The organism is Guptibacillus spartinae (assembly GCF_028610625.1).
Taxonomy (GTDB): domain Bacteria; phylum Bacillota; class Bacilli; order Bacillales; family Guptibacillaceae; genus Guptibacillus; species Guptibacillus spartinae.
Map to the genome: position 1 here is coordinate 1 of NZ_JAQQWU010000005.1, position 115,343 is coordinate 115,343.

The 115,343-nt window shown below is 40.8% G+C and carries 115 protein-coding genes, 1 pseudogene and 3 riboswitches; of the genes and pseudogenes, 19 read left to right on the top strand and 97 right to left on the bottom strand.

What is annotated here, in order from left to right; all coding sequences use genetic code 11:
- The 8 genes from PQ511_RS10370 to PQ511_RS10405 all read right to left on the bottom strand — a co-directional run.
- Positions 1–935: hypothetical protein (locus PQ511_RS10370; RefSeq protein ID WP_273851824.1), on the bottom strand; the 935-nt coding region annotated here is incomplete at its 3' end.
- A 372-nt stretch (positions 936–1,307) separates the two neighbouring features.
- Positions 1,308–1,763, bottom strand: a complete 456-nt coding sequence (locus tag PQ511_RS10375) for an immunity protein YezG family protein (protein WP_224600443.1) — start codon at positions 1,761–1,763, stop codon at positions 1,308–1,310.
- A gap of 21 nt (positions 1,764–1,784) precedes the next feature.
- Positions 1,785–3,629, bottom strand: a complete 1,845-nt coding sequence (locus PQ511_RS10380) for a DNA/RNA non-specific endonuclease (RefSeq protein ID WP_273851825.1) — start codon at positions 3,627–3,629, stop codon at positions 1,785–1,787.
- A complete protein-coding gene (locus tag PQ511_RS10385; protein WP_273851826.1) occupies positions 3,626–3,934 on the bottom strand; it encodes a hypothetical protein in 309 nt (102 codons plus the stop codon). The genes PQ511_RS10380 and PQ511_RS10385 overlap by 4 nt, the downstream gene beginning before the upstream one ends.
- Positions 3,935–3,949: 15 nt before the next feature.
- Complete coding sequence (locus PQ511_RS10390; RefSeq protein WP_159781778.1) at positions 3,950–4,174, bottom strand: hypothetical protein; 225 nt, start codon at positions 4,172–4,174, stop codon at positions 3,950–3,952.
- Entirely contained in the window at positions 4,161–4,856 is a 696-nt protein-coding gene (locus PQ511_RS10395; RefSeq protein WP_273851827.1) for a DUF4176 domain-containing protein, read from the bottom strand. The genes PQ511_RS10390 and PQ511_RS10395 overlap by 14 nt, the downstream gene beginning before the upstream one ends.
- 302 nt (positions 4,857–5,158) lie before the next feature.
- Positions 5,159–5,680 (bottom strand): DUF6141 family protein, encoded by a 522-nt coding sequence (locus tag PQ511_RS10400; RefSeq protein ID WP_273851828.1) that lies wholly within the window; start codon positions 5,678–5,680, stop codon positions 5,159–5,161.
- A 15-nt stretch (positions 5,681–5,695) separates the two neighbouring features.
- Positions 5,696–6,427, bottom strand: a complete 732-nt coding sequence (locus PQ511_RS10405) for a MurR/RpiR family transcriptional regulator (protein WP_273851829.1) — start codon at positions 6,425–6,427, stop codon at positions 5,696–5,698.
- A gap of 206 nt (positions 6,428–6,633) precedes the next feature.
- On the opposite strand from PQ511_RS10405, the gene PQ511_RS10410 reads away from it, so the two are divergent.
- Positions 6,634–8,070, top strand: a complete 1,437-nt coding sequence (locus PQ511_RS10410) for a glycoside hydrolase family 1 protein (protein ID WP_273851830.1) — start codon at positions 6,634–6,636, stop codon at positions 8,068–8,070.
- Positions 8,071–8,162: 92 nt separating this feature from the next.
- Here PQ511_RS10410 and PQ511_RS10415 read toward each other — a convergent pair whose 3' ends face one another.
- Complete coding sequence (locus PQ511_RS10415) at positions 8,163–8,759, bottom strand: flavin reductase family protein (protein ID WP_273851831.1); 597 nt, start codon at positions 8,757–8,759, stop codon at positions 8,163–8,165.
- Between the two features lie 179 nt (positions 8,760–8,938).
- Here PQ511_RS10415 and PQ511_RS10420 point away from each other — a divergent pair, with 179 nt between their 5' ends.
- The 3 genes from PQ511_RS10420 (at position 8,939) to PQ511_RS10430 (ending at position 11,036) form a co-directional block, all read left to right on the top strand.
- Positions 8,939–9,367, top strand: coding sequence for an SRPBCC family protein (locus PQ511_RS10420; protein WP_273851832.1), 429 nt, complete (start codon positions 8,939–8,941; stop codon positions 9,365–9,367).
- A complete protein-coding gene (locus PQ511_RS10425) occupies positions 9,367–9,693 on the top strand; it encodes an ArsR/SmtB family transcription factor (RefSeq protein WP_273851834.1) in 327 nt (108 codons plus the stop codon). The genes PQ511_RS10420 and PQ511_RS10425 overlap by 1 nt, the downstream gene beginning before the upstream one ends.
- A gap of 788 nt (positions 9,694–10,481) precedes the next feature.
- Positions 10,482–11,036: a dienelactone hydrolase family protein gene (locus tag PQ511_RS10430; protein ID WP_273851835.1), complete on the top strand. Its 555-nt coding sequence runs from the start codon at positions 10,482–10,484 to the stop codon at positions 11,034–11,036.
- A 124-nt stretch (positions 11,037–11,160) separates the two neighbouring features.
- On the opposite strand, the gene arr is transcribed toward PQ511_RS10430, so the two are convergent.
- The 41 genes from arr to PQ511_RS10630 all read right to left on the bottom strand — a co-directional run bounded on the left by arr (position 11,161) and on the right by PQ511_RS10630 (position 55,423).
- Positions 11,161–11,574, bottom strand: coding sequence for an NAD(+)--rifampin ADP-ribosyltransferase (gene arr / locus PQ511_RS23720; RefSeq protein WP_420541689.1), 414 nt, complete (start codon positions 11,572–11,574; stop codon positions 11,161–11,163).
- 653 nt (positions 11,575–12,227) lie between these two features.
- Positions 12,228–12,644 carry a hypothetical protein gene (locus PQ511_RS10440; protein WP_273851837.1) on the bottom strand — a complete coding sequence of 139 codons (417 nt, stop codon included), beginning with the start codon at positions 12,642–12,644 and terminating at the stop codon, positions 12,228–12,230.
- Between the two features lie 342 nt (positions 12,645–12,986).
- On the bottom strand, positions 12,987–13,319 hold the full coding sequence (locus tag PQ511_RS10445; RefSeq protein ID WP_273851838.1) for a YciI family protein: 333 nt from the start codon (positions 13,317–13,319) through the stop codon (positions 12,987–12,989).
- Positions 13,320–13,615: 296 nt separating this feature from the next.
- A complete protein-coding gene (locus PQ511_RS10450) occupies positions 13,616–15,127 on the bottom strand; it encodes a glycoside hydrolase family 32 protein (protein WP_420541683.1) in 1,512 nt (503 codons plus the stop codon).
- A gap of 24 nt (positions 15,128–15,151) precedes the next feature.
- Entirely contained in the window at positions 15,152–16,819 is a 1,668-nt protein-coding gene (locus PQ511_RS10455) for a glycoside hydrolase family 13 protein (RefSeq protein ID WP_273851839.1), read from the bottom strand.
- A 41-nt stretch (positions 16,820–16,860) separates the two neighbouring features.
- Positions 16,861–17,685, bottom strand: coding sequence for a carbohydrate ABC transporter permease (locus PQ511_RS10460; protein WP_273851840.1), 825 nt, complete (start codon positions 17,683–17,685; stop codon positions 16,861–16,863).
- Entirely contained in the window at positions 17,685–18,545 is an 861-nt protein-coding gene (locus PQ511_RS10465; RefSeq protein WP_273851841.1) for a carbohydrate ABC transporter permease, read from the bottom strand. Before PQ511_RS10465 ends, PQ511_RS10460 begins: the two co-directional genes overlap by 1 nt.
- 103 nt (positions 18,546–18,648) lie before the next feature.
- Complete coding sequence (locus PQ511_RS10470; protein WP_273851842.1) at positions 18,649–19,929, bottom strand: ABC transporter substrate-binding protein; 1,281 nt, start codon at positions 19,927–19,929, stop codon at positions 18,649–18,651.
- Positions 19,930–20,186: 257 nt separating this feature from the next.
- On the bottom strand, positions 20,187–21,179 hold the full coding sequence (locus PQ511_RS10475) for a LacI family DNA-binding transcriptional regulator (protein WP_273851843.1): 993 nt from the start codon (positions 21,177–21,179) through the stop codon (positions 20,187–20,189).
- 241 nt (positions 21,180–21,420) lie between these two features.
- Entirely contained in the window at positions 21,421–22,800 is a 1,380-nt protein-coding gene (gene ulaA / locus PQ511_RS10480; RefSeq protein ID WP_273851844.1) for a PTS ascorbate transporter subunit IIC, read from the bottom strand.
- Between the two features lie 5 nt (positions 22,801–22,805).
- A complete protein-coding gene (locus tag PQ511_RS10485; protein WP_273851845.1) occupies positions 22,806–23,081 on the bottom strand; it encodes a PTS sugar transporter subunit IIB in 276 nt (91 codons plus the stop codon).
- 15 nt (positions 23,082–23,096) lie between these two features.
- The gene (locus PQ511_RS10490; protein WP_273851846.1) at positions 23,097–23,546 is read right to left on the bottom strand and encodes a PTS sugar transporter subunit IIA; all 450 of its coding nucleotides are present in this window, start codon (positions 23,544–23,546) and stop codon (positions 23,097–23,099) included.
- A gap of 1,025 nt (positions 23,547–24,571) precedes the next feature.
- Complete coding sequence (locus PQ511_RS10495) at positions 24,572–24,898, bottom strand: hypothetical protein (protein WP_273851847.1); 327 nt, start codon at positions 24,896–24,898, stop codon at positions 24,572–24,574.
- Positions 24,899–24,997: 99 nt separating this feature from the next.
- A riboswitch (SAM riboswitch) is annotated at positions 24,998–25,100 on the bottom strand.
- 97 nt (positions 25,101–25,197) lie between these two features.
- The gene (locus PQ511_RS10500) at positions 25,198–25,521 is read right to left on the bottom strand and encodes a nucleoside triphosphate pyrophosphohydrolase (RefSeq protein WP_273851848.1); all 324 of its coding nucleotides are present in this window, start codon (positions 25,519–25,521) and stop codon (positions 25,198–25,200) included.
- A gap of 82 nt (positions 25,522–25,603) precedes the next feature.
- Positions 25,604–28,114 (bottom strand): restriction endonuclease-like protein, encoded by a 2,511-nt coding sequence (locus tag PQ511_RS10505; protein ID WP_273851849.1) that lies wholly within the window; start codon positions 28,112–28,114, stop codon positions 25,604–25,606.
- Positions 28,089–31,145, bottom strand: a complete 3,057-nt coding sequence (locus tag PQ511_RS10510; protein WP_273851850.1) for an McrB family protein — start codon at positions 31,143–31,145, stop codon at positions 28,089–28,091. The genes PQ511_RS10505 and PQ511_RS10510 overlap by 26 nt, the downstream gene beginning before the upstream one ends.
- A 203-nt stretch (positions 31,146–31,348) precedes the next feature.
- Complete coding sequence (locus PQ511_RS10515) at positions 31,349–32,092, bottom strand: hypothetical protein (RefSeq protein WP_273851851.1); 744 nt, start codon at positions 32,090–32,092, stop codon at positions 31,349–31,351.
- Between the two features lie 258 nt (positions 32,093–32,350).
- Positions 32,351–33,043, bottom strand: coding sequence for a DUF421 domain-containing protein (locus PQ511_RS10520; protein ID WP_273851853.1), 693 nt, complete (start codon positions 33,041–33,043; stop codon positions 32,351–32,353).
- Positions 33,044–33,625: 582 nt separating this feature from the next.
- Positions 33,626–35,083: a CoA-acylating methylmalonate-semialdehyde dehydrogenase gene (locus PQ511_RS10525; RefSeq protein ID WP_273851854.1), complete on the bottom strand. Its 1,458-nt coding sequence runs from the start codon at positions 35,081–35,083 to the stop codon at positions 33,626–33,628.
- A 30-nt stretch (positions 35,084–35,113) separates the two neighbouring features.
- Complete coding sequence (locus PQ511_RS10530) at positions 35,114–36,469, bottom strand: GntP family permease (RefSeq protein WP_273851855.1); 1,356 nt, start codon at positions 36,467–36,469, stop codon at positions 35,114–35,116.
- 30 nt (positions 36,470–36,499) lie between these two features.
- Complete coding sequence (locus tag PQ511_RS10535) at positions 36,500–37,696, bottom strand: iron-containing alcohol dehydrogenase (protein ID WP_273851856.1); 1,197 nt, start codon at positions 37,694–37,696, stop codon at positions 36,500–36,502.
- A gap of 152 nt (positions 37,697–37,848) precedes the next feature.
- On the bottom strand, positions 37,849–39,666 hold the full coding sequence (locus PQ511_RS10540; protein WP_273851857.1) for a sigma-54-dependent Fis family transcriptional regulator: 1,818 nt from the start codon (positions 39,664–39,666) through the stop codon (positions 37,849–37,851).
- A gap of 399 nt (positions 39,667–40,065) precedes the next feature.
- The gene (locus PQ511_RS10545; protein WP_273851858.1) at positions 40,066–40,842 is read right to left on the bottom strand and encodes an ABC transporter permease; all 777 of its coding nucleotides are present in this window, start codon (positions 40,840–40,842) and stop codon (positions 40,066–40,068) included.
- Positions 40,839–41,732: an ABC transporter ATP-binding protein gene (locus PQ511_RS10550; RefSeq protein ID WP_273851859.1), complete on the bottom strand. Its 894-nt coding sequence runs from the start codon at positions 41,730–41,732 to the stop codon at positions 40,839–40,841. Before PQ511_RS10550 ends, PQ511_RS10545 begins: the two co-directional genes overlap by 4 nt.
- A gap of 12 nt (positions 41,733–41,744) precedes the next feature.
- Complete coding sequence (locus PQ511_RS10555; RefSeq protein ID WP_273851860.1) at positions 41,745–41,945, bottom strand: PLD nuclease N-terminal domain-containing protein; 201 nt, start codon at positions 41,943–41,945, stop codon at positions 41,745–41,747.
- Between the two features lie 4 nt (positions 41,946–41,949).
- Positions 41,950–42,162: a transcriptional regulator gene (locus PQ511_RS10560; RefSeq protein WP_273851861.1), complete on the bottom strand. Its 213-nt coding sequence runs from the start codon at positions 42,160–42,162 to the stop codon at positions 41,950–41,952.
- Positions 42,149–42,481: a YxlC family protein gene (locus PQ511_RS10565; protein ID WP_273851862.1), complete on the bottom strand. Its 333-nt coding sequence runs from the start codon at positions 42,479–42,481 to the stop codon at positions 42,149–42,151. The genes PQ511_RS10560 and PQ511_RS10565 overlap by 14 nt, the downstream gene beginning before the upstream one ends.
- Positions 42,478–43,014, bottom strand: coding sequence for an RNA polymerase sigma factor SigY (gene sigY, locus PQ511_RS10570; protein WP_273851863.1), 537 nt, complete (start codon positions 43,012–43,014; stop codon positions 42,478–42,480). The genes PQ511_RS10565 and sigY overlap by 4 nt, the downstream gene beginning before the upstream one ends.
- A gap of 414 nt (positions 43,015–43,428) precedes the next feature.
- Positions 43,429–43,827 (bottom strand): hypothetical protein, encoded by a 399-nt coding sequence (locus tag PQ511_RS10575; protein WP_273851864.1) that lies wholly within the window; start codon positions 43,825–43,827, stop codon positions 43,429–43,431.
- A 329-nt stretch (positions 43,828–44,156) separates the two neighbouring features.
- A complete protein-coding gene (locus PQ511_RS10580) occupies positions 44,157–44,540 on the bottom strand; it encodes an iron chaperone (RefSeq protein ID WP_273851865.1) in 384 nt (127 codons plus the stop codon).
- Positions 44,541–44,658: 118 nt separating this feature from the next.
- A complete protein-coding gene (locus tag PQ511_RS10585) occupies positions 44,659–45,993 on the bottom strand; it encodes a TrkH family potassium uptake protein (protein WP_273851867.1) in 1,335 nt (444 codons plus the stop codon).
- A gap of 3 nt (positions 45,994–45,996) precedes the next feature.
- Positions 45,997–46,656 carry a potassium channel family protein gene (locus PQ511_RS10590; protein WP_273851868.1) on the bottom strand — a complete coding sequence of 220 codons (660 nt, stop codon included), beginning with the start codon at positions 46,654–46,656 and terminating at the stop codon, positions 45,997–45,999.
- A 134-nt stretch (positions 46,657–46,790) separates the two neighbouring features.
- Positions 46,791–46,940: riboswitch (cyclic di-AMP (ydaO/yuaA leader) on the bottom strand.
- Between the two features lie 313 nt (positions 46,941–47,253).
- Positions 47,254–47,433 (bottom strand): hypothetical protein, encoded by a 180-nt coding sequence (locus PQ511_RS10595; protein WP_273851869.1) that lies wholly within the window; start codon positions 47,431–47,433, stop codon positions 47,254–47,256.
- A gap of 184 nt (positions 47,434–47,617) precedes the next feature.
- Positions 47,618–47,812: a hypothetical protein gene (locus PQ511_RS10600; RefSeq protein ID WP_273851870.1), complete on the bottom strand. Its 195-nt coding sequence runs from the start codon at positions 47,810–47,812 to the stop codon at positions 47,618–47,620.
- An 86-nt stretch (positions 47,813–47,898) separates the two neighbouring features.
- On the bottom strand, positions 47,899–48,453 hold the full coding sequence (locus PQ511_RS10605) for a DJ-1/PfpI family protein (protein WP_273851871.1): 555 nt from the start codon (positions 48,451–48,453) through the stop codon (positions 47,899–47,901).
- Positions 48,454–49,246: 793 nt separating this feature from the next.
- Entirely contained in the window at positions 49,247–50,380 is a 1,134-nt protein-coding gene (kdpDN, locus tag PQ511_RS10610) for a KdpD-like non-kinase potassium sensor (protein ID WP_273851872.1), read from the bottom strand.
- A 54-nt stretch (positions 50,381–50,434) separates the two neighbouring features.
- The gene (gene kdpC, locus PQ511_RS10615) at positions 50,435–51,019 is read right to left on the bottom strand and encodes a potassium-transporting ATPase subunit KdpC (RefSeq protein ID WP_273851873.1); all 585 of its coding nucleotides are present in this window, start codon (positions 51,017–51,019) and stop codon (positions 50,435–50,437) included.
- A gap of 12 nt (positions 51,020–51,031) precedes the next feature.
- Positions 51,032–53,089 (bottom strand): potassium-transporting ATPase subunit KdpB, encoded by a 2,058-nt coding sequence (kdpB, locus tag PQ511_RS10620; RefSeq protein ID WP_273851874.1) that lies wholly within the window; start codon positions 53,087–53,089, stop codon positions 51,032–51,034.
- 21 nt (positions 53,090–53,110) lie between these two features.
- Positions 53,111–54,781 carry a potassium-transporting ATPase subunit KdpA gene (kdpA, locus tag PQ511_RS10625; protein WP_273852086.1) on the bottom strand — a complete coding sequence of 557 codons (1,671 nt, stop codon included), beginning with the start codon at positions 54,779–54,781 and terminating at the stop codon, positions 53,111–53,113.
- Positions 54,782–54,806: 25 nt separating this feature from the next.
- Positions 54,807–54,890: a K(+)-transporting ATPase subunit F gene (kdpF, locus tag PQ511_RS23725; protein ID WP_420541690.1), complete on the bottom strand. Its 84-nt coding sequence runs from the start codon at positions 54,888–54,890 to the stop codon at positions 54,807–54,809.
- A gap of 110 nt (positions 54,891–55,000) precedes the next feature.
- Positions 55,001–55,423 (bottom strand): hypothetical protein, encoded by a 423-nt coding sequence (locus PQ511_RS10630; protein WP_273851875.1) that lies wholly within the window; start codon positions 55,421–55,423, stop codon positions 55,001–55,003.
- A gap of 157 nt (positions 55,424–55,580) precedes the next feature.
- Positions 55,581–55,731: riboswitch (cyclic di-AMP (ydaO/yuaA leader) on the bottom strand.
- 513 nt (positions 55,732–56,244) lie between these two features.
- Here PQ511_RS10630 and PQ511_RS10635 point away from each other — a divergent pair.
- On the top strand, positions 56,245–56,661 hold the full coding sequence (locus PQ511_RS10635; RefSeq protein WP_273851876.1) for a CBS domain-containing protein: 417 nt from the start codon (positions 56,245–56,247) through the stop codon (positions 56,659–56,661).
- A gap of 296 nt (positions 56,662–56,957) precedes the next feature.
- On the opposite strand, the gene PQ511_RS10640 is transcribed toward PQ511_RS10635, so the two are convergent.
- The 6 genes from PQ511_RS10640 to aspA form a co-directional block, all read right to left on the bottom strand.
- Complete coding sequence (locus PQ511_RS10640) at positions 56,958–58,109, bottom strand: glycerate kinase (protein ID WP_273851877.1); 1,152 nt, start codon at positions 58,107–58,109, stop codon at positions 56,958–56,960.
- Between the two features lie 383 nt (positions 58,110–58,492).
- Entirely contained in the window at positions 58,493–59,404 is a 912-nt protein-coding gene (locus tag PQ511_RS10645; RefSeq protein ID WP_273851879.1) for an ABC transporter substrate-binding protein, read from the bottom strand.
- 19 nt (positions 59,405–59,423) lie between these two features.
- Entirely contained in the window at positions 59,424–60,161 is a 738-nt protein-coding gene (locus PQ511_RS10650) for an ABC transporter permease (protein WP_273851880.1), read from the bottom strand.
- Position 60,162: 1 nt separating this feature from the next.
- Positions 60,163–61,158: an ABC transporter ATP-binding protein gene (locus PQ511_RS10655; RefSeq protein ID WP_273851881.1), complete on the bottom strand. Its 996-nt coding sequence runs from the start codon at positions 61,156–61,158 to the stop codon at positions 60,163–60,165.
- A 16-nt stretch (positions 61,159–61,174) separates the two neighbouring features.
- Entirely contained in the window at positions 61,175–61,828 is a 654-nt protein-coding gene (locus PQ511_RS10660; RefSeq protein WP_273834102.1) for an ABC transporter permease, read from the bottom strand.
- Positions 61,829–62,245: 417 nt separating this feature from the next.
- On the bottom strand, positions 62,246–63,676 hold the full coding sequence (gene aspA / locus PQ511_RS10665) for an aspartate ammonia-lyase (RefSeq protein ID WP_273851882.1): 1,431 nt from the start codon (positions 63,674–63,676) through the stop codon (positions 62,246–62,248).
- Positions 63,677–63,920: 244 nt separating this feature from the next.
- Between aspA and PQ511_RS10670 the strand changes: the two genes are divergently transcribed.
- Positions 63,921–64,160 (top strand): hypothetical protein, encoded by a 240-nt coding sequence (locus PQ511_RS10670; RefSeq protein WP_273851883.1) that lies wholly within the window; start codon positions 63,921–63,923, stop codon positions 64,158–64,160.
- A gap of 125 nt (positions 64,161–64,285) precedes the next feature.
- Here PQ511_RS10670 and PQ511_RS10675 read toward each other — a convergent pair whose 3' ends face one another.
- Positions 64,286–65,647, bottom strand: a complete 1,362-nt coding sequence (locus PQ511_RS10675) for a YheC/YheD family endospore coat-associated protein (protein ID WP_273851884.1) — start codon at positions 65,645–65,647, stop codon at positions 64,286–64,288.
- 164 nt (positions 65,648–65,811) lie between these two features.
- On the opposite strand from PQ511_RS10675, the gene PQ511_RS10680 reads away from it, so the two are divergent.
- Positions 65,812–67,206, top strand: coding sequence for a UDP-N-acetylmuramoyl-tripeptide--D-alanyl-D-alanine ligase (locus tag PQ511_RS10680; RefSeq protein WP_273851885.1), 1,395 nt, complete (start codon positions 65,812–65,814; stop codon positions 67,204–67,206).
- A gap of 5 nt (positions 67,207–67,211) precedes the next feature.
- On the opposite strand, the gene PQ511_RS10685 is transcribed toward PQ511_RS10680, so the two are convergent.
- From PQ511_RS10685 to PQ511_RS10710, 6 genes are all read right to left on the bottom strand, one after another.
- Positions 67,212–68,309 carry a YheC/YheD family endospore coat-associated protein gene (locus tag PQ511_RS10685; protein WP_273851886.1) on the bottom strand — a complete coding sequence of 366 codons (1,098 nt, stop codon included), beginning with the start codon at positions 68,307–68,309 and terminating at the stop codon, positions 67,212–67,214.
- A 136-nt stretch (positions 68,310–68,445) separates the two neighbouring features.
- On the bottom strand, positions 68,446–69,960 hold the full coding sequence (locus PQ511_RS10690; protein WP_273851887.1) for a UDP-N-acetylmuramoyl-L-alanyl-D-glutamate--2,6-diaminopimelate ligase: 1,515 nt from the start codon (positions 69,958–69,960) through the stop codon (positions 68,446–68,448).
- Between the two features lie 422 nt (positions 69,961–70,382).
- A complete protein-coding gene (locus PQ511_RS10695; protein ID WP_273851888.1) occupies positions 70,383–72,206 on the bottom strand; it encodes a solute:sodium symporter family transporter in 1,824 nt (607 codons plus the stop codon).
- Positions 72,207–72,429: 223 nt separating this feature from the next.
- Entirely contained in the window at positions 72,430–73,620 is a 1,191-nt protein-coding gene (locus PQ511_RS10700; protein ID WP_273851889.1) for a hypothetical protein, read from the bottom strand.
- 132 nt (positions 73,621–73,752) lie between these two features.
- On the bottom strand, positions 73,753–73,947 hold the full coding sequence (locus PQ511_RS10705; protein ID WP_273851890.1) for a hypothetical protein: 195 nt from the start codon (positions 73,945–73,947) through the stop codon (positions 73,753–73,755).
- Between the two features lie 25 nt (positions 73,948–73,972).
- Complete coding sequence (locus PQ511_RS10710; protein ID WP_273851891.1) at positions 73,973–75,151, bottom strand: hypothetical protein; 1,179 nt, start codon at positions 75,149–75,151, stop codon at positions 73,973–73,975.
- Between the two features lie 165 nt (positions 75,152–75,316).
- Between PQ511_RS10710 and PQ511_RS10715 the strand changes: the two genes are divergently transcribed.
- Positions 75,317–75,619: a hypothetical protein gene (locus PQ511_RS10715; RefSeq protein WP_273851892.1), complete on the top strand. Its 303-nt coding sequence runs from the start codon at positions 75,317–75,319 to the stop codon at positions 75,617–75,619.
- 114 nt (positions 75,620–75,733) lie between these two features.
- Here the strand turns inward: PQ511_RS10715 and PQ511_RS10720 are convergent, their stop codons facing one another.
- Positions 75,734–77,395, bottom strand: a complete 1,662-nt coding sequence (locus tag PQ511_RS10720) for an alpha/beta hydrolase (RefSeq protein ID WP_273851893.1) — start codon at positions 77,393–77,395, stop codon at positions 75,734–75,736.
- 206 nt (positions 77,396–77,601) lie between these two features.
- Here PQ511_RS10720 and PQ511_RS10725 point away from each other — a divergent pair, with 206 nt between their 5' ends.
- Positions 77,602–78,132, top strand: coding sequence for a 2'-5' RNA ligase family protein (locus tag PQ511_RS10725; protein WP_273851894.1), 531 nt, complete (start codon positions 77,602–77,604; stop codon positions 78,130–78,132).
- A 154-nt stretch (positions 78,133–78,286) separates the two neighbouring features.
- Positions 78,287–79,816, top strand: a complete 1,530-nt coding sequence (locus PQ511_RS10730; RefSeq protein WP_273851895.1) for a multicopper oxidase family protein — start codon at positions 78,287–78,289, stop codon at positions 79,814–79,816.
- Between the two features lie 72 nt (positions 79,817–79,888).
- On the opposite strand, the gene PQ511_RS10735 is transcribed toward PQ511_RS10730, so the two are convergent.
- From PQ511_RS10735 to PQ511_RS10750, 4 genes are all read right to left on the bottom strand, one after another.
- Positions 79,889–80,188, bottom strand: a complete 300-nt coding sequence (locus tag PQ511_RS10735; RefSeq protein WP_273851896.1) for a hypothetical protein — start codon at positions 80,186–80,188, stop codon at positions 79,889–79,891.
- Between the two features lie 25 nt (positions 80,189–80,213).
- Complete coding sequence (locus PQ511_RS10740) at positions 80,214–80,510, bottom strand: DUF4306 domain-containing protein (RefSeq protein WP_273851897.1); 297 nt, start codon at positions 80,508–80,510, stop codon at positions 80,214–80,216.
- Positions 80,511–80,524: 14 nt separating this feature from the next.
- Positions 80,525–80,989: a helix-turn-helix transcriptional regulator gene (locus tag PQ511_RS10745; protein WP_273851898.1), complete on the bottom strand. Its 465-nt coding sequence runs from the start codon at positions 80,987–80,989 to the stop codon at positions 80,525–80,527.
- Between the two features lie 129 nt (positions 80,990–81,118).
- Positions 81,119–81,664: a TetR/AcrR family transcriptional regulator gene (locus tag PQ511_RS10750; protein WP_273851899.1), complete on the bottom strand. Its 546-nt coding sequence runs from the start codon at positions 81,662–81,664 to the stop codon at positions 81,119–81,121.
- A 163-nt stretch (positions 81,665–81,827) separates the two neighbouring features.
- Here PQ511_RS10750 and PQ511_RS10755 point away from each other — a divergent pair, with 163 nt between their 5' ends.
- Together PQ511_RS10755 and PQ511_RS10760 are read left to right on the top strand one after the other, a co-directional pair.
- Positions 81,828–82,175, top strand: a complete 348-nt coding sequence (locus PQ511_RS10755; RefSeq protein WP_273851900.1) for a DUF2834 domain-containing protein — start codon at positions 81,828–81,830, stop codon at positions 82,173–82,175.
- Between the two features lie 207 nt (positions 82,176–82,382).
- Positions 82,383–82,961 carry a DNA-3-methyladenine glycosylase gene (locus PQ511_RS10760; RefSeq protein WP_273851901.1) on the top strand — a complete coding sequence of 193 codons (579 nt, stop codon included), beginning with the start codon at positions 82,383–82,385 and terminating at the stop codon, positions 82,959–82,961.
- 315 nt (positions 82,962–83,276) lie between these two features.
- Here the strand turns inward: PQ511_RS10760 and PQ511_RS10765 are convergent, their stop codons facing one another.
- The 6 genes from PQ511_RS10765 to PQ511_RS10790 form a co-directional block, all read right to left on the bottom strand.
- Entirely contained in the window at positions 83,277–83,501 is a 225-nt protein-coding gene (locus PQ511_RS10765) for a hypothetical protein (RefSeq protein WP_273851902.1), read from the bottom strand.
- Positions 83,498–83,953: an HIT family protein gene (locus PQ511_RS10770; RefSeq protein ID WP_273851903.1), complete on the bottom strand. Its 456-nt coding sequence runs from the start codon at positions 83,951–83,953 to the stop codon at positions 83,498–83,500. The genes PQ511_RS10765 and PQ511_RS10770 overlap by 4 nt, the downstream gene beginning before the upstream one ends.
- Before the next feature lie 103 nt (positions 83,954–84,056).
- The gene (locus PQ511_RS10775) at positions 84,057–84,932 is read right to left on the bottom strand and encodes a DMT family transporter (protein WP_273851904.1); all 876 of its coding nucleotides are present in this window, start codon (positions 84,930–84,932) and stop codon (positions 84,057–84,059) included.
- A 242-nt stretch (positions 84,933–85,174) separates the two neighbouring features.
- Positions 85,175–86,968, bottom strand: a complete 1,794-nt coding sequence (locus PQ511_RS10780) for a S9 family peptidase (protein WP_273851905.1) — start codon at positions 86,966–86,968, stop codon at positions 85,175–85,177.
- A 137-nt stretch (positions 86,969–87,105) separates the two neighbouring features.
- On the bottom strand, positions 87,106–88,806 hold the full coding sequence (gene abc-f, locus PQ511_RS10785; RefSeq protein WP_273851906.1) for a ribosomal protection-like ABC-F family protein: 1,701 nt from the start codon (positions 88,804–88,806) through the stop codon (positions 87,106–87,108).
- Between the two features lie 388 nt (positions 88,807–89,194).
- Positions 89,195–90,097 (bottom strand): LysR family transcriptional regulator, encoded by a 903-nt coding sequence (locus tag PQ511_RS10790; RefSeq protein ID WP_273851907.1) that lies wholly within the window; start codon positions 90,095–90,097, stop codon positions 89,195–89,197.
- 111 nt (positions 90,098–90,208) lie between these two features.
- Here PQ511_RS10790 and PQ511_RS10795 point away from each other — a divergent pair, with 111 nt between their 5' ends.
- Together PQ511_RS10795 and PQ511_RS10800 are read left to right on the top strand one after the other, a co-directional pair.
- Complete coding sequence (locus PQ511_RS10795) at positions 90,209–90,856, top strand: class I SAM-dependent methyltransferase (RefSeq protein ID WP_273851909.1); 648 nt, start codon at positions 90,209–90,211, stop codon at positions 90,854–90,856.
- A 30-nt stretch (positions 90,857–90,886) separates the two neighbouring features.
- The gene (locus PQ511_RS10800) at positions 90,887–91,309 is read left to right on the top strand and encodes a VOC family protein (protein ID WP_273851910.1); all 423 of its coding nucleotides are present in this window, start codon (positions 90,887–90,889) and stop codon (positions 91,307–91,309) included.
- 377 nt (positions 91,310–91,686) lie between these two features.
- On the opposite strand, the gene PQ511_RS10805 is transcribed toward PQ511_RS10800, so the two are convergent.
- The 8 genes from PQ511_RS10805 to PQ511_RS10840 all read right to left on the bottom strand — a co-directional run bounded on the left by PQ511_RS10805 (position 91,687) and on the right by PQ511_RS10840 (position 97,499).
- Positions 91,687–92,142, bottom strand: coding sequence for a GNAT family N-acetyltransferase (locus PQ511_RS10805; protein ID WP_273851911.1), 456 nt, complete (start codon positions 92,140–92,142; stop codon positions 91,687–91,689).
- Positions 92,143–92,191: 49 nt separating this feature from the next.
- The gene (locus tag PQ511_RS10810) at positions 92,192–92,518 is read right to left on the bottom strand and encodes a hypothetical protein (protein ID WP_273851912.1); all 327 of its coding nucleotides are present in this window, start codon (positions 92,516–92,518) and stop codon (positions 92,192–92,194) included.
- Between the two features lie 158 nt (positions 92,519–92,676).
- Positions 92,677–93,153 carry a GNAT family N-acetyltransferase gene (locus tag PQ511_RS10815; RefSeq protein ID WP_273851913.1) on the bottom strand — a complete coding sequence of 159 codons (477 nt, stop codon included), beginning with the start codon at positions 93,151–93,153 and terminating at the stop codon, positions 92,677–92,679.
- A gap of 39 nt (positions 93,154–93,192) precedes the next feature.
- Positions 93,193–94,059, bottom strand: coding sequence for a GNAT family N-acetyltransferase (locus tag PQ511_RS10820; RefSeq protein ID WP_273851914.1), 867 nt, complete (start codon positions 94,057–94,059; stop codon positions 93,193–93,195).
- A 115-nt stretch (positions 94,060–94,174) separates the two neighbouring features.
- Complete coding sequence (locus PQ511_RS10825; RefSeq protein WP_273851915.1) at positions 94,175–94,573, bottom strand: nuclear transport factor 2 family protein; 399 nt, start codon at positions 94,571–94,573, stop codon at positions 94,175–94,177.
- A gap of 41 nt (positions 94,574–94,614) precedes the next feature.
- Positions 94,615–95,610: a phosphotransferase gene (locus PQ511_RS10830; RefSeq protein ID WP_273851916.1), complete on the bottom strand. Its 996-nt coding sequence runs from the start codon at positions 95,608–95,610 to the stop codon at positions 94,615–94,617.
- Between the two features lie 169 nt (positions 95,611–95,779).
- Positions 95,780–96,157 (bottom strand): YciI family protein, encoded by a 378-nt coding sequence (locus PQ511_RS10835; protein WP_273851917.1) that lies wholly within the window; start codon positions 96,155–96,157, stop codon positions 95,780–95,782.
- 88 nt (positions 96,158–96,245) lie between these two features.
- Positions 96,246–97,499, bottom strand: a complete 1,254-nt coding sequence (locus PQ511_RS10840) for an RNA polymerase sigma factor (RefSeq protein WP_273851918.1) — start codon at positions 97,497–97,499, stop codon at positions 96,246–96,248.
- Positions 97,500–97,831: 332 nt separating this feature from the next.
- On the opposite strand from PQ511_RS10840, the gene PQ511_RS10845 reads away from it, so the two are divergent.
- A complete protein-coding gene (locus PQ511_RS10845) occupies positions 97,832–98,704 on the top strand; it encodes an N-acetylmuramoyl-L-alanine amidase family protein (RefSeq protein WP_273851919.1) in 873 nt (290 codons plus the stop codon).
- Positions 98,705–98,851: 147 nt separating this feature from the next.
- On the opposite strand, the gene PQ511_RS10850 is transcribed toward PQ511_RS10845, so the two are convergent.
- The 5 genes from PQ511_RS10850 to PQ511_RS10870 form a co-directional block, all read right to left on the bottom strand.
- Complete coding sequence (locus PQ511_RS10850) at positions 98,852–99,790, bottom strand: phosphotransferase enzyme family protein (RefSeq protein ID WP_273851920.1); 939 nt, start codon at positions 99,788–99,790, stop codon at positions 98,852–98,854.
- 104 nt (positions 99,791–99,894) lie between these two features.
- Positions 99,895–100,380, bottom strand: a complete 486-nt coding sequence (locus tag PQ511_RS10855; RefSeq protein WP_273851921.1) for a GNAT family N-acetyltransferase — start codon at positions 100,378–100,380, stop codon at positions 99,895–99,897.
- Positions 100,381–100,421: 41 nt separating this feature from the next.
- Complete coding sequence (locus tag PQ511_RS10860) at positions 100,422–101,039, bottom strand: HAD family hydrolase (RefSeq protein ID WP_273851922.1); 618 nt, start codon at positions 101,037–101,039, stop codon at positions 100,422–100,424.
- A gap of 259 nt (positions 101,040–101,298) precedes the next feature.
- Positions 101,299–101,487 (bottom strand): YjzC family protein, encoded by a 189-nt coding sequence (locus PQ511_RS10865; protein WP_273851923.1) that lies wholly within the window; start codon positions 101,485–101,487, stop codon positions 101,299–101,301.
- Between the two features lie 232 nt (positions 101,488–101,719).
- Complete coding sequence (locus tag PQ511_RS10870) at positions 101,720–102,241, bottom strand: tubby C-terminal domain-like protein (RefSeq protein ID WP_273851924.1); 522 nt, start codon at positions 102,239–102,241, stop codon at positions 101,720–101,722.
- A 298-nt stretch (positions 102,242–102,539) separates the two neighbouring features.
- Between PQ511_RS10870 and PQ511_RS10875 the strand changes: the two genes are divergently transcribed.
- Positions 102,540–103,208, top strand: a complete 669-nt coding sequence (locus PQ511_RS10875) for a Type 1 glutamine amidotransferase-like domain-containing protein (RefSeq protein WP_273852087.1) — start codon at positions 102,540–102,542, stop codon at positions 103,206–103,208.
- Between the two features lie 57 nt (positions 103,209–103,265).
- On the opposite strand, the gene PQ511_RS10880 is transcribed toward PQ511_RS10875, so the two are convergent.
- The 6 genes and pseudogenes from PQ511_RS10880 to PQ511_RS10905 form a co-directional block, all read right to left on the bottom strand.
- The gene (locus tag PQ511_RS10880) at positions 103,266–103,733 is read right to left on the bottom strand and encodes a hypothetical protein (protein WP_273851925.1); all 468 of its coding nucleotides are present in this window, start codon (positions 103,731–103,733) and stop codon (positions 103,266–103,268) included.
- Positions 103,734–104,044: 311 nt separating this feature from the next.
- Positions 104,045–104,485 carry an NUDIX domain-containing protein gene (locus PQ511_RS10885; protein WP_273851926.1) on the bottom strand — a complete coding sequence of 147 codons (441 nt, stop codon included), beginning with the start codon at positions 104,483–104,485 and terminating at the stop codon, positions 104,045–104,047.
- 288 nt (positions 104,486–104,773) lie between these two features.
- Positions 104,774–104,923 carry a hypothetical protein gene (locus PQ511_RS10890; protein WP_273851927.1) on the bottom strand — a complete coding sequence of 50 codons (150 nt, stop codon included), beginning with the start codon at positions 104,921–104,923 and terminating at the stop codon, positions 104,774–104,776.
- 196 nt (positions 104,924–105,119) lie between these two features.
- Positions 105,120–105,322: pseudogene (locus tag PQ511_RS10895) on the bottom strand (GNAT family N-acetyltransferase); the annotation flags it as partial.
- Positions 105,323–105,491: 169 nt separating this feature from the next.
- Positions 105,492–106,469 carry a glycerophosphodiester phosphodiesterase family protein gene (locus tag PQ511_RS10900; RefSeq protein WP_273851928.1) on the bottom strand — a complete coding sequence of 326 codons (978 nt, stop codon included), beginning with the start codon at positions 106,467–106,469 and terminating at the stop codon, positions 105,492–105,494.
- A 513-nt stretch (positions 106,470–106,982) separates the two neighbouring features.
- Positions 106,983–107,588, bottom strand: a complete 606-nt coding sequence (locus PQ511_RS10905) for a TetR/AcrR family transcriptional regulator (RefSeq protein ID WP_273851929.1) — start codon at positions 107,586–107,588, stop codon at positions 106,983–106,985.
- Between the two features lie 184 nt (positions 107,589–107,772).
- Here PQ511_RS10905 and PQ511_RS10910 point away from each other — a divergent pair, with 184 nt between their 5' ends.
- Positions 107,773–108,945: a YhgE/Pip domain-containing protein gene (locus tag PQ511_RS10910; protein WP_273851930.1), complete on the top strand. Its 1,173-nt coding sequence runs from the start codon at positions 107,773–107,775 to the stop codon at positions 108,943–108,945.
- 39 nt (positions 108,946–108,984) lie between these two features.
- Complete coding sequence (locus tag PQ511_RS10915; RefSeq protein WP_273851932.1) at positions 108,985–110,523, top strand: FAD-dependent monooxygenase; 1,539 nt, start codon at positions 108,985–108,987, stop codon at positions 110,521–110,523.
- A 218-nt stretch (positions 110,524–110,741) separates the two neighbouring features.
- Here PQ511_RS10915 and PQ511_RS10920 read toward each other — a convergent pair whose 3' ends face one another.
- Positions 110,742–111,188, bottom strand: coding sequence for an SgcJ/EcaC family oxidoreductase (locus PQ511_RS10920; protein WP_420541684.1), 447 nt, complete (start codon positions 111,186–111,188; stop codon positions 110,742–110,744).
- A 170-nt stretch (positions 111,189–111,358) separates the two neighbouring features.
- Positions 111,359–111,553 carry a GNAT family N-acetyltransferase gene (locus PQ511_RS23730; RefSeq protein ID WP_420541685.1) on the bottom strand — a complete coding sequence of 65 codons (195 nt, stop codon included), beginning with the start codon at positions 111,551–111,553 and terminating at the stop codon, positions 111,359–111,361.
- A gap of 403 nt (positions 111,554–111,956) precedes the next feature.
- Here PQ511_RS23730 and PQ511_RS10930 point away from each other — a divergent pair, with 403 nt between their 5' ends.
- The gene (locus PQ511_RS10930; protein WP_273851933.1) at positions 111,957–113,192 is read left to right on the top strand and encodes a winged helix-turn-helix domain-containing protein; all 1,236 of its coding nucleotides are present in this window, start codon (positions 111,957–111,959) and stop codon (positions 113,190–113,192) included.
- Positions 113,193–113,619: 427 nt separating this feature from the next.
- Here PQ511_RS10930 and PQ511_RS10935 read toward each other — a convergent pair whose 3' ends face one another.
- Together PQ511_RS10935 and PQ511_RS10940 are read right to left on the bottom strand one after the other, a co-directional pair.
- A complete protein-coding gene (locus PQ511_RS10935; protein ID WP_273851934.1) occupies positions 113,620–114,546 on the bottom strand; it encodes a zinc-binding dehydrogenase in 927 nt (308 codons plus the stop codon).
- Between the two features lie 137 nt (positions 114,547–114,683).
- Positions 114,684–115,136, bottom strand: a complete 453-nt coding sequence (locus tag PQ511_RS10940; RefSeq protein ID WP_273851935.1) for a VOC family protein — start codon at positions 115,134–115,136, stop codon at positions 114,684–114,686.
- Positions 115,137–115,343: the final 207 nt, after the last annotated feature.

The following is a 115,343-nucleotide window of genomic DNA, read 5'->3' on the forward strand; positions in this document are numbered from 1 at the left end:
ACCCTATTCGAATTCCCCGCAATCTGCATGCCGCCTCTAACGTCTTGGACAAATTCACCCATGCCGCGCTTCATTCCTTCAAAGGCGTTATGCTTTTTCACGATGGCTGCGACGTCTACTTTACTGCTTCCAGCGACCTTGCTTAAGTTTGAGTTCGGGATCTTTCCAGCGACTTTGGCGAGGCTGGCTGATTTTCCTGCCATGCCGACATACGGGATAAAGGCTGTGGAGACATTTCCTGCGACATAGGCCACTCCTTCGTCTTCATAGGTATCGGAGAAGGATTGTGTGATCGCTTCAGCAACGCCCATCGGATCCTTGATTGCCTGCATGGCAGCGGCTCTATAGCCTTCGACTCGTTTATCCGCTGCTTCCTTTAAAAAGTCGGGTTCAATGGAATCTGGAAGTTGATGGGAGGTGTAGACGATCCCGGCGTCACCGGCAACCGTGACGATGCCCTTTCCGATTTCATATAAACCGAGAACGAGTCCTTTTCCAAAGCCATAAATGTCAGAGGAAAGGTCTTCGACACCGTCCCAAACGCCTTCAAACACACCCGTGTAAGTCATTTTTAGTTTTTGAGCTTTCCCATAATAGTCGTCATCTGTATTCTCAAACGGCTTTACTTTTGTATTGTAAATGCCCCAGAGGTCGTCCATTTTTTGCTGGAGGACACTTTCAGACCGATTGATTTCACGACGAATAGTGGTTAAGTTCGCTTCATTGCTTCGGCTTTTTTCAATTTCACTTTCGGTTGGATCATCAAAAAATGGGAAGGTGTTGTAGGGTGCCCGGCTTGCGACGCGCGATGCTTTTCCAACATTCCCTGATATCCCACGCTCGATTTGTTGCAGATTGATCCAAATATCATTTCGATCCACTTGCATCATCGATTGTCTCGCTAATGGCGTGATGTAGGCATTCGTAACAGTCACATAGGATTCGAATAACGTTAGAAGATCCTGAATTTGTTCATGATAAGCTCGGATATAATCCTCTGATTCTTCGATCTAGTAGTTTGGGGTGTTAGAAAAAATAAAGCCGGCATACAGCCGGCGGTAGTTGCTAAAAATTGTGGATTTGATGTGCTTGAAAATGAGGAATTTCATTTGTAGCTGTGAATAAAAAAACATTCATAAGTGAATTAAATAATGTTAGAGGAAGGACGAGGTACCTGTCCCTACGGCTTTTCAAAAAAGCACTTGATTTCTAATTTCCAATCAAGTACTTTCAAAAAATAAGTCATCTAAAATTATTTATTCACCTTAATAGCTTTATAACTATAATTTAATAGCAAGCATCAACTATTAAAGGTTATTACTTTTTATTTCCTCAAACCACTCATTACCAACATGGTCTGCTGTTTTAATATCATCATGAGTATAAACTAAATCATATTTATAATTAGCACTAAATTTTCCACTCTTTACATCATAAATTAATTTCATCTCTGTTGGCATATCTCTTTCATATTCCTTGCACAATAATTTTACTTTTTGGATATCTTCACATATTATACGTAATACCATAGACTGACGTTTTGGAGATACATCATACTCCCCCGTTCCATCCTTTACAGCTTCATTCAATTTATGAGGTTCAACATAACTATTATTAATTAGATAGAAAAAATTAGCAGAAATAATTCCCTCTTCACTTGAACCATAAACATATACTTTATCTGCTTTGTCCTCAACATACTCCATACATATAGAAATCATATCTGCTTGTAATTCACTAAATTTATCTTCAAATTCTTTCATAATACTCATTCACTCCTTAAACTAATTTTCAATAATTTTAAAACCGGACTTACCATCAATTGTATAATTAACAATAAATGTTTTTGGACGCAAATCTATTTCTTCATATGATATTTCCACATCGACCGTCACCTTTTTAGGAGGTATGTCATTCAACGCTACAGCCCATTCATCTTCAATCTTTTTATACTGCTTCAAATTAACATCTGATAATTGCGATACTAAATTATCAAGTTTAGGTGATCCTCCGAACCTATCTCCCGCCAAATGACCTGCATGATCCTTTCCTTTTATTTTCCCTAATGTATTTCGGCTATGTGAGAGTCTATTTACCCTAGTAGTTAATTGAAGGTTATCTGTTTCAAACTTTGTAATCCTACCAGCACCATCAGTTTCATAAAAATAATCATATTCGCCTGTTTGGTATCTAATATTAGGTTTTAATCTATTTTTTCTTCCGTTTGTATACTGTTCTCCTTTTCCCACTAATGGGGTAACTTCACTTTCTCCAGCCAAACGATTACCCGTACGATTACCACCATCTACCCGCTCAACCTCAGTCTTAATCCTAACAATCGAATCATCCACCGCACGATTCGGACCACTACTCCTAGAAACCGATGCAATGCCACTCTCCGCTACATCCCCGACTTTCCCAACCGCATTCCCTGCAACACCATTCGCCCCAACAGCTACCCTATTCGAATTCCCCGCAATCTGCATGCCGCCTCTAACGTCTTGGACAAATTCACCCATGCCGCGCTTCATTCCTTCAAAGGCGTTATGCTTTTTCACGATGGCTGCGACGTCTACTTTACTGCTTCCAGCGACCTTGCTTAAGTTTGAGTTCGGGATCTTTCCAGCGACTTTGGCGAGGCTGGCTGATTTTCCTGCCATGCCGACATACGGGATAAAGGCTGTGGAGACATTTCCTGCGACATAGGCCACTCCTTCGTCTTCATAGGTATCGGAGAAGGATTGTGTGATCGCTTCAGCAACGCCCATCGGATCCTTGATTGCCTGCATGGCAGCGGCTCTATAGCCTTCGACTCGTTTATCCGCTGCTTCCTTTAAAAAGTCGGGTTCAATGGAATCTGGAAGTTGATGGGAGGTGTAGACGATCCCGGCGTCACCGGCAACCGTGACGATGCCCTTTCCGATTTCATATAAACCGAGAACGAGTCCTTTTCCAAAGCCATAAATGTCAGAGGAAAGGTCTTCGACACCGTCCCAAACGCCTTCAAACACACCCGTGTAAGTCATTTTTAGTTTTTGAGCTTTCCCATAATAGTCGTCATCTGTATTCTCAAACGGCTTTACTTTTGTATTGTAAATGCCCCAGAGGTCGTCCATTTTTTGCTGGAGGACACTTTCAGACCGATTGATTTCACGACGAATAGTGGTTAAGTTCGCTTCATTGCTTCGGCTTTTTTCAATTTCACTTTCGGTTGGATCATCAAAAAATGGGAAGGTGTTGTAGGGTGCCCGGCTTGCGACGCGCGATGCTTTTCCAACATTCCCTGATATCCCACGCTCGATTTGTTGCAGATTGATCCAAATATCATTTCGATCCACTTGCATCATCGATTGTCTCGCTAATGGCGTGATGTAGGCATTCGTATCAGTTACATAGGATTCGAATAAGGTCAGGAGATCCTGGATTTGTTCATGATAAGCTCGGATATAATCCTCTGATTCTTCGATCGTGAACACCCAGGCATCAATGCTTTCCCCCTGGTTCGGCTTCACGTATTCATTGATTTTAGCTAGGGACGACTCCATTGTATCAAGGGCATGTTTGTACTTATGTAGCTGTTCTATGATGCCATCCAGTATACCATAATTGATCTTGAGGTCCCGCTTCATTCCGTGTTGCTCCTGATGGTCGTGCCGATCTTTTCATCCGTTTCTTTCATCTTTTCTAACAGCATGTCCCCTGCTTGATAAATCGCATCTAGATTGTTCAACAACTGCGTTTGGCTATCATTATGCATGTTATCTAGTAACGCATCGACCTCTTCTATGAAATCGGAGTTAAAGCTTTTTAACTCGTCTCTCGTGGAGTCATGGAAATTCTTTGTGTAACTTTTAAATTCTGAGATGCTTGATTCCAACGAATTCAATGCGGATCGCAGCTCAGATAGATTCAATTCAATCTTTTGACTCGACAACGGTGTAACCTCCTTTTATTTAAATTGAACGGATTGAATTTTAGACAAAAGCTGATCGATTTCAGCGACCATGCCTTCGACGATCTCCCTCATCTCCTCGTAAGCAGAAGCATTTTCAAAATCCATTTGATCAAAGTTTTGTAGAATCTCGTGCCGGGCATCATTCAAATTATTGATAATGCCACCATCCCATCCTGCGTACAACAGATTGTGGCAAAAGTCATAATCATACAGTTGCATGATCGCTCACCTGCCCTCGACTACTTAGATTCTGAATTCTCCTCATGTCCTCGTCCGAAAACTCAATCGACGTGATCCCTTTTTCCAGAATCAATTCTTCTTTCATGAGATAGTCATATGACTCTTCCATCTCATCTTGATAACCCATATGGACAACCTTCTGAATCAATGGATACGTAAAATGGATCGTGTTCCTCTTGTTCAATTCGCCAAATGGATACACGACACCAGCGTAAGGAAAATAAGAATGATAAGTTTCCGGAAAAATAAATCGGCCAGTAATCACCACTTTAATCGGTTCGGAAGCAGACTCACCCGGGTTAAAATACCGTGGATCCAATTCAACCACAGTCCCTAGCGGCAAAACCTCACGCATGAGATCAATAGAATAAGTTAAAAAGGAAACATAAGAAGCGTCGTCTAACCAAAACCTCTTATCTAAAAAAGAGATCATGTGAAGCTCTTGTTCCTTACGATAAAAAATATCAACACCTTGACTCGTTATCTCCAAGGAATCGAGTTGATGTCTATAGGCATCATGCAAATGGGTGAAAATAGACGCGTCTTCCAAAAACAAATTCGCAAACTCATGAATCTCTGATGCAAACGCCGTCTCTCCAAAAAGCTGTTGGTTTTTCTTCATCCCTAACTCTTTTAACTTCGTCTTATATTCGTTGTTCATATTTGGCTTTCCTCACTTTCAAGGCTACTCTGAAAGAATAACCCCCTTGATACGACAGCTGCTCTCCACTATCGTTTACTAATAAATCATCTATACTACTATTCCTCACACTTCTCAAATTTCAGGAGAATAGTAGGTTTTCTAATTACTGCTGTCAATGAACTTCCATTAATTTCTAAACTTAGAATACCCTCTCTTTCCCTTCTTTTCTATGTCTTTCGACGCATTCCATGAAAATAGTCCTTTTCTCTTAGGAGAAAAGGACTATTCCTGCGAATCTCGTATGCTGTTCACAATCGTAGCTAGTCATTTCGATTTCCACTCATTTGATCTATCGCATCGACCAACCGCTCTGGCTTCCTAGATCCAATCAAAACCTTCTCACCGTTCACTTCAATCAAAACGCCATGCTTCCCGCTAATGGAATAAGCCTTCTCACCGCTGGAATTCCATCGGATTCCCCATCCACCAAACCTACGAAGTGGCCGATAGTTCAAACTCTCATAATGCGTTATATCCTTATATAAGAAAACACGAGGTGTTAGATGAAATGGGACAAATCGCACATAAACCCCATCATCCCTCACCTCAGTAATCAGTCGCAGCCATCCGAGCATAACGATTGGAAAAGCAATCCCGAAAATAATCCATAAAATGATCACTTCCATGTCAGTACCTGGATTTCTCCCAAACGGAATGCCCATCACAACCTGACGGAAAAAGCCAATCCACATTAGGATCGCGATGCCAATTACAATCGCCCAGATCCAGACCTGGTTTGGGCGCTGAACTTCTTTGTAGTGGATTTTCTCCTGTTTATTCATCACAACCTCCTTCAATTATCCCTCTCCATTCAACTTATAAATCTCACGCGCAATTGATTCCAAAATATACACAACCGGAACCTGTGACGTGATATTCGCTTTTTCATGAAATTCTTCCGTTATGTAGTAAGGAATATTGAGATCAGAAATTTTAGCAACCGTTGAGAATTTCGTGTTCGTAATGCTGATAATGTGGCTTCCCTCTTGCTTCAGTTGGTTCAAGTGCGTCACGGTAAATTGGTTTTCACCCGATACGGACAGCACGATCGTGACGCTATTCTTCTGTAGCTTCGAATGGATCGGAAAGTGAGGATCTTTAATGTACAGCGAGAATTTCCCTAAGCTTGAAAAATATCTAGCGCCATATTCCGCAAGTATCCCTGAGCTTCCAATTCCGATAAAAATGACGTTATCCGTGTCCGCAATGAGCTTGGCGGCCAGCTTCATTTTTTCCTCGAGATCATCGTTTAACGATCGGTCAAAAAACTCCGCTACCGCATGCTGGGGAGGATTAATGACCGTTTTCTTCTTCTCATTCAACTGCATTTTAAGCTTTACTTTAAATTCGGAAAATCCCTCACACTCAACTTTTTTACAAAAGCGCAAAATCGTTGCTGTGGAGACATGCGTTTCATCGGCTAACTCACGAATACGCATATAAGCGACTTTCTCACTGTTTTGTGTGATGTAGTTATATAGTGACGTTTCTAACTCATTGAACGACGCAATCATGGCATTTGAAAACATGCTGTATTCTCCTTCACTGTCAGATCTAGAATGCTCGCCATTCTTCTCCTTTTAGTATATCACCAGTTGCCTCTTTGTAACACAGTGTTACTTTCACGTTACAAATGCCTTTTCACGGTACTTCCAACAAGATCCGCTCTCTTCATTTACTCTTCTGCTCGTTCTCGCTATGATGGTCTAAAGCAATTCATTGGAGGGAAAACGAAATGAAAACCGATCACTTCCCAGAAGGATTCTTATGGGGCGGCGCTACAGCTGCGAATCAAATTGAAGGTGGCTTTCATGAAGGAAACAAAGGCTTGAACATTGCGGATGTGCTACCAGGTGGAAAAGAACGACTGAACATTCTGCAATCCCCCGGCTTCGATTTTCAAATTGATCGTGAGAAATATAACTATCCCAACCATGAAGCGATTGATTTCTATCATCGTTATAAAGAGGACATCGCTCTCTTTGCCGAAATGGGCTTTAAGGTCTTCCGCATGTCCATTGCTTGGACGCGCATTTTTCCAAATGGCGATGAGCTAGAACCAAATGAAGAAGGCCTAGCATTCTATGACCGTGTGTTTGATGAACTGCATAAGCAAGGCATTGAACCCGTTGTCACCATCTCTCACTATGAAATGCCGCTCAATCTTGTGAAGGAGTACGGTGGCTGGAGAAGTCGTAAAGTTATCACTTTCTTTGAACGCTATGTTACGTCGATTTTTAACCGTTACAAAAACAAGGTGAAACACTGGATGACGTTCAACGAAATTAACAGCGGCTTTATTATGCCAATTCAGGGTCTTGGTTTTGCGATTCAACAAGAAGAAGACAAATACCAGCCAACATTCCAGGCGTTTCATCATCAATTCGTCGCAAGCAGCATCGCAGTCAAAGCGTGTCACGACATTATTCCTGAGGCGAACATCGGCTGTATGATCCTATACGCACCCGTTTATTCGTACGACTCTGACCCTAAAAATGTGATGTACGCACTTCAAGAGGAGCGTCTCTTTAACTACTTCTGTGCCGATGTTCAAGTAAGAGGCGAATACCCAGCCTTTATTCAACGTTATTTCAAGGAGCACCACATTGAGTTAGACATTCAAGACGGTGACCTTGAAAGTCTAAAAGAAGGCACGGTAGATTACATCGGCTTAAGTTACTACATGTCTCGAACGGAGAAAAAGGAAAAATCCGCTCTTGAAGCATCAGAAGGGAACTTGATCGGCGGCATCAAAAATCCTTTTCTCCAGGCAAGCGACTGGGGCTGGGAAATTGACCCTGAAGGATTGCGTATTGGATTAAACAAGCTATACGAACGGTATCAAGTCCCCCTTTTCGTTGTGGAAAATGGCTTAGGGGCTTATGACAAAATAGAAGAAGACGGCTCCATTCAGGATACGTACCGCATCGACTATCTTCGTAACCACATAAAGGCGATTGGAGAAGCGATCGAAGACGGTGCTGACGTGATCGGTTATACAAGCTGGGGCTGCATAGATCTTGTGAGTGCTTCATCAGGTGAATTCTCAAAACGTTACGGCTTTATTTATGTAGATAAGCAGGATGATGGAAGCGGAACGTTAGAGCGGAGAAGGAAGGAATCTTTCTTTTGGTACAAGAAGGTCATCGAAACGAACGGAGAAAACTTGTAGCGAAATTCGATTTAAATGAAATCGTGTATATTAGTAAAAGCAGCTTGGAGGCCCATCACCCTCCCAAGCTGCTTTTCTATCGTTCATAACGCTCACCTCGGCAACGTGAAAAATTCCTTACTCTCACTATAGTTCCCCGCAAACCTTCCAAGAGGGGAAAGCTTTTCGAGATCGACTTTATAGTTTCCTAGATACACATCATCCTGAATATGATAGTGTGTCATTTCCCCTAGAACAAGGGCATTCGAACCAAGGGGAATGATCTGATGGAGCTTGCATTCCATATGAATTAGAGCCTCTTTCACCCGCTTCGGTTTTACCGTTACACTATCAATTGGTGTTAAACCAGCATATTGAAATTCATCCACTTCTGCCGGGAGATTCTCCGCACTTTTTTGCATTTCGTTTCCAAGAGAACTCGACACCACATTAATTACAAATTCCTTTTGCGAGCGGATATTCGCGAGCGTATCCTTTTCCGCACCCTGAGGTTCCCCTGATGCCCGCCCGATGGAGATGGCGAGAATGGCAGGTTTCGTGGAAGCAACGGTAAAGAAACTAAACGGCGCTAAGTTAAGTACACTGTCTTCTGAAACGGTTGATACCCAGGCGATCGGCCGTGGAACTACAGAACCGGTTAGTAGTTTGTAAATATCTTTTGTTTTTAGGTCGGACGGGTTTAAATCCATCTACTTCACTCCTCTAACTACTAATAATGACAGTTATTATTTCCCTATATGATCTACCATGAAACGAACCGGAATTATAATAAGAAGTTAATGCCTGATCCCCTCCTCAACTTGATATATAACCAAAAGGTGTTATAATATACATAAAACCAAATGGTGTCATATCAAGGAGGATCGACATGAGTGAAACAAACAAAGTACCACAAATCAAAAAGCAAGTAACCTTTCAAGCGCCAATAGAAAAGGTCTGGAAAGCTGTTTCTTCTCGGGAAGGCATGGCGGAATGGTTTATGCCAAATGACTTCGAGCCTGTGGAAGGGCACGAATTTAAACTGGAAACACCCTTTGAAACCTCCCCTTGTAAAGTCTTAACGGTGAATCCACCAAAAGAACTCTCCTTCTCATGGGGAAATCAGGGCTGGGTAATCCACTTTTTGTTAGAAGAAGTAGAGGACAAAACGGAATTCACACTCATTCACGATGGCTGGGGTCATCCAGATGAATTGATGAAACCAACCGATAAAACGCAGCAAGATGCGCGCAATACGATGAACAACGGCTGGGAAAGCATCGTCAACGAACGATTGCGTAAGGTTGTAGAAGCCTAATGTCGGCAGCGCCTAAGCATGATGTTTATCAGGCAATCGCAGACTCCTCCAGAAGAGAAATGCTCATGCTACTTGCTAAAAACGATGCTTCCATTAAAGAAATTAGTGAGCATTTCTCAATTAGTCGGACCGCGATCGTGAAGCACCTGAATGTGTTATCTGATGCGAAACTGGTCAGTGATCGGAAAGCGGGTCGTAGCAAGATTTACTCCCTTCAACCCGAGCAGTTAGCAGAGGTGAAAGAATGGGTCTCCTACTTCGAGCAGTTTTGGGATAATAAGATTAGTATGCTGAAGAATCTGGTGGAGAGTGATTTTGAGGAATAGGTACTATACCCGAGTAGCAAAAGACATTTATGTTATCAGGCAATTAACAGCACCAAAGATTAATAATTGGTTCTTATCGGGGTACAACATATGAAATTTCAATAGAAAATGCCACCCAAATCAACTAGTGATTTGGGTGGCATTTTTATTTGGCATACCAGTGGTTTCTGTATATCTATCCTTTCAATAACTACTGAAATTACAGCACAATTTACAAGTACAAAAAAACAGCAATTTCCCTCGCACCGAGATAGTTGAAGACTTGATCTCAAGATAATCTATCTATCTTCGCTTCTACTCGCCCCTAGCCTAGACCCTCTCTTATTTAATAATAGGATGAGCCTCATCATAAAAAACATAAAAAGATTATTAGGTGAAATTTCATTAATTAATACATCCGTTTCTACTACTCCAAAACAGTCCAAAACTCAACCTGGTACAGCAATAATAGGATTTTATTAGTTTCCACGTGATCCTCCGGAAAGTCATTAATGTTCTCTTTACTTTCATCAAAAAGACTCATTCCGTTTTGGTTAAGTAACTCTCATAATTTTTTTACACCTTTAACTTCGATTTCAAAATTGATCACACAATTATCTTATTAGAATTAGTAGCGCCACTGCAAAGGAAGGAGCTTAATCTTGGTTTAATTTTTCCCTTTCAAAAAAAACTAAGACCTTGGAGAAGAAGTTAAGATTATGGCAGGTCAAACAGTATTTTTGTCGAAATTTATAAATAAAAAAGTCGAAATTGATTAAATGGGGGAGTAAATGATGGCAGAAGTTTTGTTGTTACACCATGTTTTAGGCAAAACGGAGGGAATTGAAGCAATCGCAGAGCAACTAAGAGAGGCTGGGCATATCGTGCATGTGCCAGATTTATTTGAAGGCCGAATATTTTCCTCCTTGGAAGAAGGCTTAGGATTTGTTAAGGAAATCGGATTTAGAGAAGTGACGGCGCGTGGCATTCGAGCTGCCGACGACCTTTCTCGAGATCTCGTCTATGCTGGTTTTTCACTCGGTGTCCCGGTAGCACAGCAGCTCGCTCAAACTCGTAATGGCGCAAGAGGCGCACTTTTTTTTCATGCCTGCCTCCCACCCTCGGAATTTGAATCTCCATGGCCCGTCGACTTGCCTGTACAAATTCATGCCATGAATGCAGACCCCTTCTTTGTTGAAGACGGCGACATCAACGCGGCACGTGAACTTGTGGAGTCGGCTAATCACGCTGAACTTTTTCTGTATGAGGGGAAGGAACATCTCTTCACCGACAGCAGTATACCTTCATATAACCCTGTTGCGGCGAAGGTTGTAATGAATCGGGTTCTCGACTTTCTCGAATAGCTACAATCTGTATAACACTCTATCAATACCAAAAAAGCCTATCTTATTTCAGATAAGCACCCAATTATGGAATAAAAATGTTAGATTAAAACAAAATAACATTTTTATTCCATTTGATATATTTTCAGTTAATAATGTCACCCTTGTTTTTGGCTAGTTTTTTTCGCCATTCACTTCGTTCACTAGTTGTCAATTTCGCCCAATCAGTTTCTTCACCAATAATTCTTAAAGGTTCTTGAGAACGATAAGATCGTGTTAAGTTACCCGGGAACTTTTTGTCAGTAACATTTGGATCGTTTTCAAATTCACCTGTTGGTTCTATTTTATAAACGCGATCTCTTCCTTCCCCTTTTGCTAGTGCTGCTGCAAGTCCTGCGCCATTGGCATTAGCAGTGAAATAAATGTGGTTCATTTTAAGCCCAGGTTTGTAATTTGAATTTCCCCCCGGTGTCAGCAAATCACCAACCTGTAAATCTGCCTTCGTCCCATGGTAAAATGGTCCTTCATCAGACGGTGCCCCGCGATATGAGTTTGACAATTCATAATTTCTTTTTGCCTTATCAGCATCACCCAACTCCTCATAGCATTTGGCAATGTTTAAGTATAACGTTGGGTATGCACTCTTAACATTATCATCATTTATAAATAGTGCACTCTGTAAAGAGGTTTCCATCCATTTCAATTTGTCGGTAATACTCTTTTGTTTACGAGCCAAATGATAAGCTGCAATAAACCTTTCATAGTCGTTTTTTGCTTCGTGCAAGGCTTGATGGAACAACGTTGTTGCACCTTCAATATTCCCGCCATCTTCCATGTTCATCCCACGTATACAGAGTTTAATAACGACGTTGTTTTGATCAAATTTTATATTCATTTAATCTTTCCTCCAAATGAATGAAATCAGATTTTTGAACTACATTTCTACAAACCCCTTTATTTAAAAACCAAATACCTTCCCTATGATATTTTTTATAAACAAATTTATTCCTCTACCATGTACCGTTTGTTGAACAAAAATCAAGCAATTCTTCATCTGTATTTTACCATAAATATAGCTTATCCTTTTTGTATTAAACTGCCCCGAACTTTCATATGAAAAGGCTGATCTACTTATTGAAGAAAAGCTCCGAGATCATTGAATACTCTTACTAAGCACTCTCATTAAATGCTACTCTTTAACAATATTGAGCTCTATATATTTAAGAATCCTCTTATTCTTTCAATGTCGTTTTGTGAAATTCTATACACCTTATCTTCGTATCCAATGTATGTAAGATAGCTTTCTTGATCTGAACTTCCAAGTATAAGATGTAGACCTTGAGTATCTTGATTTTCATACTCCACTAGAATATCGTAGTCGGGAGTTACTTGAGAAAGCTCCTTATTAACCAATGTCGTTCGTTCTATAATCTCTTCAAAACTAGATGTTAGTTTGTTTTCTTGTGAAGAAAAGATATAGTTTTCATTTAGCCCTCCGAAACCGTCTGAATTAGAAACAGAGATTTTAGTAATTTGATCCAATACCACCATTTCCTTGTTTTCAGATTGGCACCCTAGTAAAGTAAACAAAATACACACAAATGAAATTATCAAAGTAAATCTTTTCATACTCTCCCCCAAATATTTTTTCAGATTAATCTCTAAAGCTCTCCTAAACAAATCTTCAATACCAATTATTTCAAATTAACGCTAATAACTCAATCTTTTTTGCACAGAAAAGGAGCCTATCTTATTACAGATAAGCCCCCTATATATGAGAATTCGAATTCAAGATATATCTGCTATGGAGATCAACTATAAGGATAAAGTTTCTAGAAAATCAGCTAGTCGGAATAATACCTATTTCATAATTAACTGTTACTACTCTTCTGTCGTTAGTATCTAATATTATTTTTGTAACGACCGGGGGCTGAACAGAAAATCGATAAATTGCTAGTCACTCACACTGAACTAGCTACCTGTATTCCAAAACGGCCGAATCTCAATGACACCATTTGCTCTAGCACAAGGCGTGTTAGCTACGAGGTCGACCACTTCTTCCACATTCTCTGCTTCGATGACAGAAAACCCCGCTAGTGGTAGTCCGTGATGTACTTCGGTTCCTTCCGTCACCTGGAGGTTCTTATCCCAATTTCGAACAGCTGTCACTTTAGGTTGTACGGCTGACATCAGGTTTCCCCGCTCTTGTATCACCTTATCTTGAGCCAGTACTTCCTTCTTCTCGCTATCGTTCAACCCATTCCACCCTGTTTCATCTCCATACGCCAAGCAAAGAAATTTCATAGTTCAACCTCTCCTCTTTTTGATCTTTAGAGACGCCATCGCCATAAATATAAATTTCCTTTAGGCAATCATACAAAGTTGTAGAGAGACTAGAAGCATCGCCTTCTGCATAGTGTGATTTGAAACCACTCATATTAAGTTCGATACCAATCCAATTTAGTTTCAAAACTGTCTATTATCTCGAAAAAGAGTCTTCCACACTCACTACCCTATTGCTTAACACCAATTATTTAGAATCGACATTACTTTCACAAGTGTCTGATTGAATCATTAGCACTCCCTTTTATTTTTCCTCTTTAATGCATCACGAGAACCGTCCCCGCGATTCCCCCCCCGCGATTCCCAAGCGACCATTTTTCCAACTTAACAATCTTTACTTTACGATCAGAGAAGAATTGAACACCGTTAGCGTCTTCGCCAGGATAAATACGGGCGCTCATCACTTTTTCACCTTCTTGTAGAAAAACTTCTACAGAAGACCGATCAATAAAGATCTTCAAGTTTAACAGGTTATTCTTCAATGAAAGTGGCGCCTTTCGAATGCCACCTGGTCCTTTTCCTGAATTATCTCGATTCATAGAGAATAATTGATTTTCACCGTCGTACGTAAGGATTGTTTGCTCTGTGAATAAGTCGTTGCAACGGACCTTTACACCGAATTGAGTTGTCTCCATGGCATCAATGACTACGTTGATTTCCATGGAATCTCCCTCTAACCCATCAAGCGTTACCTTCTCTTCGACCAGGATATTTTCGAAATGCAGGTAATCATGACGCAACGATTCAAGTTCTTTTACTGGTAAGCACTTTAACTGATTATTTTCAAAATAGATTTCCCGCGGTAGCGTCATGGCTCCAGCCCAATGATCCTTGCGCTCAGGCATATCACTTTCCCACATGGCCATCCAGGCTATCAAAATTCTACGTCCTTTGTTATCAAGTGTCGTTTGAGGGGCGTAGAAGTCAAATCCGTAATCGAGAGGGTGAAACGAGTCGAAATCAAATTCGCCTTTAGTCAAATTAAGATCTCCAAGAGCATAAACGGCTTGGTGAAGATTATGATAGAACTCACCTTCTGGCTCTACTCCTTGCGGGGACATTACCAATACATCCTGACCGTCTAACTGAAAGAAATCGGGGCACTCCCACATATACCCCATATTCCCTTTGCCTCGTGCAGCCACGTTCATAAATTCCCATGTTAATAAATCCGATGAGCGATACAGGAGTACTTGACCCACTCGATGGTTTGTTTGGGAACCTAGTACGCAATAGTAATGTTCCCCTTGTTTCCAAACTTTTGGATCACGAAAATGGTTTGGATGAATATCACCCTCTGGGGGCTGTGAGATAACTGGATTCTCAGCAATTTTAGTGAAATTCTCTCCATCTTCACTCACCGCGATACACTGAACTTGTTTAAGATCGGTGTCCTGATTCTTTCCAGTCCACCTATTTCCCGTATAGAAGAGAAAAAGCTTCCCATCTTTTTCAATGGCACTACCTGAGAAACACCCATCCTGATCATAAGGTTCACTCGGTGCGAGTGCATGAGGAAGGTGTTCCCAGTGAACAAGGTCACGACTTTTAACATGCCCCCAGTGGATATCCCCCCATTCCGTTGAATAGGGGTGATGTTGATAAAAAAGATGGTACTCATTTTGGAAGAAACTAAAACCATTAGGGTCATTCATCCAAAACACAGGTGCGGTTACGTGATAGTGCAATCGCCACTCATCGTCCTCTAATTCTCTACGCTTATCCCTAATCGATTCGGTCGCGCGCAGAATTTGTTCGCTATGCTTCAAAAGATCACCTCAGCAATGGAATTATTAATAGAGTTTGTATACTCTCGCTTCATATGGCTTTAAGGATAGATGTTCAATGCCGTCTTGAGCGTTACACTCATAATTACTCATTAGTAATTTAGATGAGTTATTTTTCAACTCTTTTGGAAGCTGGAACTCGGCTTCTTCTGCAAAGAGGTTCGTCATGACTACCATAATTTCATCACCGAGACTTCTTGTGTAAGCAAAAATGTGATCATGCTCAGGTAAAATTAGCTTGTACTCGCCGTAAATGAAAACGGGATTGTTTTTTCGAAGCTTGATGAGGTTTTTATAATAGTGATAAACCGAATGTTTATCTATCATCGATACCGCTACGTTGATCTCTTTATAATTGGGGTTCACTTTTAACCACGGTTCATTCGCATCAGTAAAACCTGCATTTTTTCCATTAGACCACTGCATCGGCGTTCTGGAATTATCACGACCAGATTTCCAAATACCCTCCATAATTTCCTGGTGAGATTTGCCTTCTTTTATTTCGCAAGCATATAGGTTCTTAATCGCCACATCATCATAGTCTTCAATTGATTCGAATTGGACATTGGTCATGCCAATTTCTTGCCCTTGATAAATGTAGGGTGTTCCCTGCATTAAGAAATATAATGTAGCAAGACACTTACTCGATTCCTTGTGATACGTTTCATCATTTCCCCATACGGATACAGAGCGTGGGAGGTCATGATTTTCTAAAAAGAGAGCATTCCAACCGCTATGAAGGCCAGTTTGCCACCTCGTGAAAACACGTTTCAGCTCGTGAATATCAAGCCCGTTGTCTTTTCCTTTTTGCCAGAGGTTGTTGTGTTCGAATTGAAAGATCATATTAAACTTCCCGTTTTCTTCTCCGACCCACTCATCCGCTTCTTCTACCGTCACCCCGTTCGCCTCACCAACCGTCATGATGTCATAGTGATCAAACGTTTCGTTTCTTAGTTCTTCAAGAAATACTTGAATCCCTTCCCGATTTCGATGCCCTTCCATTGAAGGAGCATATTTTCGCATAAGAGGATTGTCGACATCTGGAAAGCCCGGTACTTTCTTGATATGAGAAATGGCGTCGATTCGGAAACCATCAATGCCTTTATCGAGCCACCAGTTGATCATGTTGTACAACTCATTCCTGACAGTAGAATTCTCCCAGTTTAAGTCGGGTTGCTTACGAGAAAAGACATGCAAATAGTATTCGTTTGTTTCTTGATTCAGCTCCCATGCCGACCCTTCAAAAATAGACGCCCAGTTATTAGGCTCCTCCCCTTCTTTACCAGGGTGCCAAATATAATAATCTCTGTATGGATTCTCTTTCGACGATTTCGATTCGATAAACCACGGATGTTCATCAGAAGTGTGATTGATCACTAAGTCCATGATTAACTTCATCTTTCGTTTGTGTAGTTCCGTTAATAAGTGATCGAAATCTGCCATATTCCCAAATTCAGTCATGATTTCTTTGAAATCTGAAATGTCATACCCATTATCGTCATTTGGTGAACGGTAGATGGGGCAAATCCAAACCACATCGATACCTAGATCCTGTAAATAATCCAGCTTCGAAATCACGCCCTGGATATCCCCAATTCCATCTCCATTGGAATCTTTAAAACTTCTTGGATAAACTTGATACACGACTGATTCTTTCCACCATGCTTGACTCATTGTTTTCCTCCTAAACGATCTACCGAATTAAAAATTGCAAACTACTTAACGGCACCTTCTGATACTCCTTTAATGATTTGTTTCTGAGCAAAGAAGTAGAAAATGATGACTGGAATGATTGCAAGCGTCAATCCTGCTAGTGCTAAATGCCATTGTTTTGTATACTCTCCAAAGAAGAAGAACATTTTAAGCGGAATCGTGGCATTCGCTTCCCCTAATACAAGTGACGGTAAGAGATAGTCATTCCAAATCCAAATCACATTTAAAATCCCGACGGTTACTGAAATTGGTTTGAGTAATGGAAAGATGATGTACCAAAACAATTGAAAGCGATTGGCACCATCGATAATCGCGGCTTCATCTAGTGACTTTGGTATCCCGGTCATTGCCCCGTGATACAAGAAAATCGATAGACTGCATCCAAAACCGAGGTACATGAAAATGAGACCGGCAGCATTTAAAAGATCTGCTTGACCGAAAAGAGAGACAAGCGGAATCATGACAGACTGAAAAGGGATCAGCATGGCTGCGACAAAGACAAAGAAGATGATGCCGCTCAGCTTACTTTTATTTCGAGCTAATGCGTAGCCTGCCATAGCTGAAAACAAAATGATAATCGCGACACTGACACCAGTAATTAGTAATGAATTAAACAATGATTTTAAGAATTCAAGGTCACGAAAGGCTTGAACGAAATTCTCTAATGCGAGTGATTCCGGAAAGCCAATCACTCCAGTGAAGATTTCTCTTTTCGTTTTAAAGGCATTCACAATCATGAGATAGAATGGCGCAATCCAGATGAGCCCTAACACCAATCCAAGCACTTCGACGGAAAATAGATTTTTTCGTTCCTTATTCATCTTCATTACATATCTACCTCCCGCTTCTTATTGTAGTAGACCTGTGTTAACGCAATGACGGCGACGATTAAGAAGAAAATAACAGCTTTTGCTTGAGCGTATGCCATTTCATTATCCGAGAAGGCTGTTCGAACAATTTCCATCGCGACCATTTGAGTGGAGTTAAACGGACCGCCGTTTGTTAAGGAAAGGTTCTGATCATAGATTTTGAAAGCCATTGATAGCGTAAGGAACATACTAACGGTAAAGGCAGGAGCAACTAACGGGAAAGTAATACTCTTAAATCGCTGTAACGCACTAGCTCCATCGATTCTGGCTGCTTCAATTAAATCCTTAGGTATGTTCTCAAGGTAGGCAATATAAATAATCATAATGTACCCAGCCATTTGCCAGGAAGTAAGAATAACTAATCCCCAGAATCCCGTCTCAGGAGTTGAAAGCCATCCTCCCATGCCTTCAAGTCCAAGGAGATTCCCAACATCTCCAAAAACACTGATAAAAATAAATTGCCAGATAAAACCTAGAATCAACCCACCGATTAAATTCGGCATAAAGAACACGGTTCGAAGCAAGTTATTGGATTTAATCTTTCGAGTCACGATCAAGGCGAGACAGAGACCAAACACATTTAGCAAGATGACGGTTACAATCGAAAATTTGACAGTAAACCAAATTGAACTCATAAATTCTTCTTCTTGAAAGAGATTAAGATAATGTTCAAAACCTACAAATGATGTTGCCGTTAACCCATTCCAATCTGTAAAAGAAAAGACGAATCCATAGACAAACGGAACGACAACCACAATGCCAAGCGCTAAAATAACCGGTGACAGAAAGATCCAAAACCATTTATTTTGATTATTCATGAATACCCTCCTTGATCGTTAAAAACTGACGACGAATTTTGTTAATTAAAAGAGAAAAGAACAACCCTGTGCGATGGATTGTTCGTATTCTTTTAACAATGGATTATTTCCGTAACTCTTCCCACTTTTGTTTTGAATCTTCTTCTACTTCGTCCCATGTCATTTTTTCACTAAGGTATTTCTGAATATTTCCGCCAAGGTAATCTCCCCAGACTCCAGGGTAGCCGAGTAAGACCCATCCGGTCGTGTCGCCATTAGAAGAATAGGTATAAATTTCTTTTGAGAGCGGATCGGCAATTCCGTCCGTATCAAATCCTTCATAAGCCGGAATGAATTTAAAATCTTTTAGGACAGCCTCTTTCCCAACTTCAGAAGTGTACATCCAATCAAGAAAGTCTTTAGATGCCTGAATCACTTCATCGTCACTATTGTTGTTCACTGCCCAATAGTTAGGAATGCCCACCGGCAGCTTCCCTTCTGACCCTTCAACCGGAATTGGCATGATGCCCATGTTGTTTTCTGCAAACTCCTGGTCCATTTGTTCGACTGAAGGGTAAATCCAGTTCCCTTGCTGAATGATTGCTACTTTTTGTAGGGAAAAGTATTCCTCCACCTGTTGAGAGTAATCCAGACTCAGAACAGGTTGAACAGAATATTCGGTTTGTAAATCTACCATTCTTTGAAACTCTTTTCCTTTTTCGAATGAAACGGATTCTGCATGATAAGCTTCTAGCACCTGCTGATTAAACTCTGATGCTAAGAACACATTTGAAAGGTGGTTACCCGGCACCCATTTTTCTTTAGCTGGGAAGGCAAATACAGCTTCAAGCCCCAACTGATCTTTTTGACTGTCGATTTCTTTTACTGCTTTCTCAAGATCTTCATAGGTTAGAATGTCTTCAGAATGAATACCTGCTTCTTTAAAAACCTTTTTGTTATAAATAAAACCGTACCCTTCCTGATTAAAAGGAAGCCCATGCACTTCTCCATCTTTTGTCACTGGATCAAGACTACCTTCTAACGCCAAATCAGCTGCCTTCGTATCCGATAAATCACTTAAGTATTGTTCAAAGTTAGCAGCCTCTGTCGGACCAGCAATACTAAAGATTTCGGGTTCATCTCCAGAAGCAAACTTTGTTTTCAAAGAACCAGCATAGTCAGAGCCACCGCCTACCGCTGTGATTTTGATATCCACATCTGGATTTTCTTTTTCATATTCTTCTGCTAGCGCTTCAAATTGATCCTTGAACTCTACCTTTCCTTGAAAAATTTCAATGGTTAGTTTATCGCCGTCAGATGAACTCGGTTCACTAGATGAAAATGAACAGCCGCTTAACAATGCACTTGAGATCAGTAACGTTGAAACAATTGTTTTTCCTTTCAATTTAAGCACTCCCTTTTTATGATATCGGTTTCACACCAAACCAAAAAAATTTATCCTAAAAACTCTTAAAAAAATATAGTTGCAGTAAAAACCGCTTTCCAATTCATCGACAACAAAACCTGGTATCGGTTTCATAAATGATTAAAAAAATAGACCTATTAAATCCTATACTCACTCCTTTTTCTTGTTAATTCGTATTATAGGACAATATGGTATCGGTTTCAAGAAGTTTTTTAAAAACTCTTTTTTATCACCGATTATGTCGACTTTCTCTCGATTAATTCTACAGGCAATTCGATGTTTTCAGGAATGGTGCTGTTTTCTTGCATCATTGTAACGAGCCCTTCTACCGCCTTCTCTCCCATTAATGAAATAGGCTGTTTGATAGTGGTCAATTTAGGATGGAGCATTTCAGCTAGCGGCTGATCATCAAATCCAATAACGGCAAGATTTTCTGGCACTTTCACATTCTGATCATTTGCTTCAATCATGACTCCGGCAGCTACCTCATCGCTACCTGTAAAGATGGCTGTAGGTCGGTCATCCATTTTTAAAATCTGCTGTAAAACTGATTTTCCATCTTGAATTGAATGCTGATCTACAAAGATCCAGTTCGGATTCAACGATAAACCTGCCTCATTTAAGGCTTTTTGATAGCCCTGATTACGGTCCTTGTCTTTTCCATCCTCAGCAAATAAACCGCCTGTACAATAGGCAATTTTAGAATGGCCTTGTTCAATAAGATGCTTTGTACCTAGATAAGCGCCTTTAGATTGATCTACGCGTATAGAAGGAATCGTTGAATGGTTCAAATACTCGTTACAGAATAGAATCGGCCCATACTGCGTATAAGAATGAATGGTATCTGCATCATTTTCAATGGCGGTCAAGATGATCCCGTCGATTTGCCTTGTTTTCAATAAATTTAAAAAGGACAGTTCTTTTTCCTTGTTTTCGTTGCTTTGAAAGATCAAGACCTGGAAGTTATGTTCAAAAGCCGTCTGTTCAATCGAATTAACCAAATAGGAAAAGAAAGGGTTGACGATCCTCGGAACGATCACACCGATCGTGCTTTTCAACTGGCCTCTTAATCTTCTTGCGGCAGGATTTGGGTAATAGCCCAGTTCCTCCATTGCTTTTTGAACCAGTTCTCTTTTCTCTTTTGAAATGTAAGGATGATTATTAATCACTCTTGATACCGTTGACTTCGATAAACCGGATCGCTTTGCTACATCTGATATGGTTACCAACTTTAATCACTCCAACTCTAAAAAATCTGAAACCAGTTTCATATAAGTTTATCAGCAATTAGTGGGAACTGCAACGCCTTATCGCTTGCAGGCGGTTTCGCTCGCATCGCCGGCGCATCGCCGGGACGGTTCTGCTGATTCCATCTCATAACTAAAAAAGCATTCATTATCGGAATAATGAATGCTCCTTTTCACGTTGTATCGAAATATGAATCACGAGAACCGTCCCCGAGATTACCCGCTACGAAGCTTCAGGCTTATCGTCTACCTCGTTCTGCTCTTTCGAACGCTTGAACATGGATGCCCCTACAAAAATAGCAGCTAACAACACCCCAACGATCGCAAGGAACGCCGTTTTCGAGGAAAGAAGAGCAATCATGTTTCCAAGAACGATACCAACTACACCGAAGTCAGCATCTCCGAACGTGGTACCTTCAAATCCGAGTGTGCCAAGGACCGGAAGAAGAAGAGCTGGCAAGAAGCTAATAATCACGCCGTTTGCCATCGAGCCAAACACGGCTCCTCTTCGACCGCCGGCTGCATTTCCGAATACACCTGCGGCGGCTCCGGTGAAGAAGTGAGGCACAAGACCAGGAACAATGACTTTCAACCCTAAGAGCGGAAGAAGAAACATACTGAGAAGTCCAGCGATAAAGCTAAAGAAGAAACCAATAATAACTGCGTTGTTGGCGAATGGAAAAACGGCCGGAACATCAAGTGCTGGGATCGCATTCGGTATCACTTTATCTGCAATACCTTTGAAGGCAGGAACAATTTCAGATAGAAGCATTCTTACACCGGCTAAAATGATGTAGACACCAGCTGCGAACGTTAGCGCTTGCATAAAGGAGAATACAAGGAAATTCGTTCCGCCGCTTAGCTCGGATTCGATGAATGATGGTCCTGTAAATAGGGCCACGACGAAGAATAAAAGCGCCATCGTAAGCGAGACAGAGACAGATGTGTCACGAAGGAAGTTAAGGGTTTTCGGAACTTTAATTTCCTCTGTCGACTTAGAGTTCTTTCCTACCGCTTTCCCAACAGCTGCGGCGATTAAATAACCGAAGGAGCCAAAGTGGCCAATCGCAAAATCATCGCTGCCTGTAATTTTTCTTGTAAACGGCTGCAATAACGCAGGTAAGAGAACCATTAAAGACCCGAGAATAACCGAACCGGTAATAATCATTGTTGCGCCGCTAAAGCCGCCAGTTGAGAGAATAACGGCAATCAGACAAGCCATGAACATCGTATGATGACCTGTTAAGAAGATGTACTTAAAAGGGGTAATACGTGCGAGAACAATGTTTGCTACCATTCCGAAAAGCATGATCATTGCCGTTTCTGCACCGAATGCTTCCTGTGCTAACGCAACGATCGCTTCGTTATTCGGGATGATTCCTTGAATTTCAAAAGCATGATCGAACATACTACTGAAATTATCTAGGGAGCCGACAAGCACGCCAGCCCCTGCCCCCAGAATCACAAACCCCATGATCGTTTTTAATGTACCTGAAATGACATTGGCAACGTCCTTCTTTTGAAGAAGAAGACCGACAAGGGCAAATAGCCCTACAAGGATCGCCGGTGTCCCTAAAATATCTTTCATGATTAAATCGACCATCGTTTTTATTCTCCTTTCAGATTTGCTTCAAGCGCCGTTCTTAACTCGTTTTTATCCATCAAATTGTTGAGTTTAATGACATTTCGCTTGCCATCTTCAAGATTTTCAACGATCTCTGTTGAGCCTAAGTAGTAATCCGCATTTTCAGATTTACTCGTTGTAAGATCGGTATGGTCCACCTCAGCCTCAATATTAAGTTCTTTCAGAATACTTTTCACATTCATTTCCACCATAAAGCTGCTTCCTAGTCCGTTTCCACATACAACAAGAATTTTTTTCATTTTCATTCTCTCCTTTTAATTTGAGTATTTTGTAACAAGGTTAATAATTTCTTCTTTATTCGTTGCACCATAAATTGTAGCTAGATTCTCTTCCTCCGATAGGAGTTCTGAAAGCTGTGCAAGGGCTTCTAGATGCGTTTCTTGATCGGCTGCAGCAAGCACAATTAGCAATTTCACCTGGTGCTTTTCTTTCTCTGAAAAAGGAACGGCTTCATCTAACCGAAGTAAGCTCATGCCAACCTCATTCACGCCTGCTTCAGGTCGAGCATGAGGGATGGCGATTCCTGGAGCGATGACAACATATGGCCCTAACTCTTCAACACTTCTGATCATCGCATCGACGTAAGCCGGCGTGATCTGTTCATTCGTGAGGAGCGGTTTGGCCGCTGTTTTAATCGCCTCTTTCCAATCTGTTGCGTGTGAAGCAAATTGAATGGTTTCTTCATGAATTAAGTCTTTTAACATAAGCCGTTCAAACCTTTCTATTGATAAGCTAGATGATGATGTTTCGTGCCATGGTGATGGACAGAAGACAGGCCATTCATCGAACGTTCGCTTTAGTATAACCGCGCTGCTCAATCACATTCTCGACCGCAATGAACCCGGGTTGCTAACTCAAGTTTTCGTTATAAAGAATGGGTATCTTTCATCAAGTGACATGGAGATCTCCAACTTCCTTATTTTGCAAAATGATACGGATGAAACAAATCATGATTTGATAGTGCTAAGTATAGAGCGTGAAAACGCTAAATGAAAGGGTTTACAATGTGCAGTTTTTGTATTCAGTCAATTTGCAAAACTGAACAGATAAACACGCTATACAAAATTCGAATCACTGAAACTGCTTGAGAGTGATTAAAAAACTCACCTTGTCTTAGTTAAAATTGAAACAAAAAAAGAGACGTAAGAATTCCTTCTAAGTCTCGTTCGTTATATGAAAAAACCTATTTTCCTTTCTTTAGAAAACGCATTAATTGAAAACCATTACTTTTTAACTACTCTCGAACATCCTAGCGATTCTAGAATTCTTTAATCATCCTTTTTCAGCATAATAATAAATTGGCATAATTTCCTTATCTGAAAGGAGTGCCATTGATTGCTGACACGCTAGAAACATCCTTCATCATTACGCTAAATCCTACGTTTTCCGTCTCCTAATTGGGGCAATTTCATTGTTCATTTTGCTCCATTCTAATCGTTACCAATTACCTCTTCAGTAGGTGTATGCTTCCAATTTTGGTTCCATTCACCGTTTTCCTACTGTTTATTTTCAAAAATACTTTTCTCCATTTCGGTTCAAACTAATGAATAGCAGTATGATAAACATGCATTGATCATGGTATGAAAACAAATAACAAAATAGATTCCGCTAAGTTTTTTATTTATTGTAAGGCTCTAGTAGGTGTTAACGGGATATCTCAGCTTATCTTCACTTAAAACGGGAACAGACAGTGGCTACCCCTGGATCGAACGGGTTTTTCACTTCCTTATCAAAACATAACACTTTCAATATAATCCCCATTTCCTCTCACAATTTGAAGACCCTGTTTTTCTAATTCCAGCCACAGATACCGATCCAGCGCATAAGAGGATTTCTGTTGTAATGAAAGCAATGTTTTTTCCGCAAGCAACAGTTCATACGAGCGGTTTTCCTTTTTAACCACCACCTCATAGTCCACAAGTTTCATTACCAGCACTTCATATTCCTCATTCCACTCCTTCAGCTGACGTTCCATGACTTCTGCCACATGTACTAAAAAACTTTCCGCATTATAGCTTTTCGCCATAACGCTTCGTGCAAATCGATTAACGTTCACAAACTCATCCCCCTTATCGTTATAAACAAGGTATTCAACAAATGAACAAAAAAGGCTCCTTATCGCAAATGAATGCAACAAAGAGCTTCCGCTATCCGTACGTTATCATTCAAAGCCATGCTTTGCAGGTTGGAGCACCTTACCGCATGGCAGGTTGCTGTGAAGTCAGTGAGCCCGTACTCTCGTTCACTCGTGATAACCTTATTTAGTTGGTGTTAGTTTACTTTATCATTGGGGAACTGTCCAGTTTGAATGAAAGTCAGATAAAACTATCCCAGTGACTTTTCATTCGTACCGCTCTAATCCTCCACATCAATCAAATAAACTCGCTCATCAAACCCACCACGAATTTCTCTCTTCTCCCTACGCACTTCTTCCAATTCTTCAATGGAAGAATGATGCACCTCTACTAATGAATAGATCAACTCAAGCATATCCGCCAGTTCTTCAACTGCATGACTATCTTCCTGCGCTTCAAGATACTCCTGTAGTTCTTCTTTTAACTTTAGCTGCAATTCTTTTTTATACTCAGCTTCCTCTAGAAATTCGGTATTGCACTTATTACCATTTGCACGAATGATCTCTGGAATACGATCTCTCACTAGCTTGTGGTAGGTAGGCATTCCCTTCTCCCCCCTTTGAATTGTCAGTTAATTTAATCATAATATAAGACAATCTAAATTGGAAAGGAATTGCTAGATTATTCTACTTTAGAGATAGCAACTCAGAGATCTGCTTAAATACAGTAGAAGGATTTTGAGTTAACCATTTTAATTGAATTTCTCGAACTTCCTTTGAAGATTCAATTCTCAACGCATCTTTACTTTGGTCAATAGAAAGTCTAATGTCCTTCATCCTATATCCCTTAATACCTGTCGCCTTGTCTAAATGAGTACTATCTAACTCAGTTCTTACTTGATTAGAAAATCTTCTCAACATCCTCCATAGAGTTATTTCTTCCTTTGTTTTCATAAACAACTCTGGTAGTTCTCTCGACTGCTTTAGTAAATTAATGGTAGATAAAGCATAAACGGAAATGCCGTAACCAACGGGTCGAATAACATTATCGAGCATATTCCAAGCTCCCACTTCAAATCGAACATATTCATCCGAGCTATTTTTCGGAAGCTCATGAATTTCAGAACGCTTTAGGAACCTTATGTTAACGATTTTACCGTAGCAGGTAACACCGTTTGTCTTTGCTGCGCCCTTTTTAGGATATAGTGCAATATACCTTGCATCCTGCCAGCCTTTCTTTAACTGCTTGACTGGAATATGATAGAAGCGATTTTGAAGGTGCGCCTTATAGTTCTGTTCTCTAGGAACCATACCGATAAGCACTTTCTCCTCAAGAGAAGATTCCCACTCTTTAATCGATCCTTTAGGTAAGATCCCTTCTCGCTGGATCTCTTCTGGACTTTTTTCAATGAGATGCTCGATAAACTGTTCCACTAAACGAGTTGATTGAGGTAAAAATGGCAGTGCACCTATATTTACTTTGTTAATGCTTTTATAAAAATCGTGTTGTTCATACGTTTCTTCATCAAACCAAGGAAATAAGACATAAGCACCAAAAGCATACCGTTCATAAGGACCTTCTTCTTGAACAACAAGTGCATCACGATAACGATGCATGGTATTTATATCATCCTCAAGTGGTCCAGGCGTCTTATACTTCCCCTCGTAATAGCTTCCTTCCACGGCAAAATCAACTCGGTACTTCGCGTCAAAAATATAATGATAGTGATGATCGTTCCCTTTTTTCTCGATTTTAAGAACGGTATCGGGCATTTGAGTAACTGTAGGCAAATTTCCGTCCTTCATCTGAAATTCGAGAATAATCTTTTCATTAGTTAATGGATGTTTAAACTCTCGACGTGCTGACTTATCTTTTACAAGATTTACGAACAAACCATCGCGATCCACTTTAATAATATCCTGCTTAACTGGTATGTACTTTTTACTTAACATTTTTCCGAGCTTTAAGAAGGTCCAGTACTCGTAAAGAAGAGCGACATCTTTAACTGACATTTGATAAATCCTACCTTCCAGGGCTAACCCACGTGATAAAATCAAAAAGATTTTATAAGATTCTCGGTACCCTGGAGCCATTTGTAAGACTAAGCTCATAACCGAACGATCAAGCTCCCCGATTTCTCTCCAAAAAGCCGAGCGTAGCTTTCTTTCCAATTCCTTTTTCATCCCATCGATTTGTCCTAAAAGGTCTTGATCAACTTCCGCTTTTCTCCATCCAGGGTCAGCCACTTTCTTTCTTAATTCATCTAACTTGTTGATCAATCGATTCATCATCCACTTCACAAATCGGTTTTCATGGGTGTCATAAGAAAGCACTTTTTTCATACCTAATCCTTTTGAAGGCATATAGGATTTTCCTGCAATTTCAATGCCTTTTGGAACCTCCTGCAAAAGATGCGGCCTTTTTCTTAAATAACTCCTACCTCTAGAGTCAACTCGTCGTAGTTGATCGCCTCGAACATGCTCATGGATCGTTTTTAATTCATGATGTGGCTGTGTTTCAATCCGCTTAAGAGCATGAAGGAAATCTTGAAAATGGGCTTGAATTAAACGATAGAATTCAGCTAATGATGGCTTTTCCTCTACTTTAGAAACCGCTCCAACGTACGTCTTTTTCACAAAATGATAAGCAAGATTATAGATCTCGTCATTTACTTCCTTTAGAAGCCTATCATAATCTTCTTTATAATTTAGCTTTGAAGGAAATACCTCAATCGTTACTTCAAGTAGCTTCTTCTCCACATCGTAAATTTCAAATGTGGAATACCCTACTTCGTTTTGAAACTGAAGGTTCCCCATGAGAATTGGATCTCTCCCCGCCTTCACCATACTAACTGCACGTCTTAAGCGAGGATGTTCATGATGGAAACGGAGTGACTTTCCATGCTTCGAAAAAGCAACGAGCTGATAAACAACATTCTCAAAGAAAATAGGGGCATGGTCGTCCTTTTCGACAAGCTCTCCCTTCTGAACATCAAACACTTGTACAGACTGAAGGCTCTCTCCAGTTACCTCTAACTGCATTTTTTCATCTTGGAAATAAGATCTCTCGTGATACTGCATGAGGGTTTCGTAACGCTCATGATAAGGCTTCCCCTTTAAATAAAGGGTAAGTTCATCCGTTTCAACCACAACTAGTTCTACTTCTTCTTGATTAAGTCCAGAAGGAAGTAAAGCCATCGTCACGGAACCTCCTTATCATTTCAAGCAGTTTATGAGCAGATTTCGGATAGGCTGCCTGTTTTGCTGATTCCACTAGATTTTCAAGCTGATCATCAGAAACTCGCTTTCCTGAAGTAAATGTATAAAGATCTTCTAACACGCGTAATACCCTAGCATCACTTCCGGCGAGGCGAGGAAGAATTTTTTGCAGCAACTGATAATCAAATGCATGATTAAATGTCATTAAACCAGCCTGATCATTGTAAATACAATAAAAACAAACCTCATCACGCACACGATAGCCAACATGCGCACCGATTTGTTCGAGAATGCGATTCACTTCTACCAAGAGATCAGTTGCTCTATGTACTAGGTCTTGATTTCCTTCATACGCATCCTTTAAATGCAAAAACTCTCCACTTAACGTTTGATTTTGAATCTCTAGATTTTCTATCTCATCATCATTCTCTAAGAAAGCAAAATTATTTAAATTTACTCGATTGAACTCAATCGTGTTTGCACGATCTAATACCTTTTTACTGAAGGGATGCGTTGTTTCATCCATGTTAACTGTACCTATAAAATACAGGTTCTCTGGAATCCCCAGGTGTTCTCCAATCGTTTCTTCAGGCAAAATAGAGGACGTGACAAGCTCTCCGTTCTCCAAGCGTTTACTTTCCATAACACTGAGGATATCACTAAAGTAGTACTCAACACGTGCGAGGTTCATTTCATCTAGTAACACAAAATAAGGTTTGTTTCTATGAATAGATGCTTCTCGAATCACCCTAGTTAACGGACCTTCTTGAAATTCACCTTTAATATCAACATAGCCTAATAGATCTGATCCATCACTCCAGTCAGGTCGGACTGGAATTAGAGTGAATTGACTATTTTTTTCTGTCGCTCCTACACTTTCAGCAAACCATTGAACGATCTTAGTTTTACCTGTACCAGAGATTCCAGATAGAATGACGAATGGCTTCGTTTTTAATGATAGAAAAAGGTTTTCTACTTCTTCTTTTTCGTAGTAAAAGCCTTTACTGGCTATGTAGGAATCAATGTGAGAAACGAGTTCTGAATCAGTCATTTCTACTATTTCTCCCTTACCTTCAAAATACGAATGAACCTCTTCAGGAAAACGTTCTTTAAATCGATGAAATAGATTTGTAGCAAAGTCATCTGTTACATTGAAAAAATATCCCTGCTTCACGTTCCCATTACGATCAAACGGCCCCTCTTCTTCTATTCTCCACTTTTCTGGCACTTCTGCTTTTTCAATAGGAGGAGATAAATCGTAGTAATCTACCGAAGTATAATACCCTTCCTTCTCCCACATACCATTAGAGATCGTATCAGGTTGAGCTTGTGAAATTGTAGGCTCACGAACAATCGCTACTGTTTTTACCTCACCAGAAGAATAAGTGAATATTGGATCTTCTACCTTAGCTTCTAGCAAGTCAACATGGTGTTTAAGTGGCCTACCTTGTTTGTTTTGCTTTGGAGCCCATAGAAATCCGCCTTGCTTCTCGGAACGATGTGTTTGGCCTTGGTTAACCCACCAGTATTGGTGGTCACCGTGGTCTTCCCCTGTATCTAAACTTATCCAATAGAGAAACCAATCCAGTTCAATATAATCGTCAGCATCAACATCATTTTTAAGGTTAGAAAGCTGTTGATGGAAACTTTCTAAATCATGATGTTCATACCCTAGTTTGTTTAGTGCTTCCTTTGATCGAACATTGTATATACCAAACTCATCAGGATGAAAGACCATAACAAGTCCAGTTGCGCTATTTTCCCCGAACCCTTTCAAACTAGCAATTCTCTCTGCCTTTTCGATTGGCTGCATACCTTCATCATTCAGAAGTTGGACTGCGTCCCGTATAATACTTTCCTTTTCATTTACTGAAAGACTAGTTATACCTGAGCCAAACACTCTACTTCCAGATCCCCATATAGAGTTACCCAAATATTTTAAAGAGCCATTTTCCAGTTCACTTTCTAACTGATTTAAAATGGTGTGATTTCTTATAGATAAGGCTTCAAATATATCGACTTTCTCTCCATTTAAAACAGCGTGCCCTAAGTTCCATACTTCATTGTTGAAGGCATCATATGAAATGTGATTCTTACTATCTAACAATTTACGAAGTTGTTTTGCTCTTTCTTTCCTGAGTTTTATAATAACTGAGTGAAAAGTGTCTTGTCTTAACCTTTGAAATTCGTCTTTCTTATGTATGAAACTACTACTATCAATAACATTCCAATCAGAATTGATAAGGTTGACCTCCTCTAACCAGGATAGGATATTTCTTGTTCTGTACTTAGCTACTGATTCTTTCATTAGGTTTTCACCTTGTGAATTCCGAACGATGTGCATGCCTAACTCTACTAAAGAATCTAACTTCTCTTCTTTAGTGAATGAATTTGAGGATCTTAGAAGTTCAAGAATCAATTTAAAGTATCGATGCTTAAGTATTCCGTCCCTTATGAGGCTAACCTTGCTATTAGCTTGCTCATATTTCCTGAGCCTTTCTTCATTCATATTGAAGGAAGAGTCTAGAAATCCAAGGATTTTGAGACCTTGCCTTGCTCGTGACTTCAAACGTTTTTTACTATCTTCCGAGATTTGACTACTAATACGTTGAGGATTATATTTACCTGCAATAATTTCATCAAGAAAAATAACCACTTGATTAAATTGAGCTTCTGGTAGTTCCTCTGTAGTATATTCAATTAGACTCACAACTGATTTGTCATTATTCCGTTCTACTTTGATAAAGGGTAGCTGTGCTAATAATGAATGGAGAAAGGATGTTCTACCATACTTTTTTAAATCGTTACGAAAGATTTTTTTATGAGTTAAAAGATCAATGGTAGCTGATAGAATGATGTTTTTCGAAACTAACTTCCATTGTGAATTCTCTTCTTGAGTTTTGACCAATATTCCTTGGTTACCTGATGGCTTTAGGTAATTTGGTTTATTGTTTTCTAAAGTATAGATTTTTTTATGTTGTATATAGAGATTGTAAAGTAAATCAAACAAATTTCATCACCTCAACTCGCTTCTATTTCCACTTTGCAGAAACTCTCTCTTTTTTTAACTTTATCTTAAACTCCTCTGTTTTTTTAATCAACGTGATTACAAAAAGATAATCTCCAACATTTCCCTGCGCTTTTCTTTTACTATTATCCATAGTATTCCGGTTATTTTGTTGAAAATGGGAACCATAAAAACGAACCTATTACTTAGCCAAAATACCGTCGAATCGTTTCCTTCATTCCCTCTTTGTTCACTGCAAACTGCCGATGACGATGACCGTTTCCTCCCGAAGGATGTGGAAATCCGTTTATGATTGAGTTAGCTGAAATCAAGTTGATTTCAGCTAGATGCATCAGTACTTTCGTTACATTTACACCTAAAGGAACAATCAACGGATCGTTTAACTTCTCTAACTCGATTGGCAGATGGTTCAAGGCGTATCGATGCAGCACTTCCGTTTTTAATATGTTTGGGGTGGAGCCACTGAAGTTCTTTCCTTTATAGAATACTGGATAAGGGAGAACTGAAGTCGTTTGGACGAGATGACTGGCGGGACCAAACAGTTCACTTGAAGAGTCCAGATATAAATGAGTATGTAGTTCCAATTCATCTAACATAGTAATCAGGTTTTTTCTCATCGGACCTTCGAAACTGGAATGATTCTTCACTTTTTGTAAAAGCTCTTCATCTCCAATTTCTTCATTATCGTTATTCCAAACCGTTTCAAATGATTTCTTCATCTGATGAAGTCCAGGAGTAATTCCGACAATCACGATTTTTTCATGCTCATTCACATGTTCGAACGGAGCATAATATATTCCCAAGTTCTTATTCTCGTCTCGTTCAAGTAAGAAAGTTTCGGTCATTAGCTCTTCCTGATCAGTAGGATCTGTTAGAGCGTGAATTGATTCTTTGAAGTTAGTAAATTTTGAATAGCTAGCAATGGACATGATAAAACCTCCGATATTTTCTTCCCGCCCTCTATATTACTATTTTCTGGATATAACAAAAAGTTAAATAATGAAATACTTAACTAGCCAATGGAGATAACGCTTAGATAAATCCCACTCAATCATTACTATCAGAAAAATAGTCAACCATGAAAAACGTCTTGAAGCATCAAGGCGCTTTTCATGACCGATCGAAAACTGAACCGATGTCTTAAGGTTATAAAAATGATGGATGGACTGATTCAGCAAAAGCAGCGCCTAACGGACAAGTTGATCCTCCTTCAAATCCACATAGACCGTGCCGTCTTGTTGTACTTCTGCATAGAACACTTCAGAAGGAGAAGTAGCACCTGCTAGTAGCACTTGCTCAGCTAACCAATTCTGATCTCGATTCAACATCACAAGGTTCTTTACATTGACCACCCCATCAGAGATGACCTCCGTTGCGATCGGGAAAAGTTTTGGTTTACTCAAGACATTCATGTCGTTTCTCGTCACAGGCTGATGACGATCGGTTTTTAAAACAGATAGTTTTCCATTCATCTCAAATATAGCAATGTCGACCTCTGATAATTGAAAGACATTCTTTTCTCTTAGAAGCATTCGTAACGTATCGATATCCAAACTTGTTTTACGAAGAGAATGTTCCATGATCTTCCCTTCTCGAATAACGATGATCGGCTCCCCTGTGATCACCTTACGTGCACCTTTGAACTTAATATCGATAAATCCTAGCAATAGGGTGAAGAAAACCCATACTACGAGCATGATCACACCTTTTAGAATACTTAAATCTTGATTTACCGTGATATTCCCAGCGAGTGATCCGATTGCTACGGCAGATACCCAATTGAAGAACGTCAGTTGACTGATTTCTTTTCTTCCTGCGATTCTCGCTAGGAGAAATAGGACAAAGAACGTAATTGTTACCCGAAGTAATAATTCTGGCATGTCGTAAAACACCTTTCTCCCGTATGTTGTGGTTCGTCTACATGATGGATTGCTTGAAAAACAGTAACTTAACTTCTAATGTTTTCTATTTCTTTCATGAATATTCAGAGAGTGCCTGGCACCAAACGATTTTGATCGAACGTTGTCGATTGATCAATCGATACATGGGGACAAATGAAAAAAGCCCTCCTACTTATGGAGAACTTACTCGCATTTTTTCTTAGCAAGAATATATTTGGGTTATCTTCTTTTCTTTAATAACCGTTCAAAACCGTAAATGATCATGGAATAATCATGAACGAAAGAAAGTTGTAAACTGGCATAAAATTCGCTAATTTAAAGAGTTTTACTTTTAATAAAAATAAGCTAACTGAAAAGAAAACGGCCCATCAAATACTAACTTAGCGAGGAAGTAGCGTTTGAAATCACCGCTCGTCAAATAGAAAATCAATAATGATCCTACTAAGAATGGACCTGAGAGAAAACTTAATTCATTAAACACTTTGGTTTTGACATATAAAAGGTATAGAGAAGATTTTCCTTCTCTACACCTTTTCATTTCTCCATTTATTTTTCTCTATTCTACCACCTAGCCGTCAACATCTTCCTTCTCGTATAAAACTCCACGCCATCCGACCCATTCGCATGAAGATCGCCGTAGAAGGAGTTCTTCCACCCGGAGAATGGGAAGAAGGCCATTGGGGCTGGAACTCCGATATTCACACCGAGCATGCCGACTTCGATGTTTTCTCTGAAGTAGCGGACGTTGCTGCCGCTTTGGGTGAAGAGGCATGCGCCGTTTCCGAAGTCGGATTCATTCGTGAGCTCAATCGCTTCTTCTAGGCTTTTCACTCGTACAATCGATAGAACAGGAGCGAAGATTTCGTCCTTCCAGATTTGCATGGACGTGTTCACGTGATCAAAGATCGTTGGTCCAATGAAGTAGCCTTTGTCGTTGTAAGCTTCATCGTTGCGTCCGTCGCGGACGAGCGTGGCGCCTTCTTCCTGTCCTTTTTGAATGTAGCTTTCCGTTCTTTCTTTGTGTTCTTTGCGGATGACAGGTCCTAGGAACACATCCTCATCCAGTCCGTTTCCGATTTTAATTTCATCTGCTTTTTCGTTCAGCTTTTGAAGCAGTGGCTCGACGACATCGTCTACCGCGACAACGACCGAGCAGGCCATGCAGCGCTCTCCTGCTGATCCGTAGGAAGCGGCAATGATTTCTTTCACCGCTGCATCAAGATCCGCGTCTGCCATGACGATGGAATGGTTTTTCGCACCGGCTAGGGCTTGAACGCGTTTGCCGTTCGCTGCACCTGTTTTATACACGTATTCTGCGACAGGCTGTGAGCCGACAAAGGAAATCGCTGGCACGTCTTTGTGCTCCAATAGACCATTTACAACATCATGCGCACCGTGAACGATATTAAGGACGCCGTCTGGAAGACCCGCTTCTTTAAACAGTTCCGCTAATCGGTTTGCGAGTAGCGGCGTTCGTTCTGAAGGCTTAAGGACGAACGTATTGCCCATCGCGATGGCGAGCGGGAACATCCAGCATGGCACCATCATCGGAAAGTTAAACGGTGTAATGCCACCAACGACGCCGACGGGATAGCGGTACATGCCGGATTCTAGATTTGTCGCAATATCCGGGAGCTGTTTCCCCATCATTAAGGAAGGCGCACCGGCTGCGAACTCGACGCATTCAATCCCGCGCTGTACCTCGCCCTGCGCTTCTTTAAAGCTTTTTCCATTTTCCTGTGTAAGCAACCGCGCGAGCTCGTCCCAGTTATCAACAAGAAGCTGCTGGTACTTAAAAAGAATGCGCGCACGCTTTGGTACGGGGGTTTTGCTCCACGTTTTGAAGGTTGCCTTTGCAACTTTTACGGCTTCATCAAGATCTTCTCTCGATGAAATCGGTACCTGTGCGAGTTCTTCACCCGTTGCTGGGTTCGGTACAGATTGAAATTGATCCGTTTTTGCGTCTACCCATTCACCGTTAATGTAGTTTTGTAGCGTGTTTGTTGTTGTCGTTGCCATGATAAAGTCCCCTTCCTTTTTGTACACTTTTTAAAAAATCGAGTATAGAATGACTGCCAGGATCAAAGCGATTGTCGGCAGGATAACGCTAAGTAAAAAGATCGGTCCGTAAGAACGCTTATGGGTTTCACCGCAAATCGCACGGATTGTGGTCACCACATAGCCATTGTGTGGGAGCGAATCAAGTCCACCAGAAGCAAGGGCTGAAATACGGTGCATCGCGCCAGGATCTAAGTTCCCCATCCCTAAATAAATCGGGGATAAAATCGGGAGTGCGATTCCAAGACCACCGGACGCTGAGCCCGTTAGTCCACATATAAGCGTGACTGCAATTGCAAGTCCCATCAGTGGTGGACCCGGAATATTCACAAGTCCATCAACCACGGTTTGAAAAGCCCCGACCTGTGCCGCCACGCTACCAAAGCCAACTACGGCGCAAGTATTCGCAGCAGCAATTAACGCATCATGCGTGCCTTTCGCGAGCGGGTTCCAGAATTCCTGTAAGTATGGAAGCATGATTATACAGGCTAAAACAATACCGGAAGCAAGCGAAATAAGAGCGGCTCCAGTTGAGGAGATAAAATTGGATAGCGTATTTAATGATACGATGACCATGACGAGTGGCAAGATCGCTAAAATGACATTCGGCAAGTGGTTTTGCTCAGGCTCAGGCTCAGGCTCTGGCTCCACCTGCTTCAATTCGGCTGTTGCAGCGATTTCATTTGATGCTTTTGAAGTCTCGTTTGGTAATGAGAAAGTTTCCCCATTCCGCACCGCTTTTTTCACCATTTTTCCTAACAACCATCCACCGGTTAACATGATCAAGATGGCAATTAGAATGCCGATGAACCCGCCAGCCGTTGGTTTTGTCTCAAAGTACTCGGTTGGAATCAGGTTCTGGATTTCTGGTGATCCCGGAGCTGTCATCGTAAAGGAAATGGAGCCGAAGACGAGCGCTGCAGGGATAAAGCGATGTGGCAGGTTCGCTAACTTAAAAAGAGAGACGGCAATGGGGTAAACCGCGAAGCCGACAACGAACAAGCTAACGCCGCCGTAGGTCATGATGGCTGCTGCCGCAACGACCGCAAAGACGGAGCGAGAAGGACCGAGCGTATTCTTGATCCAATTCGCAATACTGTCTGCCGCTTTCGTTTCCTGCATCACTTTTCCAAAGATGGCGCCTAATAAGAATATGAGAAACCATGAAGCAAAGTAAGACGTGAATCCCGTCATGTAATAATCGGTTAACGCTGTTTCTAGATTTAGTCCTCCGGTAAGGGCAACGAGCACGGCGCAAAGAATCGCCGCTATGATGATGTTGATCCCTTTCATCGTTAAATAAATGAGGAGGCCTAACGATAAAATTAAGCCCAGCATGCCTAGCATGTTCTTCCCTCCTTGTACCCTCTAAGCTCGTTATTGAACCTTGTGCTCGCTACGAAATTGGTAATCATAGCAAGTGAGATAGAGTTCTTCTAATTCTGCTTGAGTAGGAACTCGAGGGTTATTACTAGGACTCCCACTGTCAAGCGCATCCGCCGCCATCTTAGGAACAGCTCGGTTAAAGGCCTCTTGCTCAATGCCCCACGATTTCAGATTGGGAATGTTTAACGTGCGACAAAGTTCTTGAACCGAAGCCACCGCTTGTTCAGCTGCTTCTTCATCAGTAAGAGTGGCACTGCTCGGTTGAAAAATGCGTCCGATATCGGCAAGGCGCTTCTGACATTCACTCTTGCTAAATTCAAGAACAGCAGGTAAGAGCATCGCGTTGGAATAGCCATGTGGCACATGGAACAGTGCCCCGATTGGTCGCGACATTCCGTGAACGAGACAAACGGATGCATTGGTAAACGACATGCCCGCTTGTAACGCCGCTAAGCTCATCGCTTCTCTCGCTTCAAGGTTGTCACCATTGAAGTAAGCGTTCTCAATATTTTGGGCAATGAGCTGAATCGCCGATAGCGCAAATGTATCCGACATCGGATGAGATCTCTTAGATAAGTACGATTCAATCGCATGACTCAGCGCATCAACGCCTGTTGCAGCCGTTACATGCTGTGGGGATGAGATTGATAATAATGGATCAACAATCGCGACAGTTGGCATGAAAGCTGGCTGCTTTACCATCATTTTTACATCATTGGATGTATTTGTAATGACCGTCACATCCGTTGCTTCCGAGCCTGTTCCTGCTGTTGTAGGGATTGCAATATGCGGAATTGGAGTATGCTCAGCGACTTTCTTGTTAAGGCGGTAATCGGCTAAGTCACCACCGTTTGTGGCAAGAACCACGATCGCTTTTGCTGTATCGATACAGCTTCCACCCCCAAGGGAGATCACGATATCAGACTGACTCTCTTTTAAAAGGGCTAACGATTCTGCCACATACTGATCAGTCGGTTCTGACTCAACTCCGGTATAAACCTCACTTTCAACCCCCTTTTCCTTCAAGTAATCCTGACATTCACTCACATAACCGAGACTAGACATCACCTGATCGCTTATAATGAGTGCTTTACTTCCATGAATGGAAGCTTCCACTCCGATTTGTTTAAATGACTCTCGACCATATAAAATCGTTTGCGGTGTTCGAAAAACGGCATAGGTTTCCACCTGGCTATCACTCCTTCCTTCTGACTTACTTATCTATAGAAGCAAGATCCGTGCCAAGTTTAACAAGCGCTACATCAAGCATTTCTGGGCTACTGAATGTAGTGCCTACACTACAGTTGTCGATTTTATGTAGTGATTCTCCTACACATTACTTAGGAGATGTCGAGACTTTTTAACTTTTGATAAAGCGTGGTCCGATGAATCCCCAGGCGTTCTGCTGCTTTCGTTTTATTGCCTCCAGCGTCTTTTATCGCTTGGACGATAGTTTCTTTTTCTCGATCCTTTCCAACTCGTTTCGCTTCCTCTAATAAGCTGTGGGGTTTTTCATCAGGAATTTGTTTTTCTCGATCTTCCTTCACGCTAAAAAGTCCATTGAGGTGGTCTTTCCCAATAACCGGTTCATCAATCAGTGTCACCACACGTTCAATCGTATTCACCAGTTCACGAATATTTCCTTTCCACTCTGAATGCGTAAGAGTAGATAGAGCTTCGTGGGTAAATCGTTTTGTTTGGACGCGATACTTCTCACAAATCTCTTTCGCATAGTAAGACAGGAGAATCGGAATATCCTGCTTCCGTTCACGGAGAGCCGGGACATGGAGGCGAATGATATTTAATCGATAAAACAGATCTTCACGAAAGGTCCCTTTTTCTACAAGCTCCTGAAGATGTTGATTCGTTGCGGCGATCACTCTTACATTGGTTTGGTATTTCTTGACGCCACCAACCCGCTCAGCTTCTTTTTCTTGGAGCACACGAAGCAGTTTTGTTTGCATACTTAGCGGAAGTTCTGCAATTTCGTCCAAGAAAATCGTACCGTTATTCGCCAGCTCAAATTTCCCGGGCTTTCCTCCTTTCTTGGCTCCTGAAAACGCACCTTCTTCATATCCGAATAATTCTGATTCAAACAAATGCTCAGGAATGGCCGCACAGTTCACGCTAATCATGGGGCCTGTCGCAAAAGGGCTTAGATGGTGGATACTTTTCGCAAACATTTCTTTCCCCGTGCCACTTTCACCGGTAATGAGCACGGTCGCCGCTGTTCTGGCTGCTCTTCTAGCAAGTCGTTTCGTAGCTTTAATCTCTTCACTTACACCAATAATTTGATCTAGCATTATGTGATTCTCTTTCTTTTTTCCAAGTTGTTTCGTGCCTCGTTCAGGCTCCTCTGCATCCGTTTCCTTAAGGCGTTCATAGATTTTGTAAATCTCCGATATCCCTTCAAAAATAAGCATTCCGATAGCACCGATAACAGCTCCATTCTTCACAATCGGAATGCGATGAACGACCATTTCATGTCCCTGGATCGTTTGAAGGACCCCTCTCTCGGCTAGTCCTGTTTTCACGGTCATGTGAAGCTCTGTATTATCAATCACTTCAGTCACATGTCGTCCAATCGCATTTTCTTTTTTGATACCGGTAAAACGGCTATACGCTTCATTAAACTCCTGAATCGTTCCGTTTTCATCTACTACGGCAATGCCTTCATAGGCACTTTCGAGCACGGTGTTCAACGCCTCTGCCGTATGCTGTTTTTGCTTAAGCTTTGAAATGTATTTCGAAAACCCATCTGTTATATCGCCTTTTGATAACAGACCAATTAATTTCCCTTCTGAATCAAGGACAGGCAGTTCATTGTATGGTAATGAAAAAACCTCCAGGATGGAATCTTCAGGATGGACCACCGCGAAGTTGCGTTTGAAAAGATCTCGACCTACCTTTACGTCCCTACTGTCATGAAGAAAATAAGATAGCACTTGCCTCAACGTGATCGTTCCAAGAAAATGATGATCATCATCCACAATCGGCAATGTATCTAATTTATGGCTGATCATCCATTCACCAGCCTCCTGGATCGACTGTTCCGATTTGATGCAAAGAGGTTCTGGCGTCATCCAATTCTTCACAAACAGAATCGGTTCTACATCTGATAGATCTTGATTCGTTTCAATGAGATCATTGATCGACATAAGTTAACCCTCCATTATAGTAGTGCCTGTCACCACCCGTTTTATGGTGAATGCTGTCGAAATTAGCGATTGTTCGTAAGTCTGCCTTATTACCTTTCTATAGGCATAACAAAAAGGCCTCTCTATAACGAGACGCCTTGAAGGATTTCCGGATATAAAGGACGCATGTCTGGGGGAAACGTGTGAATACTGAGCAAAGATGCGGTCTCGGTTCGCGAGTAGGCCCTCTTTATTAGCCAATTTCCAGATATATTGTCCAAAATCTATTTTTATTGGCCAATATCGAAATATATTGGCCAAATCCACGTTTTATTAGCTAACGAGAATCATTCTAACAAAACACGTACGCCACACCGCCCCCTATCTCCCTCCCCACCTCGCCCCAACTACCCTCCCCCTCTAATAACGCCTATACCTCTTCATCACCATGACGCCCGCTAGAAATAGCAAAAGAGATAACGTTGCGGTACTACCGATGACAGTCCAGGCTGACTCGGTCCACTGTTGTTCGACTAAAAGCTTTGTCGCTTCTCCCCTTATGTTTCCTGGACTCCATTCCATGAATTTCGGGAGGAGTGTTGTCAGCAGGCTGATTAGCGCTAGAAAGAGAAGACTGACGCCGGCGATCGCGCTACTCTGCCGGATGATCGTGCCAACAAAAATCGTGACGCAAACGACAAAGAGCACCCAGAAGCAGTACATGACGAGGCTGCTCAGCATGACCTTCCAGTCGACGGGAGTAAATAATAAATTTGTATAATACCATGTGAGGCAGTAGCTTAAGATGAGTGATAAGAGCAAAAGGGCAAGCTGGGCAACCGTTTTACTGCCTAAGTATTGCCACTCGTTCACGGGTCTTACCATCACAAGCGTAATGGATCCGTTTTGTCGTTCCTGCGCAATGACATTCATCGTTGCGAGTGCAAACAACAACGTACCGATCGTGCCATATTGAGACAGGGCGCCGCTCAATACTTCTTCACCCGTAGGAGTCGGAATCGTGATACTCGCTCCTTCTGGCAAGTTACCAGCCATATCAAGAATTTGCGGCATGTAGTAACTTGTTAGAGGTTGGGAGATACCGATGATCATCAGCACAACCGGGAGCCAAATCAACTTACCATTCCGCATCAGTTCGGTGATTTCTTTGTTTAGTAGCGTTAGAAAACGAGTCATTGTCTCACAACCTTCATATAGGCATCTTCTAAGGAATCCTGCATGATTTCAAAATGAGTCACCGATATGTTCCGGTTAATGAGCTCCTGTAAAAGCTCATTATGGTGAACATGCTCAGGCAATCTTACTTTCACTGTTTTCGCATCAATATACTCATAGTCTTCAATGATCTCAAGCTGTTCGATGACGCCGTTCATCGGTTCTTCGGTTTGCACTTTAATGGGCAATAGATCAAACTCTTTTCGTAAAGAAGGCAGTGATCCTTTCCACTTGAGACAGCCATCTTGCAGGATAAGAACTTCATCACAGATTTGCTCGGCATCGTGTAAAATGTGAGTCGAAAAAAGCACCGTCATGTCTTGTTTCAGTTCTTCAATCAGGTATAGGAAATCTCGTCTTCCTTTTGGATCGAGCGCTGAGACCGGTTCGTCTAGAATGAGCAGCTTTGGTTTGTGAAGCAAAGCCTGCGCTAAGCCGAGGCGTTGTTTCATTCCGCCGGAGAAGCCTCCGATTCTTTTATTCATCGCCTCTTCTAAACTCACAAAGGTTAACGTCTCCTGTACACGAGCTTGAAGCTGGGCATTTGGAATGGAGGATAGCTTCCCGGCGAAAGTCAGAAATTCTTTGGCCGTCATCCAATTAAAAAAGGATGGGTGCTGAGGTAAAAAGCCAATCAATGGCCGATAGTCTTTCTCAGCATATCCTTTAAATTGAATGGCGCCCGAGTCAGGTGTGAGAAGGCGAGCTAACATTTGTAGCGTCGTCGTTTTACCCGCTCCATTTGGACCTAACAACGCGATACAACTCCCCTCATTTATGCTGAATGAGAGATTCGAAACTGCTCTTTTTTCTTTAAATTGTTTCGATAGATTGTCGATGTTAACTAGCAAGATTTCCGCCCCCTAACTGTTTTTCCGTCCGATCACAAAGTAAAGAATCGCCCCAAAAAGATTCACAAACAGAATCAGAAGGATCCACATCCATTTTGGTCCGTTTGTTTCCTTTTGCTTGATGCAGCTCACAAGCGCTGAAATGGCTAAAATCGCTTGCAAGATCAACAATGGCGCCACTAACGCCCAGTTTATGTCGTTCAAAACGTCCATGTTTTCAACTCCTCTCCTTTTTTAGCCTTCGTTTATATGGCCATACAACAAACAGCAAGTAAAATAATGTTGGCATCGGTAATTGAATCAATCCCCATATTCCCCATAGCCACGGGTAACTGCCTTTTTTCTTGGCATCGACAAAGAGAAGCAGACTTTGGGTGAGTAACAAGAGAATCAGAATTGGAACAAGGACAAAGAGCTCAAGGTTTGTCATGAGTGGCCACTCCTTTCTTATTCACTTTCTTATAAGTGAAATAGACACCAAAAGGAACGATCAGGCTGGCCACGATCTGGATAATCAGAAAGAAGATCGGAGCTTGGAAAAGACTAACCATGACGGCTGTTAAAATCACGACCGCTGTTAACAGGAAAAGCGCACTTTCGAGATAAAAAGCTTTTTTCTTTTTCTGTTGAAATAGCAGAAGTTGCTCCTGCATATCCACCTTTGAAAGTGATTCTTTTCCAAGATCATCGATTTGCTGCCAATCCTGTTTGAGGTGTTGCACTATCTTTTTATCTTCCTTGTCATTCACGGCATATCCAACTCCTTTCGTAATTTCTGTATCCCCGTGTGTACCCTGGACTTCACAGTTCCTGTTCGAATGCCGAGCATTTTTCCGATTTCGTCATACGAGTAGCCATAATAATGCCGGAGCAAGATCGGAATTCTTAAGGTGGAGTCTAACGTGTTAAAATCCGTGAACAGGTCGCTCCAGTTCATCCCTTTTGTACTTGCCTCCCACGCTAGCTTTCGCGACAGGACATGCTTTTCGTCTTCCACCCATTTCTTCTCTCGTTTTTGTTTTCGAAGCATATCCATGTAAAGCCTTGAAGCAATTGAGATCATCCAGGTGGAGAATTTTGCATCTCCTTTATAAGAAGATAGCTTCACATAACACTTCATCATCGTCTCCTGAGCAAGCTCAACGCTCGTATCTTCATTCAAGGTTAGTTTTAAAAGATATTTGTAGAGGAAAGCATAATAGCACTGAAAAAGCTGAGTGAACGCATCGTCGTCTCCGGCTTGTGCCTGCTGAATGAATTGAATTTCCTCCTCGCGTTCCATACAACCCTCTCCTTTACCTGCACCTATATGACGCTGATCTCGTTAAAATCGTTCATTTTATTTTTATACTTATCTTTTCCAGAAAGAATACAAAAAAGCTAACCCTCGTTTCGTAAGTTAGCTTTTTCTTCTCTATCCACCTTTACTAGTGCAAAATCATATGGATAAATCCCTAAAATTTTTCAAATGGACTGATAATGTCCCAACCTTTCGCTTCAAATAACTTCTTTCACACCCAAAAGATGAGCACTACCGCATATAAGGAGAATACGGTGATTGAATTGCTTATCTTCCGTTTCAATTATATTTTTTGTGAGTATCATTTCTTTCTCTCTCTAACCATTTCACCCCATGTCTTTCCTGTATTCAGGATGATTTAATTTTGTAAAAAAATGAATCTAATGAGGTTCAGTTCTAATTTGTGGGGTGTTCTCTAATAGGGGTCTCATTCCCCCTTAAACGGTCTTCCAAAGATTCAAGGGCAAGTTTAATGGCAAGTAAGCGACGTTCATTTAAAGTTTTTTGTGAACTACCTTCTTTTGCTTTTTCTATCTGTTTTTTAATAGAAGGTAGGATCCCTTGTAGAACATCTTTAGTAATCAAAATACTTTCTTCGTTATAGAAGAATCCTTCTTTGTTCCAAGTATCTTTAAGACTTGTTAAACCGATTTGTACCGCATTTCGTCTTTTTTTGACTATGTTTGTATTGGCCCCCTTTGCGCTCATGGTGTTAGAAGCATTGGAAAGTTTATTCAAAGTCGATTCCAAAGATTTTATCGACAAATCTTGGATTTCTTCACTAACCGCCTTCATTTACAATTCACCTCTCTTATTAATTTCTGAATAAAACAATGGCAAGCTTTCATGCCCACAAAATTCAAAGCATACCTTACATTCTGATAACTTTTCTTTTTTGCTTCTAACCATTGTAGATCACCCTCTTCTTGTTTAAATGTAAGGAATCCCCTGTGTAGTTTGTTCACCAGGATCTTGTTAGGCGTCGCCCATGGGTGTATAGTCGAAATTACGATCACAATAGTTCCTATCATCCGTATTTTTATTTTAATTTTAACTCAACATTATCATTTCACGTAAAAAGAGCCTATCTTAAAGATAAGCTCCTTGCCTGTTTTTTTGCGCCATTAGTGAGTACCCCGGTTGCCTTCTGCTTTCCGATTGTTTTCATTAACTCTATAGGTTACAATTCGGCGAATCAACTCATAAGGAATAGAGGCTTTAATAGGAAATTGCACCGCACCCTTCGAAGTTTTAAATCCCGATAATTCTTCTTTAAATGCGTGAATTCCGTTCGGGGTAGGGTAGAATCCAATATGATTCGTGTACGCAGCAAAATGAACTAAATTTCCTTTTAAAGCAAAAGTGGGCATTTTATAACTTATTTTTTCCTCTGCTTCTGGCGCCGCTTCCTTTATAACCTTTCTGATCGTTTCCAGTATTTTTTGAACCTCAGGAGTAAACTGTGAAATATAGTCATCGATTGATTCAGGAGTATTCGTTTGAGTCATCTTCTTTCCCCTTTTCATAAATTGAGTGTTTCCGAAATAAGTCATCACTTCTTTAGCTAACCACATGAAACAAATTCACCCGAAATCAGTACAAGATCATTTGTATTCTTTTGTACATTTATCCCGTAAACAAATCTTCATCAGGATAACGTATATTCGTTCGGTCTGGTTGGGCTAATGAAAAGGCGAGCGTGAGTGGTCCAAGCTTTCCTAAAAACATGACAAAGACGATCGCGATCCTTCCGATCGTGGACAAATCGCCTGTAATGCCCATCGATAGTCCAACGGTCCCAAAAGCAGAGATCACCTCAAAAGCAATTTCAATAAAGGATTGATTTTCGGTCAACACGAGTACAAAAATGGTTAAATACACCGTCATGATGCTAATGATTGTAATCGCCAGCGCTTTTAATACGATATGTTTTCTGATTGTTCTTCCATAAAGGACAGGATCACTTTTTCCACGAAGAAAGGTAATAACAGCCATAATAATCACAAAAGCGGTCGTTAGTTTGATCCCGCCTCCAGTTGAAGTGCTGCCTGCCCCGATAAACATTAATACAAACATAAAGAAAGCTGTATCGATTCCTATCCCGCTAATATCCACACTATTAAATCCAGCTGTTCTTGTCGTCACCGCCTGAAAATAGGAACCCCATAACTTATCACCAAGTGATAAGTTGGCTAGCGCTTGCGGATTGTGATACTCCAAAATAAAAAACGTGAACATCGCGATGAGATTAATCACAACCGTCCCTGTCAGCATGACTTTCGAATGAAGGGCCATTCCCCGAAAGGTTTTGCTCCGAATAAGATCGTCTAGTACGGTAAACCCGATCCCTCCAACAATAAAGAGAAAAGAGATCACGATATTCACAACAGGATCCCCCACATAGTCCATTAAACTATTCGACCAGATCGAAAACCCAGCATTATTAAAAGCAGATATGGAATGAAAAAAGCTGGCATACGTTCCAGCCTGCCACCCCATTTCAGGTACCCATCGCGCTGCAAGAATAAGAAAGCCAATCGCTTCAACGGCCAAAGAGAAAATCAAAATGTTTTTGACTAATTTAACTACCCCGCCGATCGAGGTTTGGTTGGTTGCCTGTTGCACAAGTAAACGGTGTTTCATGCCAATTTTACGTCCAAGCACCATGAAGATTAACACGGCAAACGTCATGATCCCGAGTCCACCAAGCTGGATTAATGAAACAATGACAATTTCACCAAATAGCGTAAACGCTTGGCCTGTATCAACGACCACTAATCCAGTTACCGTCATGGCGGATGTAGCTGTAAATAACGCATCCACCCACGTAATCCCATCTGTCGTAGCAAAAGGCAATTTCAATAATCCTGTTCCAACAAAAATCAAGACGACGAAAACAAAGATCAGAACTTGCGGCGGACTAAGTTTAATAAACTTTAAGGCAAACCGATTTGTCATCATCCCTTATACCCCTGACTGTTCAAATCGCTCAAGATTGTCGTTGTTTCCAATCAGGACTAAGACATCCTCTTTCTCAATCGTCGACTCAGCAGCAGGAGACACAAGGATGTTTTTATCTTTTTTCTTAATCGCTACCACTGTGACACCAAACCTTCCCCTGATATCCAATTTACTTAACGACTTCCCAGATATTTTCTGTGTGGCAATCACTTCGATAATACTATACTCATCAGAAAGCTCGACGTAATCGATGATCTTTTCAGAAACCACATGATGGGCTACGCGTTTCGCCATTTCACTCTCTGGGTGAATAATGTGATCCGCCCCTATTTTTTCAAGTACTTTATGATGATAATCGTTTTTTGCTTTCACCCACACTTTCTTAACGCCCATTTCTTTTAAGAGCAGGGTTGTTAAAATACTGGATTGGAGATCATCCCCGTGGGAAACAAAAACGTGATCAAAATTCCGTATCCCGATTCGCTGTAAATTGCCTTCCACTGTCGCATCTAAAACGAGCGTTTGGGTGGCAAAATTTGAGTATTCATTAACACGCTGGCTATCTTTATCGATCCCAAGAACTTCGACATTCCGCCTATTCAACTCTTTACAAAGCGTTCCCCCAAATCGGCCAAGTCCAATAATCGCAAAACTTTTTTTCATGATGCCTTCTCCCCTCAACTGCAATTCCATTATGCTCTTAATCTGTCCATCACCTAAAAGGATAAATCATTTTGCGCACAAAAAAGACCACAGACAAATTAGCCTGTGGTCCTAAATTTCGAACACAAGTTTCATCGTCTTCCCTCATAACGCTTACGGAGTTAGCTGTCGGATTCGGGCGATAAGAGTAGCCCTACCTATGCTTTCATAGGATTCACCCCAAGCAGTAAACTGCATCAAAATTGGGTCCCCCGCACCATAATAGGTTTAAGCGATTTAAGATTAAGAAACGGTTGATTGATCTAACTGAGACATAGTTTACTCCTGAATATTTAAAAAGTAAATACTTTTTATTTCTCCAAAAGAAAGACCGTCCGTTTCACTTACTGCCTCACGAAAAAAGAGCCGATTTTTATACACATAAGCTCCGTGATTATACTCTATTCTTTTAGCTTTCTTTCCTCAATCCGCTCCATAACTGACTTTGGAATCCAAAAGCACGATTGTCCTCCAAAAGGGGATTTGATGGATGGATAAGAGGGCTTACGTAACCCCGGACAACAAATTTTTTGTCCGGGGTTACGTAAGCCAAAGCATTTACTTTTCTTCTGATTCACTGATGTCCTGACGGAACTCCAGTCTCTTCATTTCCAACTCCACCTTTTTTGCTTCAAGGTCAAGCTCTTTCATTTTGATATCTCTTTCGGTTTTCTTTACATAGCCATAATAGATGAGTGAGAAACCAACCACGATTGTAAGATAAAAAAATAGCCCCATCCGTTCATCTCCCTGATTATAAAAATAATTGAAATATCCATACAATGATCTATATGCCTTTCCACTAGCTGCAAGACTTCCTTCTACAAAGGCTATCTCTTGCCACTAGAACACGTTTCACCTTTATTCCCACTGCAGCGTTTACCACGAGGTTGTCATTGCTCTGAGATCACGGAATTCTCGCTTACTCCTCATTCGCATGTTTCGGTTTTACGATAAGGAGTAACAAAAAGCTCAACCATGAGATACTTAGCATAATAACGAATAATAGATTCCAAGTAGATTGTTCTTTTACTAAATCGACTACCTCTAACAGAAGTAGAATTGAGATGACGATGAAAGCGATGGTATTTGCATTTGAAAGGATTACTTTCCTCACTTCTAGACCTCCTTGCCATTTACGAATCGTCCCACATTCTTGATGGAGTGTTAAAGCGATTATTCCTGTTAGACAATTGAACTAGTTTAGCTGTTTGAAAAGAACCACTCTTTTTCATATTTAAGATTTAGCAAATCTCCAACTCCAAATGCAAACTCTATAAAGGCTGATCCTTTCGCTGTGATCAAATAATCATCTACTACAACTGGAGAATGTACATAATTCTCTTCGTGAAATGTACCTAAGAAACGCCTTTGTTCAGTGGTTAATCCTGTAGTATACCGTTTCTCATCCAGCACACCACTTGCGGATAATAAATAAGGAGCACTTGATATGGCAGCAATGATACGATTCTGGTCATGAATCTTATGTAAAAAGGAAAACAGATCATGATGGTCAACTAGATGCTCAAAATCATCAACACCCGGAAGGACCACACTGTCTAAGAGATTTCGATCAAACTCATTAATGGTAGATTCCGGTATACAAGGTAAGCCAGCTTCTCCATATATAGGATTACTGTTCAACCCTAGAAATACAGTTTGTTTTCCACCTTGTTTCAATACCGATAATAGTACGGAAAGCTCATATTCACTAAATCTAGGATAAAGTATAATCCCTGTATAAAAAGGTTCTTTCATGTTTCGCTCCTTCCTCAACGATCGCTCTCATGTTTAAAAAAGTAAACGAATCATCCTTGGATATGAGATTCATCTATTATCGAATGGCTGCTTCCCCAAGGATGATACCCTTCACCTATCTACCCTCTGTATTTGAAACCTTCATTAAAGAATTGCTCCCGAGATAATGGAGCTAAGTTTAGCTATTGAAAAGCAAAAATTCACAGTAAGAACCTTAAAAATAAGTATGACAATGCGAACATTGATTCCTTTCTAGTGAGGTCCTTTTGTTCGATTGTCCACATTTTTCACAGGTTACATACTTAGAAGATTCGCTTGCAGATCCAAATAATAGGTTTTTAGCATTCCTTTCTGATTTGATAAAGTACTTTGTAAAGAAGAAGAACGCTGTGCCAACGATCAATAGAAAAAATAACATCCCCATCCTTGTCCCCCCATAACATCAGCTTCAACAGTAACGTTTTCCACCACCATCATTTTACCTAACCATTTTTTTACCACAGTAATGATACGATTTTTATGAAAAATAGTTTCAATTCATCGCCGGGGGCAGCTAATATTAATTATACCTACTTTTTGACACGAGGAAAGGAGCCTACCTTCTAACAGATAAGCTCCGAGATCCTAGAATAGGAGATAAAACATCACTTTCAACTTCTCCACGTTATATCTTCATAAATGTGAGAGATCGATCTTACCTGGAGTAGGTATTTCTCGTTTATCCACTAGTAACTCCTTCTTATTTGAAGATTTGAATGCAACATAATAGCTCTCAAATTCCCTGACTTCCTTTCTAGGAATTAGGGTTCTCAGCTACAATGTGAATGTCAATTCCGTCTGTATAACGCATAATGTTATTTACAATGGATCCTTTTGTAATCTCCTCCCAGCGACTCCTTGCCGACTGGCCCATTACAATTTGAGTTACGCGGTATTTCATTGCGATGTCTGTAATTAATCGCGGGATGCTTCTCCCATCTTTATCTTCTACGATAAAAGTCGCGTTAAACTGATTGCACAACTCCTTCCATCTTCTTAGATGCGTCTCATTTGGTTTTGACGCAATGTGCAATACATAAAATGGCGCGTTAAGTCTCTTCGCAAAACGCCAGCCTCGCCGAATTAACATTTCGGCATTTGCATCATATTGCACACATACCATAATTTTTTCTGTCCCATTAAAGAAAGGAGTCCCATGAGCTTCATTAATTTTCTCTATGCGCTCATCTACATCATCAGCTACTTCTCGTAACGCCAACTCCCTTAAGGCCGAAAGGTTGTTATTATTAAAAAAGTTTTGTAAGGCTTGTTTCACTTTAGTTGGATCGTATATTTTCCCTGTTCTAAGCCGTTCCTGCAAAATTTCTGGCGTCACATCTATTAAGATGATTTCCTTTGCTTCCTGCAAAATGGTGTCAGGCACTCGTTCCCGTACCTTAACTCCAGTAATTTGCTGAATTTTATCGTGCAAACTTTCTAAATGTTGGATATTGACGGCGGAAATTACATCGATCCCCTGATTTAAGATTTCGAGTACATCTTCATATCGTTTTTTATTTTTTGATCCTGGCACATTGGTGTGAGCTAATTCATCAATGAATACTACCTCAGGATTTCTTGCAACAATAGCTGCTACATCTAGTTCTTTGAGTTGATGCCCTTTATACGGAATAACTTTCAAAGGAATAATTTCTAAATCTTGGATCAAGCTTTCCGTTTCTTTACGGCCATGAGATTCAATAAGCCCTATTAATACATCGATTCCAGATTGTCTCATCTCATGTGCTTCTTGAAGCATGCGGTAGGACTTCCCCACCCCTGGAGCAGAACCGATATAGAGTTTAAACTGGCCTTTTTTTGAGTCTTCAATGTCTTTCAAGAAATCTTCTGGGCTTTTTCTTTTAGACCTACCCTCATCTTCCATCATATGTGCACCTCCATGATGAGAAAAAGAGACTGCATACTACAGTCTCCAAATCTCTTAGGGTGTTCGTTTTTCATCTATAGCTAGATTTAACATCAACACGTTCACTCCTGGTGATCCAAATATCCCCATCGAAGGTTCTTGGGTATGTGTTTCAATTAAATTTTCTAATGTTTTTTCATTAATTCCAGTAAATTCAGCCACACGCGGTACTTGGGATAAAGCGGCCTCAGGTGAAATATGAGGGTCCAATCCAGATGCTGAATTTGTTACTAAATCATTCGGTAAATCCTCAATAGAGACCTCTGGGTTTTGTTCTGACCAACGCTCCGTATCTTGAATAGTCCTCTCAATCAGATTAGGGTTTGAAGGAGCATAGTTTGGTGAACCTGAACCTGCTGCATCATAATTTATGCTTGATACTCTGCTATGGAAGTATCCTGGTTCATCAAATGACTGACCAATGAGTTCAGACCCAATAACCTTTCCTTCGCTATTGTATACTAAGCTTCCATCTGCCTGTTTGTTAAAGAGCCCTTGCCCAACAGCGGTAACCGCTAATGGGTAGAGAAGTCCACATATAACCATTACGCCAAGACTTAATCTCATGAGATTCCATATGGAAAATCCATGCTTTTTCATCCAAATGCCCTCCTACATAAAGACTTGTAATATCATATCAATCACTTTAATCCCAATGAATGGGACAATCACTCCTCCTAACCCATATAGAAGCAGATTCCGCTTCAACAATTGATTAGATGATACTGGCTTATAAGTAACGCCTTTAATCGCTAAAGGAACTAATGCGGGAATAATAATCGCATTAAAGATTAAGGCTGACAAAATTGCTGAAGTTGGCGAATATAAGTTCATGATGTTCAAGACTTCCATTTCAGGAATGGCCAACATAAACATCGCTGGAACAATCGCAAAATACTTTGCAATGTCGTTTGAAATACTGAATGTGGTGAGAGCGCCACGGGTCATTAGTAACTGCTTCCCGATGGCAATGACTTCAATAATTTTTGTAGGATTGGAGTCAAGATCCACCATATTCCCAGCCTCTTTCGCAGCTGTAGTTCCACTATTCATTGCAAGCCCTACATCGGCCTGGGCGAGTGCTGGGGCATCATTTGTTCCATCTCCAGTCATAGCCACTAGTTTACCTGCTGCCTGTTCACGCTTTATGACTTCAATTTTATCTTCAGGTGTACTCTCAGCAATAAAATCATCAACTCCAGCTTCTTTGGCAATGGTAGCCGCAGTCAAGGGGTTATCCCCCGTACACATGATCGTTCTAATTCCCATCTCTCTGAGTTGATCAAATCGTTCTCTCATTCCTGGCTTTACAGTATCTTTCAAGTGAATTATTCCATAAATTTGATTATTTTTAGCTACCGCTAATGGTGTTCCTCCTAGTTTCGATATCCGTTCAGATTCTTGTTGGAGGTCAACCGGAACATTTCCCCCATTCGCTTCAACCCATCTACGGATGGCGTCCACTGCTCCTTTACGGTACTGATCCCCATTCGATAAATCTAGCCCACTCATACGTGTTTGTGCTTTAAAAGGAATGACTTCTGCATCTTTTACACTTTCTTCAGGAACATGGATATTTCGTTCTGCTGCCAGCTCTATTACTGAACGTCCTTCCGGTGTTCCATCATTTATAGACGTATAAACAGCTGCTTCAATGACTTCTATATCATTATGACGATTTACAGGAACAAACTCAGAAGCCATGCGGTTTCCAAAAGTAATCGTCCCCGTTTTATCAAGGATGATTGTATTGATATCCCCAGCTGATTCCACAGCTTTTCCGGACATAGCTACTACATTGAAACGAGTGACGCGATCCATTCCTGCAATCCCAATAGCACTTAACAAACCACCGATCGTCGTTGGAATTAAACAAACGAGCAGGGCGATTAATACTCCAGTATCAATCGAAAAATTTAAATAGCTAGTGAAAAAAGGTAACGTAACTACAACAATTAAGAACACCATGGTTAAGCTAATTAACACGGTATTTAAAGCAATTTCATTTGGTGTTTTCTGCCGATCGGCTCCTTCAACCAGTGCAATCATCCGATCTAAGAAAGATTCTCCAGGCTGATTGGTAATTTCAACCTTTAAGTGATCACTTACTACTTTCGTACCGCCTGTTACTGAATTGAAATCCCCGCCAGCTTCTTTTAAAACTGGGGCGGACTCACCTGTTATCGCAGATTCATCCACAGTGGCAATCCCTTCGATCACTTCACCATCACCAGGAATTAATTGCCCCTGTGAGACAACCACAATGTCCCCTTTTTTTAATTGAGACGATGAAATTTCTTCTATCTCTCCTGTCTTGGTTAGACGAAAAGCAATGGTATCCTGTTTGGTTTGTTTCAACGTATCTGCTTGCGCTTTTCCTCTTCCTTCTGCGACTGCTTCAGCAAAGTTCGCAAACAAAACCGTAATAAACAAAATGATGGAGACGACGATGTTAAACCAGCTACCATTGTTCTCATTGACTTGAGGAACGAAAGCTAAAATGAACGTAATTAAAAATCCAATTTCGACTATAAACATAATTGGGTTTTTGACCATATATTTCGGATGAAGCTTCACGAACGCATCTACCAACGCCTGTTTCGTTAAATCTTTTGTAAATAGAGACATTTTCTTTTCACTTTGATTATGAACGACCGTTTCTTGTTCCATTCCCATGCACCTCCTGCACCGCTATTTTAAAGTTAAATACTCTGCCACAGGTCCGAGTACGAGACCTGGGAAGAAGGTTAATGCCCCTACAATGAAAATCGTACCAACTAATATCCCACCAAACAGTGGTTGATCTGTTCGGAATGATCCTTTTGTGGTTGGGACAACTTTTTTACTAACTAATGATCCCGCAACAGCCAGCAGCGTTACCATCGAAAAGTATCTCCCAATATACATGACGATCCCTGTTGATATGTTCCAAAATGGTGTGGCATCACCAAGACCTTCAAATCCAGAACCGTTATTCCCAGCGGAAGAGGCATATTCATAGAAAACTTGCGATAATCCGTGAAAACCCGGGTTAGAGATTCCATCTGATCCCAGCGGTGTAAATAGCGCGAATGCGGATGCCCCCAAAATTAAGAAAGGATGGATAAGAAGTGTTAACGCTAGAAGCTTCATTTCCTTTCCTTCTATCTTTTTCCCTAAAAATTCTGGTGTTCTTCCGACCATCAAACCCGCGATAAAAACAGCAATCATCGCGTACATAAGAATATTCATAAATCCTGCACCCACTCCACCAAAAACGGTGTTTAACATCATATTTCCAAGTGCAAGCATTCCTGTAATCGGTGTTAAGGTATCATGCATCGTATTTACTGCGCCGGTTTCTGAAGCCGTCGTCGTAAGCGCATAAAGAGTAGACTGTGCCGTACCTAACCGTACTTCTTTCCCTTCCATTGAACCCTCGGAATGTTCAATACCCGTTTCATTTAAGACTGGATTCCCCTGAAATTCAGAGATCATGGATATGGTTAGAAACAAAACGAAAATGGTTGCCATTGAAGCAAATAAAACATTTCCCTGTTTCTTGTTTCCCACCATCTTTCCATACGTAAAAGGCAATGAGGCAGGTAAAAGAAACATAAGTAGTATCTGTAATAAGTTTGTTAAGCCGTTTGGATTTTCAAACGGATGCGCAGAGTTCACCCCATAGAACCCTCCGCCATTATTACCAAACTCTTTTATGGATAAGAACGAACCAACCGGACCCCTCAGGATGGTCTGTTCTTCACCTGAAAGTGTATTTGCTGTTATAATAGTATGAAGGGTTTGTGGCATGCCTAAGGCAATGAATATGACCCCAAACAGGATAGAAACCGGTAGTAAGACTCTGACAATCGCCCGGACAAAATCCTGAAAAAAATTCCCTATTGGCTTGCCACCAATCCCTCTAATAAATGCAATGGCTACAGCTAAAGCAGTGGCTGGAGCAGCAAACATCATAAACAAAATGCCAATCATTTGAGATAAGAGAGATAACCCAGACTCTCCGCTATAATGCTGTAAATTAGTGTTCGTCATAAAACTAATAGCTGTGTTAAAAGCAAGAGTTGGATCCATTCCCGTTATTTCTGTTGGATTCAGAGGCAAGATACCCTGAAGCCTAAAAATCGCGTATACAATTAAAATCATCACCGTATTGGTTAAGAGCAACGCCATCACGTAACTCCGCCATGTTTGTTGTTCTGTTTTTAACCCGGCTATCTTATAAAATAACTTTTCAACTGGTAAAAAAACCTTATCTAATTTCGTTGGATGGTTTTCGAAAACATGCGCCATATATAGTCCAAATGGCTTTAACGTTACTCCTACGATAAGAAGAGTAAAGATCACTGAAAGAAATGCAATAACCATGTTTGGTCCTCCTTATAAACTAGAACTTTTCCGGATGTAGCAGCGCGTAACCCAAGTACCCAAACAACCCCAGGGATAAAAAGAATAAAAAGAAATTGATCATGAATGATCACCTGCTTTTGAAATTAACCGTTCGACTCCTTTCAGAAGCGAGATCATCCCTAAACTTAAAGCACTAATAGTAAACAATAACAAAACATCCCACATACTCCATCACTCCTCATTAAAATGATTTCTGATCATAAATAATGGTTCTGTGCCATTGGATCTCACAACTACTCGAATACCGTATTCATGAAAAACACGATCGCTCATTGAAGGTTGACGTATCACTAATAGAATTGGCGCACCTACAATAACCGCCTTGAGTTGTTTCCCCCAATAACACGCTCCAACCTCATCATCCATAAACATCACAATGCTCTTAATGGAATAACCCTCTAATTCTTGAACAACTTTTTTAGCATCGTGCATTTCTAAATGGATCACCTTTAATTGTTCATGCACAGAATAAAACGTATGTTTTCCTCCAAAAGACCAAAAAAGCAAGTGCTGATATTCGCGCCTTTTATATATCGAATCCAATGGGTGATTTTGATCAAAAATGCACAAACTTTTCATCATTCTGTTTTCCATGTTTTCCACCTCCCCGATTATGATGAATCGTTCATGTTATAGGCTAGTTCTTTAATCACCCCCCTTAAAAAATGCAAAAAAAAGCCATGAGAAGTTAAACGTCTCATGGCTCTTTTTCTCGTATGACTAAAAAGTGCATACTTAAATAAGCATTAGACATTCTTCTCTTTAAACGCTGACGAGGTTAGCTGTCGGATTCGGGTGGAAAGAGTCACCCTACCATAAAATATGGATTCACCCCTAGTGGCCGCGCCACATGTTGATTGGGTCCCCCGCTTCTAAAACTTAGAATTAAGCGATTCATAGAATGAATTGATTCAATTGTGTCTTGCTGATGAGATGATTCTACTCCCGCTTATTTTCTATGTCAATAATAAAAATAAAAAAATCAAAATAAATTTTTCAGCTCCAATTCTCTTTTAGCAACATAAAGAAAGCCTTTATTTAACCGACCACAACGATCATAGTCTCGTAGTCAAGCTGATATTTTTATTAATACGAAAACAGCAGATAATGAATGAAAACGGAAGCTATAGATACTTATTCATTATTAAAACGTCTATTACGTGTATTTATAGCTTTTTATACTCCTTTACTAAAATTTAGGCGGAGAGTATGATTTGGCATCATAATACAAGTGGCGGATAACTGTTTAACCATACTTGTTTAAATGATGGTGAGGAAGCGCTTGCATTTATATCAAACATGCAGCTGTCACTCAAAATAAAGCTGCTAAACTAATAACTCGATTAGTACTTCAATATAATAACGCATACCATGTACCGATCAATAACATTTAGTCATTTAAGGAGTGTAAGTTTATGAACATTGCTTTTTTTTTGTTACCTAAAGAGAAAGTAGCCTATGTAGCAGATACAGATACTATGCGGCAAGCGTTAGAAAAGATGGAGTATCATTCCTATTCAGCTATACCGATCATTAACAAACATGGTAACTACGTTGGTACACTCACAGAAGGTGATTTACTATGGAAACTTAAAAATGATCCTAACTTAAATTTTCAAAACATGCATAAAATACCACTAATTGAAGTGAAGAAAAACCGAATTAATCTACCAGTGCATATAAATGCTGAGATGGAAGACATGCTGGGACTTGCGGTTAGTCAAAATTTTGTTCCTGTAGTGGATGACCAGCAAGTATTTATCGGTATTATTAGAAGGCAGGACATTATTGAATATTTCAAATCAATGAATATCAAAAAAACAACGAATTAAGGAGGACAATTAAGTAAATGTAATTCTTTGAAATAATGACCTGAAGAAGGATTCGCTATAACTGGCCAAGCCCGATTCAGGTTAATTATCGGTTGCTCATTAAGTTTAGAAGTCTTGAAAATAGTAGTCCTGGCTGTGGGATAAAAAATAAGAGGTTTTATTCATTACAAGTAAGTCCGAATAGAACAGACAACGCTCCTCATTCCCTTTACTTCCATTCACCACCCAAAAGTTGAATTGAGCAACAAAAAAACCAGTATCTGCCCACTTTCAAAGACAAATACCGGCACTTATTCTTACCATTCTATCATCCGACTGACTTTCACCAGTCGCCCAATATTCTCAAGCGTTTTCTCCACATTTACAGCCCCTTTTTCCAAAGCCTCTTCTAATGTCATGACACCATTTACCACGCTAAAAACAGCATCAATCCCATGATCAAAGACCGCTTCGTAGTCTTCTCCCACACTGCCAGCAATCGCGATTACTGGAAGGTCTGGATTCATAGCTTTTGCGCGTTTTGCAACGCCAACGGGTGCTTTTCCATGAACCGTTTGAGCATCCAGTCTTCCTTCGCCTGTAAGGAGAAGATCCGCTCCTGCGATGCGATCTTCAAACTGAATGACGTCGAGGACAAGATCGATGCCACTCCGAAGCTCTCCTTCTAAAAAGGCGACGATTCCTGCGCCAAGACCTCCTGCAGCTCCCGCACCGCTTATGTGGGTAACCGTTTTTCCGAGCTCTTTTTCAATGACCTCAGCATAGCGTGCGAGGCAGCGATCAAGTTCATCAACCATTTCTGGAGTGGCGCCTTTTTGCGAACCAAATACGGCTGATGCTCCCGACTTGCCTGTTAAGGGATTCGTCACATCACACGCCGCTTCGATTTGAACGTTTTTTAAGCGAGAATCCAGATCTGAGACATCGATCGCAGCGAGCTCGCATAGGGCTTGCCCACCTGGAGAGAGCTCTTTATTCGTTTGATCAACGAGTTTCGCACCGAGTGCCTGCGCCATCCCAGCTCCGCCATCGTTTGTCGCGGAACCTCCCAGACCGAGAACGATGCGCTCTACGCCTTGATCCAGCGCGTCCTTAATAAGCTGACCCGTTCCATATGTTGAGGTTATCAGCGGATTACGTTCATCTCGCTGAACCAAATGCAAGCCGGAAGCGGCTGCCATTTCAATGATTGCGGTCTTTCCATCTCCTGTTAAACCGTAGAAAGCAGCAACGTTCTCGCCAAGCGGACCTTTTACATTGATCGAAATGATCGTGCCGTTTGTCGCATCCACGACTGATTGTACGGTCCCTTCCCCGCCATCTGCGATCGGAAGGTGTGTATAGGTCGCTTCTGGAAAAGCTTTCCGAAAACCCGCTTCTACGGCTTTACAAACGTCTGGCGCCGAAAGACTTTCTTTAAACGAATCAGGAGCGATGATAATTTTCAAAGACTTCACCTACCTTTATTGTTTATCCCCATAAATTGATATGGCGCTAGTGTAACACGCCCTCCACCGATCATATCGTTACAGACACTCACGATAATAAGAATCGTTTCCTCTGTTTCTTTCTACGAATCAATGAAAAGACCTGTTCATTCTCATTGAAAGACAGAATTATTTACTTCATGAAAGGAAAAATAGCAGGCTTCTTGCTCGTAGAATAACATTTTCCTCTCGAAAATGATCTCAGTTGCTCTTTATTGGCCAAATTCCACTTTTATTAGCTAACTAGAATCATTCTAAACCACCAGGCTCCTCACAGCACCCTCCACCCCTTTAAAAGTAAAAGGCCTTTCCCTCTTTTCAATCGAAGGGAAAGGCCTTTTTGTCTACTCTTCCAATAACCCATTCTCCACAAGCCAATCATGCGCTACAACAGATACACTGTTTCCTTCAATGTCGACCTTGTAGTTTAATTCACGCATGATGTCGCTGTTTAGCTGTTCGGCAAGTGGTTTTGTGATTTCTTTTACTTCTGGATATTTTTCATAGACGTCTTCATTAATCGTCACTGCTGCTGTATAAGGAGGAAAGAAATTCTTGTCATCCTCAAGGGTAATTAAATTATATTCCACAATCGTGGGATCGGTTTCAAACGCGACCGATACGTCAACGTCACCATTGTCCAATGCTCGTTGCGTTAATCCGATGTCCATCTGATTGATTTGATTGGTATCGAACTGAAATTCGTACGTTTTTTCTACACCAGGGATGCCATCAGGACGGTTCGCAAACTCGGCGTCAGAGGCAATCGAAAGCTCGCCGGGATGGTCATTCATATAAGCGGCGAGATCACTGATGGATTGAATCCCTAACTTTTTCGCCTGCTCTTCTCTCATGGCGAGCGCGTACGTGTTGTTTACGTTAGACATGTTCATCCAATGGATATCGTTCTCTTTCCCATCAATTTCTTTTACTCGCTGAAACGCTTTGGCAGGATCAGCGATGGTATCCTGCCCCATGTAGGTAAGAAGCGCGGTACCCGTGTACTCCCACATCAAGTCGACCTGCTCATTCTCAAGGGCTTTCCTGACAACGGTACTACTCAAGTTATTCATTTGCTTCACATCATAGCCCGCATCCTCTAGAAGGAAAGCCGTCATTTCTGAGAGCAAGTACTGTTCGGTATAGTTTTTCCCACCAACAGAGATCGGCTTCCCGCCAATCCCAACGGTTGAGCAGGATGTTACCATCGTTAAGATCACAACGATGATGATTCCACTAAGCATCTTGCTTTTCACATCAACACCTCCAATCCCATTACATTTCTTGTGGTGGCTTCGAGCCTTCAGGAACGATGAGACGCTCGAGTAGTCGAAGCAGATAATCGACAAAAATGGCGAGTAGCGTAACAGGAATTGCACCGGAAATTAAGTAGCCATTATCAAACAGCTGGATGCCAGTGAAAATCCATACCCCTAAACCGCCTCCACCGACAACATAAGCTAGCGCAGCCGTACCGATATTTAGTACAATCGCCGTCCGAACTCCCGCTAAGATGGAGTACGCCGCATTTGGCAATTCGATTCGGAAGAGAATTTGGACCGGCTTCATTCCCATTCCTCTTGCTGCATCAATTAAATTTTCATCAATGGAATCAATTCCAGCGACGGTATTGCGATACATTGGCAGAAGAGAATAAATAAACAGGGCAAATACCGCTGTTTTAAAGCCAATCCCAAGAATACTAATCATCAAGGCAAGTACGGCAAGACTGGGAATCGTTTGACCCAGGTTAACCGTATTCGAAACAACCCACTCGGCTCGTCGAAACGACTTTCGCGTGACGAGAATGCCACCAGGTATCGCAATAAGTAAGGCGAGTACCGATGACACAAGGACAAGCTGTAAGTGTTGCTTAATTAAATGCCAGAATGTCGATGATTCTGTAAAAATGTAATCAAAATAGTGGTTACGGATCGCCCAAAAGAAAAACAGAGCGACGAGCCCGTAAACGGAATAGCGTACAACAAGACTAATCACTTTCTTCTTATTCATGTTATACCCCCTCTAGGACCGGGGCAGGTTTTGCTTTGATTTCGTAATGAAGGTACTGTTGAACAATATCAATGGTGATCGCACCGAGCTTGTTGCCGTCATCATCACTAACAATGACCTGATCTGCTTCCTGGTTCAATAGCATGGATAAGGTGTTTCGAAGGTCATGGTTGACATTAATCGTTTTTGTATCAGCAATCGCATCATCAAATTCTGCGAGACCAATCATGTCACGAAGGTCTTCGATCGTATGTAAACTTAAGCTTTTAATGGCCCTGTCTTTTCCAAAGAACTCTCGAACGAATTCATTCTTAGGACGAACCAACATCTCCGAAGGCGTGTCATATTGCATCAACTCTCCACCACGAAGAAGCACAATTTTATCCGCCATTTTGATCGCTTCATCAATATCGTGACTCACAAACAAAATCGTTTTCTTGACTTCCTTTTGAATTTGCAAAAATTCATCCTGAATTTTTTCGCGGATAATCGGGTCAAGTGCTCCAAAAGGTTCATCCATGAGCATAACGGGTGGATCTGCCGCAAGTGCTCGGATAACTCCGATGCGCTGCTGCTGTCCTCCAGAAAGCTCATGCGGATACCGCTTTCCAAACTTCTCTCCGCTTAATCCAATCATCTCCATGAGTTTATGGAAGCGTTCTTTCTTTTCTTTTTTGCTCCAGCCTAAGAGATCTGGAACGATCATCGTATTTTCTTCAATGGTCATATTCGGAAACAAACCATTGCTTTGAATCACGTAGCCAATTTTTCGTCTTAAGGCGGTTTGATTCAGTGACATTGAATCTTGTCCATCAATCGTGATTTTCCCTTCTGAGATCGACTCAAGTCGGTTAACCATACGTAACAAAGTTGTTTTCCCGCAACCGGATGGGCCAAGCAGCACAACAATTTCACCTTTTTCTACGGTGAAATCGACCCCTTTAACGGCGGTCACATTGCCTTCATAGGTTTTCGTTGTTTTATCAAACGTAATCATTTCTACACCTCACTCCTTAATTAGCAATGCTTTTCGGCGTGAACCGTTTTTGAATCCATAGTAAGATACCATCCGCAATCATGGCTAGAATCGCAACAGCAACCGAGCCGGTAATGATCAAATAGTTATCTCCTCGTGAGATACCCTGCGTAATTAACACGCCAAGACCGCCCGCTCCGATATAGGCTGCAATGACACCGATACCAATATTGATGACAACTGCCGTGCGAATCCCAGCCATAATCACTGGAAACGCATTTGGAATCTCGACTCGAAACAAACGTTGAATCGGCTTCATCCCGAGCCCAATCGCAGCATCCCTCATTTGAGGATTAACGTTACGAATCGCGGTATATGTATTCCGTATAATCGGAAGCTGGGCATAGAGAACCAATGCCACGAAAGCTGGTACAAACCCGATCCCCTGATTCACGATCGAGAAGACAGGAATCATAACACCAAATAACGCAATACTTGGAATCGTTAACATAACAGACGCAATCTGTAGAACTGTTTCAGCCAGATAGTCATTTGTCGTTAAATAGATTCCTAGCGGTACACCAATGAGGAGCGCTACGAGAATCGCTAACCCTACTAAAATGGCGTGCTCAATCGTCAAATCAAAAATGCGAGAAGAGTTTACTTCAAGGAACTTCATCCATTTTTCCAAAATTACACCTCCATCCCCTTTTAATTCCTAAAACACAACACTATTAATGGTAACATAGTCCTTCCGGTTTTTGGCGCTTTCCCACAGGAAAGTGCAGAATGGTGCCTGTCACCACCCGTTATTTGGCGAATGTTGTCAGTTAGACGCCTCTAACGTATGGCTTTCGCTCTATTTTCTATTTGGCAATGAATTTCTAAAACTGATGATTACCTGCTTGTAACTCTCGCTTACTGCGCCAATTCATCCGCAAGTAGCTGTTGAACCGTCATTTGTTGGAAAAACCCTGAATTTAGTAGCGAACTAGAATGAGTCTAACGTCCTCAGTAGTTAAGAGGACTTTACTCCCCCCTTCATCCAAGAGAACCACCCCACAAAAAAACCGGACTTCGCTTAACAATGCGAAGTCCGGATTTATACTTACTCCCGCTCAAACAACGACACGCCAGCGATTCCTGGGTGGGTCATCTCATAAGGATCTAAAATGATATTCAGTTCTTCTTCTGAAAGCACATCATACTTGATGCAAAGCTCTCGGATCGAGGCACCGCTCAGGATCGCTTCTCTCGCGATTCGCGCTGCTACTTCATACCCGATGTGCGGGTTTACGGCGGTAAGTACGCCAACGCTTTTTTCGACGTACTCATTGAGACGATCTTCATTCGCTTCAATGCCTTTTAAGCAGTTATCTGTAAACGTGCGGAATGCGTTCTTCATGATGCTAAGTGATTGCAACAGATTGAAAACAAGCACCGGTTCCATCACGTTTAACTCGAGCTGCCCTGCTTCTGAAGCGAGGCAAATGGTGTTGTCGTTTCCGATCACCTGGAAAGCGACCTGGTTAATCACTTCTGGTAGCACTGGATTGACTTTACCTGGCATGATCGAAGAGCCAGGCTGTCTTGCCGGCAAGCTGATTTCACCTAATCCTGCTCGTGGTCCTGACGCCATTAACCGCAGGTCATTCGCGATTTTTGACATGTTCATCATGCATACTTTTAACGCGCCGGAAACTTCCGTATACGCATCGGTATTTTGCGTCGCGTCAACCATATCTTCCGCTCCAACGAGTGGTAGACCGCTAATCTCAGCAAGTTCTTTTACGACGAATTCAATATAGCGCGGATCGGCATTCAGTCCTGTGCCTACCGCCGTTGCGCCCATGTTCAGTTCATATAAATGCTGACGGGATTGTTTGATTCGCTTGATATCGCGGGCAATGACGCGACTGTATGCTTGAAACTCCTGTCCAAGTCGAATCGGTACCGCATCTTGAAGATGAGTACGCCCCATCTTAATAATGTGATTAAACTCTTCAGCCTTTTGTTCGAATACCTCATGCATGTCTTCCATCGTGCTTAGCAGTTGCTCCATCATATTTAAAACGGAGAGGTGAATGGCCGTTGGAAACGAGTCGTTTGTCGACTGCGACATGTTCACATGCGTATTCGGGCTACAAACGATGTAATTCCCTTTTTCTTCTCCTAACAATTCAATTGCGCGGTTGGCGATCACCTCGTTCACGTTCATGTTGATTGACGTGCCGGCGCCTCCTTGAATTGGATCAACGATAATGTGATCATGCATCTTTCCTTCCATCAATTCGTCGGCTGCTTCGACGATCGCATTCCCGATGCCGGAATACAGATGCTTCACTTCCATGTTTGCGAGCGCAGCGGCTTTTTTCACCATCGCGAACCCTTTAATCAATTCTTCATGAATGCGGTAGCCGGTAATCGGAAAGTTCTCTACGGCGCGCAGCGTTTGAATGCCATAATAGGCATCAATCGGAACTTCTTTTTCTCCTAAAAAATCGGATTCGATCCTTGTGTTATTCATCGTTGTCGGCATGATCACTTCTCCTTCTGCTTCTTCGTCTTCTAGTCCATCAACTTGTCATGATAAATCACCTTTACCACGCATTTCAAATGAGTGAACCGCTCTTTATTGGCTAAACTCCCACTATATTGGCCACAATCTTATTTTATTGGCTAACAAGAATGATTCTAACACGTATTGAAAAAAATAGCTTAACCCCCACATAATTCGGGTAACAATAGGAGAAGTGCTTATTCGAATTAGAGGAGGTTAAGTCATGGAAGCTCGTGAACGAGTTCAAGAATGGATTCACTCAACATTTGATATCGAACATGTGACGCTTCAGCGTGACGATTCGGTTCCATATGGCCAACGTGTGTGTTCTAAAACTGAAAATGATTATGCGATCGTTTTTTTCGATGAACGATCCGATCAAGTGATGTGTTCGTTTAAAGAGATGGAACCATTATGCTTTCGTATCGATCCATTTATCGAACATGCCGATATTCGCCAATGAATAAGGCTTATCATAAACAAACAATAAAAGATGAACAGCTATCCTTTTGCCTCTGTTTTGTAAAGTTGAACGAACGATTGGTCTAGCATAAGGATAGCTTTCTAACCCCTTCCTTCTCCTACCTGCTAATACGTCCCTTCTCCAAACCGCTTCCCCTTATACTGAAAACCACTCAATTTCCGTGCATACATCATATTATTAAAGCGACATTGATAAAAGGCGAGACGATCCTTTGCCATAAGGGCAATATACGGATCGGGATTTTGATGATTTACTTCAATGATCGTAAGGTGACCATTTTCATCTAATCCAAGATCTACGCCAATGTTGCCTAGTTGATAGCCCTGCTTTTCTAACGACTGAATCACATTTATCACCATCCGCTCCATTGCCCGCTCCATTCGATGAACCTCTAAATCACTCAGCTTCCACACTTCTTTTAATGTTTTGCGTGCAAGTTCTGTATGGCCGCCAGCAGTAATGTTACTGACGATGTGTCCGGTCGCTCCGTACCGAGCGTAAATGCCGGGAACCTCCCACTGTCCTTTATAATTTTTCGAGGCCATGACGCGAAAATCAATCACGCTCTGGTGAGACTTTTTTAGTGGAATGGTTTCTTGAATGATAAAGGCATTTGAAATTAAGTGCTGTTCCAGAAAATGGCCCATTTCCTTCATATGAGAGAACACTGCGCGCTTTTCTTCATATTTCACTGTAAGTTCCGTTCCGCTTTTCACCACGTTGAAAATTCGTTTCCCTAGGCGTCCATGAAGCGGTTTAATGTAAATGTTGCCATGTTTTGCCAGCATGTCGTATAGATCCGTATTGTTTTGATAGATCGCCGTTTCGGGCAAATACGCCTTCCATTCCGGAAGAAGCATCTGATGCATTTCCCACTTTGAAAAGTGAGGATAGTTGAACACTTTCTTTCCTAACAAGGATTGAAAATTCCTCATATGTTGATGAAAAGCGTCAGAAGAAGATGTTAGGCTCGGCTCCGCGATCGACATGACCACTCCAGGGAAGGGGAAGGTTTTTTGATCCCACGACTTGCTTTCTGAATTATAAAGAAACCCATCAATCATTTGCTTCTCCTCATCGATTCCTTCAACTGAAAAAATCACAATCGTGCCGCCGATGTACGGATATCCTTTAACAAAGCTTTTATATGTGCTGATCATTTCCGCTAGTTTTCGATTCGTCAATTCGCATAGAATGCCAATGTAAGGGCCAAATACGATCTTGTCCCCCTGAATCACAAGGTCAAACGAAGATGTGAGAGGAAGCCCAAGCTGTTGCATGACATTTGTTGATAAGTAAACCGTATCGTTTTTAATCGTGTTCGCATGGTGAATGGTCACTTCTGTATTCTTAATGCCGTATTGCAGGTTTATTCTTTTCAATGAAGGCCGATCAAGTCTGCGAAAAAACGAACTTGAAACAACCATCACCTGGTCTTTTTCATCGTATGATTTGACTACATACATCCTACTACCCCCGCTTCATTTTCACTATGTGGCAAGCTCCTAAATTAGTATATGCTCGTCATCGAAAAGAGAGATATGCTTCTTCTAAGTTGATCGATTAGCCCGTACCTCTCTCTCTTAATCGAATAAGCTATATAGAAGTCTATTAAGAGAGTAGGTGTCTGATGAAAAACCTCCCACTAAGCGTGATCATTCGTGTCCTTGAGGGAAGGGTTCTTTCTGGTAGTGTGACGAAGACCATCAAGAACGCAGCAAAATATGGCGAGCACCTTATTACGGATGAATCGCTTGTCTTCCTATTAAAGAAAAAAGCATCTTTGCCATTACCAGCAAACGTGCGCAATATCACCGTCGTTACCTCCAATCCAAAAGCTCTGAAACAGGTGCGAGACGATGTAACCGTCATTTATGTAGAGAATGCGAGAAAAGCCTATTATCGCTTTGTTTCATATTACCGCAGCTTGTTCAATCTTCCTGTGATTGGCGTAACGGGGACATGTGGAAAAACAACCACAAAAGAAATGATCGCCTGGATTCTATCAGAAAAACAACAAGTGGTTCGAACGAAATTAAGTCATAACGGCTTAGCAAGAAACCTTGACTATTTACTAGAAATAGATGACAGCACGGACAGCGCCGTCTTTGAAATGGGGGTATCCGGGCCAAACCAGCTCCTCTATTCTGCCCATTACTTCCGTCCACAAATTGGCATCATCACTGCCATTGGTACCGATCATATCGAAGGGTTTCGAAGTCAGGATGCGTATATAGCTGAAAAGGCTAAAATGCTGACAGCCGTCGGGAAAAAAGGGACCGTTCTGTTAAATCGTGATGACGAAACGGTTCGAAATCTGGATTTACGTGAATTTACAGGAAAAGTCCTTTATTATGGGCAACATTCAACCGCTCACTACCGCGCTCATTCTATCTCATTTAACCTTAAGAAAAATGGCATGGATTTTACACTCGTTTGCCCTGAAGGAGAATATGCCGCCTTTGTTCCAGGCTTCGGCACACATAACGTATCAAATGCGCTTGCTGCGCTCGGGGCGGCCTCTCTTGTCGGCGTGAAAATGACGGATGCGATTCGTCGCTTAAGATCCTTCGAACATGTGAAAAGTCATCTCCAATTTCATCAAGGTCGAAAAGGGAGCTTGCTTATTGATGATACATGGAACACAAATCCAACTTCCATTGAAGCCGCATTAGAAGTGCTCGCTGAAACAGCGGAAGGAAGAAAAACGGTCGCCGTCATTGGAGAAATTGAAGAGCTTGGCGCTTATTCTGAGCAGGAGCATCGTAAGGTTGGGGCCCTTGTTGCGAAGAAGAACGTTGATGTTCTCATTGCGGTTGGAAAAGAGGCGTCGCCGATTTGTAAGGAAGCCGCAAAGGGCGGACTCCATCCATCCGCTATCCATCACGTAAATACGCAGGCTGAGCTTCTTACCTTATTAAATCAGCTTGCCTCCCCACGTACCTCGATTCTTTTGAAAACCTCGATGCGAAGATCCTTCAGCAATACCCTACAGGCACTTGTCGAAAAACCAAAAAAAGACTGATCCGATCAGTCTTTTTTCCTGTCCATTAAATACTTGCCATACTGAATGGGTGTCCGAAATACGGATTCCCACTTCTCATGAAGAATCTGACCGTCTTGAAATAAGCCGCCTACATAGTCGGAAATAAAATTACACTCAATAAAATACGGTTTCCCTTCTTTTGTTAAGCCAATGTCAAACCCGAGATCAGCAAGATGAGGAAAATGACGATCTAGAATCCTAGCAGTTTCAAGGGCTAAGCGGTGAAGGTTGTTGACAAGTGTGGCATACGAAATGGTTGGGTGCGAGATCTTAGCAACCTCTTCAAAGGTATACGTCTTCCCACCCTGTGCACCGTTCGTTAAAAAATCTCCCCCATTCGCCACCTTGCACATCATTCCAGATACCTGAAATTCTCCCACCTCATTTTTTTGCGTCGCCACGCGCAAATCAAATGGATGCCCTTTGTAATCCGCTAGTGGAATCATTTCCTGTATCATATACGTCTGGCTCTGTACGCGACTCACCAAAACCGGCGGTAGCTTCGATTTAACCTCAACTTGCTTAAGCTCCCCGTTTTTTGTTTTATAAGAAAGAAGCCAACCTGCCTTTCGACGTTCCATTTTCATGGCGCCCATCCCAAATTCCCCGTAGCTTTTTTTCAAAATCAGTTGATTGTACCGAGATGCCATTTGGTTTAAGTTCGCAATTGAAAACAGCTCAGTGTGGGGCAAATGTGGGGCAACACTCGCATATGGAAGCAAAATCTCATGCACCTTATGCTTCTCCACATCGTAATTCGGAACGTTGTAAACCTGATACCCTTCCTTCATTAACGCCTTTATATGCGCTCGATAAACTGGCAAATGATCGAGCACACGTGAATAAATCACTTTCGGTGCCGGTACTTCTTTTAATTGAAACGTGTCTTCTTCATACACATAAGCTGACACCATCTCGTTCCCTGGCTTCACATCAAAGAAACGAAAATAGCATAGCAGGAGACCACGCTCTCTCGCAGCCCTCTCCCAAATCAGAAACATGCTCCGCGTACCACCTTCGAGTCCTGGCATTGCTTCGTACGTACTTTTTGGAAGAATAATACCTAAATAACGATTGCTCACAAGGATCTTCCCCCTTCCCCTTACTATATTATGGAAAGGGGGAGTCACGTGCCTGGTCGCATGATTTTGCATTTAAAAAAGCCTGTTCTCCAACATCCGCTAAAATGGAAGGAGGAACAAGCTTTTTCTATTATTGTTAGCAGGGCTCTTTCATTTGGAAAAGATCCATTGACCCGTTCTCGAAATAATCTTCAATAACGGCAAGTTCAGAATAGGGCACTCGCTCATCCCCGATGATCTGATAGCCCCCAAACCCGATTCCTGTGAGAAGAACCACATCACCAGGCTCTGCTAGATCGAAAGCGTGGTGGATGCCTTCTTCTCGGTGTAAGCGTGAATGAATATGTGAGGCAGATGGATTTTTGAATCCTTTCAGCACATCATTCACCACCTCTTGACGATTGGTATGTCCAGGCTGGTCGACGCTAACCACAATTTCATCCGCCTTCCCCTCCACAACTTGAGCCATTAAAGGGCGCTTCGCCGGATCTCGTAAACCAATCCCGGTAATCATCACAATCAACTTTCGATAAGGTACATCGCGAACAGCATCTAGTACATTCACTAGGGCATCCGGTGTATGCGCATAGTCAAGCACGATCTGATAAGGGGCTTCATTTTCAACAATTTGAAAACGACCTTCAGGTGCTTTGATACTAATAATGACGGACAAAACATCCTCGATCGAATAGCCCATTTGATAGCATGTACCAATCGCCGCGAGAAGATTGGCAACGTTATAGTCTCCTACGATAGGAGCGTCAACTAAATGATTCTCCCCAAAGACAGAAAGGATAAACGAAGTGCCATTAGAGGAGGTTTGAATCGCTTTCGCCTGTATGTCCCCCACTCCTGCAGTACCGTACGTTATTAGCGATCCGCGAAAACGATTGATCACATCAGGGGCCATCAAAGGATCGTCAATATTCACGACAGCTCGTTTTGCCTGATCGAATAATTTTAACTTCGCTTCTTTATAGGCCTCCATCGTGCCATGGAACTCCAAATGCTCAGGGGTTAAATTTGTATGAACGGCAACATCAAAATGAATGCCGATTAATCGTTTTTGTTCAATAGCGATCGAGGTAGACTCAATCACCGCTGCCTTCATCTCCCGCTCTCGAAAGTAAGCAAGAACACGATGAATGTCAGGGGCTTCCGGTGTGGTTGGAACGGTTTGTTTAAAAGTCGTTTTCTTCTCGTCATCCCAAATCCCAGCTGTTCCCATACACCCTGTTCGCAAGGAAAGTGCGTTAAGAAGAGAGTAGGTAAAGGAGGAAACGGTTGTTTTCCCGTTCGTGCCGGTTACACCAATTGTGGCTAACGCTTCAGATGGAGAATCATAGACGATTTTCGCGAGATGAGCTAATGCTTCTCGACTATCCTTCACACAAATGAAACTTATCGATGGAAATGCCATCGCGTGCGTTTCTAACAATCTTTCATTTGTCCCTACAATTATGGTGGCTCCAAGCTGGATTGCATCTTCTATAAAAAGGTGACCATCAAATTTCTCACCAGTTACACAAACAAAGGCTGCCGCTTCTTCGACGTCACGAGAATCATACACCACAGACATCATGTGCTGACGGGAAGGTCCGAAATAATGGCCACTTAAGAGAGTTTCAATTACATATTCGTTGTTGTTCATTTAACCACCCTTTTTATCTAAATATCGCTTTAATAAAATAAAGCGCTTTGAATAGTGGTAAATTTCCCAACATTCCCGCGTGATAAACCTTTTAAACGTGCTAAATGTGTTTTCAACTGTTTTTCTGTGAGAGATAAGGTGACATGTGCTGTTGCGACGCTATGAGCGCTACGTTCATTGAGAAGAGACATGAGAAGCCATTTTCGCGGAATTAAATTGATTTTCGCGGAAATATTGTAAAAAGCGCGGAATAATCACCCATTTTCGCGGAAAAAACGAAAATATCGCGGAATTATATCGGATTGGCCGTTTGTTAATAGGTAGAGTGCAGCTAATAATGCTAAAAAAAAGCCCGCCACCTCAAACATGAGGGTGACGAACTTCTTTTTGCACGATCAGCCGGTGAAACTGTCATGCTATCTCTATAGATCCTTCTCGGAAAAATAATTTACCTGAGGTTGCTGCGTCTGACCGCCAACCTCTCTTCCTTTTTCTTTCACAGCATCTTTCGCTCGGCGTACCGCATGACCGTACTTACGCTCCCAGCTTTTCGTTGCAGCGGCAAATGCAATCAACGTCACGACCGCAAGTGCTCCTGTCGCTGGTAAGAACGATGGTGAGATCATTCCGTCTGCATACGCAACGCCAATTGGCGAGAAGAGAAGGTACGTTTCGCAAATGCTAGCGATGAGTAGGATCCCTGCAGGCACGCTATACTTCCACGGCGTCATGTTCACTTTAGACGCTTTCGGGAAAATATAGGCTTTCTCTTGTGGCTTCCAATAAGCAATCCCAAACATGATAGCCACTTCCGCTACGAATAGAATACCGTAAATATGGATGAAATGGATGTTAACCGGAATGCCAAAGAGCTGTTCCGTTCCCCAAACCATCATATAGTAAGCGACCACATGAAAAATGATCGCAACTTTCGCGGCTAGTGCTGGTACCTTTTTCGATAGAATACCGATTAAGACTACCGCCACGATCGGGATGTTGAAAAAGCCAGTGAATTTACGAATTAAATCCCATAGGCCATTCGGTGCATACATGAGCATTGGTGAGACAAAAAACGTCACAATGGCAATGATCGAACCGAACCATTTACTTGCGGTGATGAGCTGTTCATCTGTCGCATCTTTTTTCATTGCCGGTTTGTAAATATCAAGGGCAAACATGGTTGAAGCACTATTTAATAGTGAGTTATACGAACTTAATACAGCTCCAAGCAAAACAGCGAGGAAAAAGCCAGATAAGTAAGACGGAAGCACGTTCATCACAAGCGTCGGATACGCCAGGTCAACGGACTTTAGTTCCCCACTATAAAGGTGAAACGCGATCACTCCAGGAACCATCATAAAAATCGGGATCAGTAGTTTAAAGAATCCTGAGAAAATAACCCCTTTTTGACCTTCTTTTAAACTTTGTGCTCCGAGCGTACGCTGGATCACGTACTGGTTTGTTGCCCAGTAGAACATATTCGCAATGATCAGGCCTGTAAAAATCGTACCGAATGGAACAGAGTCTTCCGGCCCGCCAATTGCATTAAGCTTTTCTGGATTTGTAGTTGTAATGGTTTTGACACCATCGAGAAATGCACCGTTTCCAAGTGCAATCAGCCCAAGGATTGGAACTAGCGCGCCTACAATGAGTAGCCCAACCCCATTAATCGTATCCGATACAGCAACCGCTTTTAAACCACCGAAGATCGCATATACTGCGCCGATAATGCCGATGCCCCAAATGACGACCCAGATGGACTGAGTATATGTAATGTTTAAAATATCCGGCACATCAAACAGCTTAAGCACCGCAAGGGCACCAGAATAAAGCATAGATGGAATCGTTACCAGAACGTACCCAACCATAAACAAAACAACGGTATAGCGTCTTACTCCTTCGTCAAATCGTTTACTCAGAAATTCAGGCAGTGTCGTGATCGACATATTCAAGTACTTTGGCAACAAGTAAAGTCCCATCAAAACGACGGCTACCCCCGCCGTTACTTCCCATGCCATGTTTGACAGGTTCGTGCGAAACGCCTGACCGTTCAACCCGACTAACTGCTCAGCTGAAAGGTTTGTTAACAAAAGCGAACCGGCAATAAACCCACCGCTCAAACCTCTTCCAGCGAGAAAATACCCATCGGAACCGCTAGTAGTCCCTTTCGTCTTCCGATAAGCTATGTATCCAACAAGCACCATGAATGCTATACAAGATAGCAATGTAAACCAAAGTGATTGCATCTTGACTCCTCCTCTACCCAATGAAAAATAATTTCTCGATTTATTGTAGTAGGAGGAATAACCTTTTTTCATAAGCAGTAAACATTTTTTTGAAATGAAGTCTAAAAAAAGGTGAAAGTTAGTAGAAAAGACACGGAGATTGGAAGGAATTCTCCCAGGGATTTTAGGCTTGATCCTATAAAAAAGGAACTGCCAATTCGGGCAGTCCCTTTTCTCGGACAGATTATTTTTTTACCAGCTGATCTACCTTTTCTGTCATCCAGTGAAAAGCCCGAGCCGCGATCAGCTGTTCAAAGTCATCCTCTAGCTCCTGCATGCAGCTTTTAAAAATCTCAACGAAGTCACTCCAATAAAAGACGGTTAACCCCTGAACGTTTGAAAAGCGATTCTCAAACAGCTGACCTTTCTCTGTCAGTTCTCTACTATAAGTTTCTACCGCTGAAACTCCTTTCGGTGAAATCGCATCATCTAGAATCAAGAGGGAAAAGTAAAAATCTTTTCCTTTTGCATAATGGGACCCGACGTCAAGATTTCGTAAAACCTGGTTTCTCTCCTGATCATGTGTCGTTCCAGTTGAAATGTCTGATTTGAACTTTGCTTCAATGAACCAGACAAAAGCATCACTCTCTAGTATGACATCCACTTCCGTTGTACCTTCTGCCGGTTGGTCCCCTCGTAGCGGTGGTCGAATCGATTCCCAGAGCTTGATCGTTAAATTGTGAGGGACCTCGTTAGGGAGGATTTGTTTTTTTAGATTGAACGTTTTCTGATCAATCCCTTTTGAAATTAGTTCAGTATACCAGTACTCTGGATTGATTTGTTGAAGCGATTTAAACACATTCCACGTGATGGCGTCTTCACTATTTTCACTTCTTAAATGCTTTGTTTTCATACTTCTCATAGCGGGTAGAATCGGATTGTACTTATCCAGTAGCAAATTGTCCCTGAAATCATCATATTCGAAGACACCGTTTTTTGAGATGGTGCCGTTTTTCGTGATTACTCGGTCTTCGGAGATGAAATCTTCAAATGAAAAGTACTGGTGACCTGGCGTGTTCGGTGTCACTTTTGGTCGGTGAGGTAATGGTGTTTCTAGGTTAAGGATCCAAAACATATAGGGTTGTCCTGGCTTTTCAAAGCCGAACCCTTTTTTTCGATCCTGGATGTAAGACAGAATTCTTTCCTGAGTGTGTGAGTCGAAACGTGTGAGGTCTGCTGATGTAGGATGATAGGGCGGCATAAGTACTAGGCGATCACGGACGGTGTAGATCGTTTCAATGAATCCACCTGTTTCACGAAAAGCGACATACGGTGTTTCTTTGTAGAGATAATGACTGGGAAACGCATGGATCATGTGCTCATAAATGATCTTACATGTGCCACTTGCCGGGAGGGTTAACACATTTTGATTCATCCCATCACCACTTCCATTTAATGTATGATGCTAAATTCATTGTACTATACTTCTATCATTCAGAAGCATATAAAAAACCACATGAACCTTAATTTCATGTGGGGGAGCGTGATTGCAATAGGCTGGTAATCCTTACATGTTCTTTTTTAAATCTTTCAATTTTTGTCTAAAAACTAACAGTACCAGACCACCAACAATGACCCATACAAAATAGAGCGTTGGGAGAGCAAGGTCGTTCAAAACAGCATAAATGCCAATCAGACATACGCCAACTAAATAAAGGCAACCAAGTAGCAGGTACATTTTTTTGATTACTGAAAAATTCATCTTTCCATCTCCCTTTCAAGAAACGTTACTTAAATCGAACCCATTCCACTTCCCTCAACGCTTCATTTATCACAAACTCCAGCTGGTGGGGCTGATCGCCATAGGGCGTTTTGACTGTTACTTCCCATTTCTGACCGTTTTGATTGATGGCTACCTCAGGTGTTTCTGTTAATACCTTATAGTAGGTCTCCTTTTTCACTTCCTCTTTATTCCCATCTTTCGTTAAAAAAATGCTCCCGTCTTTTTCAAGTCCGAGTTTATCTCCACGATGCTTGATTAACCAATCCTTGATTTCCGATGATTGCTGCTGGGCGATATCGAGGATGTTGTCTTCTGTCAGCTGAGGGATCTTATTCAACACATCAAAAAGGAAATCTGTTTGACCCTTACAGTTACCATGACACACCGTGACAACAATCGCATCTGTTGGTAACTCACTATTTTTCATTTCTCGCTTACCAGCGGTATCAATGAGGTAAGCGGGAACATCGATTTGCGAATAGCGTGTTCTCTGTCCACTTGCCTTAAGGTGGTACGCATCGATTCCCTTCTCATCTAGCATTGGTTTCTCAATGAGATCAAGTTGTTTCAAGAAAAAAGGTGTTTCTGTTAGCGTTTCTGATGCAATATGTATTGCTTCTGTTCCAACCTTCTTTCGCTCAACGATGAACGTCTTGTCATGATCAGAAAGAGTAATATGATAGCGACTTTTTTCTGGCATTGTCCTTTCTTCGATGTCCATAGTTAAGTCTCTGATTTTTCCCTTATCACTTATTTCCATATTAAAATCAATCACCTTCGAAGTGTTTCCCACTTCTCCCAGTTTACTTTGAATGTTCTCCCATTCTTGAGCAAGGCTGCCTTCGTAGAAGTTCGTGTTTTGTACTTGAATTTCCTTTGGTTGTTCGTATATGTAGGTCTGCACCCATGGAACAATGGTTGAGATAACATAAATCACTAAACCTAAATAAACCGCACGCTTCTTTGCCTTTGCATTAACTTTTATATTTCTGAAGAACAATAAATAAATGAGGAAGCCAAACGGTAACTTCCATTCATTAAACTGAAATGAAAACCCTCCAAGAATCGTATAGCCGATGAGTTTCCACATTAAAGAAGGCTCAAATTCATCTGATTTCCGGTAAATTAAGATTGTGAGAATTAAAATAACGAGGTAGAAAAACACCCCGATCACATTGTTCATCGTTTCACTCCTTCATTGAGCAGTGCCTGTCACCACCCGGATTCAGTCGAACATTGTCGAATAAATCCACCCTTTTCTCATTGGTCCTTCCCACCGCTATTTGTGCTCTCCTTTTAACTGCACTATAATGAAGGGCAGGCAGCGTAAACGAGAAAGGAGAACGAAATGTTTAATAGCTATCGCTCAAAGAGAACGACGTGGAGAACAGGTTTCTTCATCTTTATTAGCATTCTAACAACTTTCGCTATGTTTCTGATCGATCCGGTGTCTTCTCGATCCGGTGAATCAGCCGCATTATATATCATGATTTTCATCCTTGTCAGTTGTTTACTATCCATTTTATTTGCATTTGTTGTCTATCGAACGAGTGATGAGAAAAAGGGCTGGGCTACAATTGGACTGCTTTTCACGTTTTTCAACGTTTCTGTAATCGCTTACTTCACTTGGGTCGGAATAAGCCTCGTTTAATATGCATTACTACAATACCGTACCATTTTAGGAATAAAAAAACAGGCCTTGATTCCTCCTCAAACCAGGAATCAAAGCCATTTTTTATGAAAACCAAGCCGCTTAACAACAAATCTATCGATATAACGCCATAAACCGTTCCATATAATACGTAAATGTCTGATTGTAATAACCAGCAAAGTAGAAATCACTTCCATGGTTTCCGAATGGCATATAAATTACCGCAGCTTTTTTATTATCATGTTCCGCATATGTTTCTTTAAAAGATGCCGCCGTTTCATACCCAACATATGTGTCGTGCGTACCGTGGAAAAGAAGCGCTGGCGGGCTATCTTTACTCACAAGCTGTTCCGGCCAGAGCAGCTCCTCTGTGCCAGGGATACCGCCAAGTGCGGGCCCTTTGTTTGCCGGATAATAAGGGATTAGTCCCTTCACCTTAAGTTCATCTGAAAACCAGTCTTTATACTTTCCTTCCGCCATCGCAAGAGCGCTCGCCGTTGCGAGATGCCCGCCTGCCGATCCTCCTGAGATGAAGGTTGTCGAAAGATCCAAACCATATTCCTCTGCATGCTCCGCTAAATACTGCGTAAAGAGCCCAATGTGACGAACCTGATCATCAATTGAAAAGGGCCCTCTCACATGATCTGGAACGGGGCTTAGATCATAGGAACTCAGCGTCGTTAGCCCATATTGAATATCAAAAACCGCATAGCCCTGGTTCGCAAAATACGTATTTTGCTGCATGACGTTCGCATCACCTTTTTCTCCATTTGCCCACGATCCTCCATGGATCCGAATTAGAACAGGCAGCTTTCCATCCTTTTCAATTGGGAAAAAGGAATCAAAGCGTAGCTCAACGCCATCGTCCACACCTTCCGTTCCTTCATAAAACAGCACATCCTTTTCCCCTTCCACATCAGCTGGTGGAATGCCAAGAAAATAAGCAGGAAGAGTAAATGGCGATTGTTGAAATTCAGACGAATCCAACGATGATGAATTCCACTGTGCAAAAGCCGCTTCTACCTGTTCCTCTCCCTGATCAATGAGTATAGGGACAGATAAAAGCGGGAGAAAATGAACAAACGTAATCGCAAACCCGCCGATCATCGCAGTTTTTCTTAATGCGGGACGCTGTTTTTTCCACATCTTGCTTCCTTGTATAATCAGAACGGTACTTGCTAAGAAAACGAATGCGTAAAACAAAGCGAGCTGGTTTACGTAAGGTCCATAGCCGCCGTTTTCGTAACGGAAGAGAATCATAGAACTTGTAAAAAGACCGACAAGCAATACAACGACATTTCCCCATATCAACATCTCAGAAAACCATCTCGGGATGCCGTTCACTCTACCTCTTCGCTCCTTCTCCATTCTCCATGCAAAAATAAGCGTACCTATATGAACGAGAAGGAACAAACAAGGGATCAAGATAGGCAAGCTGCTTGATTCACCCGGATACTGATTTGAAAGCTGAAAATTTAATAGACCTATTAAAATCAAAGTAAAAGGAAGAAACAACAGATACAGCGTACTCGTCATGCGGAGTTTGCGTTTCTTAAGCACGCCTAGGATGCTCAATACAAGCATGACGAGAAACAAAACCCCAAACACATTCCAAATCGGACTAGTATTTCGAAATGAAAGATAAAACAAACTAAAAAGCAGATTCATCCCCGCAAGAACTTGAATGACTTTCCAGTAGGAAGTTTGTAAGATGAATTTCTTAAATAATGGCGACTTCGTTTCGTACTCCACATTTGATTCAAGTTCAGAAGACATGATAGAACCCCCCTATAAGTGCCTGTCACCACCCGGTTTAAGGCGGATATTGTCGATATTTGCAAAGTAGAAAGATATAGCAATGATACCCTATGTTCGAATAATACAACCAGTCAAACACTCTACTAATCCTAATTTTGTTATAATGACCATAATTAAACAGAAGCGCCACTAACAATTAATCTATAAAAAAGGACTGAAGCTCTATGCCCTCACAGTATTTCATCGGCATTACGCCACCACTCGACTATGTAAAAAAGGTCGAGAACTTCCAACATCAGTGGCTAGATTCTCTGATCGTCGAACCGCATATTACGCTAAAAGCACAGGGGGGTTTAACACATGATCGGGAATGGGTTGAAAAAGTGAAGTGGGTTTGTAAAAGCACGCAGCCGTTCACGATTTCATTAGCCAAACCGAACTACTTCGGTGATAACATTCTCTACTTAAGCGTTCGATCTAATGAGCTGTATCCCTTGCACGAAGCGATTGTTAAAGCGATCTCCCCTTCCGAACAACTCATCAATCACTATTTTGAACTGGAGGATTTCGTTGCGCACCTAACGCTTGGAAAAGAACAGCATGGTTTAACGAAAGAGGAGCTAAGGGATATGGAGGATGCAGCTGAGAAAGAGCTAACGCCGTACCCTACTTTCCTAGTAAAATCTGTGCAAGTTTACGAGCTACGCCCTAACAGCAACCGTTACGAGCCGCTACTTGAAATCCCTCTAGGCTGAAACCACAACATATTTTAACCACCCCTTCTTGTTCCATTTGAATAAGTGGGGGTTTTGCGTGCTCATCCTCAACTTCATCTGATCAAAATTAAAAATACTTCTTCTCATCCCCACATAAAATGAACAAAACGCTGTATAAAAAGGGGTGACACACATGCTCGAAAAGTTTGTGGATCGACTCCCCATCATTCCAACCATTCAACCACTCAAGATTCAAAACGGCATCCCCTACTACGAAGTGACGATGAGAGAAATGATGCAAAAGCTTCATCGAGATTTGCCCCCAACTCGGATCTGGGGATATAACGGGATGTTTCCTGGCCCAACCTTTCACGTCGTTCGAAATCAGCCCATTCAGGTCCTTTGGAAAAACGAGCTTCCTAACAGACATTTTCTACCGATTGATCATACTGTGCATGGAGCCGGCATAGAGGTGCCAGATGTTCGCACCGTTGTGCACCTTCACGGAGGCTCTACCCCGGATACAAGTGATGGTTACCCAGAAGCCTGGTTTACACGTTCCTTTCAACAACTCGGACCGTTCTTTACCCAACCCGTTTATGAATACCCGAACCAACAAGCCGCGACAAATCTCTGGTATCACGATCATGCGATGGGCATTACCCGCTTGAATATCTATGCTGGTCTTATTGGGATGTATGTCATTCATGATGAGGAAGAGCGCTCACTCGCCTTGCCGGACGGAACATTCGATCTTCCGCTTATTATTCAAGATCGCTCTTTTCATCAAGACGGATCTTTGTTTTATCCATCTGAACCGACCCCGCCTGTTCCAGATGTTACACCCTCAGTTGTGCCAGAGTTTTTTGGAAAAGTGAATCTCGTCAATGGAAAGGTATGGCCTTACTTAGAAGTCGAGCCGCGCAAGTATCGATTTCGCATTCTGAATGGAGCAAACGCGCGATTCTATCGACTCTCTCTTTCAAACGGCCTTTCCTTCACTCAACTCGGTACGGATCAAGGCCTATTACCACGTCCAGTGCCTGTCACCCGCGTTTTGATCGCGCCTGCCGAGCGTGTGGATGTCATTGTGGACTTTAGTCAGTCGAGTGGGGAGCTGATCACGTTAACAAACGATGCCCCTACCTCCTACCCACAGGGCAAGAAACCGAATCCAAAGTCAACGGGAGTCATCATGCAATTTCGCGTCACAAAACAACTGACTCAACAAGATAGCGTCCTTCCAACAAAACTGGCTCGGTTTAAAGTCATGAATGAGCACCAGGCAAACAACCATAGAAACCTTTTGCTTGATATGAAAGAGGATAAATATAAGCGACCTATTCATCTACTCGACAAGAAACTCTGGTCTGATCCCATCACAGAAAATCCGCGTTTAGGTCATATCGAGCTCTGGAACCTCATCAACGTCACAAAAGGCACTCATCCAATTCACCTTCACCTGATTCGCTTTCAGATTTTAGACCGCCAGCCTTTTGACCGAAAATTATACGAGCAAAAAGGCATCATCGTGCCAACTGGTCCACGCAAGAAACCTGAAGCAAATGAACGAGGCTGGAAAGATACCGTTCGCGCAAACCCAAACGAAATCACACGAATCATCATGAAGTTCGCTCCCTATGCCGGATTATTTGTCTGGCACTGCCATCTATTAGAGCATGAAGATTATGAAATGATGAGGCCTTATCTTGTTATAAAATAAAATACAAAAAAAGCTGACCCTGTCAGCTTTTTACTATTGACGCGGTGCCTGTCACCCGCGAATTTTCTTTATTTATCCCCACCACATGGCGACCACAAACAAAGACCATACGCTAATAGGCAAACCAATGAAACAAGCGACCACCAGTTGACTATTCCTGTTCATCTCTACTACTCTTAAATTTCTTCCTTTATTGACGGTAACTCCAATAATATAAAGGTAAAGAAAAATACTGAAGACAGTGAAGAAAGTTACGTAATAAATCGGCCCAATTCCAAACAGAAAATCATTCATCACATAAGCCAAATCCTGTCCAAACAAACCAAGACATGTTGCCACAAGTAAGACAACCCAGAATTGTCGCTTCTCCACCTAATCCCCTCCCCCAGGTCAGTTCTTACAATCCTACTTTTCTTCGGTTTATCATTTTCTGTAACACCCAGTGCAGCATGATTCCGACTACTATTAAAAACGAAAGTAAACATACAACGCTGATCATTGGCTGAATATGAAAGGCATAAAGAAACTTGTCAATTTCATAGATTTGCTGAGCATCTGTTACTGTTTCAGGTGTAAGGTGCAAATGCTCTTTCCAATCGTCCACATACGGCAAGTACGATGCTGTCCAAGAGGTTAAAAAGTAACTATAAACAAACACTGTCATCATGATGATCATAACGATAACCCTCTTCATTTGCCCTCTCCTTTTCACTGCCATTCGCTCTGTGAACCGAGCTCCTTCAAACGTTCTCTTGCTCCCGCTTGATCAAAGCTACTAAACCACCGATAATTCTCCTTATCGAGTATTCTGTAATGCTTGCTGATCAGATTTTGCTGAAGCCGGAAGTTTCCATTTGATTCTATTTCCACCCACCACATTCTTCCTCCCATTGTTTTATCCCTCGGTTCATTTACATTCGTGTGGGCAATTAAGCGAAGCACTTCCAACGGTTCATCCCCCAGCTTATTTTGCAAGCTGTCGCTATCAGAAAATAAAGCGACTGTGGCAACGACAACATTCCAGCTTGCCATCACACGCCCTTTTTCAATTTGCACAAGCGTCTTCTTGGAAATCCCCAAGCATTCCGCCATTTTTTCCTGTGAAAAATCACGCTCCGTTCGAATTACTTTCATTTTTTCCGAAACAACTTGCATCACAAATTCTTTCTTCAACCTCATCACCACCAGTGTCATTTTTTTCTTTTAGTGTAATTTTACACTAATCTCCGTTCTTTTCCAACACTTTCCTAAATAAAAAAAGATCACCCATTGGATGATCTAAAACTAAAAATGGATGATAAACTACCTCCTAACGCCTTCCAACCCCTCAATTGCCGACAAAATGTGTTCATCAAAGTCGAGCGATTCGAGTAATGCCACCCCTTCAACCATCACAAGCGCCAAAGCAGCCATTTTTTCCTGTTCTTCCCCTTCTTCGACCTTAAGCGTTTCTTTATAGAAGCCATAAAAATGATTTCCAATTTCTCTTGCGATTCGGTAGTAAGGATCTTCTTTTTTAGAAGCGATGGCAATAAGCTCGAGCCAAAGTTTCATATACGGTTTAATTTCTGGATCCTTCATCATCTGATAGAGGTAGCGAACCATATGAGAGAACGTTTTTTGCTCGATTTCGGTATGATCTAACATCAAAATTAATTGCTTCGAGATCGTTGATAAAACAACCGTTAGCAGTTCCTCTTTATCTGTAAAATAATGAAGAAGCATTCGATCGCTTGTCCCAGCCGCTTTCGCAAGATTTCTAAGGCTGGCAGATTGTATGCCATTCGCTAAAATATATTTAACCATTTTTTCCGTTAACTCGCTTTTTCTTCTTTCACCTTTTTTCATATGTAACACCCTTAACCTTTTTTTGTAGTATATGCTACATCTCATACTGCAGCAAATCCGATCCATCAGCAAGCTGCCTGTTAAACTTTCTCTTGAACAAAAGTGTAGCGAGTGCTACATTATAATAAAAAGTGTAGCAACCGCTACAAAAAGGAGGATTACCATGTTAAAGCAACAGACTTACCTAGAAACGAAACCGGAAAGCATTGTTACCAAGCCTCTTTTCAAACTGTTCTTAGTGACAGCACTCATTTTATTTTCCATACTAACAGTCGCCGCTGTTATCCAGTATGGGTTTGTAGGTATCTTTTCGGAGGCTTTTCAAAACTTCGCCACAATCCAAATTTTCGTAGATTTATTAATCGCCCTTATCTTCGTACTGATTTGGATGTGGTTTGATGCGAAGAAAAACAACCGTCCTTTTTGGCCATGGGCTATCGTTACGTTAGCTGTTGGTTCATTTGGACCTCTTTTTTACTTATTATTTTATAAGAATAAGGGTTCCAAGTAGCCATCAAGTAAAATCAATGAAAAATACCTTCCAACTTGTTTCAAGTTTTGGAAGGTATTTTTCATTGGTATCAGGCAATCTATTTTGTTTAGTTACTCCCCTATGATCGCCTTTCATTCCTGTTTAGTTCCTCACACCTTGTGGAAAACTAATCATAGATCATTTGAAAGTCCCGTCAAATATTACAAGTTAAGAAAGGATCCACTCATGTCAATCTTACCTAGAGAATTCTATCAAAAACCTACCCTAGAACTAGCAAAAGCGCTTCTTGGATGTGAGTTAGTCAAAGAAACAGACGAAGGAGTTGCATCTGGCTATATTGTTGAAACAGAAGCTTACCTCGGAGCAACCGATCAAGCCGCTCACAGCTTCAACAACAAACGCACAAAGCGCACAGAAGTGATGTTTGGTCCTCCTGGAAATGCGTATACCTATGTGATGCATACTCATTGCTTATTCAACGTCGTGAGTGCTGAAACCGGCGTTCCAGAAGCAGTTCTTGTGAGAGCTGTTGAGCCACTAAAAGGACTCGATTTGATGGAGCAGCGAAGACCTGGTCGTAAGCAGAAAGAATGGACGGATGGACCTGGCAAGCTCACAAAAGCACTTGGAATTGACCCAGGTGACTATGGCCATGCTTTAATACGAGCGCCCCTTTATATACGGAGTGGCTATCAGCCTGATCACATTTCTGAAGGGAAACGCATCGGTATTGATAACTCAGGGGAAGCGAAAGACTATCCGTGGCGATTCTGGATTACTGGAAATCCATATGTATCAAGATAGCAGCCTAGATGCTTCGCTCAACTCGTTTTCTATTAAGTGTACTTCTCAAAGGTCTCTACTAGTAATGTGACCACAGACTCCTGACCGACCAAACCGACACTTAAAGCCGTGCGATGGAATCACCACCGCTTTTACTCATCACACGATCTTACTTTTTAAAACGCAACACATCTAAATAAAACGGCCCAAAAAACAGTTCGTTTTGTGGGCCGTTTTTAGCCTTTCTCTTTATTTCTTTTAAGAGAAATCATTAAAGCCTCTTTCTTCTGTCATTTGGCCTTTATCTTCTCCATGTCCACCTAAGCATTCGTACCCTTAAAAGAAAAGAGATAGAGCCCCTGATAGAATGAAGACAGCTCCGACTAAAAGATGAAGACTAACAGAACTTAATTGAAGTGTCACGACTTCGAACAAACATTCCAAATACCCTTTAGCTCGATTCATCCCTTTACCACCTTGCCATACCTCTCTGACTCCCCAATAAATAAATGGGATCCCCATGCTCGTCAGCACGATAAACCAGCTGATGGATAGACTCACGTGGTTTGCACTCTTTCTAATTGAGCCCGGATTCTTTCACATAAGAGAAGAATTCCCCTTTCTGTCGCAAATGGTGCATCGTCCCACTCATAGACTTCCATTGGTCCCCAGTACTCTTCTGGGGTACCAGGGTAGCGCGGGATAAGGTGCATATGAAGATGTGGGACAGAATTACCAGACACCTGTGCATAAATATGTTCGGCGTGCTCACATTCACGAAGCGCCTTGCTCACTCGTGCGGTAATGATTCCAAATGCACTCGCTTCTTCTGCCGTCATATCCGCTAGTGAAGGCACATGTCTTTTGAGATCAATCATCACATGGCCGGGATAAACAGGCTTCTCTCCTCGATCAATATGTCCTACGTACACATACTCATCTTCATAGATCGTTCCCCCGGCTAGCTCAAGTAGTCCTGCATGTTTCCTGCAAACAAAACAATCCTTTTCCATGTCACTTTCCCCTTCGAGTCGCAGTAGTAAAAGATTTACAAAAGCTCTTACACTCATTTAATCAAATCCTCTGCATTACTACCACACTTTGTCTCATTATTCTTCAACAATCCTTCTGTTTTACACTTAACATCGTAATCGTGATCAGGATAACAATAAGACCAATACTCTGAAGGACAGTCAGAACTTCTCCTAAAACCACTAATCCAAATAAAGAAGCGGTAACAGGTTCAACCATTGCAATAACCGAAGCTACGGAGGCGGAAGTTTTTTTCAACCCTTCTACGTAGAGGTAAAAGGAAACGCCTGCGCCAATGATTCCGAGCGTAATAAACCAGATAAGATCCTCTGAAAACAATACCGAGATTGCTTCGCTATGATCAATAAACAGAAGCAATACCACAGTAAAAGTAGCAAAAGCCGTGCTAAGTACAAATGGCGGACTATTATTTTTAGAAGCATTTTTAAAACTAAAAATAAAGAGAGCATAAGAAACACCTGAGAGTAACCCGCTCATGATTCCTACCAAATTCAGTTCACTTATTCCAGTTTCATAAATGTTTGTTAATAAACTGATCCCAAACATCACAACGATCATCGAGATGACCTTAAATGGCGTAATGGACTCGATTCGAAAGCAAAAAGAACTAATCAGCACGAATACCGGTGCCGTGTACATTAAGGTCGACGCTACTGCCACTCCAGATTCGGAAATACTGAGAAAGTAAAAACTGAAGTTACTAGCTACTGCCACTCCAGCAAGCATGGCCCACATGACCGTTCTCGACGAATGCTTCTTCAAATTTTCTTTTCTTTTAACAAGTAGCCAAATGACTAAACATACTAACCCGATCGCTCCTCTATAAAAAGAGATCACTAGAGGACTCCATCCTTTGTCCATTAAAATCCCTGCTAAACCTCCTGAAATTCCCCATAAAATAGCTGCTAATATTACGAAACCTGTATAATAGTATCGCATTTCAATCCTCCTTTGGTGTATCAAAATGAACGTGTGCGGAGGGATTTCCCAGTTAATTCCCAATTAAAACAAGAATAGAGAAAACATAGGAACATTCGATACTTTTTACTATATTGGGAGTTAAAAACATTCATAAATTTATAGAAAAGTCGAACAAAAAATCATAAAAAAAAGACTCATTACGATGAGCCTTTCCTTTTGTCTAACGCCCTATTTAATGTTTTCTTAATCTTCAATGAGTTTTACTGAATTAGCTGCTGATCTAAGAAATGTAAGATCTTTTTATACACGTTGATTTCATTTTCTTTCTTTGAAAACCCGTGCCCTTCATCTTCAAGCACCATGTATTCCACTTGTGATCCTTCCTTCTTCAAGGCTTCGACAATCTGATCCGACTCAGCTTTAACAACCCTCGGATCATTCGCACCTTGAATGACGAGCATCGGTTTTTTCATCCCTTTTAAATAGGTGATCGGAGAATCTTCCGTTAATTTGTCTTTCTGTTCAACCGGGTCCCCTACGAATTTTGCCATAGACGGTTTCCAATGATCCGGGACACTATCAATGAATGAAAAGAGATTTCCTGGGCCGAAAATATCAACGACCGCTTTGTAGTATTCAGCATGACGACCGTGAAGTAAGAGCGCCATATAACCACCATAACTTCCACCCATTAAGAGCACTTTATCTGAATCAACGTAACCATTTGAGACCAACCACTCGATGCCCTTCACATTATCAAGACGCGGTCCGAATCCCCAATCCTGCTCGACCATTTTCATAAATTCCAGGCCATAACCAGTTGACCCTCTGAAATTAGGGGCAAAGATGGAATAGCCGCGATGTAACAAGAATTGATATAACGACCAGTACATTTTCCGTTCTGCCGATTGTGGTCCGCCATGCGGCCAATGAATGACATGGCCATTTGAATTTTCCTCATGAGCCCGATAAAACAACCCTTCAATTTCAAGCCCGTCATAAGAAGGATACCGAATAACCTCTGGCTCGATTAACATGTCTTCAGAAATTCCTGGCACTACGTTATTCGTAAGTTTTTCCCATTCATCCCCTTCATGCGTTTGAAAATAAATATTTGCCGGACTTGTTGAGCCATCACCGAGGATATACAAATTTCCCGTTTCCGAAATTGCCAACTTATCAATCAGGTTCACCGGGATTTTTTTAAGATCGTACGCTTCCCTACTTAAGTCATACACAAATAGACGGTCTTCCACCCCGCTGGTACTTACGAGATACAGACGATGATTTTCTTTATCCGCCTTTACGGATGTAAGATCTTCTTGTTCAAGCTCCAATACTTTGGAGAAATGCTTTGTATGTAAATTGAACTTCGCAAGATAGGAATAGTTTGATTCAAAGTTTGTTGTAAAATAAACGCTATCGGATGTGACAAAAAGAGCTTCATAAACCATGAATTCTTTCTCACTTGGTGGGGTTAACGCAAGATCTTCTCCATGACTCCTCACGAAAACGGGTGTATGGGTGTTCGAATAATGCTTCGTATAAATAAAATCCTCTTCATCTTGACTGACCGCGATGATTTCAATAGGTGCCTCACTTCCCTTTATAAGTGTCGTAACCTCTTCTGTTTCAAGGTTATAGCAATAACCGTTAAGGTAAGTGGGATTCTCCTTCGACGACGTGTAGTACAAACGCTTCCCATCTTCTGAAAGACTACTAAAGTAATGCTTTTCTCCCTCTTCAACACGAATTGGAAGCAACGAGCCACCACGAGGCTGTAGCGCATAAAGCTGAATATTTTCATCTCCATCATTGTCGAACCCCGCAATGAGAAATTCCCCTTTCTGATCATAATGAAGCGCATGGCTTCTCTGGTTCCGAAACGTCATGGGATACGGGTACTGGTTCGGTAGGTCCATTCCCCATAAATTAAAATGACCATTGATATTCGTGGTAATCACAAGCTGTTTTTCATCTGGGCTGATGACAAAGTCAGTAATGTTTAGCGTTTGAAAGAATTGCTCCACATCTGGTTTTTGAAAATTTAACATATCCATCCTCCTAAAAAACTACGATTCGTTTATTTATTCGATAAAAAGGTAATATTCTCCTTTTATAAGCGATGGTCATGTCAATTTATTAAAACAAGCACAATTCCTTCTCAAGAATTGTGCTCAGCCCCCCTTACCTATTCCATTTTTCGTTTTAAATCCATCAACTTTATTAGCTCTTTATCAATCAATTCATATTCCACTGTACCTGCCGATAAATAACTAATTTTGCCCAGAAGCTCCGTCATTTTGGTTTCAATGACGGCTAATTCTTCCCTTGCGGATTCTCTTCCTGTTCCCTTTTGTCGTTCCTCGTATTCCTTAATGCCTATCTCAACCCGCTTCATTTGCCCATTTTCAATCACTAATAATTTTGTACACAATTTTTCAATCAAGTATCTGTCATGGGAAACGATTAACAGCGTACCTGTATACGTATTTAGCGTTCTTTCCAGCTCTTCCCGGCTTGGAAGATCAAGATGGTTCGTCGGCTCATCCAGGATTAAGAAGTCATATTCCATCAATATCATATGAATGAGCTTGATTCGCGTTCGTTCTCCAAGACTTAATTGAGAAATGGGCTTCAATAGAATTTCTTGCTGAATACCCATATTGGAAAGAAGCGTTCTCGCTCTTGTTTCCTGCTGTCGATTCGATAAATCAAGGTAATCTAATGGCGTTTTTTCACCTGGTAAGTCCGTTACATCTTGCGATAGATATGCCACTTTAGTCGATTCACTTTTCCAAAGCGAACCCTTTGTAAGCTTTTCCTGCTCAAGGAGTATTTTAATAAACGTTGTTTTTCCGGTACCATTGGGGCCAATCAGCCCAATTCGTTCCCCATGCTTGATGTAAAAGTGACTTTTCTCAAAAAGCAGGCGATCCCCGAATTCCTTCTTAATCCCTTTGGCTTCGAGAACACGTTTCCCTCGTTTTGACGTTGATTCAAACTGAAAAGAGACCGTTTTCTCTTCTTTCTGCTTTTCGACTCCATCTTTCTTAAGCTCTAGATTTAAGCGTTTCACCTTCGATTTTATCTGGTTATCCTTTTTCTTTGCCTTCGCTCGTTCGAACTCCCGCAATCCCATTTGACGATTTTCAGAATTAGACCCTCCTTTTCCCGCTTCACGATGGCCCTTAGCTGACCAATCTTTCAACGTGGAGATTTGCTGTTCAATCATCTCGACCTTACGCTGCTGCTTTTCATAATCACGCTTATTCTGCTCGTACTTTCTCTGTTTTTCATTTCGATAGAATGAATAATTCCCTTCGTAGATTGTGAGTTTCCCAGCTTCCAATTCAAATATTTTTGTGACGGTTTCATCTAAAAAATAGCGATCATGCGAAATGATGAGGGCAGCACCCGAATAATTCCTCACCTCTTCAATTAACCATGTAACCCCCTGCATATCCAGGTGATTCGTTGGTTCATCCAAGATCAAAAATTCAGGAGAACTTGCCCAGATCTTCGCTAATGAGACTTTCAGTTTTTCGCCACCACTTAAATGGTATAGATCCTCCTGCTCCCATCGTTCTTTCTGAAACCCTAGCTTTTTACTTTGTTCCAGTAACCTTTCCCCGAAAAGTTCAGCATCAACAGCCAGGTAATTATCTGTTGATTGAGGCAAGTAGCCAATGTTCACATGGGGAATAGTGACAGACCCTTTATCTGGAGCCATCCTTTTCATCAGAATATTGACGAGAGTTGATTTACCCGCGCCATTCCAGCCAACTAAACCAATCTTTTCGCCATTTCGTATATCAAAGCTAACGTCACTTAAAATCTCACGTTCGCCAAAACTTTTCTGCAGTTCTTTCACTTGTATCGCTCGAGCCATGCATGTCACCTCTTATTAAATTTGATTGAGAGGCTTACCGAATAGAAATAAGCCTCTCCAAGAATCCTGGAGAGGCTGCTAATCCCATATCAAATAACATGCAAACGCTTTAACAAATAGTGAAATAAACGCAAATATAAGTTACGTCTCCTTCTACTTGAAAAAGGTACATGATGAAATGATCGCTTATTTGGACAGACTAATCCTATTTTCCAGGTTCTCAATTTTATGAAAATATGAGTTTGATCCCGTTTAAATAAGATTAATTCCACATCCGCTAAGTACCATTCCTTCCCACCTTTTTCTTACATATTTAGTATATTCATCAATGGTAGCGATGTCAATCAGGACCGTTGGTGTAACAAGTTAGAGTGATAGGAGAATGACCTTAAAGCGACCTCAGTGTTGCTGCATGATTTTTCAACGTTTTTACAAAACGTTGCGCTGCTGGAGTAAGAGAAGATTCGCTTTCCAAACTAACTAGGGCAATCCACCTAGATAGTTCTGGCATGTCCACCGGCATAAGCCTTGTTAGAGTATCCCTCGTTATTAGATCTTGAGCGAGTGATTCAGTCAAAAGAGTGACACCACTTCCTGAACGAACAAAGTCAAGAGCTGTAGGTGGAGGAAGTTCAAGTCGATCCATGCCAAACGTCATATAAGATTGTTGCCAGTGTTTACTCTCATCACTCCAATCAGTCAAAATATAAGGACCACTATTTGCAAAAACCTCCTCTATTGTATAAGTTCTAGCTTTTAATTCACTTAATTGATGGTGCTTATGAGCCACTAGGATCAGTGGTTCCTTCATCAAAAGTAGCGTCTTTAAATCACGATTAAAAAAGGGATGAGTAATCAGCCCTATTTTAATAAACCCATCATAGAGCATCTCAAGAATTTGTTGGTTATGACCTGTATGAATGACCAAGTCGATTTCAGGATACTTCTCATGCATGTCAACTAGTGTTGAAGTAAATAGTCCTGTTGTAAATGTAGGTAATGTTCCTATTCTTACTTCTCCTCGTTTTCCTTCTTTAATGGATTGTGCCCTTTCTAGTCCCTTTACTAATACTTCTAACGCCTGACTCGCATAGGGAAGAAGCCCCTGCCCCAGGTCTGTCAGTTCCATATTTTTTCCGACACGATGAAACAATGAACCGCCAACACTCTTTTCCAGCTCTTTTATTCGTAAGCTGATGGTTGGTTGCGATACGTTTAAATATCTTGACGCTTTACTAAAGGAACCTAAACGAACAACCAATTCAAAAGCCCTTAATTGATTAATCTCCAATGCCACATCACTTCCATAAAAATAATTAATAGTAACTATAAACTATATTAGATTGTTTAATCTTTTTAATCTACTTATACTTTTTAATGTATAAAAGAAAGGCGGTGCCCAATGAATTTTTTAAAACGGATGGCAAGCATGATTGAAAACCAATACCAGCATCCCAAAGGGTTGTTAGGATGGTACATTGGTGAAAAAATGATACGACAACACAAACCAGAAACGATTTGGTCCATTTCATTATTAAACCTCCAAGAAGATGAAGATATCTTGGAGATCGGATGTGGAGCAGGGTATGCGATGAAACGTTTATTAAACGAACCTTCCGTTCACAAAGTAATCGGTTTGGATGTTTCTAAGGCGCTCCTACATTCTTCAGCGATCCGAAACAAAAAAGCAATAAAAAAAGGAAGAGCTCAAGTTGTCCACGGAAACGTTCATCAATTACCTTTTAACGATAAACAGTTTTCTAAAGTATTGAGTGTCCATTCCGTTTACTTCTGGGAGAACCTTCCTCAAGCCATGTCAGAAATAGCTAGAGTCCTTAAACCAAATGGAGCTGTTTCCCTAACGCTTTGCGACGGGAAAAATGGAGAGTCGTGGGATACGGTGAAGAACATGATTAAAAATGAACTCATTCCACTTATGAAACAGGTGGAATTTACAAATATAAGATTGGTGAAGGGACCTGATTCTAGAGGTTATCATACAGTAAGCATTACTGGAGAGCTCTTCGTTAAAATGGATGTGATAGAATGATTACACAATGAATGGGAGGGTGTTGGATTTATGAAGCCTAGAGTATCTGTCATCACGATTGGGGTAAATGACCTACAAAAAGCGTTACACTTTTATCGAGATGGTCTAGGGTTTCCAACTGAAGGAATCGTTGGTGAGGAGTTCGACCATGGCGCTGTCGCTTTCTTTGATTTGCAACCAGGTCTAAAACTTGCGATCTGGCCTCGGAAGGATATTGCACATGAAGCCAAGATAAACATTCATCAGCCAAGTCCTACTGAGTTTACTCTCGGACATAACGTCCATAGCAAGACAGAAGTTGATACTGTGATGGACAAAGCGAAAAAGGCAGGTGCCGTCATTACTGACCCTGCCCACGAAACATTTTGGGGAGGCTATGCTGGTCATTTTCAAGATCCTGATGGTCACTTGTGGGAGATTGTCTGGAACCCAGATTGGGATGAAGGAGACTAAGTTCCAAACGTTCTATTTGGTTTTAGTTTCACCCGTTTTTTCGGTAAAAAATTTATATTGGATTGTTCCGACTGTCATTGCTGTTAACCCAATTGCCAGGCCTCTTGAAATGGGGGTATCCGGAATAAAACGAAACTCAATGAACAACAGAAGCATCGTGATAAGTGGAAAGATCAAAAATCGTTTTGTCTTCGATATAATAAACACCCTTTCACACATCGTTTAATAAGACACATTTTCCCTAATTTAGAAATTAAAAACTTATGGGTCGATGCAACCACCGGCACCGAAACTAGAAAGAAACAGGTGCCTAAATAAACTAACCCCTGCTTCCGATTTCTCATGTCTTATTTATTTAAATATCCCCGTCTACAAGCTCAGATCTCTTTAATCATCATGACATTCGTTGTGTGGTAACCTAATTTTTCATATAAGCCCATCGCTACTTTGTTATGACCAAATACATGAAGCCCCATTTTCTTAATGCCTCTTTCTTTACCTATTATTTCGATCTGTTCCATTGCACGCTGACCATAACCTTTGCCTTGATATTTCTCTAAAATTCTAATATCTCGTATAAATCCTTTATCGTTTCCTTTGTGCTCCAGCCATATCATTCCGATTATTTTTTCCTCTATCAGAATATTGTATATGTCGTTCCTATCGGTTTTTTCTCTATCTGGTAAAAGCATTTCATACTCTTGCTTGGCTTTGTGCATTGCTTCTTGTGGATCCCAATTATTAGACAAGATTTTTTCATGTGCATAATCCTCAATCGCTGAAGAAAAATACTTTTGAAATTCACTCGATCCCATAAATCTTAAAGTAACCATTCTACTTCCCCCCTCAATGCATTTCATTCTTTTTTCCATCATTGATAACCTACCCGATCAAATAAGAAGAGTAATAAATCATCGTTATCACAAAACTACTGATGCAAAAGATAAGTAAACCAAGGGTGATGGGGTTAATTTTAAATCTAAAGACTTTGATTCCCCCTGCATCTTGGCCAGTTACCCCCTTCAGACTTGTATTGAACACATTGTTTTGTTGGGTCATAGAAAAAGAAAAGAGCCAAACAACACCAAATATGCCTATACCGCCAATAAAGAGAGTGTCGATGAAGCTTAAATTGATGAACGTTGAAACAATGAAAAGAAAGATTAATTCAGTCACAATTGTTAAAAGAACAAGATAACCTTTACGCATAAGCACTCGGACCTCCGATCGATCTTTTATCATAGTGGCTCGTTGTTAACGAGACATTTCCTTTTCATTTGTATACGTACGCCATCGCCAAATGGTTTCATTTTTGGAAATATTTAGATAAAATTCATCGTAAAAAAATGAGCCTACCATTGGTAAGCTCAGAGATTGTTAACGCGCACATATTCCATTTTCAAAAACTCGAAGGTACTACCATTCGTATCCTGCATGAACGTGTGAACATCTTTGAAACCTATCTTTCTGTATACGTTTATCGCTCTTTGATTAAAGGTCGCAACGGATAAGGTTATTTTACTAGGATTATATTTCTGATTAATAAACGCTAATCCCGCCTTTATAAAATCCTGACCTTTCCCTTTATTCGTTAGGTCAGGACGCATCCCTAAGCCAATATCAAAAGTAAGGTCATCCACTTTCGTAACGTTGAAAAAACCAACTAATTCTCTATTCTCCAAAACCGCAAAGGTAGAATCCCCACGCAGTTCAGGATCGACGAATTCTTGTAAATCTTCTTCATCCGCTTCCATATCATAAAAAGAATACTCCCCATCATAGTGCCAATTGTACGAAATGTCGTCTGCCTGAGCTTGTGTCATTACTTCAAATTGATAAGTCATACATATCCCCTTCATTAAAATTTACTTCAAAAAATTTCATCACTTCTTAGATAACTTAAAATAATCCATTGTAGAAGTCTCTTTAAACCCACACGATTGGTATAAATTTAAGGCATTCTTGTTCTTCACTGCCACTTGAAGCAAGACTTGTTGAGCTTGTCTTTCTCTTAACTCCTTTACGGCCTTCATCAGAATCTCTCTGCCAAAACCTTGCCCTCGGTATTCGGGAAGTACACCTAAACCATAAATGCCACCTATACCATTTTGTAGTTCAATATGAACTTTCCCTATCACCGACTGGTTCCATTCAGCAAGAAAAACATCCATCCCTTGCATTGATTCTTCCTCTGAATTCATATGAAAATAGATTTCATTTTGCCTTGCAATTTCCTTTGCATCTTGATTAAGCGCTTTACGAAAATGCAGTTTATTTGTAGGGGCTTCTTTTGCTTCACCTCTTAAATGCATCTCGTATTCTGCGTTTTCATAGTGAGCTCCCGTACTCTTTATAAATTCTATCCCAGATCTAGACTTGTGATCACTCAACAAAAGCATCTGTTTCGACTCTCTTTTATTCCACTCATCTTGAACGAGTGAAAACAACTGCTTAAAAACTCCCCTTCTCCTATAGTCAGGATGAACCATTCCATTTACTTCTAATGCTTCTGAACCAAATTGACAGATGCCCATATAGCCGATCAGTGTGTGACCTTCATAAAATAGAAACTCGTTGATGCTAGTTTTAACACTTTTGTTAGGAGATTGATTTCGTTTGTGATCAAGTTCTAGTTTTAGCGTTACCTCTTCTTTTTCAAGGCAGCACTCTTTTAATCTCAGGATTTCGTTATAGTCTTCTTCATTTAACGAAGGTTTTAGTTTAATAGTTGGATGGAGTATTGATTTCATTCTATATCGTTTCTCCTATGTCTTTAATATTTTTCTTTACAGACTACTTGAGACGCCAACAGTGATACATAAAATAGAGGGAATGGGTTCGCCTTTCACCAAATACGAAACTAGATTAAAAAGCACCATTTTCATTAGGTGAATTGTGAGGTATTTGTTGAGCGACATCCCACGCTTCAACGATCTGATTATTTTGAAAACGAAAAATATGTATCACCGACATTCCTAGGTCCTCCTGATTTTGTTTGATGTGTGAGTGAATGACAACACGATCTTCCTCTTCAATCGCTCGTTTAACCTCTAAGGTTTTGTTAGGATTCTTTAATGCATTCTCTTCCATCGCGATCATCAGTGAATTTGAATCCCCAGGGAAAAATGGATTGTGATGGCAAAAATCAGGACCAATATAACTGCGATAAGCTGCCCTCACTTTACCTGAAGAAACAAGTTGTAGAAAAGAGACTGCCTTCTCCTTATTGGAGCGTACACCCTCATTTTGTTGTGTTGGATTCATTTTAAAACCTCCTTTTTTTGATTCCTAAGCTGCCCACATTTTCACCAGTTTCCAAACATCTCATCGATCTTATAAAGATTCTCGCCTAACCAGTTCATTTCATTCTGAAACTGAACTTCTTGGTATCTAGTCTTATTGATAGTTTGACGTATCCACCAGGGGCTTTCCAAATACCAAAGTAAATAAAGAGATCGAGCAAACACGCCTTGTTCCAGGTTTCTCTTTGTCTGATATCCTTCCAAAAAAGCTTTAGCACTCTTGGAGTGAAAGTCATTTCCCTCTAAAGCCCCTGACATGATTGCTCTGGCAATATCTAATTCAGGATAATCAAAATGAAACCGATCAAAGTCAAGTATGGAAGATAACTGATCTTTATGAAACAGAAGGTTATCTACCCATAAATCCCGATGTGCCCATCCCGTTTCACAGGTGTGTAAGCAATCTAATTGAAACCGTTCCGTTGCGTTCATTTGGACGGCTACCATTTCTACCAAATCATCGTCTTCTTCAACTGCCGCATAGACCTCATTCCAATGATTTAATCGTTCTTCCACTTTTGGAGGCTTGAATTGTGGCGTTTTATCTCTTGGGTGGACCCCACCATTAGAAACAGTATGCATATGACCCGTCATTTGCCCTAGACTGTACATTTGATTCTCATTCAACGTCCCAGGGAAAAAATTGTCCCCCTCTTCAAACTCCATCATCACAAATCTTTCCTCACCAGAGGTTTTATGGATCACATGATTGTCGTGGATGAGAACCCTGGGGCAAAGCGTGCCATTTTCTTGTTGCCTTACCTGTTCACGCAAAGCGAAATCCTGCTCCAATTTAATCTTTTCAAAGTCATGTGAGGCATATCGCTCTCGACTAATTTGCTTTATCACGTAAATGCCTTTTTCCGTTTGAATTTTCCACTTCAAATTTAAATAGCCTCTATTGATCGGAGTAGCTTTTTCAATATGTAAATCAAACCAACATTCAATCGCATCACTTAATTCTAGAAAAATATCATTTGAAGTTTTCTTTACTGCCAAACTCCTGTCCTCCTTCATTCATCCATTTCCCTTGAAAACTTTGCTGCTCTTGCAAAACCTCCTTAATTTTAACATTAATATCCAGATGGTTGGATTAAAAAAGCGCAACCACTATTGATTGGTTTGCGCTCCTATTTCAAGATCCCTATCCTGTTCAGAGGCATCAAAATTAGCTCAATTCATTTTTAAAGTAATGAACTGGGCGAATTTCAATGCGCCAGCCTAGTTCTTCTCCTATGTTCAATTGTGTCGTCGGATGAAGAGAAGCTAACTCGATCGCTTCATCCATGTTCTCAGCTTCGACCATAAAAACACTTCCAATCAGTTCTTTTGTTTCTGCGAAAGGACCATCCGTTACGGTTACCTTTCCTTTATTACGTTTCAAACTTTTTGTTTCGACTGACAGTCCAGCGTCCATCATGACCTTACCACTTACATAGAAATGATCGAGGTGTGGCTGGCATTCATTCATAATCTCCTCAATTTTCCCCTTCGGCTGTGCATCCATTTTTTCAGGCATAAAATAACCCATACATAAAAATTTCATCGTTTTCTCTCCTCGTTTGCTTGAATTTTTTGTACCTATTTACTCAACGATTCGTAAATGGAGAAATCGACAAAACTTCAATCTAATTTTATTCCAAACAATCTTTGGCCTGTTTCAATAGGAATTTCTTTTCCTGAACATTTTGAGTTAACGAAGCCGCACGTTGAAATTCTTCATATGCATGCCTCTTTCTTCCTAGCTTTAAGAGTAAACTCCCCCTTACGCTCGGAAGCAAGTGATAGTTCTTTAACGTAGGCTCTGAAAGAAGCGAATCCACCATCTTAAGTCCAACTTCTGGTCCATCTGCCATCGATCGAGCAACCGCCCGATTCAGTTCAACGACCGGAGATGGAACGACTTCTGCAAGGTCATCATATAGCTCAGAAATACGCTTCCAATTGGTTTCGTCTGGTAAAATGGCTCTTGCATGGCATGCAGCTATGGCAGCTTGCAATGCATACCTACCTTGCGCTCCTCCTAGTTCTTCTGCTTTTCTTAGTGCAGCCATACCTCGACCAATGTGTTCTTGATCCCATAACGATCGGTTCTGATCCATTAGCAAAATCATTTCACCTTCTCCATTGGTTCGCGCATTAAAACGGGATGCTTGCAACTCCATTAAAGCGAGAAGGCCATAACTTTCCGGTTCTGTATGAAGAAGATCTACTAAAACCTGACCCATTCTTATTGCTTCATGACAAAGATTGATTCGGATCACATGATCACCTGAGGAAGCAGCATACCCTTCATTAAACATCAGATAGATCACTTCCAAAACTGAACTAAGCCGTTCCGTATACGCTGTCTTCTGAGGAACCTCGAAAGGGACATTGCTCGTCGCAAGTGTCCGTTTTGCCCGGACAATCCGCTGGGCAATCGTGGATTCAGATATAAGAAACGCATTCGCGATTTCTTCTGTTGTCAGTCCTCCAACCACTCTTAGCGTAAGCGCTACACGAGCATTTTTCGATAATACAGGATGACATGTCATAAAAATCAATCGAAGCAAATTATCCTGAATTTCCTCGTCATGATGAATCGTCCAGTCAGGCTCATCATGTGTCTTCCCTTCATATGCCATTTGTTCATATTTTTGATTTAGTCGTTTTTTCCGCCGCATCATGTCAATGGCTTTTCGCTTAGCAACTGTTATCAGCCATGCACCAGGTTTATCTGGAATACCAGAGACGGGCCACCGTTCAAGCGCTACGATTAGGGTGTCCTGCGCAAGATCTTCCGCTACACCAATATCCCTCACCATCCGGGTTAGTACAGCAACGATTTTAGCAGATTCCTCTCTCCAGATTGCCTCGATCCTTTGGTTGATGAATGACGTTTTCATCATTCTTTCTCCCTTCCACTGTTAGAAAGTTAACGAATGAAAATGATGAGGACTAAATATTCTTATTAATTATCTTTTTATAGTGAAAATTCCCGCAAAACCCAATCACACCCCAAATAATTCCATATAGTAATAAGGAAGGAATAGCTTGTATCATTTTATATTCATTGTTCATTTTGAACTATCCTTCATCCTGAGCTTGAAAATTCTCTCCTAACTGGAGCAGTTGTTACTGGACCAGTGGAATTTTCAGGCGTTTCTTACACGGTTATAAGTCTTATGTACAAATAAATAAAGGGATCCCCCCCTCATACTTTAAAAGAGGTGAGCTTATGCCTAAACTAATTGCCTTAGATGATGGCCATGGAATGAATACTCCTGGAAAAAGAACACCCTATCTTCCAGAAATCGGTCGCTCCATTCAAGAGAATGAATTTAATAGAGAAGTGGTCAAGTATCTTAAAATTGAATTAGAGCGATGTGGATTTCAAACTCTATTAGTAGCTCCTACCAATACAGATACGCCACTCTCAACACGGACAAACCTTGCGAACAGCAAGAAAGCAGATGCCTATATCGCAATCCACTACAATGCCTTTGATGGCTCATTTAGTGGAGCAAACCCGAGTGGCATCGAACTATACGTTTATTTAGGTCATACAAACAAAGAAGCTGGTAAACTCGCTTCCTCCATCGCAAAATACCTTCGACAGGGAACGCCGCAAAATTACCGAGGGATTTTAGAAGCAGATTTTCACGTTTTACGCGAAACAAACATGATCGCCGTCCTAACCGAAAACGGCTTTATGGATAACAAACCTGAAGCTTTACTCATGCTAGATAAAGATTTTCAAAAGGAAGTAGCGATTGAACACGCCAAAGGCATTTGTGATTATTATGGCGTGACTTATAAGCCTGATAAACCTAGTAAACCTGATCAACCTGAGGAGGAGATGAGCTTGTTAAAAGTAGCGGTAGTTGTAAACTCATTTATTGATTACCCTGTTGCTGAGTTATTAGCCAATCGTGTTGCAGCCCCGATTTATACAAGAAGCGTAGCTTCAAACAATAAAGTGGCGAGTGAATTACTTGTCGTAGGTGGAAAATCTAGTGGGTTAAAAGCAGATAAATTCACAGTACTTTCTGGTACAGACCGATTTGCAACTGCCGCAAAGGTTAAAAAATATATTGATTCAATCAGATAAGCCATTGAAGATGCTAAGGTAGTAGTCATTCACGATTGTGGTTCCAACCAGGAGTGGTAATAGAAAGGTAATTAAGAGTGATTCACATCTACAATCGCCTGATTTTTGGATTTCTCAGAAGTTAGGCTTTACTCCAAATTATTAGTCTTAACTCGTTAGTAGAGAATGATGATGTTCAAGCCTTATTCTAAAATGATTCATGATTCTAACTTGATCTTCCGTTAACCGATCTTGATCCCAGTACATATGCATTAAGCTATACTCAAAGACTTCCTTTAATTTAATAAATAAAGGCAGCTGACCTTTCATCTCTGGTGATAAGTTATTTTCCTCCTGGTAACCGTCAATAATTGCTTTTGTCATCGCTCGTCCATAGTCACCGATGTTCCCCCCACCAACATACGAATATTCCATCGCACTATAAACGGCAGCAGCTAGGTCGAAAACATAAAAGTGCTTCTCGCAATCTTGAAAATCAATCATTGTTAAATTTGATTCTTGATCAACTAATAGATTTTCTAAGCACAAATCGCCATGGAGCAATCCATAATTAGAATAGGATTTTGAAAGGTTTTTTATTGTGGATAAGATGTCATGTGCCACCTCTCTAATCGTACGTTCTTCTTTAGGAATATACTTCAGAAAGGCGTACTCCTCATTCTCATACCAGTCATTAATATGATGGACGGGATGGATTTCTTCAAATTTCTGGGACAAACGGTGCAATCGACCTATTTGCCGACCTAGTTTATGAAACACATTGGGCTGCCACAGCTTTCTTGACAAATGGATTCCAGGAGCCGATTGATAAACAACCGTAAGCATTTCCCTGTCTAGCATGACCTTTTCGACTACTTCTCCATTTACAGAAGTGATGGCTGGTGATACACCGAAACCTTCTTGATAGAGGAAATTAGTATAAGTCACCTCATCTACCTGTTCCTCATAGCTTTTGTAGTTGGTCACCCTGGCGTAGTAAGTACCATGTTCCGCAATACAACGAAACATCTCATCTGTGATCGCCTCTACTTTGATCAAATTCAAAGGGTATTTTTCGTTCAGTAATAGAAGTAACTGATCATTCATACAAGACTCTTCCTTTCCCCAGGAGCTTAGTAAATGGAGAATTGATTTACGTTAGAACTCGTATTCGCATACGATCAATCCCGATTACCTAATGTAGTAGAAATTTATCCCTTTACGAGTCTGAATTTAGACTGCTTATTTCCAAACCGTTCGAGCTCTTCCTCAAAATGCATTCCAGCTTTTTGAAGGACATAACAGGAAGCCTTATTTTGAGATTGGGTTTCAGCCACAATGGTAGAATAGCCTAATGTTTCAACCCCAAATTTCAGTATGTGCGTAATGACTTCTGTGGCATAACCATTCCCCCAATAAGCAGGTAAAAATTGATAGCCAATTTCTATATCTTGATTATCGTGATACGTATCTAGAAAAACCAGTCCTATGAATTCTTCCGTTTCTCTTAACCGAATGGACCAATGCAAAGCTGCATTTGGAGACTGGATCATTTCATTGAATCTCTTCTCATAAGTAGCTTCATCAACTGTACCACCTAAATATTTCCGAACCCGCTCATTTTCATATAATCGTTTAACATCCCCATAATTCTTTATTGAAAGAGGACTTAGGATACATCGTTCTGAGTTTAACAAATCACTTTCTCCTTTCCCTCAACCGTTTTCAACCGCTGTGATTAATAAAATTTTGACAGCTCCGAAAACGCCTTAATCACATCATCGGATTCCGATACTTCTCCAAAACCGTATTGCGCATAAATGAAAGGAATTCTGGCGTACCTTGCTGCCTTTCGATCTCCTTCTGTATCCCCTACATAAATAGGGGAAGTTAACTGGTTTCTCTCTACAATCAGCTGAATATTTTCCCCTTTTGAAAGACCTGTTCGCCCAGGGTTTTCAAAGTCTTGAAAATATTTCTCAAGTTTGTGATACGCATAAAAAGATTCAATATAGCCATCCTGGCAGTTGCTGACGATATAGAGTTTGTAAGCGTTTGATAGATTCCGCAGTACGGTCTCTACCTGAGGAAAAAGAGAACCACCGTGTTTTTCTAGGTATTCTTCTTCGACCTCACAACACGACCTTATCACCTGTTCGCGAACTTCTTCAGATAAATAAGGAAACAGTTTTAAACCGATCTCTTGCATTTGTAACCCCATCGTTCCTTCAAAGTCCTTCCTCGTCAGTTCCCGATGAACTTGTGGATGTTCCTTTAGATAGCTATTCCAAGCCAGTAATACAGTATCAATCGGATCCCAGATGGTCCCGTCTAGGTCAAAAATAATGCTATCCATTACGATGATCCCTCCTTTAAAAGTGCCTGGTCGTTTCTTATCCTTTAGTAAGTACAAAAACATGCTTTCCTTTTTTACTATGTATAGCCCCTTTGTTACATGAAGTTATCTCATTCCTTCTATAATAGTAACATTAATTTCCATAAATAAAGGGTTCTTTGATGAAACAGTGAGCCTAACGGATTATGAATTTTAAGTCATTAAGAGAACAAAAAAACCTCTGAGAACGAATGTACATTCTCGGAGGTTCAGTTTCCATTTAATTTGATTTTTTCCAATACGCCGCATCTTGGTTGGATTGAGATGGAGGAAATGTCTCTCCACTGCTTAGTTCAATGTTTTTTTCATTTTCCGTATTCGCATTCTCATTTGATTCGTTTACTAACCCAACAAATTCATATGTTCCACTCTCAGGTGCTTTTTCGCCAGTCTTAAAACGATCTGCCATTATAAAAAACTCCTTTGTCAGTTTTTTTGTTACATGAAGGAATGTACCCCATATATCAATATCAAAACCAAACGGAGCATATTAAGTATTTTTTTACCATCACACTAAAATAAGCTAAGCGAATGTTACTAATGACTAAAATCTCTCCTTCATATGGGCTTGCCCAACGAATGGCCTTAAGCCTTGTACATCCTCCACTCTCAAACACCTATCAAGTTAGCATCACATTCGTCTACCCAGCGTGTAAATAAGTATGGAACAAACCTAGAAGCAATAGTTTATCATTTTCATATTGTTCGTCTAGTAATTTGAAATAGGCTTTAAATGGCACCTTTAACGAACTGTTCCACTCTGCAATGGCCGAGCCATTCTTATAAATTTTCGCTTTCTCCATGAAAGGTTTTTTCAATGTGAATGTTTCTCCACTGTAAGTAAACGTGGTTACCTCACCTACATCAAATGATTTTTTATCTACAAGGTGGATAAATTCCTTTGTCGCTTTATTAGTTTCGTATTCAATAAAATAGTGTCGCCTCTTAAAAATATTTAAGCTTCTTATTGCATGAAAGCGTTCATGATTATTTTGATCAACTACTTTATAATTTCCGCTGAATCGTCCATTCAATAGGAGATCAGCAAGCATTTCCCAAACATTTTTATAATACTTCTCAATCTCCCCGATCACCTTCCCATCTTCACTATATATCTCAGAAGCTTTCGTGGATAAGGTAGTAAAAAATCGATATTCATACATAACAGCACATCCTATAGTTAGCATTTGCTAATTTCCACCCATCAGGTATGACCTTCACAACTGCTGGGTTTTCTATTGAGGCTCCATATTTTGTTTCAGTACAAGAACATCACCTAGTACCAATTATTTCAAACTCCTCCGCCTAGCTCAATCTTTTATTTCAAATTAACGTTGTCTCACTTTTAAAGGTAAGCTCATGATAAAATGATTGAAAGATAACTACCCTCAATGGATTACCCAAAAAGAGTAGAAGGAGGAAAAACGGATGAAAGATTCAGGTTCCTCGAAACCTCGTGGCTTGAAACTTCTGCTAACTTCAGCAGGGGTCAATAACCCAACGATTCACCATGCGCTGGTAGACATGTTGGACAAACCGATTGCCGATTCCAAGGCTTTATGCATTCCTACTGCGATGTACGGACACCCCTGGGTCGGCCCCGGAGTCAAAACCTGGGAGTTCATTACAGGAAATTCGGAAAACCCCCTGGTTAACTTAGGGTGGAAGTCGGTCGGTGTTCTAGAGCTCACCGCGCTGCCAAGCATCGACGAAAGCCGCTGGGTGCCTCTTGTACAGGAGACAGATGTCTTTCTAGTATCGGGAGGCGATGCTCTCTATCTTTACCACTGGATGCAGCAATCCGGATTTGCCGCCCTCTTCCCATCGCTTGACGCCGTTTATGTTGGAATGAGTGCCGGGAGCATGGTGATGGGGCCGAAAGTCGGTGAAGAATTCATAGGCTGGCGTCCACCCAACGATCTTGATCAAACATTAGGTCTAGTGGATTTCGCACTGTTTCCTCACCTCGAGCACGAGATGTTACCGGAAAATACACTCGCCAATGCAGAAAAGTGGGCGGCTGGCGTTTCCGTTCCAGGATACGCCATTGATGATCAAACGGCGATCCAAGTCACGGGTGGCGTGGTAAAGGTGATTTCCGAGGGGCAATGGAAGTTATTTTCTTTATAACGCATGTTATTTCATAAAAATAGAGCTTATCCGAACAACAGATAAGCTCTATTGGGATTAATTCTGAATCGATTCATCTGAAACATCCCCATCATACTCGTTTAGCTTTTTTATTCTTCTTATTTCTCCAATATTATAGAAGAGCCAAACGATGAATAAACTGATCGTATCTTGAGGAAAGTCTATGTTTAAAGCTCCTAAATCCCATTGAAAATAGAATATAGTTGAACCAGTACTCAGGACGAAAATAAAAATCAAACCTATAATCGCTTTTACCTTCCACTTTTTCTCCCCATGACGATCGATCTTGAAATTCAGATCTTTTTGCATGGCCCTGGTCCCTATAACCTTCTTCGTCCACATCGTATAGATCATATTCACTACCAAAATCCATAAGACAGCACAACAAAAACCGAAAAGGAATGGAACAGATCCCCAAAGTTCTATATAAAAACCAAGCAAAACAATAAGCAAAAACATGATAAGGTTGTTTTGTAATAACAGCTTCTTTTTAATCTGCTTCATTTCTTGGATATCCCACTTTCCTACCTCCATCAACTCGATCCCTTCCGTTACGTTTTTTTGTTACTGAAACCGTCTCATTAACTGCTTGAAAACTTCTCTTTAGTTTCGCTACTTTAGTCCTATAACGCTTCCCTTTTCCAATTATTTCAAACCCCTTTCTACTACAAGAAGACTATTTTATAACTAACTGAAATTGAAAAGGGAACCCCATCCAAAATGGGGTCCTCTCAAGTTAGCATATTAGCTCTCTCCCAATTTTGCATCTAACCTTCCACAAACTCCAACGTTACTTGAATAAGGAATAGCCAACTTTAACGAATGAATGCCCTATCTTTTTTAGCAAGAGCATCTTTTAACCAGCGAGGGTCCATTTTCAATAAATCATCAGGTAGCGTTTCATGTCCAAAAAATTTAATTTCAAGTGATTCATCTGAATGACAACTAAGTTCTCCTCCTGTAACTTCAGCTAAAAAACAAGTTGTGATAAAGTGTACGACTTTACCTTTTGGATAAACAAACACTTGTGAATGAGGATCAGAATAAACACCAATCAGCTTGTTAATTCTTATATCTAAGTTTGTTTCCTCTTTTATTTCCCTAATAGCTGCTTCAGAAACTGTTTCTCCTATTTCGACATGTCCCGAAGGAATCCCCCATAACGCTACATCTGCTCTTTTCTGTAATAATACCTGATTCTTCTTATTCAAGATTATTACAGCAACACCAGCTTTGATTTCATCAATTTTCTCCATACAATAAACCTCCTTAAAAAATAAAAAAAGCCCGAGGGGAAAAGTTTCAACGCATAACAAATACGCTGAACCTTTCCCCTCGGACCTTTTATGTCAATAGGTGCCTTTTACTTTAGTAAAAGAGATAGCCCTCGGTCACAGACCTATAAATAGCGGAACCCTAGCTACAATTTTCCAGTTCATAGAACAAAGATTATTTTTTTATATTTCATATTTTACAATAAATCATAAAACAATGAAAGGTGTTCTTACACTAAACTACACCCTTAGTTAGCGTTTTCTATCATATTATTGATCCGTCTGTTCTTGCTTCTTTTTTAAATACTCCGCACGTATTTTTTTAAGATGATTCTTTTTATCAAATTTGGCAGTTGACTGTTTTTCATGAAACTTTGTCACAGCTACCTTACTTTTACGATCCAATTGATATCTTCCCACTTTATTCACCACTTTTCTTCTCTTACAAGAGAATCTATTCAACAATATAATATACCTTATTTTACTGCAATAATCTTTATTTTGACTTATTTTACAGAAAGGCTCCGAAATTAATGAATACTCCGTATCAAGATATCTTCTTTAACACCATCATGCTTCTATTACTTGATAAACTCTCTTTTGGTAATGGAATACCTTATAAATCATCACATTTACCACAAGTAGATTCATAGTGTCTGAGTAAGCCTAGTTTGCTTACCACTTTTTGTGATTAAATCCATACCTAATAATAGCTTCTAGTGCTTCAGAGGCAATGCCTTTTCCCCAATAATCTTTACTTCATTCAAATCCAACTTCAACTCTATACTGTTTGTGCTGCATATTTAGATCCCCACAGCTATAACCCTACCAGAGTCTTTTAACGTAACTCCCCAAACATATTTAAACGTTTTTCTATTTTCTTTTATAATTCTCACATATACAGTGACTGCGGAATGGATGTTTCGATCATCAGCTCTTACTCCGAGTATGTTGAAGAGGCGAAATCAAGATATCTTGACACCCATCTTTACTCTTTTAGAATGGGCGCTATAATATCTATTCGATTCGTCCAAATGCCCCCTGTATAGTTCTCGGGAAGGCGTTCTAAGTCTTGCTTATGATCAAAACCTTCTGACCATCCACCATCACCCGCAACGAGAATTAATCTTGTATTTACGCCCTCTAATCTTGTTATAAATTTGTCTGGAAATCCCCATAAATATGGAGCGATTTTTTCTGGAATGTGCAATTGTGTGTTTTCGCACGCTGCCGGTACATATCCTGTCCAACCTACGGCTATATAAGGAAGTAGGCAACTTTTCATCGTATCTTTTGACATGACACGAAGTTCAGGTAGTTTTTCTTTCAAAGAAGCAATCGGCTTGTTATCACCATAAACGGTAAGATCTTTTAACCTACTCTCTGGTAAGCTAATGAGATGTTCAGACAATTGCTCCCCTTCCCTCGAGTCATCACTTTTGATATGAATTAAAAAGGATTGCTCAGGAAAACGCGAGAGAACTTCTTCAAGTGAAGGAATCATCCCTATTCCTTTACCACGGAATGGATACGTTTCTCCGTTATCCGCCGTATACCCATAACCAGCATCTAATTGTTTTAGTTCCTGCATTGTGTGTTCTCTTGTTATGCCAGTGCCATCAGTTCTACATTCTAGTGTCCAATCATGAAAAACAGCAAACTTTCCATCTTTTGTGGGTTGAACATCCAACTCGACAACATCTGCACCAGCCTCAAAAGCCGCTTCCATGGAAGGGATGGTGTTTTCTATAAATGGATGCTCAGGCTCGTATATTCTCTCCGCTGTACAGGTTTCCCCTGTAATTCCTTCCATATGAAAGGTTTGTGCCACTCCACGGTGTGCCAGTAATAAAGGCTCTTTATTATTCTCTTTTGTAAAGAATGATGTGTTATTTAAGTACATAAAAGCAACTAAAATAAGTAAAAATATAAAAAACCTTTTGAGATTTCGCTTTAACCTGGCCATAATTCTCCTCCAAATGCTCTATTAATCTACTAGTTCTATGATTTAGAATAGGAATGGTATCTATTGATTCCCCTTCTATTCATTATCTCGCAAAGTGCTTAAAAAAGTAATAGCTGAAGACCGTTAGTACGATCTTCAGCTTTCGCTCCGATAATATGGATTAATAAAAATAACCTCTTAGCGTTTTCCCATTACTGGAATCTCCTCTAAAATAGCGCTAAATTCTTTTATTAAATATTTTAGAAACGATTGGTCTGATTCAAAGACAAATTTGAGAATGGCTCCTAAAGGATAACAGGTTTCCCCCTGTCCACATTACTTTTCCTTTTAGATCTACTTCGCCTTCCAGCATAATAAAATCTTCCATGTTTTTAAGAGATGCTTTTTCCTTTAACGTTTCATCTAAGTTTTTTAGTTCTTCCATAAAAGACAATAGTTTGTCCGAATAGCTGTTAAGATTAGCTCCTTGAATGTGGTCAAAATTGTTTGGTATATTTTGTCCGCCGTTTATAGCTATTGAATACCAGCTTCAAATCCTGGCCCCAAAATCGTGAATCGTGTAATTAGGTGCGCAATTTCTTTAGGTGTTCTATCCATACCCGTCTCTAACCAGTGTTGAATCACACCAAGGTTTGCCGAGGTTACATAAGCAATAAGGTAATCAGACGGCACACCTTCCTGCTTTAAGCGATCTCCTAGATTCAACAAGATTGTTTTCTTTATCAGCTCTTTCAATTTGTTTGGAAAGGATGGATCTCCCTTAGGTCCTAACATTGTTTTGATATAAGTAGAGTGATTTGCGATATATGTTATTAAATTATAAATATGGGGAAGTGGTTCAGATTCAATATATCCTTTCAAGTCTTTTTGATTATGAATCTGTTCGGCATCTATAATTATTTCACTTATTTCTCTTAGCGTCTCACCTTCGCTTTTCTCAAGAAGATCATATTTATCTCGGAAATGTTTGTAGAAGGTCCCACGATTTATGTCAGCTTTTTCAGTAATCTCACTTACCGTTACTCCTTCAAAACCCTTATGACTCATTACCTCTATAAACGCATCCCGAATCATTCTTTTAGTACGAAGAATGCGTCGATCAGTCGGTTTGTTTACCAAAGCGCCACTTCCTTTATGAGTTTTATTTGCGATTACTAGACAAGAGATAGGTCTAGTGTTGGATAACAACCATGCTTATGTATTATTGTATATTGAATAACCCTGTAATCTCATTATAATAAACAGTGTGAACGATAATCAACACATTGTTGCTAACGATTGAGACATAAGGGGGAGAACACAAATGAACAAATTAGGGTCGAATAAATTTTTATTATTTACACCAATTGTCGTTGTTGCTGTTATTTTCATATTTTCACTAACGCTATTTCCATCGGTTAACCCAACACCCAAGGACTTACCGATCGCTATTCTAAACGAAGATACCGGAGTGACCTTACCAGCTCAAGGACAACTTAACATGGGGAATAAGATCTCGGACAGTGTTGTTGATTCCAAAGCTACATCACAAATGGTGGAGTGGATCAAAGTTAGCAACATGAAAGAGCTTCAAGAGGGTTTATCAAACCAAGAATTTTATGCAGCTATGAGAATTCCTTCTGACTTTAGTGCCACTCAAGTGAGCCTTAAATCACCAGAACCAGAACTATCAAAAATTGAGGTTTACATGAATCAAGGTATGAACAAAATGGGGGCAAACATAGCAACAAATTTGTTCAATCGAATTTCAGAGAATATTAACTATACAATCCGAGAAGAGAACTTTACTTTCTACAAATCTCAAGGAGGTAACCTAACGGTTGAGCAGGCAAAGAGTTTAGTCCAACCTGTTTCGTTCAATGTAACGAATGTCAATGAGGTTGGTGAGAACAGTGCAAATGGTAACGCACCCCTATCACTATTTCAGCCTTTTTGGATGTCAAGCATAGCTGGTGCAGCGATGTTATACTTCGCTTTTAAAAACCGAACAAATATAACCCGAAAAGAAAAATTGGTTGCAAGTATAAAGCAACTAATTGCCGGAAGTATTGTAGCAATCATCGCTGGCTTTGGATTCACATGGATCGCAGAGACTATTATAGGATTTACAATTCCTAGCTTTTTAGATACTGCTTGGTTTCTAACCATCACCTACATTAGTTTCTTCTTGCTTATTTCAGCCGTTATTTCCTGGACTGGTATTAAAGGAATCGGACTTTTTGCACTTCTCTTGTTCTTCGGAGCGCCTTTATTATCGATGCCGCCTGAATTTATGTCTTCTTTTTATCACGACTGGGTCTATTCCTGGTTACCGATGAGATTTATGGTCGATGGTTTGCGTAACTTATTATTCTTTGACAAAGAATTTATATTAGTTGGTCCCACCTTAACATTACTTTCGATTAGTTTAGTAAGTATTATTTTACTATTATTGTCATCTTTAATAGGTAATACTACGAAAAAGAAATCATCTTAAGTAAAGAATAAACTTTATTTTTAAAAGGAGAGGGCGTACATGAAAAAACAGGTATTAATAGTTGGAGCGGGACCTACTGGCCTGGCCTTGGCGTTAAGTCTAAAGAAACAGGAGATACCATTTCGGATTATTGAAAAACGTGCCGGGACAGGAGAGGCTTCGAGAGCTTTGGTCGTGCATGCCCGTATTTTAGAGCACTATCAGCAGTTGGGCTTCTCAGAAAAAGTCGTTAATCACGGTATTCCTTTAAAAAAGCTTCATTTGCGTGAGGGAAATGAAGATAAAGCAGAGTTGAATCTATCAGACCTGGGAGAAGATCTAAGCCCATTTCCATATGTACTTAGTCTTCCACAAGATGTTCACGAGAAGCTTCTAGTTGAACAGCTTAAAGATGCTGGAATTACCGTTGAGTGGAACACGGCACTTGAGTCTTTTATTGATAATGGAGAATACATTCAATCCTTTATTAAAAATGACGGGACAATAGAAGAAGCGCAATTTGATTATATTTGTGGTTGTGATGGTGCCCATAGTACAGTTCGAGAAGGAATGGACGTTGGCTTTCCAGGAGGAACATATGAACAGTTGTTTTTCGTTGGAGACATACAGGCGGATAATCATGAGTCAAGTATGGGGGATATGTACATGTACATGGATGAAGAAGGCTTCTTCTCCTATATGCCTGTACGAGAAAAAGGAATGAAGCGGATCATAGGAATCGTTCCAAAAGAATTAAACGACAAAGATACCATTAATTACGAGGATCTCAGCCCATCTATTGAAAAGAAAATTAACCTTCATGCAACGGAGGTTAATTGGTTCTCTACTTACCGCGTTCACCATCGAGTAAGTGAACACTTCAAACAAGGGCGGGCTTTTCTAGCAGGCGATGCAGGGCATATTCATAGTCCTGCAGGTGGTCAGGGTATGAACACAGGAATTGGAGATGCCATTAATTTATCATGGAAGCTTGCCGCTGTTCTTAGAGGAAAAGCGGAGCCTGAAATTTTAAACTCTTATGAAAGTGAACGACTTGAATTTGCCCGTAAACTCATCTCAACAACAGATAAAGCTTTTACAAACATCGTTGGTCGTCATACACGAGGTCGTCTCCTACGTACCCTGTTCTTTCCTTACATCATGCCATTTCTGCTTGGGTTCTCAGTTGCACGAAAAGGTGCGTTTAAAACCGTTTCTCAGACAAACATTCAATACCGGAATAGTGAACTTAGCAGTGGTACGGCCGGTAAAGTGAAAGGCGGAGATCGACTGCCTTGGATAAAGAAAAAAACTGGTATAGATAATTACAAACCACTGCAATCCATTGATTGGCAAATTCACGTCTATGGTGAAGCAAGTGAGGCATTGAGTAGCTTTGCAGATACTGTTCAGCTTGAACTACATCAATTTGATTGGAACTCAAAGATCGGTAAAATAGGATTAGAAGAAAACTCGTATTATCTGATAAGACCGGATGGATATGTAGCTCTAGCTAAAAAAGATCAGGGGATTGAGGATTTAAAAACATATCTGTTGAAATATAAAATTTCCTCTTTTAAAAGCACCCATTCTTCATGATAAACATGCATACCTAGAGAGGCTAGGATATTATTAGCCTGAACTGATTAAAGCAAAACTCGTTCATTAACAGTTTATAAAAAACGGTCAGTGGCAGATGCCTCTGACCGTTTTTTTAAATAAGAATTTTCAGGTAACGCTCCGATTTTATTGAGTAAGAACCCCGTTATTTGTTATCAAGTTGTTCCGCCAAACCGATAAGGGCCCAGGAGTACGCCTTAAAGTTGCTCTCTCAATTCATTTGTCATTTGTTCTACTAATTCAGGTCTTCCATGAAATTGAGCAGGTGTGTTCTGAAACAACGCAATTTTCCATTCATTTTCTCTATACTCTAAAACTAATGTGTGATGGGTATTTAACTCTGGCTTTATATCAGATTCACCAGGCGGAATCATGCCGGCAATGGCTCTTAGTATGGCAGCCTTATCACCAATAAACTTAATCTCGTTAACCTTCGTAACGAAAGGAGCAGTAGGGTGATCCTTGAAAATCGGCGTTAAATGAGTAGCAATTTCTTCTGGTCCTTTTGATAGACTTCCATCAAACCCTATACTCTCACCTGATTCAGTAAATAAACTTGCCATTCCCTGTGCATTCCGTTCGTTCCAAAAGGAAGTCAATTGTTTATATACTCTTTTTATTGTTTCTTCATCCATTCCCACCATTAAACACTCCTTATTAATTATTACTACAATTATTTCACATCATTTATTTTCTAAACTTTTAACAGAAGACTCGTGTCGAGATGTTTCTTAATGAGAGATAAATGGTTCAAGACTGTTTGATACCGAGTTATTACAGATAAGCTCCGAGATTGATGAATAGGAAATAAATTCTACAAGAACTTACGATATACTCGAGTATAATGAAGTGGCTTAAACCCTAAAGAAGTGTACAATTTCTCAGCATTATCGTTCCCCTCTACAAAACAAATGCGAATATCTTTATAACCATCATCCAACATTTTGTTAATACCAAATTGCAGAGCCTTACGTCCATAACCTTTCCCCTGGTAACTTGGTGCAACCATTAAATTATCTACTTCACCGTATACACTAATTCAGGGGAGCCCCACCATTTTTCATACCCCATTTTTCTAGCGAATCCAACTGGATTGCCTGATTCAATTTCAATATAAGTACACAAAAAATAAGGTACAAATAGCAAAATCATAGCGCATAGAATCTTCCCTAAACTGCTTTTAACTCTCAATAATTTTATTCAGTTTTAAGGACTTTCGCGTTCCGATCATATATAGAAACTCTTCATCCTGAGCTGACTGAAAGATCCTTTCCATATCTTCATCTTTAATAGATCTTAAATACGCAGATTGGCCTTTTATCATTTTAAATTTAGCCTCCGGACATTCAAACCTTACTAACCATTTACTTCCAAGCTGTTTACCCTTACTATTTTAGTTAAAGTAGATAGGGGTGGGCATAAAGATGAAAACGAGCTTTTCTATAGATAAAATTACTTTACGTCGGTTTCTTTTACACAAACAGTCTCTATTGGAACCAGATCGATCATTGGAATCGATCTCTCTTGAAAAAACGTTACATATGATTAAAAAACTGGAATGTGTTCAACTTGATCCAGTATCGGTCGTTGAACGGAACCAGCACTTGGTATTAGCGGCAAGAATGCCTGGTTATGATCCTAAGTATTTAGACGATCTTTTATCTGACGGCAAGGTCTTTGAATATTTTGCGAATGCAGCCTGTGTCATCCCGATGGAAGACTTTCCTCTGTTCGAACCGACACGGAAACGGATCCAGGAAAATGTTGCTGACTCGTTAGCGAGCTTAGAAATCGTTGTAAATACTGTGTTAGAGCAATTAAGGGCAGATGGCCCCCTTCCTTCTCGTGCTTTCAAATCAGACAACCGCGTTAACGGCTATTGGGATAACAAGGCCCCGAAAACAAAAGAAACATCCCATGCACTGAACCTGTTGTTGGATGCTGGCATGATCCGGGTCGTCCAGCGGGATCGGACTGAACGCTATTTTGATCTTACAGAGCGTACGGTCACCCGGAAATTGTTGAAACAGACGAAAGTCATGGATGGACCTACTGCAAAAGATCTGCTGATAGAAAAATACATGCGTGCTTACCGGGTATTCGATCCGAGAGATGCTCGATTTGGTTGGCAAAAAATGACCGCGGCTGAACGTCGTGCAGAAATTGAGCGTAGAGTCCAGAATAAAACGGTCATTCCACTTGAAATCGAAGGTGTAAAACGACAATATTATTTATTGGCAGAGGACTTGGAGGAACTCGAAACGTTCGTTGAGAGTACCAAACAGGAACCCCGTTCACTTGAGAGTACGATCACTTTTCTACCACCGCTCGATAATTTACTTTGGAGTCGTGAGCGGATCAAAGACCTGTTCGACTTCGATTATAAGTGGGAAATCTACACTCCTCGTGTGAAAAGAAAATACGGGCCATATGCGATGCCGATTTTATATGGAGATAGACTGATTGGTCGTATGGACCCACAAATTGACCGAAAAAATAAAGTGATGATTGTCCGTTTGCTCCAGCTTGAGCCAGGGGTTAAGCAAACGTCTGAGTTACGTCAATCATTCCGTAACGCGCTCAATTCTTTTGCCATTTTTAACGGAGCAGATGACATACAAGTTGAGAATTCTGACCTGAACCATTGATGCAAATTTTCATTTTGTAGATGAATTTGTGTTTTTTGTTGATTCATCCTTCATTTTGTTGATATCCGTTCTAATTTTCTTTTGAAAATAGCTCTGTTAAGCATAAATACTTCATCTCTCCAGATTCAATAATTTCTTTTTATTTCCTTCTTAATTTATCGAAACAGTTCACCATCAAATTAATAACTTAAAAAAAAGCCCTGTCACAAAACAATAATTCACGTAAAAATTCCATATGTAAATGCATATGATACTCGCACTATGTTTCGCAATGTATTTGTTAATAAATAAGCCGCACTTCAATCTTTGACGGATCGTTGTGCGGCTTTTTTTATCTGGGCTTATTAAACTATAGCTCCCGATTTAATGGAATAAAGCCTTTTGAGATTAAAGTTTAAAACTATAAATCTCAAAACATATGTATGTCTTAATATCTAACCAACACTTTTATAGGGTTGCCCCTTTTTTCACTCAGATTAACAAAGCAATCGATCAATTCATGTGAACTAATTTCGCATTCGAAAATTTCATTTAAGTATTTTGCTCTTTCTATACTGCCAAAGAACCACTGACTATGTTGTTGATAATCCCATCCATCGGCTGAACCAACAATTTTTAGTTCTTTCTCATAGAAGTCCTCATTCAAATAGAAAAGGTCTTTGTTTCCGTCTGACAATACACAAACTTCTCCATTGGGCTTTAACGATTTCAGCAATGTTTGAAAGGCTTTATTGCTTGAAGAACATTCCAAACCGTAATCATAATGATTGTTAGGAACTTGGTCTTCTGAGAGAAAAATATTGCTTGCACCGAACGTATCAGCTAATCTACATCTAGTTTCGTTAGGTTCCAATACGTCAACTTGCTTAATATTCATGTAATCCTTTAAAAAATGAAGCGTTAGCAAACCTATTGTACCTGAGCCTGTCACTAATACTTTATCTGTTGGTTTTGGATGAAGTTTGAAAACACCCTTTGCAGAGTCACAAGAAAGTGTATTTAATAAAGCAAATGTATAATGAACTTCTTCAGGTACCCTCACCACTTTAAGGGCTTTTACAACCCCAAGATCTTTATGTCCATAAAATGCGAGAACGTTATCTCCTACATGGATATCTACTACATTTCTCCCAGTTTCAATGACTCTTCCATAACTCTCATAGCCTGTTTCTCTAGGGTATTGAGGATTCGTATCTGTAACATCAGTTTCATTATACTGAGGAAGTTCAGCTCCTATACTGATAGCCCCTGCGATGGTTTCAATTAATACTTCATCTTCTTTTATAGGATCCAACATCGTACTTTTCCACTCTAGTTTTCTTTTTCCTGTAAGAATCAATGATTGTTGCTTCATATAAACACCCTCTATTAATTGTTTGACAGAATAACGTTTACAATAGATCCCTATCCAGAGAAATGGACTAAATGTTTTAAGTTCTCCTGTAATTAAGTAACCGCACCTATTACACGGAATAAGAACTTCTGATAATATCAAAGATTGAACCAATCTTTTAGTTCCATCATATTAAAATCAATCTTTTCATCTATTTTTATCGGCGTAATAAATTCTAAAGAGTTGCCATCAGGATCATTAAAGTAAATAGCAGAATGTGTTTGGGGATTATTTGGTAATACAATAGGTTGTTGCTCAGGTTTAAAATTAAAAGCGGTTCTAACCTCGATATCTCTTTCCTTTAACCACTCTTTAGCTGCGAGTAAATCATCTAGTTCTACATAGAAAGCGACGTGTCTTAAAGAAGGATGGTAAGATGTATCAACCTTATCCGTCTCCCATAATCCCAGCCAACTCTTTCCTTTTTCTATCCAAAAAAAGGTTACGGATTCTCCACGATGAGCCAATTCTAATCCCAAATTATTATAAAACTCGATGGATTTAGATATATCACTTACCGGTAAATGAGCTTCATAAAGCCCTTTAATCATTTTAATCAAACCCTTTAATCATTATTTATTTACTAAATAAACGCTAGCTCTCACAAGATTGAAACTATACAAGGGAGTCCTCGTCAGAAAATAGCCTGTCTTTAACAAAATTGACCTGCTCTATCATAAGACCAATAAAGGATAATTTCATCACCTGAAACGGATACATCCCTTTTTAATCTACCAACATATACTTAAACGTAACAA

Excerpts from the sequence above, each read along its gene's own strand:
- PQ511_RS10690 (WP_273851887.1), bottom strand. The coding sequence starts at position 69,960 with ATGAACAACAACGAATATGTAATTGAAACTCTCTTAAGTGGCCATTAT.
- kdpF (WP_420541690.1), bottom strand. The coding sequence starts at position 54,890 with ATGATCAATTTCTTTTTATTCTTTTTATCCCTGGGGTTGTTTGGGTAC.
- PQ511_RS10815 (WP_273851913.1), bottom strand. The coding sequence starts at position 93,153 with ATGACTTATCAATTTGAAGTAATGACACAAGCTCAGGCAGACGACATT.
- PQ511_RS10800 (WP_273851910.1), top strand. The coding sequence starts at position 90,887 with ATGAAGCCTAGAGTATCTGTCATCACGATTGGGGTAAATGACCTACAA.
- PQ511_RS10505 (WP_273851849.1), bottom strand. The coding sequence starts at position 28,114 with ATGGCTTTACTTCCTTCTGGACTTAATCAAGAAGAAGTAGAACTAGTT.
- PQ511_RS10740 (WP_273851897.1), bottom strand. The coding sequence starts at position 80,510 with ATGAAGAGGGTTATCGTTATGATCATCATGATGACAGTGTTTGTTTAT.
- PQ511_RS10870 (WP_273851924.1), bottom strand. The coding sequence starts at position 102,241 with ATGTATGAATATCGATTTTTTACTACCTTATCCACGAAAGCTTCTGAG.
- PQ511_RS10485 (WP_273851845.1), bottom strand. The coding sequence starts at position 23,081 with ATGAAAAAAATTCTTGTTGTATGTGGAAACGGACTAGGAAGCAGCTTT.
- PQ511_RS10540 (WP_273851857.1), bottom strand. The coding sequence starts at position 39,666 with ATGTCGATCAATGATCTCATTGAAACGAATCAAGATCTATCAGATGTA.
- PQ511_RS10580 (WP_273851865.1), bottom strand. The coding sequence starts at position 44,540 with ATGACTCAAACGAATACTCCTGAATCAATCGATGACTATATTTCACAG.
- PQ511_RS10755 (WP_273851900.1), top strand. The coding sequence starts at position 81,828 with ATGTTAAAGCAACAGACTTACCTAGAAACGAAACCGGAAAGCATTGTT.
- PQ511_RS10750 (WP_273851899.1), bottom strand. The coding sequence starts at position 81,664 with ATGAAAAAAGGTGAAAGAAGAAAAAGCGAGTTAACGGAAAAAATGGTT.
- PQ511_RS10700 (WP_273851889.1), bottom strand. The coding sequence starts at position 73,620 with ATGAATCAAAATGTGTTAACCCTCCCGGCAAGTGGCACATGTAAGATC.
- PQ511_RS10680 (WP_273851885.1), top strand. The coding sequence starts at position 65,812 with ATGAAAAACCTCCCACTAAGCGTGATCATTCGTGTCCTTGAGGGAAGG.
- PQ511_RS10780 (WP_273851905.1), bottom strand. The coding sequence starts at position 86,968 with ATGTTAAATTTTCAAAAACCAGATGTGGAGCAATTCTTTCAAACGCTA.
- PQ511_RS10910 (WP_273851930.1), top strand. The coding sequence starts at position 107,773 with ATGAACAAATTAGGGTCGAATAAATTTTTATTATTTACACCAATTGTC.
- PQ511_RS10415 (WP_273851831.1), bottom strand. The coding sequence starts at position 8,759 with ATGGATTTAAACCCGTCCGACCTAAAAACAAAAGATATTTACAAACTA.
- PQ511_RS10670 (WP_273851883.1), top strand. The coding sequence starts at position 63,921 with ATGGAAGCTCGTGAACGAGTTCAAGAATGGATTCACTCAACATTTGAT.
- PQ511_RS10515 (WP_273851851.1), bottom strand. The coding sequence starts at position 32,092 with ATGTCCATTGCTAGCTATTCAAAATTTACTAACTTCAAAGAATCAATT.
- PQ511_RS10865 (WP_273851923.1), bottom strand. The coding sequence starts at position 101,487 with ATGGCAGATCGTTTTAAGACTGGCGAAAAAGCACCTGAGAGTGGAACA.
- PQ511_RS10775 (WP_273851904.1), bottom strand. The coding sequence starts at position 84,932 with ATGCGATACTATTATACAGGTTTCGTAATATTAGCAGCTATTTTATGG.
- kdpC (WP_273851873.1), bottom strand. The coding sequence starts at position 51,019 with ATGAAAAAGCATGGATTTTCCATATGGAATCTCATGAGATTAAGTCTT.
- PQ511_RS10655 (WP_273851881.1), bottom strand. The coding sequence starts at position 61,158 with ATGATTACGTTTGATAAAACAACGAAAACCTATGAAGGCAATGTGACC.
- PQ511_RS10860 (WP_273851922.1), bottom strand. The coding sequence starts at position 101,039 with ATGGATAGCATTATTTTTGACCTAGACGGGACCATCTGGGATCCGATT.
- ulaA (WP_273851844.1), bottom strand. The coding sequence starts at position 22,800 with ATGGTCGATTTAATCATGAAAGATATTTTAGGGACACCGGCGATCCTT.
- PQ511_RS10810 (WP_273851912.1), bottom strand. The coding sequence starts at position 92,518 with ATGCGTAAAGGTTATCTTGTTCTTTTAACAATTGTGACTGAATTAATC.
- PQ511_RS10770 (WP_273851903.1), bottom strand. The coding sequence starts at position 83,953 with ATGGAAAAGGATTGTTTTGTTTGCAGGAAACATGCAGGACTACTTGAG.
- PQ511_RS10725 (WP_273851894.1), top strand. The coding sequence starts at position 77,602 with ATGCCCTCACAGTATTTCATCGGCATTACGCCACCACTCGACTATGTA.
- PQ511_RS10405 (WP_273851829.1), bottom strand. The coding sequence starts at position 6,427 with ATGTTTTCAAATGCCATGATTGCGTCGTTCAATGAGTTAGAAACGTCA.
- PQ511_RS10400 (WP_273851828.1), bottom strand. The coding sequence starts at position 5,680 with ATGAATAAACAGGAGAAAATCCACTACAAAGAAGTTCAGCGCCCAAAC.
- PQ511_RS10675 (WP_273851884.1), bottom strand. The coding sequence starts at position 65,647 with ATGTATGTAGTCAAATCATACGATGAAAAAGACCAGGTGATGGTTGTT.
- PQ511_RS10585 (WP_273851867.1), bottom strand. The coding sequence starts at position 45,993 with ATGATGACAAATCGGTTTGCCTTAAAGTTTATTAAACTTAGTCCGCCG.
- PQ511_RS10460 (WP_273851840.1), bottom strand. The coding sequence starts at position 17,685 with ATGAAGATGAATAAGGAACGAAAAAATCTATTTTCCGTCGAAGTGCTT.
- PQ511_RS10440 (WP_273851837.1), bottom strand. The coding sequence starts at position 12,644 with ATGAAAAGATTTACTTTGATAATTTCATTTGTGTGTATTTTGTTTACT.
- sigY (WP_273851863.1), bottom strand. The coding sequence starts at position 43,014 with ATGGAACGCGAGGAGGAAATTCAATTCATTCAGCAGGCACAAGCCGGA.
- PQ511_RS10845 (WP_273851919.1), top strand. The coding sequence starts at position 97,832 with ATGCCTAAACTAATTGCCTTAGATGATGGCCATGGAATGAATACTCCT.
- PQ511_RS10560 (WP_273851861.1), bottom strand. The coding sequence starts at position 42,162 with ATGACAAACCTTGAGCTCTTTGTCCTTGTTCCAATTCTGATTCTCTTG.
- kdpDN (WP_273851872.1), bottom strand. The coding sequence starts at position 50,380 with ATGATGGAAGATGAGGGTAGGTCTAAAAGAAAAAGCCCAGAAGATTTC.
- PQ511_RS10900 (WP_273851928.1), bottom strand. The coding sequence starts at position 106,469 with ATGGCCAGGTTAAAGCGAAATCTCAAAAGGTTTTTTATATTTTTACTT.
- PQ511_RS10555 (WP_273851860.1), bottom strand. The coding sequence starts at position 41,945 with ATGGACGTTTTGAACGACATAAACTGGGCGTTAGTGGCGCCATTGTTG.
- PQ511_RS10710 (WP_273851891.1), bottom strand. The coding sequence starts at position 75,151 with ATGAACAATGTGATCGGGGTGTTTTTCTACCTCGTTATTTTAATTCTC.
- PQ511_RS10395 (WP_273851827.1), bottom strand. The coding sequence starts at position 4,856 with ATGAACAACGAATATAAGACGAAGTTAAAAGAGTTAGGGATGAAGAAA.
- PQ511_RS10465 (WP_273851841.1), bottom strand. The coding sequence starts at position 18,545 with ATGAATAATCAAAATAAATGGTTTTGGATCTTTCTGTCACCGGTTATT.
- PQ511_RS10940 (WP_273851935.1), bottom strand. The coding sequence starts at position 115,136 with ATGATTAAAGGGCTTTATGAAGCTCATTTACCGGTAAGTGATATATCT.
- PQ511_RS10455 (WP_273851839.1), bottom strand. The coding sequence starts at position 16,819 with ATGAGTCAAGCATGGTGGAAAGAATCAGTCGTGTATCAAGTTTATCCA.
- PQ511_RS10715 (WP_273851892.1), top strand. The coding sequence starts at position 75,317 with ATGTTTAATAGCTATCGCTCAAAGAGAACGACGTGGAGAACAGGTTTC.
- PQ511_RS10720 (WP_273851893.1), bottom strand. The coding sequence starts at position 77,395 with ATGTCTTCTGAACTTGAATCAAATGTGGAGTACGAAACGAAGTCGCCA.
- PQ511_RS10705 (WP_273851890.1), bottom strand. The coding sequence starts at position 73,947 with ATGAATTTTTCAGTAATCAAAAAAATGTACCTGCTACTTGGTTGCCTT.
- PQ511_RS10590 (WP_273851868.1), bottom strand. The coding sequence starts at position 46,656 with ATGAAAAAAAGTTTTGCGATTATTGGACTTGGCCGATTTGGGGGAACG.
- PQ511_RS10380 (WP_273851825.1), bottom strand. The coding sequence starts at position 3,629 with ATGAAGCGGGACCTCAAGATCAATTATGGTATACTGGATGGCATCATA.
- PQ511_RS10525 (WP_273851854.1), bottom strand. The coding sequence starts at position 35,083 with ATGGCAACGACAACAACAAACACGCTACAAAACTACATTAACGGTGAA.
- PQ511_RS10630 (WP_273851875.1), bottom strand. The coding sequence starts at position 55,423 with ATGGAAAACAGAATGATGAAAAGTTTGTGCATTTTTGATCAAAATCAC.
- PQ511_RS10500 (WP_273851848.1), bottom strand. The coding sequence starts at position 25,521 with ATGCCTACCTACCACAAGCTAGTGAGAGATCGTATTCCAGAGATCATT.
- PQ511_RS10840 (WP_273851918.1), bottom strand. The coding sequence starts at position 97,499 with ATGAAAACGTCATTCATCAACCAAAGGATCGAGGCAATCTGGAGAGAG.
- PQ511_RS10575 (WP_273851864.1), bottom strand. The coding sequence starts at position 43,827 with ATGAAGGCGGTTAGTGAAGAAATCCAAGATTTGTCGATAAAATCTTTG.
- kdpB (WP_273851874.1), bottom strand. The coding sequence starts at position 53,089 with ATGGAACAAGAAACGGTCGTTCATAATCAAAGTGAAAAGAAAATGTCT.
- abc-f (WP_273851906.1), bottom strand. The coding sequence starts at position 88,806 with ATGGCTCGAGCGATACAAGTGAAAGAACTGCAGAAAAGTTTTGGCGAA.
- PQ511_RS10820 (WP_273851914.1), bottom strand. The coding sequence starts at position 94,059 with ATGAAATCAATACTCCATCCAACTATTAAACTAAAACCTTCGTTAAAT.
- PQ511_RS10915 (WP_273851932.1), top strand. The coding sequence starts at position 108,985 with ATGAAAAAACAGGTATTAATAGTTGGAGCGGGACCTACTGGCCTGGCC.
- PQ511_RS10390 (WP_159781778.1), bottom strand. The coding sequence starts at position 4,174 with ATGCAACTGTATGATTATGACTTTTGCCACAATCTGTTGTACGCAGGA.
- PQ511_RS10880 (WP_273851925.1), bottom strand. The coding sequence starts at position 103,733 with ATGAAGCAGATTAAAAAGAAGCTGTTATTACAAAACAACCTTATCATG.
- PQ511_RS10425 (WP_273851834.1), top strand. The coding sequence starts at position 9,367 with ATGTCGGCAGCGCCTAAGCATGATGTTTATCAGGCAATCGCAGACTCC.
- PQ511_RS10490 (WP_273851846.1), bottom strand. The coding sequence starts at position 23,546 with ATGTTAAAAGACTTAATTCATGAAGAAACCATTCAATTTGCTTCACAC.
- PQ511_RS23730 (WP_420541685.1), bottom strand. The coding sequence starts at position 111,553 with ATGGTTGCACCAAGTTACCAGGGGAAAGGTTATGGACGTAAGGCTCTG.
- PQ511_RS10520 (WP_273851853.1), bottom strand. The coding sequence starts at position 33,043 with ATGCCAGAATTATTACTTCGGGTAACAATTACGTTCTTTGTCCTATTT.
- PQ511_RS10920 (WP_420541684.1), bottom strand. The coding sequence starts at position 111,188 with ATGGTGGGAATGGATGAAGAAACAATAAAAAGAGTATATAAACAATTG.
- PQ511_RS10595 (WP_273851869.1), bottom strand. The coding sequence starts at position 47,433 with ATGGGGCTATTTTTTTATCTTACAATCGTGGTTGGTTTCTCACTCATC.
- PQ511_RS10420 (WP_273851832.1), top strand. The coding sequence starts at position 8,939 with ATGAGTGAAACAAACAAAGTACCACAAATCAAAAAGCAAGTAACCTTT.
- PQ511_RS10530 (WP_273851855.1), bottom strand. The coding sequence starts at position 36,469 with ATGCTAGGCATGCTGGGCTTAATTTTATCGTTAGGCCTCCTCATTTAT.
- PQ511_RS10545 (WP_273851858.1), bottom strand. The coding sequence starts at position 40,842 with ATGACTCGTTTTCTAACGCTACTAAACAAAGAAATCACCGAACTGATG.
- PQ511_RS10695 (WP_273851888.1), bottom strand. The coding sequence starts at position 72,206 with ATGCAATCACTTTGGTTTACATTGCTATCTTGTATAGCATTCATGGTG.
- PQ511_RS10445 (WP_273851838.1), bottom strand. The coding sequence starts at position 13,319 with ATGAAATTTCTTTGCTTGGCGTATGGAGATGAAACAGGGTGGAATGGG.
- aspA (WP_273851882.1), bottom strand. The coding sequence starts at position 63,676 with ATGCCGACAACGATGAATAACACAAGGATCGAATCCGATTTTTTAGGA.
- PQ511_RS10885 (WP_273851926.1), bottom strand. The coding sequence starts at position 104,485 with ATGGAGAAAATTGATGAAATCAAAGCTGGTGTTGCTGTAATAATCTTG.
- PQ511_RS10850 (WP_273851920.1), bottom strand. The coding sequence starts at position 99,790 with ATGAATGATCAGTTACTTCTATTACTGAACGAAAAATACCCTTTGAAT.
- PQ511_RS10935 (WP_273851934.1), bottom strand. The coding sequence starts at position 114,546 with ATGAAGCAACAATCATTGATTCTTACAGGAAAAAGAAAACTAGAGTGG.
- PQ511_RS10375 (WP_224600443.1), bottom strand. The coding sequence starts at position 1,763 with ATGAAAGAATTTGAAGATAAATTTAGTGAATTACAAGCAGATATGATT.
- PQ511_RS10825 (WP_273851915.1), bottom strand. The coding sequence starts at position 94,573 with ATGAATCCAACACAACAAAATGAGGGTGTACGCTCCAATAAGGAGAAG.
- PQ511_RS10635 (WP_273851876.1), top strand. The coding sequence starts at position 56,245 with ATGAACATTGCTTTTTTTTTGTTACCTAAAGAGAAAGTAGCCTATGTA.
- PQ511_RS10410 (WP_273851830.1), top strand. The coding sequence starts at position 6,634 with ATGAAAACCGATCACTTCCCAGAAGGATTCTTATGGGGCGGCGCTACA.
- PQ511_RS10605 (WP_273851871.1), bottom strand. The coding sequence starts at position 48,453 with ATGAAAGAACCTTTTTATACAGGGATTATACTTTATCCTAGATTTAGT.
- PQ511_RS10835 (WP_273851917.1), bottom strand. The coding sequence starts at position 96,157 with ATGAAATTTTTATGTATGGGTTATTTTATGCCTGAAAAAATGGATGCA.
- PQ511_RS10795 (WP_273851909.1), top strand. The coding sequence starts at position 90,209 with ATGAATTTTTTAAAACGGATGGCAAGCATGATTGAAAACCAATACCAG.
- PQ511_RS10730 (WP_273851895.1), top strand. The coding sequence starts at position 78,287 with ATGCTCGAAAAGTTTGTGGATCGACTCCCCATCATTCCAACCATTCAA.
- PQ511_RS10805 (WP_273851911.1), bottom strand. The coding sequence starts at position 92,142 with ATGGTTACTTTAAGATTTATGGGATCGAGTGAATTTCAAAAGTATTTT.
- PQ511_RS10760 (WP_273851901.1), top strand. The coding sequence starts at position 82,383 with ATGTCAATCTTACCTAGAGAATTCTATCAAAAACCTACCCTAGAACTA.
- PQ511_RS10650 (WP_273851880.1), bottom strand. The coding sequence starts at position 60,161 with ATGAATAAGAAGAAAGTGATTAGTCTTGTTGTACGCTATTCCGTTTAC.